The following is a 113,547-nucleotide window of genomic DNA, read 5'->3' as shown; positions in this document are numbered from 1 at the left end:
CCGCATGGGCGCTCACTACTTCGGGGGCGAGCTGCGGAAGACGAAGCGCTTCCTGCTCGGCGAGATGCTCGGCCAAATCACCCGCCATCTGCTCCTGATGACCGCAACGCCGCACTCGGGCAAGGAGGAGGACTTCCAGCTCTTCCTCACCCTGCTCGACCGCGACCGGTTCGAGGGCAAGCAGAAGAAGAGCGCCGACGTCAGCGGCATCATGCGCCGCATGGTCAAGGAAGACCTCCTGACCTTTGAGGGCAAGAAGCTCTTCCCCGAGCGCATCGCCGAAACCGTCCCGTACGAACTCACAGCGCTGGAGTACGACCTCTACGAGGACGTCACCCACTACGTCCGCGAGGGCATGAACCGCGCCGAACGCATCGGCGGCAAGCGCAAGAACACCGTCGGCTTCGCCCTTACCGTCCTGCAGCGCCGCCTCGCCTCAAGCCCTGAGGCGATCTACAAGAGCCTCGTTCGACGTACCGAGCGGCTGGAGCGCAAGAAGCAGGAGATCCTCAACGGCACCTACCGCGAGGTCGAGCCCGACATCGACCTGCGTGAGATCGACGACGACGAGTTCAACGCCGAAGAGATCGAGGCGGCCGAAGAAGAACTGCTCGACGCCGCCACGGCGGCCCAAACCGTCGAGGAGCTCAACGCCGAACTCATCGAACTCGGCGAGCTCGTCAAGACGGCACGGCTCGTGCGCGAGGCCGGCACCGACCGCAAGTGGACCGAGCTGTCCACCATCCTCCAGGACAACGCGCTGGTCACCGACGCCAACGGCTGGCCGCGGAAGTTCATCATCTTCACCGAGCACCGAGACACCCTCGACTACCTCCAGGGCAAGATCGGCTCCCTTCTCGGCAAGCCGGACGCGGTCCGCGCCATCCACGGTGGTGTCCGCCGTGCCGAGCGGCGGCAGATCACTGAGGAGTTCACCAAGAACCGCGACTGCCAGATCCTGCTGGCTACCGATGCGGCAGGTGAGGGTCTCAACCTCCAGGCCGCGCACCTGATGGTCAACTACGACCTCCCGTGGAACCCCAACCGCATCGAGCAGCGCTTCGGTCGCGTCCACCGCATCGGCCAGGAAGAGGTCTGCCGCCTCTGGAACCTGGTCGCCTCCAACACGCGCGAGGGCGAGGTGTTCACCCGTCTGCTGGAGAAGCTCGACCAGATGCGTGAGACCTACGGCGGCAAGGTCTTCGACGTCCTCGGCGAAGCGTTCACCGAGACACCGCTGCGCAACCTGCTCCTGGACGCCATCCAGTACGGCGAGCGGGCCGATGTGAAGGCGAAGATGCACGAGGTCATCGACGCATCCGTGGGCGACGGGCTCAAGGACTTGCTCGACGAGCGTGCCCTCGCATCCGACCACCTTGCCGATGCCGACCTGCACGCGCTCCGAGCCGCGATGGACGAGGCCCGCGCACGCCGACTGCAGCCGCACTACATCGAGCTCGCCTTCAAGGCAGCCTTCACCAAGCTCGGCGGACGCATCGTCAAGCGCGAACAGGGGCGCTACGAGATCGCCAACGTGCCCCAGCACATCCGCTCGGCCGGCACCGGCCCAATCGCCACCAAGTACGACCGGGTCACCTTCGACCTCAGCCACGTCCAGCCCGACGACCTCACCCGCGCGGACCTGCTCGCGCCCGGGCACCCGCTCCATGACGCGGTCATGAGCGAAGCCATCCGCAACTTCGGTGGAGCTCTCAACCAGGGCACCGTCCTCGTTTCGTCCACTCTGGAGGAGCCGCAGCTCCTCGTCGGCGTCATCGAAGAGGTCGCCGATGCGACCGGCGAATCGGTGGCCAGACGATTCGGTTACGCCTACGTCGACAGCTTCGGCACCGTCAGCCCCGCCGGGCCGGCACCGTACCTGGATTGCGTCGCAGCACCGCCCGGCCCGGCAACGGACGCCGCCAGGCGTCTGAGCTGGCTCGGCGACGCCGAAGACAAGGCGACGAGCTGGATCATCGCCAATCAGCTGCCCGAGTACCTCGCCGAAGTCCAGCCGCGGCGCCTCAACGAACTGACCAAGGCGCGCGACCTGGTCACCAAGCGCTTGAGCGCCGAAAGCGAACGACTCCTGCTCGACGCCGCCGTCGCATCGGAGAAGGAACAGAAGGGCGAGAAGCCGAAGGAGTCCTCCGACAGCCTCAACCGAAAGGCCGTCGAACTCGACTCACGGCTCCGCAAGCGCCTCGCGCTGCTCGACCAGCAGCAGCTCATGTCGACCAAGCCGCCGCACATCGTCACCGCGGCACTGGTGCTGCCCATCGGGATGCTTGAAGGCGAGATCCCGGCGACCGCACCGATCCACGCGAAGGAGACCAAGGCAGTCGAGCGCCGCGGCGTCGACCTCGTCCTCGCCCGTGAGCGTGAACTCGGCCGCAAGCCCGTTGAGCAGGCGTTCAACAACAAGGGCTTCGACATCCTGTCCACCGATACCAACGGCGACACGTACCGGATCGAGGTCAAGGCGCGGATCGAGGGCTCGAAGGACTTCTTCGTCACTCATAACGAGGTCATGACTGGCAAGAACGCCGTGCCGCGCTACCGGCTCGCGCTGGTCCGGGTCGACCAGCGCGGCGCGCAGCACGACGAGGTCCGCTACCTCGGAGACCCATTCGCGACGACCGACCTCGGAGACTTCGAGGCCACCGGCATCCGCGGCGACTGGGACAAGACCTGGGCCAAGGGAACAGCACCTTTCTGACGCCCGCGGGCCCCACCATTCACTCCCGTTCCACCCAAAGCGTCGGGCCCCAACGGTAAGTTCATGCACACATCACGCGCCGCATCGTCGGTGAGGTTCGCCCGTCATCTCGGGCATGAAGGGTCGAGGAACTAGTGCACAAGCGCAAGCTGATCGAGGTGGCTCTGCCGCTGGAAGCCATCAACCGGGAGTCCGCCCGGGAGAAGTCGATCCGGCACGGCCATCCGTCGACGTTGCACCTGTGGTGGGCGCGCCGGCCGCTTGCGGCTGCCCGGGCCGTCCTGTTCGCGCAGCTCATTGATGACCCGTCGTCGCGTCCTGACGAGTTTCCGACAGAGGATCTACAGCGCCAGGAGCGCGAGCGCCTCCACTCGATCATCGAGCGGCTTGTTGTCTGGGAGAATGTCAGTGATGCCGGATTGCTGGCCGAGGCGCGCGCCGAGATTGTGCGCGCCACAGGTGGTAACCCGCCGCCGGTACTCGACCCCTTCGCTGGCGGCGGAACAATCCCGCTCGAAGCGCAGCGACTCGGACTCCAGGCGCACGCGTCGGACCTGAATCCGGTGGCGGTGTTGATCAACAAGGCTCTGGTTGAGATGCCGCCGCTCGTTGGCGGACGAGCCCCCGTTTTCCCGGGTGTCGCCGACTCGCGAATGGGCTGGTCTGGAACGGACGGGCTCGCGGCGGACGTCCGTGCGTATGGCGACTGGATGCTTGAGCAGGCACGTTCGCGCCTCTCGGACCTGTACCCGACGGCGGTCACGAGCGACGGTCGATCGGCGCGAGTCATCGCCTGGATCTGGACGCGGACCGTGTCGTGCCCGAACCCGGCCTGCGCGATCGACCTACCGCTTGTTCGGTCATGGTGGCTTGGTAAGAAGAAGGGGAAGGAGGCGTACGCGGTCCCGTCGGTTGTATCCGACCCGACTCATCCGAGCGGGAAGCGCGTGGCCTTTTCGATCGGCCACGGCCTCGCAGGCGGTCCGAAGGCGGCCACCGACGGGACGGTTGGCCGCACGGGGGCCACGTGCGTCGCCTGTCAATCCTCGGTTCCCTTGAGCTATATCCGTGATCAGGGACGGGCTCGGCAGATCGGCCAGCAGTTGATGGCAATCTGCGTCGAGGGCAATCGGCGTCGCGAATATCTCCCGCCGACTGAGGATCAGGAGCGATTGGCGCTGGGTGTTGTCGTTCCCGACGACACGATCAGTGGCTCGCTGGGCTTCTACCCGCGCGACCTCAAGGCGCCTACGTATGGCCTGACGGAGTTCGCTGACCTATTCACCAAGAGGCAGTTGGTCACGCTCACGACGTTCAGCGACCTGGTGGTGGAGGCGCGTCAGCGCGTCGTCGCCGATGGTGGAACGGAAGAGTATGCCGACGCCGTCAGCACCTACTTGGGCATGACGGTCAGCCGCCTCGCCGACCTTGGCAATGCCTTGTGTCGGTGGGAGCCGAATGCCGAGTGCCCGAGGCAGTTGTTCGCGCGGCAGGCGATTCCGATGGTTTGGGACTTTGGCGAAGGGAATCCCCTCGGCGAATCATCGGGGTCCTGGAAGGTGCTCCTGGATGGCGCTGCTCGCGCATTCAAGAGCCAAGCGTTCAGCCGCGGAGACGTCCCGGCCGGGCCTATCGCACAAGCTAGCGCACTCGACAGGCCGCTCGATGGACTGGTGATCAGTACGGATCCGCCGTACTACGACAACATCGGCTACTCCGACCTGTCTGACTTCTTCTACGTCTGGCTTCGCCGATCCCTGCGGACCATTCACCCAGAATTACTTTCGACGCTCTTGGTGCCGAAGGCTGAGGAGCTGGTCGCAAATCCATACCGTCACGACGGCAACGGAAACGCCAAGGACTTCTTTGAGCAGGGTTTTCGACGAGTGTTTGAGCGCGCCCGTGAGGTCGCCTCTACAGAGTTCCCAATCACGGTCTACTACGCGTTCAAGCAGAGCGAGTCGGACGAGACAGGCGAAGCGTCTACCGGTTGGGAAACGCTGCTCGAGGGCATGATCCGATCGGGCTGGGAGATTACCTCTACCTGGCCTCTCAGGACTGAGACGAGCTCCCGGATGACCGCGCAGGGACAGAACGCGCTCGCATCGTCCATCGTCCTTTCGCTGCGCCCGAGGTCTAGAGACGCTGGGTCAATGGACAGGCGGGGATTCGTTGCAGCGCTGGCTGCCGAACTGCCAGATGCGCTGAGGAAGCTTCAGCAGGGTCAGATCGCTCCGGTCGACCTTCCACAAGCCGCGATTGGGCCCGGCATGGCCGTCTTCAGTAGGTACAGCGCCGTTCTGGAGCCCGACGGATCCAAGATGACCGTGCGCACGGCGCTCGCGCGTATCAACGAGATTCTCGACCAGGTGCTCAACGAGCAGGAGGGCGATTTCGACTCCACTTCGCGATTCGCTATTGCCTGGTATCGCCAGCACGGCTACGGCGTCGGCAAGTTCGGGGACGCAGACAATCTCGCGCGCGCGCGGAACACGAGCGTTGAGGTAATGGATCGCGATGAGATCCTGACCAGCCGAGCAGGGAACGTCCAGTTGATCAAGCCTGCCGATCTATCGTGGGACTACGACGTTTTTAAGGACGACCACACCAGCAACTGGGAGGCGCTCCACCACCTTGTCAAGACTCTGGAGCGGGACGGCATCGCGCCAGCTGGTGACTTCCTGCAAGCTGCGCTGAGCCGGACAGATGGCGCCGTCGATGCTGACCTGGTCAAGGAGCTTGCGCACCTGCTGTTCCGCATCGCAGAAGGCAACGGGTGGACGAAGGACGCGTTGAGCTTCAACACGCTGGTCACGACGTGGCCGGAGATCCTTGAGGTCGCTCGATCGGTCAAGAAGCCCACCGCGCAGCAGGGCGCGTTCGACTTCGATGAGGGAGACGAGTGACATGGGCTTCTTGACGCCGATGTACGAGCTTGGCGAATACCTGGCCTGGACGCGATCTGGTGAAATCCAGCTCCCAGACTTCCAGCGCGGCTACAAGTGGGAAGACGAGCGCATCCGGCAGTTGCTCGTCACGGTGCTGCGCGGGCACCCGCTCGGTGCGGTCATGCTCCTGAAGACCGGCAACACCCAGGTCCGCTTCAAGCCCCGCGCGATCGAGGGCGTGGGATTGGCAGCGGGAACCGAGGCCAAGTTCCTTCTGCTCGACGGACAACAGCGTCTGACCTCACTGACTCAAGCACTCAGTGGCGACGGCGCTGTTGCGACGAAGGACAGTCGCGGCAAGCTGCTCGACCGCCGCTACCTCGTGCACATGGACACCGCGCTGAGCGACTCGAACCGTGTGGATGAGGCGCTCATCAGCATTCCTGCGGACGGTGTGGTTCGTACCAACTTCGGCAAGGACGTGGTCCTGGACCTGAGCGACCACGACAAGCAGCGCGAGCACGGCTACTTCCCGCTCAATCTGCTGTATGGCGACTACATGAGCTGGATTCTGGAGCTTGAGGACCGCGAGCTCGGCAAGCGATTCCACGAACAGTTCATCAAGCCGGCGGCGACGTACGACATCCCGGCGATCGTGCTCGACGAGAGCACCGACAAGGCCGCGGTGGCCACGGTCTTTGAGAAGGTCAACATCGGCGGCCTCCCGCTGAACGTGTTCGAGCTGCTGACGGCCGTCTTCGCGGGCGACGCCGGGTACTACGAGAAGTCGGGTGAGGACTTCCGCCTGAACGACGACTGGAAGGAGACCCAGCTCAAGTGGTCGTCCTACCCGGTCCTCGCTGCCGTCGAGAACACCGACTTCCTGCAGGCCATCACGATGCTCACCACCCGTAAGCGGAACCTGGCGGACACCTCTGACCGGCCGCCCGCGATCTCCGCCAAGCGCGAGGACGTCCTCAAACTCACCTTGGCGGACTACCTGGAGTGGCGCGACCAGCTCCGCGAGGCGTTCGTGTGGGCTGCCACGTTCCTTGCCGACCGGCACATCTTCGCTCCGCGTGACGTGCCGTACCCGAAGCAGCTGGTGCCTCTGGCCGCGATCAAGGTCGTCCTCGGCAAGGACGCCGACCTCATCAGCGTGAGCGAGCGCCTGATCCGCTGGTACTGGTGCGGTGTCCTGGGCGAGCTCTATGGATCGGCGATCGAGACCAGGTTCGCGCGCGACATCGAGATGGTTCCGTTCTGGGCTCAAGACGAGTCCAAGCCGGTGCCGCGAACGGTTCAGGACGCGAACTTCACCGAGTCGCGTCTCCACTCACTCCGAACCCGGAACGCCGCCGCGTACAAGGGCATCGCCGCGCTCATCCTGGCCGGCGGTGCGCGCGACTGGATGGAAGACAAGGCGCTCGACAAGGTCCAGTACGTCGACCTTGCCGTCGACATCCACCACATCTTCCCGCAGAAGTGGTGCAACGACACCGGCATCGACGACGAGCACCGCGAGAGCATCGTCAACAAGACGACGATCAGCGCCCGCACGAACCGGACGATCGGCGGGGCTGCGCCGTCGTCGTACCTGACCGTGATCGAGTCGCGTGCTCAGCTCGAATCGCCGCGCCTCAACGAGCTGTTGGGAACGCACCTCGTTCCTGCTGAACTTCTGCGTGCAGACGACTTCGAGGCCTTCTTCAAGGCCCGTCGCGAGAGCCTGTGCAAGCTCGTCGAGGCCGCCATCGGCAAGAACGTCCAGCGCGACATCGACCAAGGCTTCGCCGAGGAAGACTCGGCTCATTTCGAACCTGACGAGCTCGAAGACGACACCGTCACGGAGAACGATTGACATGGCACTGAGTAACCGCGACCGCATCGACCGCATGTTCCAGGTGCTCGCGCCGGCACTCGACGACTTCATCTCGACCGTCGTCGGTCAAGGCGATCCGTCGCTCGGCGCCGTGTGGACCAAGCTTGTGCAGGCGAAGGACAGCAAGAACGGCGCACCTTCGACGAAGACATACGACGCGCTGGACCCCCAGGTGCAGTTCCGGATCCTTACCGAGGGGAACATCACCGCCGGGTTCAAGCCGGGTTGGTACCCGTTCAACCAGGCCATCGGCCGTACCGGCGAGACCTTCGCGAGCGAGCTTCGCGAGGTCCGCAATGAGTGGGCGCACAACAAGACCTTCACCGATGACGACGCCTACCGGGCACTCGACACGGGCGAGCGACTCCTCAAGCTGATCGGCGCCGCCAAGGAAGCAGACGAGGTCCGCGGCATCCGGCTCAATCTGCGCCGTGTCACCGCCGACAAGGACGACAAGAAGGTCCTGAAGGCGGCCGTCGACAACCCCGAAGCCGCAGGCCTGCGCCCTTGGCGCGAGGTCCTCCAGCCCCACGACGACGTCGCAACCGGCAACTTCCACGCCTCAGAGTTCGCTGCCGACCTCTACAAGGTGGCCACCGGCGGCGAGGTCGACTCCGACTACGCAGACCCAGTGGAGTTCTTCCGACGCACCTATCTGACGGAAGGTCTGCGTGATCTCATCGGGCGCGCCGTCCGCCGGCTCGCCGGGGACGACAACGCCTCGCCGGTCATCAATCTGCAGACCAACTTCGGTGGCGGTAAGACCCACTCGATGCTCTCGCTGTGGCATGTGGCCGCCGGCCTGCCCGTTGGCAACTTCCCGCAAGAGACCCAGGAACTCCTGACCGCCAACGGCTACGCGGCCACCAAGGTCAACCGCGTCGCCATCGTCGGCAACCACTTCAGCCCGTCCGGCGTGACCAAGGACGACGGCACCCACGTCAACACGATCTGGGGCGAGCTTGCCTGGCAGCTCGGTGGAGCCGAGGCCTACGCGGTGGTGGCCAAGGCGGACCGAGACCGCACGCATCCCGGCGACGCGCTGCACGAGCTGCTCGCCAAGTACGCACCCGCTGTCATCCTTATCGACGAGTGGGTCGCTTACGCGCGCTCGCTCGTGGGTCGTGACGACCTCGCGGGCGGTACGTTCGACGACCAGTTCACGTTTGCTCAGTCGCTCACCGAGGCCGCCAAGGGCACCAAGGGCGTCCTGCTCGCCATCTCCATCCCGGCTTCGGAGACTGGCGACGCCAACGACAGGATCGTCGCTGGCAACGCTGAAGAGGTCGGCGGTCAGAACGGACTTGAAGCGCTCAAGCGTCTCCAGAACGTCGTGCGCCGGGTGGCGGACCAGTGGCGCCCAGCGTCGTCCGACGAGGCGTACCACATCGTCAAGCAGCGGCTCTTCAAGCAGCCCGACGCTGCTGCGCTCGCAGCGATCGGCGCGACGGCTCGGGCGTACGTCGAGATGTACCGCAAGTTCTCCGACGATTTCCCACGTGAAGCCCGCGACGCGGCCTACGAGGACCGGATCAAGCGGACGTACCCGATCCACCCCGAGCTGTTCGACACCCTCTACGAGGAGTGGTCGTCGCTGGAGCGCTTCCAGCGGACCCGAGGCGTCTTGCGTCTGATGAGCACGGTCATCCACGCGCTGTGGACCGGTGAAGACCAGTCGCCGATGATCATGCCCGCCTCGATCCCGCTCGCTACGTCGAACGTGAACTCCGAGCTCACGCAGTACCTCCAGGACTCCTGGAAGGCGATCATCGATGCCGACGTCGATGGCTCGAACTCCGAGCCTGCGCGGATCGATAAGGAGAAGCCGCTCTTCGGTCAGCGCGCGTTGACCAAGCGTCTGGCCCGGACTGTGTTCTTCGGTGCCGCTCCGACCATCGCGCCCGGATCGGTGCACAAGGGCATCGGCACGCAGCGGGTGTTCCTCGGCACCGCGATCCCGGGCGATGTCCCGGGCAACTTCCACTCCGCACTGACCCAGCTCGGTGATCGCGCGACGTACTTCTACTCTGGCTCGGGCAAGTACTGGTACGACGTCCAGCCCAACATCACGCGCACTGCCAAGGACCAGGCCGAGCGACTTCACAAGGAAGACGTCTGGGCCGAGATCGTCCGACGGCTCCAGGACCAGGGGCGCAAGCGGGGCGACTTCGTCGGCGTACACGTGTGCCCGGAGTCCAACGCCGACATCCCCGACACCGACGAGGCACGCCTGGTCATCCTGCACCCGAAAGTCGCGCACAAGCGTGGTGCGGAGTCGGCCGCCAAGGAGTTCGCCCACAAGGCGACCGAGCATCGCGGCAGCGCGAACCGCACGCACCGCAATGCGTTGGTGTATCTCGCGGCTGACGAAGCTCGGCTCGAAGAGCTCGACAACGCCACGCGCGACTACCTCGGCTGGAAGCACGTTCTGTCGAACGAGGCCGATCTCGATCTGACGCAGAACCAGAAGAACCAGGCGTCGCAGCGGGCGACCCAGGCCGACCAGACGGTCACGTCACGCCTGCTCCAGACGTTCACCTGGGCGCTCGTCCCGGCCCAGCCTGACCCCGGTGCCCCGTTCCTCATCCGGGAGACCAAGGTCGAAGGGCAGTCCGACTCGCTCGCAGACCGGGTGTCTCGTCGACTCGGGAACGACGGCGACCTGTCGACGCGCCAGGCCGCGGCGACCATCCGGCTCGCGATCAGCAAGGTGCCACAGATCTGGAAGGACGGTCACGTCTCGCTCGGCTCGCTGTGGGGGCTGTACTCGCAGTACCCGTACATGCCGCGGCTGCGCGACCGGTCTGTCCTCGACGCTGGCATCCTCGACCTTCCGATGATCTGGCAGACCGACGCGTTCGCACTGGCGGCTGGCTACGACGAGGCGGCCGGACGCTACATCGGACTTTGGACGCCGGAGGACAAGGAGAGCGCGCCGGTCGCGACCGACTCGCTCCTGCTGGTCCGCCCGGACGTTGCGCAGAAGCAGCGCTCTGACGAGCCCGGGCCGGTTCCGGCTCCCGGCCCTGATGTTGAGCCGGGTCCGGGCCCTTCGCCCGCAGCTCAGCCCGGCCCCGGCCCGTCTCCGAAGGTCGACATCGTCTGGCCGACGCGGTTCTACGGGGTCAAGACGCTCAACTCCGACAAGATCGCGCTGGAGTTCAAGAACGTCGCCGACGAGGTACTTGCGCACCTGCGCTCGGGCGAGAACACCAGCGTGACCGTCCGGATCGAGATTGAGGCCACCGACTCCGGCGGTTTCAACGAGAGCCGCGTCCGCACAGTGTCCGAGAACGCGAAGACGCTGAAGTTCGACCAGTCGGGCTTTGAGGAAAGTTGACCGGCATGGCTCACGTTGTCATCCCAGACCGCGTGGCGGTCTGTGAGTGAGAATCCGGCGGTTGAAACCGGCGCCAGCCCCCAACTCAACTCGTTCCGCCCGCATTACAAGGGACGGGACTGCTGCACGATTACCTGTTCGGTGACAACCCACGCGCAGAGGGGCTGATCGAGGCAATCGGACGTTTGTACTGGACGCGGGTCCAGGAGCTGGAGCGCGGGCAGGCAGAGCAGGATTCGACGGAGCCGTGACTTCGCTGCCGACGGTCCACAGCAAACTGCAGACATCGACACCGACGTCCCTCCGCTCCGCAACCGAGCAGCCTCCGACAAGTGCGACCGTCGGTCCGTGAGCGACGAAGACGAGCGTGAGTGATCGGATAACGAATCCGATCACTGCCGGTCGCTGCCGCTGGGGGGATTGGCCGTGGGCCGGTGGGTGCTGCTGCACCTCAATCCGGCTGAGACTGTTCGGTCACGACCATGCTGAGTCCGGTGTCGGGGTGGTACGACCAGGTGTAGGTGAACGAACCCTCTTGGGCCTCTTGCGATCCCATCAGCGCATTCGTCGTGCTCACCCGACTGACCAGGCCCGCGGAGGTTCCCAACTCCTGGAACAGGCAGCGGACGGGCAGCGTCGCGCCGTGCTCGGAACGCGTGTCGATGAGGACGCTGCGACCTTCGTCCGCCAGGTCCATCACCTCCGTGACGTCATCGGAGTCGCACGCCTCGAAGGCCGGCTGCAGCACACGCGCCACGGTCGGCTCACTCGTCGCTACGGGTGCCGCCGTCTCCCGCGCGGAAGGTTGGGGATCGTCGTCGGTTGCGACCCAGACGATGGCGACGGCCGCGCCGAGGGCGAGAACAACGCCGGCGCACAGGCCTGCGACCGCCGGTGCATGCCACCACGCCCGGGCACGGTTACGCCGTGCCTGCTGGCGAGCGGGGGACGGCTGCGACGGGGGCCCCGACGGGGGGCCTGACGGCGGCTCTGCCGCGTTCGTCATCGGCAGCGCCCCGAGCTTGTCTGCGTCACGATCCGTAGCGCTCCACGACCGGTGGCAGGACCTGAGGGCAGAATCCACCGGCCGCGGCGCGGATGAACATCGGGTACTCGGACTCGTACACGCCGGCGGCGTCAAGACCGACTTCGGCCAGCTCGAACTGGTCATCCCCGACGGTCTGTCCGTCGAGGCTCATCAAGCTGAAACAGGTCAGGTCGAGCACCTGACGGACGAGCTCGTCGGAGGCGCCCGCGTACGACTGCGACTCGGTCTGGATCACGTAGACGGCAGCGGCTTCGATGTCACCGTCGCTGGGGGTCAGGTCGAGGGAGTCGGAAGCAGCAGGACTCGGCTCGGGCTCCGCGGTCACCGTCACCGTCGAGGTGACCTCCTCGGTCGCCGTCACGGTCTGGGTCACCGTCTCCGTCGCACTGGATTCGCTGTCTTCACCGCCGCATCCCGCGAGCAGGGCGAGAGCGACAAGGGAGATGGAAGTGGCACGACGCATGAGCCGGACGCTACGTCCTGGTCACCGATCCCGCCGCGGTTTCGCTGAAGGTGTGACAGGCGAAATAGGTGAGCGCCGCCAGACGCTGTGCGACCGACCAACCAGCTTGTTCAGGCGGCGGAGACGGCGGCGTCGTTGCATCGACCCCGAACGGTCAAACGGGTGCCCCACCAACGCGATCGCGCCCCGGCTCGCGCACCCGCCGCGATACGGTTCGACCACCAGCGAGGGGGACCATTGAGTACATCAGCTCGAACCGCGGCCGTTCCGGTGTGGACCATCACGACCGAAGCGACCACCCTGCCCGCAGCCCTAGGGGATGCACCACTGACCCCAGCGCGCCTCGACGAGATGCGCACGGCGCTGGCCGCCCTCGCCGGAACACCCCTGGTCACGCTCGAGGCCCATTCGACGCCGCCTGATAGCGACCGGAGCGGGGGCCTCGTCCTTCACGCCACCAGCCCGCTCGCGCGAGAGCTGAGCCGCCTCGTCGCCGATCACGCCACGAAGGTGCCGGCTGTCGGCGACATCGCAGAGTCCAGCGAGGTGCTCTACCGACTCGTGGTGCCCGCGAAGGTGGCCGAACAGGTCGGCAAGGGCCTCGTGAGGCCGATGAGGTCCAGAGCGGTCAGCGGCGGTATCTACGGCGACCTCGTCGGCAAGAGCGGAATCGCTGCCAAGGCCTCCTTCGTCCCCGTGGAGCCGGCGTCCGCGGGAGCCGCCGGCACGGCGGCTGGCACGGCCGTCGGGACCGCCGCCACCACGGCAGCGACCGGCACCGCCTTGACGGTCGCAGCACCACTGGTGCTCATGGCGGTCGCCGTCGGCGCCAGCGCCTACGCCGATCAGCAACGCCACCAGGCGATCGAGAAGATCACTGGCCTGCTGGAGAAGATGAACGACGACCGCCTCGACAAGGAACGCAACGACCTCGCCGGCTGCCGCCAAGCCATCGAGAAGGCCACCGCCCTCCTCCTGGACCGCGGCAAGGTCGGCGCCTCCCTCGGCCTCGATTCGGCCGTCCATGTGATCGACACGGCGCACGAGACCGCGCTGCGAAGGGTGAGGAAGTGGGAGGACGCCCTCGAGGCGTTCTCCGACGACCACGTCGAAAGCACCGAGCTCGAGGCATCCTTCCCGGGCATCAGCAGCGACGGTGGAGAGTTCCGAACCCACCTCGAGATCGCGGCTCTGGCCATCGCGCTCAAACGACGAGTGATCGTGCTCCAAGGCGTCGAGGCCGGGCAGAACGACCCGGACAACCCCTTCGACAACTTCGTACGCAGCCTTCGCGGCGACCAGACAGGCATCGACGACCTCGAGTCCCGCATCGCACGAGTCCTCCAGCGACTCTCATGCCTGGAACTCCGTCCGCCGCGGCGCCTCGTCGACAAGGTCATGACCCGCAAGCAGGTCGACCACCTGCTCGACAGCAACCGCCGCCTGCGCGCTCTCAACGCAGGCCTGAGCGCAGGCAATGGCGCAGGCCTCAGCGTCGCCGATCCTGCCGCAGACGTCTCCATCGACATCGAGAGGCGCAGCGACGGGACCCTCGTCGTCCGCCCCCCGACCCACGCCTGAGACCCCCGGCGAAGCCCCACTCGGCGACCGGCAAACCCCGGCAGGAGGCAGCCATGCAGGAGCCCAGCGCCCCTCAGCGCGAACGGGTTCAGCCCCAGCCTCCCCACAAGACGACATGGCTCACTCAGGAACAAGCCGCCGTCGTCGCAGGATGCTCGGTGTCCACCATCGACTGGCACAGCCGACAACCCGGAACGCTTCTACTTAGCCGACCGCGCAGGGGAGCGCGACCCACCCTCCAGGAGGACTCAGTCCAGCAGTTCGCCCAGTGGTGGAGGCAGCACACGGACGCCCGCCGCCAGCGACGCCAGCTCCAACAGCAACGTGCAGCCACCCTCGCCGAACGACGGGCCGCCGCACGCACCCGAGGAGCGATCTCGACCAGCGTTCCAGCTGACACTCCGCCGGGCCTCACCACGGCAGAGGCAGCCGCCGCCCTCAGCGTCGAGCCTGGCCGCATCGCGCAGATGATTCGCAGCGGCCACCTCCGAGCAAGCAAGGTCAACCAACGCTGGTGGATTGATCCGGAGTCACTGAACGACCACGCACACGCACGAGACCAATGGCTGACTCTCACCGGCGCCGCACAACATCTGAACTGCACCACCAGCCGGATCCGCCAGGCGGCAGATCAAGGGCTTATCCGCCGACGCCCGTCGCATCAGGCCCTTCCCAGCTACCACCGCAGCGACGTAGAGGCTCTACGCCCCGTCGTCGAGGCGGAAGCAACCGCACGCGAGAGGGAGCGCGCTGCCCGCGACAGGGGCCGCAAGCGGCACGCCGCCTACCACAGTCCACCCGACGACCGCCGAACATGGATCACCCCCACGCAAGCCGCCGGCTACCTCCGGCTCTCACCATCTCGAGTCCACCAGCTCATCGACGAGCAGCGCCTGCCCAGCACCCGATTGCCCAACGGCCGTGTCTGGCTGCAGGAACCTCACGTCCTGCAGCGACTGAGTGCGCGCTCCTTCGCCGAGATCGCAGCAGCCGCCGACCGCCGCACGGCGATGTGCTCGCCCCGCCGACGGGACTGACGCGCGTACGAAAAATACGACGATCGTCCAGAAACGCGTTCTGAATGCTGTAAGGAATTCGCGGAACGCGAATTCTGGTAAACAGATAGATAATGTGCGATAATTAATTCATCGCTCGGGAGACGTGCGCCCCTAGTTGGCCCTGACCGAGCGACCAGCAATTCCGACCCAGCCCGTCTGCGTTATCGCAGACGGGCTTTTTTGCGTCCATAGGAGGCAGCGATGACACCCGCAAATTCACAACCACCGCGCGCCCGCGAAGTGCGTTACCCATCAGCCAGAACGCGCACCCTCGACGTCGGTACGTACCTACGACGGTGGATCGACGGAAAGCAGGCACTGCGTCCGTCAACCCGAGCTTCCTACGAAGCACACGTCACCCGGTACCTCGTGCCCCACCTCGGTCACATCGAACTCGCCGAGCTCCGAGCCGATCACATCGAGCTCATGTACGCCGAGCTGGGCAGACGCGATCGGAGCCGCCTCACGCCAGCGACCCTGCGACGCATCAACGCAACGCTGTCGAGCGCCTTGACCACTGCCGTCCGAAGAGGCCTGATCGAGCGCAACCCCACGGCCACCGTTGAGCTGCCCCGCCCACATCGAGCGCGCCCGACCGCCTGGACCGCCGAGGAGTTCTCCACATTCCTGCGTGCAACCCAGCACGACCGCCTGTGGCTCCTCTTCCTGATGCTGGGCCTCCTCGGCCTCAGGCGAGGGGAGGCCCTGGCGCTGAGATGGTCCGAAGTGGACCTGGTCGAGCAACGCCTCAGAGTCGAACGATCCACCGTCAAAGTCGCACGCCAACTCGTGACCGGCCCACCCAAGTCCGAGCGAGGAGGTCGCACCCTCGCGCTCGATACGCGCTTATGTGGCTGGCTCGCCGAGCACATGACGACCCAAGAACAGGAGGCTCGACAGAACTCAGCCAGCCCACCCGCCTCTGAGCGAGCAAGGCCCACGCTGGTGTTCACCACTCCGACCGGGACTCAACTCGACCCCGCGTACGTCTCGCGCCGCTTCGACTCCCTGCAGCGAAGCATGGACGTCCCACGTATACGCCTGCACGATCTGCGCCACACCTCAGCGTCCATCGGACTGTCGTCGGGCGAAACGCTGCTCGAGGTCAGCCGCCGCCTAGGTCATTCATCCATCACCATCACAGCCGACGTCTACAGCCATATCTCGCCGACCACCGCCCAGCACTCCGCGACCCGGCTGGCGCGATGCGTGTTGACTGACGGGCTCGGGGGCCAGGCATGAGCGCACCGAGGGTCCACAACCGCTTCCGAACTATTCGAACGCAAGTCAGAGAAGTCCTGCGACGGCTCAGGCGCGCTATCGACGAACTGCGCACACGACTGCAGGACGAACCGGACCTCATCGACACGGCCGCAGACACCGCGATCCGCCTCATCGACCTGCTGGTGCAAAGCCCACCGGCACGAGCAGGCGCGCGTGCACTCGTGATCCTCCTGCACCGCCTGCTGGCCCAACCACCGTCACCCGAGGCCACGCAGGTCACGAACTACTAGACCACCCGCCCCCACCACCCAACCCAACATCCCCAACCCATCCACGGCCCCGGCTTCACGCCGGGGCTTTCGCTATTTCGGAGGAGAAGCATGTCCAGAGAGTCACTCAGCGACCTCAATACCCGCACGCTGATCGGCAACACCGACGCACGAGGCACGGCGTGGCACTACCGTGCCGACCTGCAGGCCGAAGAGCCGAACCACTATCCCGGGCCGATCCCGGTCGAGGACGTACGACGCCGCCTCTTCGACTGGCACGCCATCTCGGTGCCCGTCGCGACCGAGCTGCCCGCGGACCTGCAGACCATGACGCACCTCGACCAGAACGGACACCCAGCTCGTTGGTCCTACCTGAACGAGCGGCAGGCCATCTGCCGCGACGACACCTTCGAGGTGATGGGCATCTTCGCCCAGGGATACGCCATGCACCAGTACGACGAATGGCTGGTCGCGACGGTCGCAGACATCCTCGACTCCGACCTCGCAATCAGTTCCGCGGGCTTGCTGCGCAGCGGCGCTATCGCATGGGTGGAGGTCTCGATGCCCGAATCGATCATCACCCCCGAAGGCGTCGAGTTCCGTCCCAACCTGTTGGCCACGACCAGTTTCGACGGCTCCATCGCAACCACCTTCAAACGCACCATCACCGATGTCGTGTGCGACAACACCCGCGAGACGGCTCTGGCCGAACGCGGACCCACCTTCAAGGTCAAGCACTCGCGCCACTCGACGACACGTCTCAGCGACGCACGAGAGGCCCTGCAGGTAGTCCACAGCGTCGCTGAATCCTTCGCCGCCGAGATCCACCGGCTGTGCCAGACGACCGTGTCGCAACGCGAATGGTCGAAGTTCCTCGACCGGCACGTACCCATCGTCGACAAGCACGGCGCGAGACTCACCGGGCGCGCCCGATCTATCGCCGACAAGAAGCGCGCCAGGCTCGACGAGCTGTACCGCCACGACATCCGCGTCGCTCCATGGGCAGGAACAGCCCACGGGGTACTCCAAGCGGTCAACACCTTCGAGCACCACGACGCAACTGTGCGAGGCGCAACCAGGCCCGAGCGAAACATGCTCCGGGCAGTGACAGGCGAGTGGGCACGCATCGACTCCGAGGCCCTGCAAAGCCTGCACGCAGTACTCGCATAGTTCGCAGCTGACAGGAGGGAAGGTGGCGCCAGCCACCTTCCCTCCTCCGGCCCTTTTTTGCGTTCCAGGCACATACACGACCACGTCACAACCCGCCAGCGGAGCACGGACCGTCGACGCGCAGCAACACAACTGCCCAGCACCGGACTCGGCGAACTGCCGGCCTAACGAATCCACTGCGCCGACGCTCGGAGTGGGGTTAGATCGGTCCGGTCTGGGGGCGATCGGGTCCCCGTGAAACAGAACAAGAGGCACCAGTGCGCAAGCCAGCAGTCATCGCCGTCACGGCATCCGGATCAGTCGTCGCACTGCTCATCGGGCTCATCATCGGACTCCTCGTCGCCCCGTCGGACGAACGGGCCAACCTCTCCAGCGGTGACGCCCAAGCGACCGTCACAGAGACCATCACGGAGACGGTCGAACCGACCCAAGCCCCCGAGCCGGCCGACGCAGCACCGCAGGCAAGCGATGCTCCCGCGCAGGACAGCACCGCAGATTCAGCCGACGGGGGTCAAGCGAATCCCACTGCCCCGATGGGCGACTACGAACCCACCTCCGCCCCCGGCGTGAGCCTCGTCGACCTCGGATGGACGACCCAGGAGGCCCTCGGCGGGTACCACGCCCACGTCGGAGCCGTCTTCTACAACAACGGCCCGGCGATCGACATGATCGACATCACCGTTCAGGGCTTCGACGGGTCTGACGTCATCGACTCCTCGACGGAGTCGTACGGCCGCGTTCCAGCCGACTCGTTCTTTGCGCTCGGTACGACGCTCGTCGACATCACCTCCGCCGACGATCGCCTCGATGTCGTCATCGGGGAGCCCACGATCGGCGAGCAGGAGACGCTGCCGCTTACGGCCACTGCAACCGCGCCGACACCGTCCGGCCAGTACGAGAACGTGTCGCTCGCGGTCAGCAACTCGGGTTCTCGAAACCTCCCCGAAGACGCGGCCACTCACGTGGTGCTGCTCGGCAGCGACGGCACGATCATCGGAGGCGGCACAGGATTCTTCGACGGTCCCATCCCGCCCGGCGAGACTCGCGGCGTTCTTCACGATGTCTACACGCCTACCAATACTGCTGCGGCCCTTGCCTACATCGACCAGTCCGGGCTGTGGTTCTCGTGAAGGCGCGTTCGTCAACACCGCTCGCCCTCCTCGCCCTCGCAGCCACCGCGACGCTGCTCCTCGCCGCTTGCTCAAACCCCCAGGACCCGGACCAGGGGAGCACCGAGACGAGCGCCACCCGAACAGACGCCGAACCGACCGACGTCGCACCATCAAGTCCAGAGACATCAGCCGCTTTCGACTACGAGCTCGACGACCGCGCCACCTTCCTCGCCCAGGGCCCAGACTGTGAGCAACTGCAGGAGTGGTTCGCCGAGTATCCCCGCGACGACGACCCCGCGACGACGGCTCGACACGTCGAACAATGCGGTCAGGCCACCGCGGCCCTGCTCAATCACAGCCTGTACCCGGGTGACGACCCCGCCCTCATGAGTGCGCTACTGGCGAACGGCGCGGATGACCAGACGCGAGCAGTAGCCCACTGGGCCCTCGCGATGGACACCTGCGAAGCCTTCGAGGCCGGAGCCCGATCGCACTGGAACCTCGCCTCCACCATCGAGGACTTCGGGGGGACCAGCGCTGACTATCAGCCGACCATCGCAGCAGCGACGCAAGAGTGCCCTGGCCAAGAGGCCGAACTCACCCTCTTCGAAACCGACGACGTTCTAGGCGCGGCGTCGAACTTCGCACAAGCCCTCGCCAGTTCCGGCGACGTCGCGGCCAGCGCCAGCGATAACGAGGCCGCCGCACTGGCGGCTGTCACCTGCGCATCGCTGCGAGACGGCGAGGACCTAGCAAGCGCATCGATGTTGTTGAGCTTCGACGAGGGATCCGCAGCCGAGTTGGGGGGCACCGCTGTCGCGCTCTTCTGCCCGAGTCGGATCTAGCTGCCGCGCAGACCTAGTGCACCCAACGCGAGGTCGACGACAAGTCAGGGGACAGGTAGTTCCTCAGTCGGTCGCGAAGGCGGACGCTTAACGGTGCAGGACGTCCGCAGTGCTCATGCCGCCAAAGCGCGCTTCGCCGGGGGTCGCCGCAAGACGCACGCCGATCTGGCAACGTGGGCATGGGTTTTCGATGCATCGTGCGCAGGTCGATGCGCGCAGTTGTGGTGCGTTCGACCAGCTGGGTCTGCAGCAGGGGGCGGGAGCCGCGGCTGAAGGCGACGGTCCGCTACCCGACGCACGTGGGTACGGCGACGCCGGTCGAGGGTTGGACCTGGAGGTAGGTAGCCCCAGCGTGCTACCCCGGGCTCGGGACTCTAGAAGTTCTTGCCGAGATCGACGACCCAGCCGAAACCCTCCATCTCCTCGTACGAGTAGGTGAGCTCCTGCGGAAGCGGCGCGACGGACGCCCATTGACCTTGCGGCAGCTCGATCGTGACCGTGTACGCCGACGCCCGCGGAACGGAGTCGAACTCAACGTCCCATGCACATCCACCGCCGAGCATGCGGCCGGTCCCCGAGGTTTGATCTGTGCCGACGATGGCCCCACCGGAATCTCGCACCGTCACACGTGCTCCGGCTATGTAAGAAGCCGTGTAGTCATCACACTCACCTGCGGTGTCGCGAACCCGCACGGTCAATTCCTGGCCCTCCTCCTCATCGTCGCCTGCCATGGCCCAGAGCGCCACCCCGCCTGCGCCGAGGACCAGGCATCCGGCTAGAAGGCCGCCCAGAAGAAGACCACGCCGCCTTCGCGGGCGGTTGCCGGAATCAGCCGCGGTCCGCGTGACCAGCGGCGGAGGCAGGAACGGTGGCGGGGGCAGGAAAGTCGGCGGACGCAGGTGGGTCGGGAGTCCGCACTCACCGCAGAACCGTTGCGCGGACGGAACAACGTGCCCGTTCAAGCAGGTCGCCGACTCGGATGCGGCTGCAGTCCCGAGCTCGCTCGAACGCTCCGGCTCGGCGTCGAGGTCTTCGGAAGATGCCTCGGGTGAAGCCGAGTCGGGAGTCTCCGGGCCAGGGGCCGAGTCAGCGCCCATCACTTCACCCCTCGTCCGATGCGGTAACCGGCGTCGAACAGAACTGCGCCACGGCCCACAGCCCGGGAACGACGCACCCCGGGAACCTTCTCTCGTCGAGGCGTCAGCTGCCACCAGCGAACCTGGTCGACGCTGGCTTCGAATACGACGAGGCCGTCCGCCTCGAACCTCAAGCGACCATCCGCTTCGGTCACCTCGCTGCACGCCACCCTGCGCATGATCTGAGCGGTCACGGCCACCTCGTACACCAAGTACGGCTTCGCCACCGTCGCTACCCCTTGCTACTTATGAGTCTGTCGACTCAAAGGTATGCGCCGACCAGCATCTCCGTCGTCATGTTGGGAGAACTCCAGCGCACTGTGGGGCGCAATCTGCGCGCCTACCGCGAAGCGCGGGGACTGTCCCAAGAGGCGTTCGCCGAGCGCCTGGGCGTGCACCGCACCTACATGGGCTCGGTGGAGCGAGGCGAACGGAATCTGACCCTCCAGACCGTCGAGAGGTTGGCTTTCCAGTTGTCGGTGCAACCGCATGACCTGCTAAGTAGCGACCTCCCGCCTGCACGAGCGGTACCGGCTGACCGGTGAAGAGTGCTCTAGGCTTGCGTTGAACCACGGCTCCTTCCGTTGAGCCGTTGGACCTGCACATCGAGGTGGAGACCGTGATGCGACTTAGAGCGTGAGTCCCACGCTTTGCGCCCCGAAGGGGTGCTCGCACTATCACGGGAGTTTCAATGAACCCCAACTCTTTGTTGGCACTTCGTGTCGTGGAGTTTTACCCCGTTGCACATCCGAACACGGACCGGGCCTCAGTCGCTCGACTCGGAACGCGCTTTCCTCGCCTCTTCGGCTTGTCGGCAGCGGTGATCTGACGTGGGCGAGCAGACGATTAAGGAATACGCCTTCCTCACTCCGCAGGACCTCGGGGAGGTTGAGTACGCCAGGCTTGTCGCGCGTTACGGCCTCGACACGACCAACGTCACCGGGTACGCGATGTTGTTTGTTGTCGACGGGAACGGCCGCCGTTGGACTCGACTGACTTTGGACGTTGAGTACGCACGCACCCTCGTCGCGGCCCTCGAAGCGGGCATGACGTCCGGCATGGCGAATGCCGGCGAGATCTTCGTCTTGGAACGCTCGGGCTGGCCGGACGAGTGGTGATGCTGCTGACGACGCGAACGAGCAGGTCGGGAACGTCGCCGCTCGCACCCGAGTGACTGTTCCTCGTAGAGAAAGGGCTGGGAGGGTTGGCTTACGCCACCCTCCCAGCCCACTTTGGTGGCCGCCGCGCGCTAGGCCGAACTCAACTGAACCGCCGACGAGCTCCGCTCTGCGGTTATACGGCTCGCGGAGTCACGCTGCAGGCCGTGCTCGCTTGCGTGGAGCGCGGGCGATGTTGACAGCGAACCTGGGACCTGTTGCTCGAGAGCGCAGCCGCCAAGCCCGGTTCGAACGATGACTGGCCGTCCGCCCTCGACGAAAGCACGGTGACTGCGCGAGCCGGATTAGTGAGTGGACGGGCTCGGCGACCGAACAGCTGTGGTCCTGGGATCCGCCGGAACGATGAATGCGGCAAGCGAGTGTGCGGCGTGGTCGTCCAAGTTCGTGCGGTTGCGGTCGTACCGCATGGTCGTTCGAGGCTCAGCATGCCGCGCTAGGTCCTGAACCTTGCGAAGCGATGCGCCCGACTCCAAAGCGTTCGTGATGGCGCTATGGCGCAACAGGTGGGGCGTCAACGGCACCTCAATCCCCGCGCGCTTGCCAATTGTTCTCGTGAGGGTTCGCAACCCTTGCCGGCTCAATGCATTGCCATCCCTCCGGCGAATGAGCAGGCCCTCGGTCCGGCCCCCGCACGCCTCGTCGAGCGCCCGCGCTACGGAGACGGGAACGGGCATTCGAGCGTGTACGCCACCCTTGCCCACCAGATACAGGACTCGGTGCCCACGCAGCACTTCCCGGAAGTCCTCGATCCGCACCGAGCACGCCTCCGCGGCCCTTAAGGCCAAGCACGCCAGCAGATATGCCACCGCTGTGTGACGGCCCCCCATGTCTGCTCCTGCAGAGAGGAACCGACGCATCTCAAGTTGATCCAAACCGACCGTATCGCGGTATGGCTTCGGATTCGGGGGCCGCCGAGCCCGCACCGCCGGATCTCGCGCGATATGACCTTCCTCGTACGCGAAGCGATAGAACCCTCGAACGGGTGTCAGAGCAGTGTGGACACTGGACGGCTTGTGGCCGAGGCCGACGTGGAGATGATGGACGAAGCGCTCAACGTCTGTGCGAGTTGCCTCCAAAGGGTCGCGCCCAGCGCTCTCGCACCACTCCAGCCATCGAGTGAGTTGGTAGGTGTACAACGCCCGCGTGGGGCCGCGATAGGGGAAGAGATTGGCCTCAGCTATCGACGCATGATCAGCCAGTCGTGTCATGGCACCTGACGTAGCGCCCATGGATGTCGCGGAAGGTTGAGCATTGATGAACATTGAGTTCACGAGATAGTTGACTCGGCTGAACTGCGAAGGCGTGCGCGACCTCGCGGGTTCCTGAGACAACGCGCAAGCCGACGTGTGAGGCTGCCAGGGAGGGGTCGTCTGCTCGAAGTCCAAGCCAAGCGGTCTGCCGTACGTACTCGCGTAGCGTGAGAGTTGGGGTTTGACCCCTTCAGGACGCCGCAGCTCGCACGCTGTCGCGCATCGCCCTCGACACTCGGAAGCCGAAGCGACCACCGTCGCGCACCTTGACCTCCACGCCGTGGCCTCCGTGGCGCCCTCGCTGGGCCGGGTGAATGGTCACGGTGACCAGCGCGTCGATGATCTTGCGCTTGCGGTCGAGGGGCAGTGCCTCGAACTGCTCGCGTGAGAGCCCTGCCGTGCCCTCCAGAGCCGTCCCACGGGTCACCTGAGACAACTCCTCGGTGATCTCCTCCAGGCGCTGCGTGAGCCGCGTGGAGATCGCGGCGAGTTGGGCTGCGGTGATGGCGTGCGGGTACAGCGCAGCGGCGTCGTCCAGCTCGGTCTGGACCCTCGTGCGCTCGGCCTCCAGCGCGGGGGAGCGGTCGTCACCGTTGATGGTGATGACGTCGAGTACGTCCATGACGCGCTCCATGACGGCGTCCTCCACCTTCGAGCGGGTGCGGCCCACGTGCCCACCGCCGGTCTCGGGACACTTATAGATCTCGTAGCGCTTGCCCTTCGGGCTCACGGCTCCGACCTTCACCTTCGCTCCGCAGTGGCACCGGGCGATCCCGGAGAGGAGGTGCTTGCGTGCCGGGGAGGTGGTGGTGCGTCGCTTCGGGTCGCTGAGCACAGCGACGACGGCATCGTGGTCGGTCTCGCTCACGATCGGCTCCCAGGCCGCCTTGCCGACGACCTGACCACGGTGGACCATGCGTCCGCAGTTGCGCTCACGCAGGAGCAGCGCGCGCACAGAGGTGTATCCCCAGGCGCCCCCGCGGGTGGTCAGCACCTCGCGCTCGTTGAGGTCGCGGATGATCGACTTCAGGGAGTCGCCAGCGAGCACTCGGGTGATGATCTGGCGCAGTTCCTTGGCTTCGCTCTCGCGGATGGTGAGCCCATCGCTCTCGTAGCCGAACGGACGACCTCCGCCGAGGGGCAGTCCCTTCGCGGCCAGCTCGTCGGCCTTGCGGCGCTGACGCTCGCTCTTGTGCTCCGACTCGTACTGAGCCACTGCGCCGAGCTGGCGAGCCACGAGACGACCGGAGGGTGTAGCGAGATCCAGGAGACCGGCCTTCACCGTGTAGGTGGGGATGTGACCGGCAGCCTCGACGTAGGCCTCCAGGTCGCGTGTTGAGCGGTGGAGACGATCGGTGTGCCACACGAGAACGGCGTCGATCTTGCCCCTCTTCACGTCCTCCAGCATGGCGAGGTACTGCGGCCGTGCCCTGCCGTTGTAGGCGCTCGTGTCGTTGTCTACGTAGACCTGCAGGACCGTCATGCCGAGCTTGTCGGCCAGTGCCCGGCAGTCGGCCTCCTGCCGCTGAACGCCGAGGCCCGCACCCTCACGGTCCTGAGAAATACGCACGTAGACCGCGGCCCTGCTCTGCGTCGTCATGTCGCTCACGTTAGACCTTGAATGAAGTTGGCACACCCCGACTGGGTCGCGATGCAGACCCGGCAGGCGGGGCTGGAGGGCACGGGCGAGGTCCCGCTGCGCTCGCTGGTCAAGGAGGCGCTGCGGATGCGGCCGAGCCGGGTGATCGTCGGCGAGGTGCGCGCCGAGGAGTGCCTCGACCTGCTGCTGGCCCTCAACTCGGGGTTGCCGGGGATGTGCACCCTGCACGCGAACAGTGCCCGCGAGGCCCTCGTGAAGATGTGCACCCTGCCGCTGCTCGCGGGCGAGAACGTCAGCGCCCGCTTCGTCGTGCCGACGGTGGCGTCGTCGGTCGACATCGTGGTCCACCTCGGCGTCGACGGCGGTGGTGTGCGCCGGGTCAACGAGATCGTCGGCGTGCCGGGCCGGGTCGAGAACGACACGATCGAGGTCGAGCCGCTGTTCGTCCGCTCGTCCGGCGAACTGCGGCGCACCGCGGGCATGCCGCCGAGGCTCGAGGCCTTCGAACGCTGCGGCATCGACGTCCACCGCGTGCTGGCGGGAGGATGACGTGGGCGCGCTCGTCGGGCTCGGCGTGGGGATCGGGCTGCTGCTGGTCTGGTCGGCGTTCACGGTTCCGCGCGCCTCGCAGCGCGGACAGCGGCGCAGCGGCCGGCTGGGCGACACCCTCGCCCGCGCCGGGCTCGGGCACGTGTCGCCCACGAGCCTGGTCGCGCTCTGCGCGGTGCTCGCCCTGGCGACCGCGGTGCTGCTCCAGGCGCTGACGCGCACCCCTCCGGTGGCGCTCGTGCTCGCGACGCTGGCGGCGTACCTGCCGGTCGCGGTCGTCCGCTCGCGCGCCCGTCAGCGCCAGGCGGAGTTCGCCGACGTGTGGCCCGACGCCGTCGACAACCTCGCCTCCGCCGTGCGCGCGGGGCTCTCCCTGCCCGACGCGCTGGCCGGCCTGGGGGAGCGCGGCCCCGAGCCCCTGCGGCCCGCCTTCTCGGCGTTCGCGGCGGACTACCAGGTCACCGGCCGCTTCTCCGACTGCCTGGACCGGCTCAAGGACCGGCTGGCCGACCCGGTCGGCGACCGCGTCGTCGAGGGGCTGCGGATCGCCCGGGAGGTCGGCGGCGGCGAGCTGGGCCGCCTGCTGCGCAACCTGTCGGGATACCTGCGCGACGACGCGCGGCTGCGCTCGGAGATGCAGTCGCGGCAGGCCTGGACCGTCAACGGCGCGCGGCTGGCCGTCGCCGCACCGTGGCTGGTGCTGCTGATGATGTCGTTCCAGGGGGACGCGATCCAGCGGTACGCCTCGACCACCGGCACCGTGATCCTCGTCGTCGGCGCGCTGGTGTGCGTCGCCGCCTACCGGTTGATGATGTTCATCGGTCGGCTGCCGACCGAGCAGAGGATCCTGCGGTGACGCCCGAGCTGTGGGGTGCCCTGCTGGGAGCGACGGCCGGGATGGGTCTCCTGCTGGTCGTCGCCCGCGTCCGGGCCGTGCGTCGCCCCTCGCTCGAGCTGCGCGTGCTGCCGTTCGTGCGGGACGTCCAGCGCGGAACGGGCGCGGCGCCCCGCCGCGTCGTCGTCGACGCGCCGCGGGCGCCCGGGATCGCCGGTGTGCCGCTCGCGGTGTTCGGGCCGGTGGTACGCCGGGTCGCGAACGGCCTCGAGACGGTGCTCGGCGGCGCGACGTCCGTGCGGCGGCGGCTCGAGCGTGCCGGGCTGGAGCGCTCCGTGCACGACTTCCGGGTCGAGCAGGTCGTCTGGGGCGTCGTCGGATTCGGTGTGGCCGCCGCCTGGGGGACGCTGCGGACGCTGGGGGACCCGGGCGCGGCGCTCGGTTCGTTCGTCGGTTGCCTCCTCGCCTTCGCCGTCGGAGTCCTGCTGCGCGACCAGCACCTGACCAGCCAGGTGCGGCGCCGCGAGCGGCGGATCCTGTCTGAGTTCCCCACCGTGGCCGAGCTGCTGGCCCTCGCGGTCGCGGCCGGCGAGGGCCCCGTCCCCGCCATGGAGCGGGTCGTCGCCCGCTCCCGCGGCGAGCTGTCGCGCGACCTGCGTGGCGTCCTGGGAGCCGTACGCACCGGCGTACCCGTCGCGGAGGCCTTCGACCGCCTCGCCGCCACCACCGGCCTGCCCCTCGTGGCCCGCTTCGCCTCCGGGATCGCGGTCGCGGTCGAGCGGGGCACCCCGCTCGCCGACGTGCTGCACGCGCAGGCCGCGGACGTCCGCGACGCCGGTCGTCGCGAGCTGATCGAGGGTGCGGCCCGTCGCGAGGTCTTCATGATGGTGCCGGTCGTCTTCCTCGTTCTCCCCGTCACCGTCCTCTTCGCCTTCTACCCCGGCGTGATCGGCCTGCGGCTGGTCGCGCCATGAGTCCTGTCCGTTGCACCACCGACCCGTCCACCCACCACACCAGGAGCGACATGTCTGTCTCGGGATTCCTCGCCCTCCTCGCCCGCCTCACCACCCTCGTGCTGCCGGAGCCCATCGGCGCGCGGCGCCGCACGCAACGCGGCGACGTGCCCGGCTGGGTGATGGTGACCGTGATGACCGCCGGGCTCGTCTACGCGATCTGGACCTTCGCGGGCCCGGAGCTCAACGCCATGCTCACCCGGGCGCTCGGCTCGGTCAGTGGACTCGGCTGAGCGAGCCTCGCCGGCACGCGGGCGTCCCCGCCCGGCGCGTGACCAACGCGGTTCGGCGGTCGTCGACTTCGTGCTGGTGCTCGCGGTCCTGCTCCCGCTCTTCGTCGGGATCGTGCAGGTCGCGCTCGTGCTGCACGTGCGCAACACGCTGACGTCGGCGGCCTCGGAGGGGGCGCGGCATGCGGCGGCGTACGACCGCGACCTCGCCGACGGCGCCGCCCGCACCCGCGAGGAGATCTCCCGCGCGGTCGCCGCCTCCTACGCCGAGGACGTGCGCGCGGAGGCGCACTCCGTCAACGGGCAGCCGGGCGTGCGGGTGACCGTCGTCGCGACCGTGCCGGCGCTGGGCCTGGGCGGTCCGGGGATCGAGCTGCGCGTCCACGGGCACGCCGTGGAGGAGACGCCGTGAGCGCCGGTGTGGTCGCGCTGGCCGTGGGCCGGGCGCGGGCGTGGCTGTTCCCGCGTCCGACCGACCAGCGGGGCAGCGCGATCGTCGAGCTGACCTGGCTGGGCATCCTGCTGCTGGTGCCGGTGGTCTACGTCGTGCTGGCGGTCTTCGACGCCCAGCGGGGTGCGTTCGCGGCGACGGCGGCCTCGCGGACCGCGGCGCGGGCGTACGCGTTGGCGGACACGCACGCGGAGGGGGTACGCGCGGCGACGACCGCCGCGGAGCTCGCCTTCGCCGACCAGGGCCTGGAGGAGCCGGTCGACGTGCGGGTGCTGTGCCGCGCCGACCTCGGTGGTGCGGAGCGCACGGGGCCGGACGCCTGCCGTATGCCGGGCGCGGTGATCCACGTGCGGGTCGACTCGGCCGTCGCGCTGCCGCTGATGCCGGAGGTCCTGGGCGGCGGGCAGCCGACGGTGGCGCTCGAGGCGGTGCACTCGGTGCCGTACGGGCAGTTCCGGGAGGCCCGGTGAGGCGGGGGAGGCGCCCGCGGTGGCGTGACCAGCGCGGCCAGACGACGGTGCTGATCGTCGGGTTCGCCGGTGTGCTGTTCCTGCTGGTCGCGGTGGTGGTCGACGCGTCGGCGGCCTACCTGCAGAGGCAGGGCCTGGCCACCATCGCGGACGGGGCGGCGCTGGCCGGTGCGGACGCCGGCGCGACCGGCGGCGAGGTCTACACGGGCGGGCTCGACGCGGGCGGCCGGGTCGAGCAGTCCGAGCGGGCCGCGGCGGCCGCGGTGGACGCGTACCTGGGCTCGATCGACGCCTACGGCCGCTACCCGGGCCTGGCCTACGAGACCCGCGTGGTCGACGGGTCGGTCGAGGTGCGGATCGCCGCGCCGCTGGACCTGCCGCTGACCCTGCCCGGCGGACCCGGCGAGGCAGAGGTCGCCGCGACCGGCACCGCGGCGCTGCAGCTCGGCTGACCACCCCCGCCGGACCGGCGACGGGCGGGGCGCACGGTGACGATCGCGCCACATGCTCGCCGCGACCTCCGCGCCACGACGCGACGCACCGGAACGGTCCGGTCACGGACCCCCGCGTTCGAGATGTGTCGGCAACGTCGACGTGATATCAACGGCCGCGGCGTCCGGGAGTCCGATCGGTGGGGAGCAAGTTCGTGGTGCGTGCGGTGAACCGGTGGCGGGGTGCGCTGCTGGGAGGGGTCGTCGGCGCGGTCGTGACCGTGGCGCTGACCCTCACGTCGCTGACCGCCACCGAGGCCTCCGGCGACGACGGCGGACGCGCCTCCGGGCAGGTCGACGCCGTCCAGGGACCCGACGCCACCACCCGCACGCCCGACGCGCCGCAGACGCCCGCCGCGCCCGAGCCCACCCGCATCGCGCTGCTCGGCGACTCCGTCACCCAGGGCAGCGCCGGCGACGTCACCTGGCGCTACCGCCTCGCGCGCCACCTGCGCGACTCCGGCACCGCGTTCGACTTCGTCGGCGTGCGCGACGACCTCTACGACGTCGTCACCGAGGAGCACGGCTCGCACGCCTACGCGAACGCCGACTTCGACCTCGACCACACCGCCCGCTGGGGCATGCGGCTCGACCGGCTCGACGTCCCGGTGCGCCAGCTCGTCGCGCAGACCACCCCCGACGTGCTCGTCGAGATGCTCGGCATCAACGACCTGCGCGCCGGCGTGAAGCCCGCCGTCTCCGTCGAGACCGTCCGCACCCTCGTCGCCGACGCCCGCGCCGCCTCGCCCCGGGTCGACGTCGTGCTCGTCGAGCTCCCGCAGGTCTGGGTGCCCGGCGTCAGCCGCTTCAACGCGGGCCTCGCCACCCTCGCGACCGAGCTCAGCACGCCGGCCGCGCGGGTCGTCGTCGCCGACGCCACCCTCGGGTTCACCCCGGAGCACACGTGGGACGGGCTGCACCCCGACGTCAACGGCGAGCAGATCATCGCCCGCGGCGTCGCCACCGCCCTCCACGAGCTCGGCGTCGGGCCCGCCCCCGCCGCCAAGATCACGCCGCGCCCCGTCGGGCCGCGCACCCCGGTGACCGTCACCGACGTCACCCGCACGCCCGGCGGCGTGCGCCTCACCTGGACGCGACCGGCCGGCGCCACCGCCTTCGAGGTCACCGTCCGCGACGACCTCACCGGCGCCACCCGCACCAGCACGGTCACCTCCACCACCACGTCGGTGTCGGGGCAGCGCTCCGGCCGCACGTACACCTACGACATCCGCCCCGTGCGCGGTGCCGACGCCGGTGCCGACTCCACCGTCGCCACCGTCAGCGCGGCGCCCGGCCTCGCCACGCCCGCCCAGCCTGCCACCCGCACCAGCGGCCAGCGGGCGCAGGGCAACGCGTACGCCGGTCTCGACCTCGCGGCCGTGCCGGGGGCGAGCGCGTACGTCGTCCGCACCGCGCCGAGCGCGAGCTGCACCACGCCGCCGGCCCCGGAGGCGTACCAGCGCTACGGCACCTTCGCCACGCCCAGCGCGAACATCATCGGCACCTCCGCGGCCGTGTGGGTCACCGTCGCCGCGCAGGACGCCACGGGCACCTCGGAGCCGTCGGCCCCGGTCTGCGTCGCGATCCCCTGAGCCCGCACGCCGTCGGGCATGCGCGCCCGACGCCCGGACTGCCGTAGTCTTCCTCCTCGTGGCTGGACCCGACTTCGACCAAGAGATCAAGCAGCTCGGCGCGACCCTGCGCACCATCGAGCAGGTGCTCGACGTCGACGCCATGAAGGCGGAGATCGCCGACCTCGAGCAGCAGGTCGCCGCGCCCGACCTGTGGGACGACCAGGCGAACGCGCAGCGCGTCACCGGTCGTCTCTCGGCCCTGCAGGGCGAGCTCGAGCGCTTCTCCAGGCTCGCCGACCGCGTCGACGACCTCGAGGTGCTCGTCGAGCTCGCGACCGAGGAGGGCGACGAGGACTCGATCGCCGAGGCCACGGCCGAGCTGGGCCGGCTGCACAAGGCGGTCGAGGCGCTCGAGGTGCGCACGCTGCTGAACGGGGAGTACGACGCCCGCGAGGCCATCGTCTCGATCCGTGCCGGCGCCGGCGGCGTCGACGCCGCGGACTTCGCCGAGACGCTGATGCGGATGTACACCCGCTGGGCCGAGCGCAACAAGTACCCCGTCGAGGTCTTCGACGTCTCCTACGCCGAGGAGGCCGGCATCAAGTCGGCCGAGTTCGCGATCCACGCGCCCTACGCCTACGGCACCCTCTCCGTCGAGGTCGGCACCCACCGCCTCGTGCGGATCAGCCCCTTCGACAACCAGGGCCGCCGCCAGACGTCCTTCGCCGCCGTCGAGGTCGTGCCCGTGCTCGAGCAGACCGACGAGATCGAGATCGACGAGAACGACGTGCGCACCGACGTCTTCCGCTCCGGCGGGCCGGGCGGCCAGTCGGTCAACACCACCGACTCCGCCGTGCGCCTCACGCACATCCCGACCGGCATCGTCGTGTCCTGCCAGAACGAGAAGTCGCAGCTGCAGAACAAGGCCTCCGCGATGGTCGTGCTCAAGGCGAAGCTCCTCGCGCTGAAGAAGGCGGAGGAGGCCGCGCTGAAGAAGGACCTCAAGGGCGACGTCGCCGCCTCGTGGGGCGACCAGATGCGCAACTACGTGCTGAACCCCTACCAGATCGTCAAGGACCTGCGCACCGGCTTCGAGACCGGCAACCCGACGCCGGTCTTCGACGGCGAGATCGACGGCTTCCTCGAGGCGGGCATCCGCTGGCGCCGCGGCGCCGAGAAGGCCGACGTGAGCTGACGTCCCCGACGCACCCGCAGGCCCCGCAGCACCACGACGGCCCCTCCTCGACCGAGGAGGGGCCGTCGTCGTGTCGACCAGCAGCGGTGGGGAAGGCGTACGCCCTCAGAGCGCGGTCGCGGGGACCGGCCGGTCCGCCTTCACCACCAGCACGGGGACGCTGACCTCGAGCAGCAGGCGCTGCAGCGTGCGGCCCAGCAGCACCTTGCCGAGGGTGGTGCGCTGCCGCGAGCCCACGACCAGCACGCGCGGCTCCAGGGCCTCGACGGCCCCCACGAGCATCTCGGCGGCGTCGGCGCCGGGGCGCACCAGCTGCAGCCGCCACGCCACGTCCGCGCCGAGGACCGCCTGCACCTGGGCGGTGGCGACCTCGCGCTCGACCTCCTCGGAGCGGTCGTCGTCGACGCCCGAGGTGGTCGCGACGACCACGAGCTCGGCGTCCTTGTCGTGCGCGATCCGCGCGGCGCTCAGCAGGGCCGCGGAGCCCGCGTCGGAGGGTGCGTGCAGCACCGCCACCGGCGCGTTCACGACGCCACCACGTAGATCACGCCGGCCAGCAGCGCGGCCACGGTGCCGACGAGCGTCTTCACGACCGTCCAGGTCTGGAAGGTCTGCGTGACGTTCATGCCGAGCAGCTTGCCGATCAGCCAGAAGCTGGCGTCGTTGACGTGGGAGAGCACCGACGACCCGCCGGCCAGCACGATCACCATCGCCGCCGCCTGCACCGGGTTGAGGTCGGCCGCGACGACCGAGCTCGACAGCAGCCCGGCCGCGGTGGTGATGGCGACCGTGGCGGTGCCGAGCGCCACCCGGATGACCGCGGAGATCACGAAGACCGCGACGATCAGCGGCAGCCCCGTGTCCTGCAGGGTGTCGGAGAGCGCGTCGCCGATGCCCGAGGCGATCAGCACGCCGCCGAACATGCCGCCGGCGCCGGTGATGAGCAGCACCGGGGCGATCGGCTTGAGCGCGTTGTCGAGCAGGTCCTCCACGACCGTGCGGCTCTCGCCGCGCCGCGTGCCCAGCGCCCAGGAGGCGGCCAGCACCGTGATCAGCAGCGCGATCGGCGTCGAGCCGAGCAGCTGCAGCAGGTGCACCCAGGTGGCGTCCTCGGACACCGCGCCGGTGCGGGCGGCGGTCGTGACGGCGGTGTTGAGGAAGATCAGCACTAGGGGGAGCAGCAGGAGCAGCAGCAGGGTGCGTACCTTCGGCGGGGCGCCGCGGTCCTCCTTCTCGGTCTGCGGGCCGCCCATCAGCACGTCCGGCACGGGCAGCACGATCCGGCGACCGATCCACGTGCCGTAGAGATAACCGGCGACGAACCAGGTCGGGATCGCCACCACCAGGCCGATGAGGATCACTAGGCCGACGTCGGCGCCCAGCAGGATCGTGGCGGCCACGGCGCCCGGGTGCGGCGGGAGCAGCACGTGCATCGTCGTGAGCGCGGCGCCCGCGGGCAGCGCGTACAGCAGCACGCCGCCACCCACGCGGCGCGCGACCGTGAAGATGATCGGCAGCATCACCATGAAGGCGGCGTCGAAGAAGATCGGGAAGCCGAAGATCAGCGACGCGATGCCCAGCGCGAGCGGGGCGCGCTTCTCGCCCAGCCGGGAGACCAGGCCCTCGGAGAGCGCCTCCGCGGCGCCGCTGGTCTCGACGAGCCGGGCGAGCATGGCGCCGAAGCCGATCAGCAGCGCGACCTCGCCCAGCGTGCTGGAGAAGCCGTCGAGCAGGACGTCGAGCACGTCCGCGGCCTCGACGCCGGTGGCGAAGGCCGTCGCGATGGAGACGATCACCAGCGCGAGCAGGGGGTGCATCTTCGCGCCGATGATCAGCGCGAGGAGCGCGGCCACCGCTGCCGCCGCGATCAGCAGCAGCGCGCCGGCGCCGAGCTCGTAGGAGAGCTGGAGTCCGTCCGCGGCGAGCGGCGTCATCGACGACCACCTCGCTGCGCCTGACAGGGTCGGGGGACACGGGCGCGGGGGACGCGGTGGTGCATGAGCCTCTTTCTCGCCGGGGATCGAGCCTCGGCGAGGATCCCGGTCGAGCCCGGGCGGCGTCACGGTTGGGAAACTAAAGTTCGAACTTCAACTTGGGGTCGCACGCCCCGGGACCCCCGCGGGTACGCCCTCCCGCGGCGCCGTCAGTCGGCCGCGGCGACCGCGACCGCGGCGCACCAGGCGTCGGCCCGCTCCTCGAGCGCGGACAGGGCGTCCGGGTCGTCGGCCTGCTGCCCCGCCGAGGGGGCGGCCAGCGTGCAGGTCAGCCAGGCGTCGCCGAAGAGGCCGCGGTGGGAGACCTCCACCTGCGTGGTCTCCGTGCCGTCGTCGGCGGCGATCGTGCGGGTGCAGCGCAGGGCGGCGGTGGGGTCGCCGAACCCGGCCGGACCGGCCTCCGCGTCGGTCCCGTCGGCGTCGGTGGCGGGGAGCGGCTCGCAGCCCTCGGTGTCGGCGGCAGCGGAGGCGTACGCCTGCGCCGTCTCGGGCGTCACCGGCGGCACCAGCACCCACGCCGCGGCGCGGGGAGCGGTGGGGTCGTCCGCGCCGTCGGCGCCGTACCAGCGGCAGCCGAACTCGTGCAGCCGGTCCTCGCCGCCACCCTCGAGGGCGACGACGTCCCCGTTGTCGTAGTGGGCGGTCCCGGCGGCCTCACCGTCCAGCGCGGCCTCGACCGCCGCGTCGTCCACCTCGTCGCAGAACGCGGCGCGCGGCACCGTCATCGTCGTCGTGTCGAGGTCCGCCAGGGTCGGGGGCGGGGGCGGCGGCTCCTCCTCGGCCACGGGCTCCCCGGTGCAGGCGGCGAGCGCCGCGACGAGGCCCACCAGGGCCGCTGAGAGCGCCGTCACACGCGGGCGAGGGGCGGGGAACACGCGCCCAACCTAGCCAGAGGGCCTCAGGAAGAGCGACTACCCTCCCTCCAGTGATCCGCTTCGAGAAGGTCTCCGTGACCTACCCCGGACAGGGGCGCCCGGCGCTCGACGACATCTCCGTCGACATCGAGAAGGGCGAGTTCGTCTTCCTGGTCGGCTCCTCCGGCTCCGGCAAGTCGACGTTCCTCTACCTGGTGCTGCGCGAGCTGCGTGCGACGCAGGGCCGGGTCTACGTCGCCGGTCGCGAGGTCAACCGCCTCGCCTCGTGGAAGGTGCCGCGGCACCGCCGCCAGATCGGCACGGTCTTCCAGGACTTCCGCCTGCTGCAGAACAAGACGGTCGCCGAGAACGTCGCCTTCGCGCTGCAGGTGATCGGCAAGCCGCGCGCCCAGATCAACGAGCTCGTGCCGCAGACGCTCGACCTCGTCGGTCTCGACGGCAAGGCCGACCGGATGCCCGACGAGCTCTCCGGCGGCGAGCAGCAGCGCGTCGCGATCGCCCGGGCGTTCGTGAACCGGCCCAAGATCCTCATCGCCGACGAGCCGACCGGCAACCTCGACCCGTCGACCTCGGTCGGGATCATGAAGCTGCTCGACCGGATCAACCGCACCGGCACCACGGTGCTGATGTCGACGCACGACAACAGCATCGTCGACCAGATGCGCAAGCGGGTGATCGAGCTGGAGAACGGCCACCTCGTGCGCGACCAGGCCCAGGGCGTCTACGGCTTCCAGAGCTGACCCGCCGAACCGCGTCCCCGGAAACCAGGAGCACCTTCCCCCATGCAGCTGCGTTACGTCTTCACCGAGCTCGGCCAGGGTCTGCGCCGCAACGTGTCGATGCACCTCGCCGTCGTCCTGACCCTCTTCGTCTCCCTCACGCTCGTCGGCGTGGGCGTGCTGCTCAAGCAGCAGGCCGACATCGCCGACGAGCAGTTCGGCAGCCAGGTCGAGATCACCGTCTACCTGTGCAACGAGACCGACAACGTCGCGCCGTGCAACGGCGGCGTCACCGAGGAGCAGCGCGCCGCGATCACCCAGGCGATCGAGGACAGCCCCGAGACCTCGGGCCTGCGCACCGAGAGCAAGCAGGACGCGTTCGACAAGACGTACGCCCTGGCGGAGTCCAACGGCGACACCCGTCTGCTCGAGGGCGACGACGCCGCGGTCACGGTCGAGGACTTCAACGAGTCGATCTGGATCTCGCTCAACGACCCCGAGCAGTCCGACGGCGTGGTCAGCGCGATCCAGAACCTCCCGGGCGTGCTGCGGATCAGCGACCAGCGCGAGCTGCTCGAGCCGGTCTTCGACGTGCTCGACGCGGCCCAGTGGGCCGCGGTCGGCACCGCGGTGATCCTGGTGGTCGCGGCGCTGCTGCTGGTCGGCAACACCATCCGTCTCGCGGCCTTCGCCCGCCGCAAGGAGATCGGGATCATGCGCCTGGTCGGCGCCTCGACCCTCTACATCGCGCTGCCGTTCCTCCTCGAGGCGCTCGTCACCGCCCTGCTCGGCGTGCTCCTGGCGGGCGGCGCACTGGCCGCGCTGCTGCGCTTCGTGGTGCACGACCGGGCGGCCGACACCCTGCGCTTCATGCCCTGGGTGGACGCCGGCGACTTCGGCGTCGCGCTGCTGGTGATCGGGGTGCTCGGGCCGTTGCTGACCGTGCTGCCGACACTCCTGCTCACGCGCAAATACCTGAAAGTCTGACCGGGTTCGTCTACGGTCACCTCGGTTCACTTCCCCGAACGCGCGAAGGCTTCCCCCATGCGCTCCTTCACCGCCCCCCTCCGACGACGGTTCGTCGCCGGGGCAGCCGTGCTCGTCATGGCGCTCGGCGCCGCGGCCTCGCCGCTGGCGTACGCCGACGACGATGACGACGACCTGCGGGACCAGCAGAACGCGCTCGAGGGGCAGATCGACTCCGCGACCGCGGACCTCACCGAGTCCTCCGACGCGCTCGCCCAGGCGACCGCGACCCTGCGCGCGTCGACCGCGCAGCTCGCCGGCGCCCAGGCCGCGCTGACCTCGGCGCGCGCCGAGCTCGGCCAGGCGCAGGCGTACGACACCGAGATGCAGGGCCGGCTCGACGTTGCCGAGGCCGAGCTGACCGCCGCGGAGGCGGAGCTCGTCACCGGCCAGGAGGGCGTGCGCGACCAGCGCCAGGTCGTCGCCGACCAGATCGTCGCGCAGTCGCAGGGGCCCAGCCGCGACCTCGAGGCGCTCGGGGCCGTGCTCGGCGCCGACGACCTCTCCGACCTCACCCGCGCCGAGACCGCCCGCACGACGGTCGTGGGCACCGAGGCGCAGGCGTACGACTCCCTGCGCGCCTCCGAGGTGATGCTGGCGGTGCAGGAGCAGCGGGTCGAGGCGGCCCGCGACCTCGTCGCCGCCGAGCGCCAGGAGGCGGCCGAGAACCTCGTGGTGATGCAGACCCTCGAGTCGGAGGCCGCGGCCGCCGAGGCCGAGGTCGCCAGCCTGGTCGCCAGCCACCAGGAGGCCGAGCAGGCCGCCAGCTCGGCGCGCAGCGCCGACCAGGCCGAGCTCTCCGCCCTGCAGGCCGAGGAGCGTCAGGTCGCGAACGAGCTCGCCCGCCGCGCCGAGGCCGCCCGCCAGCGTGCGGCCGCCGAGGAGGCGGCGCGCCAGCGCGAGGCCGAGCGCGGCAACGGCGGCGGCTCCGGCTCCGGTGGTGGGGGCGGCGGAGGGGGCGGCGGTGGCGCCGGCTCCAGCAGCGGTCTCAGCTACCCCGTCAACGGCCGGGTCACCTCGCCGTACGGCTACCGCGTGCACCCCATCTACGGCTACTACTCGCTGCACGACGGCGTGGACTTCGGCGCCTCGTGCGGCACGCCGATGTACGCCGCCGCCGACGGCGAGGTCGTCTCGCGCTACTACACCTCGGTGTGGGGCAACCGCCTGATCATCGACAACGGCGCCATCCGCGGCGACGGCGTCTCGACGATCTACAACCACGCGTCGCGCTACGTCGTCAGCGCCGGCCAGCGGGTCAGCCGCGGCCAGCTGGTCGGGTACGTGGGCACCACGGGCTGGTCGACCGGCTGCCACCTGCACTTCACGGTCTACAAGAACGGGTCGCCGACGAACCCGATGAACTACTTCTGATCCGCTGCAAACCCGTTGCGCACCCCTGCGAGAATGGTCGGATGGCCAGGGAGCAGGGGCGCAAGCTGATCGCGCAGAACCGCAAGGCGCGGCACGACTACCACATCGAGGACACCTTCGAGGCCGGCATGGTCCTCCAGGGCACCGAGGTGAAGGCGTTGCGCGCCGGCCGCGCGAACCTCGTCGACGGCTTCGTCGACATCGAGCGCGACGAGGTGTGGCTGCACGCGGTGCACATCCCGGAGTACGCGCAGGGCACCTGGACGAACCACGCTGCCCGCCGCAAGCGCAAGCTGCTGCTGCACCGCGCCGAGATCGAGAAGATCGCGCAGAAGACGGCCCAGAAGGGCTACACGATCATCCCGCTGTCGCTCTACTTCTCCGACGGTCGGGCGAAGGTCGAGATCGCTCTGGCGAAGGGCAAGAAGTCCTACGACAAGCGGCACTCGATCGCCGAGCGCCAGGCCGACCGCGAGAAGCAGCAGGCCCTCGGCCGCCAGCTGAAGGGCATGGACCGGGTGTGAGCCCGGCGCCGTCGGTGCACGACCCCGACGAGCGCGTCGACCACCTGCACGCGGTCGCCGCGCGGCTCGGGGTCCCGGGGATCTTCGACGTCCACACGCACTTCCTGCCGCCGCGCGTCACCGAGAAGGTGCGCGCGGTGTTCGCGTCCGCCGGGCCGCTGATCGGGCGCGAGTGGCCGATCCGCTACGACGACGCCGACGAGCCCAACGTCGCGCGGCTGCGGGCGTACGGCGTCCGCCGGTTCACCGCCCTGCCCTACCCCCACAAGCCCGGCATGGCGACGTTCCTCAACACCTGGGCCGACGACTTCGCCGCCCGCACCCCCGAGGCCCTGCGGTGCGCGACCTTCTTCCCGGAGCCCGAGGCGGGGGCGTACGTGGCCGAGCGCGTCGCCGCCGGCGTGCAGGTGTTCAAGGTGCACGTGCAGGTGGGTGCGTTCGACGTGCGCGACCCGCTCCTGGGGCCGGTGTGGTCGGTCCTGGAGGAGGCGGGCACGCCGGTCGTCCTGCACGCCGGGTCGGGACCCGTGCCGACCGAGTTCACCGGACCGGGGCCGGTCGCCGAGCTGCTGGCGCGGCACCCGCGCCTGACGCTGGTGATGGCCCACCTGGGGGCGCCGGAGTACGCGGAGTTCCTGGCCATGGCGGAGACCTACGAGCGGGTGCACCTCGACACCACCATGGCCTTCACCGACTTCTTCGACGCCACGACCGACCGGATCGGCGAGGTGGCCGGGGTCTGCGAGCACCGCGGCTCGATGCCCGGCGCCCTGCTGCCGCGGTTCGCCGCGGTGGGGGAGAAGGTGCTGTTCGGCTCGGACTTCCCGCACATCCCCTACCCGTACGTCCACCAGCTCGAGGTGCTCGAGGCGCTGCGCGAGCGGGAAGCGGCCTTCGACGACGCCTGGCTGGCCGGCGTGGTCTGGCACAACGCGGCGCGGCTGTTCGGGCTCCACGCGGCGGAATGATCCGACGGACTCGCGTGTAGTCCTACGAGACCCTGACGTCGACGCACGAGGAGTTCCGCCTGATGGCACGCGTGGTGCAGTACACCGAGACCGGTCCCGCCGAGGTCCTGCAGGTCGTGGAGGTCGAGACCCCCGAGCCCGGCCCCGGCGAGGTGCTGGTCGAGGTCCGGGCCGCCGGGATCAACCCGCTCGAGTGGAAGCAGCGCTCCGGACTGCGACCGACCCCCGCGATCGTCGAGCCCCGCCGGATCGGCTCCGACGGCGCCGGCGTGGTCGCCGCCGTGGGCGAGGGCGTCCAGGGCTGGGCCGTCGGCGACGAGGTGATCGTCAGCGGCGCCGTCGGCACTTACGCCACCCACGTCGTGGTCGGGCCGGAGAACCTCGCCGGCAAGCCCGCCGCGATCGACTTCGAGCAGGCCGCCGCCCTCGGCATCCCGGTCGCGACCGCCCACCAGGTGCTCGCGTCCCTCGGCGTGGAGCGCGGCGAGACGCTGCTGCTGCACGGCGGCAGCGGCGGCGTGGGCCAGGCCGTCATCCAGCTCGCTCGCCACAAGGGCGTCGAGGTGATCGCCACCGCCAGCGAGGCCAACCACGAGCGTCTGCGCGAGCTCGGCGCCATCCCCGTGGCGTACGGCGACGGGCTCCAGGAGCGCGTGGCCTCCGTCGCCCCGCAGGGCGTCGACCGCGCCCTCGACGCCGTCGGCACCGACGAGGCCATCGAGGTCTCGTTCGCCCTGGTCGAGGACCGCCAGCGGATCGGCACCATCGTGGTCGGCCCCAAGGCGCCCGACCTCGGCATCCAGGCGTGGAGTGGCGGCGCGCCGTGGCCGCTGACGCCGGAGCAGCTGCAGCTGCGCGCCGACGCCATCCCGGTCGTGGCCGACTTGATCGCCCGCGGCCGGTTCGAGGTCGAGGTCTCACGCCGCTTCGCGCTCGACGACGTCGTCGCCGCCGCGAAGGAGAGCGAGGCCGGGCACACGCGCGGCAAGATCGTCCTCCTGCCCTGAGCCCGCCCTGAGCCCGGGCCCTCGGGGTCGCGGTATCTCCGGTAGTCGATGACTATCGGAGGTACCGCGACCTGGGGGACGGCGCGTGGCAGCATGGCGGCCGTGGTCGAGCTGAGCGCGGTCGAGAAGGTCGAGCGGGTCGTCGTGCGCGGGCTGGCCACGGTGCCGCCCCGCGTGCTCGAGGCCCTGGTGCGGCGGCGCCCCGTCAACGCCGACGGCGAGCGCTTGGCCCCGGAGATCGCGCTCGCCCTGGCCGCGCTGAACCGCCTGCCGGGCTCCGACTTCTCCGACCGCCCGCTGCCCGAGGCCCGCCACCAGATCGACGCGGAGGCGCTCGTCTTCGCCGACCCCGACGGCCCGGTCGCGGTCGAGGAGGAGATCGAGATCCCCGGCCCCGCCGGCCCGATCCCCGCCACCCGCTACCGCGCCCGCGTCGGCACCCCCAAGGGCCTGGTCGTCTACTTCCACGGCGGCGGCTGGGTGCTCGGCAGCCGCCTCAGCACCGCGTCGCCGGTGCGCTTCCTCGCCCGGCACGCCGAGGTCGACGTGCTGTCCGTCGACTACCGGCTCGCGCCCGAGCACCCGTTCCCGGCGGCGCTGGAGGACGCGCGGGCCGCCTGGGAGTACGCCGTGGCCCACGCGCCGTCCTGGGGCGTCGCGCCCGACCGGATCGCGCTCGCGGGCGACTCGGCCGGCGGCAACCTCAGCGCCGTGCTGGCCCTGGACCTGCGCGGCGAGCCCGTGGTGCCGGCGTACCAGCTGCTGCTGTTCCCCGTCACCGACCTGTCGCGGCGCAGCGCCTCCTACGCGGAGTTCGCCGAGGGGTTCTTCCTCACGGCGAAGCAGATGGACTGGTACGCCGAGCGCTACCTCACCGACCCGGCGCAGGCGAGCGACCCGCGCGTCTCGCCGCTGCTGGCCGAGGACCTGACCGGCGCGCCGCCGGCCTACGTCGCCGTCGCCGGGTTCGACCCGCTGCGCGACGAGGGGATCGCGTACGCCGAGCGCCTGCGCGCCGCAGGCGTGCCCGTCCGGCTGGCCCGCGAGGGCGACCTCATCCACGCCTTCGTCAACATCACCGGCGTCAGCCGCCGCGCGCACGCCGCGACCCTGGCGGCGGCCCACGCCGTGCGCGACGCGCTCGCCGGAACGACGGCGGGCCCGACGGAATAGCGTTGGCGGGGCGTCGGTTGGGCGATGTAGGCTCGTCCGACGCGGCGCGCCGCACCTGTCACTCAGGTTGACAACTCAAGAGGGGCTGATCGGTTTCGACTGAGGACGTACGTCCCAGGGGAAGCGGGTCGAGAAGCCAGCGTCATCTCGTAAACGATCGCTGGAAACCAATAACTGCCGACAACAAGCGCAGTGACTTCGCTCTCGCCGCCTGAGCGGTGATCGAAGCGTCAGACCGGGTGCCCGTCTCCGACCCGGATCCTGGCGTCATCTAGGAGACTTGCTGCTCACCTTCTGTCAGGAGAGGTGAGCGGGACTCTTTCCTGACTGGGCCTGTCGACGACGTGTTCGTGCGAGCGTCGGGGCCGAGAAAACGACACCACGAACTGCACCCGGAGAAGACCTGGCACTGCGCCGCAGGACGCGGGTTCGATTCCCGCCAGCTCCACAGCCCTCGTGCGAACGGCCGTCCCCGACAGGGGGCGGCCGTTCGTGCGTCCGGGGGAGTGCGCCCTCGACGGCCGCTGACGCCGCCGACTCCTCAGGCCGTCTCGAGCGCAGCGATGGCGCGGCGCCCGAGGCTGTGCGCGACGTGGTCGCGCATCACCTGCTCGGCGCGGGCGGTGTCGCCGGCGACGACGGCGTCGGCGAGGGCCTGGTGCTCCGCGCGTACCCGGGCCACGTCTTCCTCCGAGTCGGCCTGGGCGCGCAGCCCCACCTGGCGGTAGCGGTCGGCCTTGTCCCACAGCCCCTCGAGCACCTCGACGAGCGGCTCGTTGTGCGAGGCGCGGTAGACCGCGCGGTGGAACGCCCGGTGCGCGGCGAGGGCGTCGAGGTCGCCGGCGGCGGTGATCGGGTCCAGCGCGGCGAGAGTGCGACCGATCTCGGCCAGGTCGTCGTCCGTGCGGCGCTCCGCGGCCAGCGCGGCGGCGAGCGGGTCGACGGCCTGACGCACCTCGTACAGGCTGCGCGCCTCCTCGGGCGAGAGCGCCGTGACGCGCGCGTCGCGGTGGGTGTCGAGACGCACCAGCCCCTCGGAGGCGAGCCGTTTCAGGGCCTCGCGCACGGGGGTGGTCGAGATGCCGAGCTCGGCGGCGATCCGCTCCTGGCTGACGACCGACCCGGCGGCGAGGTCGTCGGTGAGGATGCGGCGCTTGATCTCGTCGTAGGCGTACTGGTTCTTGCTGAACACCGGTGGCACGGGCGCAAGCGTACGGCGTGCAGCGGACAGACGGCATTATGTAGCCTATAGGCTAGGAGATGATGCTGATGACCCCCGATAGCTTCCACAGCCGCAGCACCCTGGACACCCCGCTGGGGCCGCTGACGATCCACCGCCTCGATGCCGTGCCCGGCAGCGAGGCGCTGCCCTTCGCCCACAAGGTGGTGCTGGAGAACCTCCTGCGCCACGAGGACGGGGAGACGGTCACCGCCGACGACGTCCGTCGGCTCGTCGAGGGCGGGGCGCCCGACCTGGCCTTCCACGCCTCCCGCGTCTTCCTCCACGACACCAACGGCGTGCCGGTGCTCACGGACCTCGCCGCGCTGCGCGAGGCCGTCGTCGGCCACGGCCTCGACGCCGCCGCGATCGACGCCGTCGTGCCCGCCCAGCTCACCGTCGACCACTCGGTCGCCGCCGACCACGTCGCGCGCCCCGACGCCCCGCTGCTCAACGTGCGGCGGGAGTACGAGCGCAACGCCGAGCGCTACCGCTTCCTCAAGTGGGGCGAGCAGGCCTTCGACCGGCTCGCGGTCGTGCCGCCGGGCGCCGGGATCATGCACCAGATCAACATCGAGCGGCTGGCCGACGTGGTCACCGTGCGCGACGGCGCCGCCTTCCCCGACACCGTGGCCGGCACCGACTCGCACACCACCATGGTCAACGGCCTCGGCGTGCTCGGCTGGGGCGTCGGCGGCATCGAGGCCGAGGCCGCCATGCTCGGCCAGCCCGTCTCCCTGCTCCTGCCGCCCGTCGTCGGCGTCGAGCTCGTCGGCGACCTGCGCCCCGGGGTCACCGCCACCGACCTCGTGCTGACCCTCACCGAGCGGCTGCGCGCGCTGGGCGTCGTCGGCAGCTTCGTCGAGTTCTTCGGCGCCGGCGTCGCCGCGACCAGCGTCGCGACCCGCTGCACGATCGCCAACATGAGCCCCGAGTTCGGCTCCACCTCCGCGGTGTTCCCGATCGACGCCGCGACGATCGCGTACCTGCGCCTCACCGGCCGCGACCCCGACCACGTGGCCGTGGTGGAGGCGTACGCCCGCGCCCAGGGCCTCTGGCACGACCCGGCGGCCCGCCCGCGCTACGACCGCACGGTCGTCGTCGACCTCGACGAGGTGCGCCCCAGCCTCGCCGGGCCGCGGCGCCCGCAGGACCGCCACGACCTCGCCGGTACGCCCGTCGCCGCGGCCGCCGCGATCGCCGAGCTGGCACCGCCCGACCTCGCGCCCCACGCGGAGGGCGCCGCGGGCCCGCAGCACGGCGCCGTCGCGATCGCCGCGATCACGTCCTGCACCAACACCTCCAACCCGGCCGTGATGGTCGCCGCCGGGCTGCTGGCCCGCAACGCGGTCGAGCGGGGCCTGGTCGCCGCGCCCTGGGTCAAGACCAGCCTCGCGCCCGGCTCGAAGGTCGTCACCGACTACCTCGAGCGCTCCGGGCTGCTGCCGGCGCTGGAGAAGCTCGGGTTCGGGCTCGTCGGCTACGGCTGCATGACCTGCATCGGCAACTCGGGCGCCCTGCTGCCCGACGTCGAGCGCGCCGTGCGCGCCGATGGCCTCGTCGCGGCGTCGGTGACCTCCGGCAACCGCAACTTCGACGGCCGGATCAACAACGACGTCGCGCTCAACTTCCTGGCCTCCCCGCCGCTGGTGGTCGCGTACGCCCTCGCCGGCAGCGTCGCGGTCGACCTCACGGCCGAGCCGCTCGGCCACGACGAGCAGGGCCGCCCGGTCCACCTGGCCGACGTCTGGCCCAGCGAGGCCGAGATCGCCGAGGTCGTCGCCGGCGCGCTCGAGCCGGCCATGTTCACCGACGCCTACGCGACCCTCTTCGACGGCGACGACAACTGGCGGGGACTCGACGCGCCCACCGGCCCGGTGTTCCCGTGGGACGAGGACTCGACCTACCTGCAGCGCCCGCCGTTCCTCGACGTACCGGCGGGCACGGACCGGATCGCCGACCTGCACGGCGCGCGCGTGTTGGCCGTGCTCGGCGACTCGGTGACCACCGACCACATCTGCCCGGCCGGCCGCGTGCCGACCGAGAGCGCCGCGGGCCGGTTCCTGACCGCGCGCGGGGTCGCGCCGCGCGACCTCAACACCTACGCCTCGCGCCGCGGCAACTGGCAGGTGATGCTGCGCGGCGGCTTCGCGAACCCGCGACTGCGCGAGCGTGGCGAGGCGCTGGGGGAGCGGCCCGCCGACGAGCAGCTGGCCGCGGTCGCCGAGCGGCACCGCGCGGCCGGCACACCGCTCGTGGTGCTCGCGGGCAAGGAGTACGGCACCGGCTCCTCGCGGGACTGGGCGGCCAAGGTGACCGCCCTGCTCGGGGTACGCGTCGTGCTCGCCGAGTCCTTCGAGCGCATCCACCGCGGCAACCTCGTGGGCATGGGCGTCCTGCCCCTGCAGCTCCTCGAGGGCGACACGGTCGCCTCCCTCGGGCTCAGCGGGGACGAGGAGATCTCGGTGACGGGACTCGAGGTGCCGGCCGCGCCCGGCGCCCCCGACGCCCGCCGGCTCGCGGAGCGGGTGCAGGTGGAGGCCGTCGACGCCGCGAGCGGTCGGCGTACCCGCTTCGAGGCCCTCGTGCGCGTCGACACCGCGCGCGAGGAGGCGTACCTGCGGGCCGGCGGCCTGCTGCCCTACGTGCTCGCCCAGGTGCTGCGCGACGCGCGCTGAGGGGCCCACGCGACGGACCCCGGGCCCGGCACGGAGCGATCCGTGCCGGACCCGGGGTCCTGTCGTCTCCCGTGACCTCCGGGCTCAGCGGTCGGCGGTCTCCTCCTCGCGCGCCTCGGCCACGGTGGCCGGGGTGCCGGGACGCACGCGGCGGTAGACGGTCCACGCGATGCCGAGCGCGAGCAGGCTGTAGAGCCCGATCGTGATCGGGCTGCTGACCAGCGTGAGCGGGTCGTTGCCGGAGTTGCCCATGGCGTCGCGCAGGGAGTACTCGGCCAGGGGGCCGAGGATCACCGCGATCAGCACGGGCGCCAGCGGCACGTCGTTGCGGCGCATCACGAACGCGAGCAGGCCGAGCGCGCACATCAGCACGAGGTCGGTCTGGCTGGCCCCGGTGGCGTAGACGCCCAGGCTGGCGAAGACCGTGATCCCCGCGTACAGGTACGACTGCGGCAGCATCAGGAGCTTGGCCCACAGGGGCGCGAACGGCAGGTTGAGGATCAGCAGCACGATCGCGGCGAGGAACAGCGCCGCGAGCAGCGCCCAGACGATCTCGCCGTTGCGCTCGAACAGCAGCGGGCCCGGCTGCATGCCGTACTGCTGGAACGTCGCGAGCAGCAGCGCCGCGGTCGCCGACGTCGGCAGACCGAGCGCGAGCAGCGCGCCCATCGCGGAGCCGGCGGTCGCGTTGCCCGCGGCCTCCGGTCCGGCGACGCCCTCGATGGCGCCGGTGCCGAACTCCGGGGTCTCCTTGCGCTTGTCGAGCTGCTTCTCCGTCGTGTACGAGAGGAACGTCGGCACCTCGGCGCCACCCGCGGGGATGATGCCGAACGGGACGCCGATGCTGGCCCCGCGCAGCCACGCGGGCGCAGCGCGGCGGAACTCGCGGCCCGAGAGCCACGGACGCCCCTTCGAGGGGATCAGCTCCGTGCCGCCCGCACGCCCGTGGCGACCGGCGACGTGCAGGACCTCGCCGACGGCCAGGACGGCCACGGTGATGACCACGATGCTGATGCCGTCGAACAGGGCGGGCACGTCAAAGGTGAACCGGGCGGTGCCCGTGGATTGGTCGGTGCCGACGAGGGCCAGGGCCAGGCCGAAGGCCAGCGCGGCCAGGCCGCGCAGCGGCGACTCCGAGACGACCGTGGAGATGGCGACGAACGCGAAGAGGGCCAGCGCGAAGTACTCGCCCGGCCCGAAGCTGGTGGCGAGGTCGGCCATGGTCGGCGCGAAGAACACCACGAGGGTGGTGGCCAGGATCGAGCCGAGGAAGGCGCCGATCGCCGAGGTGGCCAGCGCCTGCGGAGCGCGTCCGGCTCGGGCCATCTTGTGGCCCTCGAACGTGGTCGCGATCGCGGTCGAGTTGCCCGGCGTGTTCATGAGGATGCCGGCGGTGGAGTCGCCGAACAGGCCGCCGAAGTAGATGCCGGAGAACATGATCAGCGCAGCGAGCGGGTCGAGCGTGAACGTCATCGGCAGCAGCAGGGCGACCGCCATCGCGGAGCCCAGGCCGGGCATGACGCCGACCGCCGTGCCGAGCAGGGCGCCGACGGCGACCCACAGCAGGTTCATCGGGGTCAGGACGTCGCCGAAGCCGCCGGCGAGGTTGGAGAGCTGGTCCATCGTCAGCCCCTTCCGAGGATGCCGGACGGCAGCGCGAGGCCGAGCATGCCGCTGAAGGTGATCTGCACGATCGAGGCGAGGATGAAGCCGACCGTCACGTTGCGCAGGATGTTGCGGTTGCCCAGGCCCGTCGCGACGGTGGCGAACAGCGCGGTCGCCATGATCAGCCAGCCGACGACGTCGAGCAGCGCGGTGAACGCGATCATCCCGCCGAAGGTGGTGGCCACGGCGCGCCAGTTGGTGTCGGCGCTGGTGGCGTGGTCGCGGGTGCGGGCCGGCTCGGGCTTCGCGAACGCGCTGCGCGCCAGCAGGGCCGCGAGCACGGCGCAGAGGCCGGCGACGAGCCAGGCGAAGCCCTGCGGGCCGAGCAGGCCGCCGTCGCCGACGACGTCCATCGTGAGGTTGCCGTAGACCAGCACCCCCGCGACGCCGAGGAGCAGCAGCGCGACGACGAGCTCGCCGCGACCGCTGAGGACGGTACGCCGGGCCGGCGCGGCCGGCTGCGTGCCCGGCTGCGTGCCCGCCTGAGACGTGGTGGTGGAGGCGCCCCCCTCCGGGGCGGCGGCGCTCACAGGATCCCCAGCTCGGTCAGGAGGGCGCGCGTGCGCTCCTCCTCCTCGGCGATGAACTCGGCGAACTCCTCGGGCCCGGTGAAGCTGTCGTCCCACCGGTTGCGCTCGATGGCCTCGCCCCACGAGTCCGTGCCGACCGTCTCCTCGGTGATCGCCAGGAGCTCGTCGCGCTCCTCCTCGGTGATCCCGGGCGGCGCGAGCACGCCGCGCCAGTTGACCAGGTCGACGCCCTCGTAGCCCTCGTCCTGCACGGTCGGGGCGTCGACGCCCTCGAGCGGCTCGGGAGCCACCACGGCGAGGGCCCGGAGGCGGCCGCCGTCGATGAGGTCGCGGAAGTCGTTGTAGCCGCTGATCCCGACGGGAACGGTGCCGCTGGCCTCGGAGAGCAGGGAGAGCGTGAGCTCGCCGCCGCCGGAGTGCGGGGTGTAGTGCAGGTCGGCCGGGTCGAGACCGGCGGACGCCGCCAGCTGCCCGGCGACCAGGTGGTCGACGGAGCCGGCGGAGCCGCCCCCGACGGGCAGGGTCGGGTCGGCGCGCCACGCCTCGACGAAGTCGTCGAGCGTCTCCCACTCGGACTCGGTGGGCACGGCGATGACCTCGTAGTCGTCGGTGAGCCGTGCGATCGGCGTGACGTCCGAGATCCGGCTGGCGCCGCCACCCATCTCGACGCCGCCCACCATCGCGGCGCCGGTGACCATGAGGGTCGTGGCGTCGCCGTCGAAGCGGACCAGCTGGCCGAGGCCGATGGTGCCGCCGGCGCCGGGCACGTTGACGACCTGGACGTTGTTGACGATCCCGTCGGTGCGCGCGGCCTGCTGGTACTCGCGTGCGGCGAGGTCCCAGCCGCCGCCCGCGGCGGCCGGGGCGATCACCGTCAGTGCGGAGCGGGCCTGCGCGCCGCCCTCGTCGCCGCGGGCGTCCTGCACCGCGAAGTAACCGGTGGTCGCGGCGAGCACGAGGCCGATGCCCGCGCCGAGCAGGCCGCGGTCGCCGATCATCGCTTCACCTTCACGGCGAGGACGTCGCACTCGGCGGCCAGCAGGATCCGCTGCGCGGTGCTGCCCATGAGCAGCTTGCCGACCGAGGAGCGGTGGCGGACGCCGACCACGACGAGGCGGGCGTCGAGCCGGCGGGCGGTCTCGAGCACCGCCTCGGCGGCGTCGGAGGCGACGACGCGCTCGATGCGCGTGGCCACGCCGGCCTGCTCGCCCTCGGCGAGGTAGCCGGCGAGGACGTCGTCGGAGGCGTGCTTGGGGTCGGCCAACGCGTCGTTGGACGACACGTTGAGCAGGACCAGGTCGGTGCCGCTCATGCGGGCCTGCTCCAGCGCGGACGCGAACGCCGCGTGGGCGGAGGGCGCCGGCGAGTGGGCGAGGACGACGGTCATGGTTCTCCTTCGTCAGGGGTGATCGTCGTCACAGACTGTACTGTATAGGCTGCACGATTGGCCATCCGAGGTGGCGGGAGGAGCGCGGGGCGGTGGCGTCACGCTCGGCGCGCGGATCCTCGACCGTGGCAGGCGACGTGGCGCGCGTCACGCTTGCGGAACTGACGGACGTACTGGTCTTTCTGGTCACGCCGTGGCGATTCCTCGACGCGGGGTCCGTGACCTCCTTTGCGCGGCCTCGTTCCCGGTGTACAACTGATCACTGACCGAGTGATCCACCGCACAGCCGTCCCCCGTCCGACCGCATCCGACCCCTCCGGGAGCGCCCGTGGCCGTCCGCACCGCCGTCCAGCAGCTCGCCCCCACGCGTCGTCGCCGCGACTGGCACGCCGTCCGCTCGCTGGCCGAGGGCCTCACCACCCCGCTGCACCCCGACGACTACCTGCGCTTCGTCAACCCGCTGTGGACCTCGCGCGAGCTGCGGGGACGGGTCGAGTCGATCGTGCGCGAGACGGAGGACGCCGCCACCCTCGTGATCCGCCCGGGCTGGGGGTGGCGCTTCGACCACGGCGCGGGGCAGTACATCGGCATCGGGGTGCCCGTGGACGGTCGCTACCAGTGGCGCTCGTACTCGCTGACCAGCACGCCGCGCCGCCGTGGGCGTCGCATCACGATCACGGTGCGCGCGATGCCGGAGGGACTGCTGTCCGGCCACCTCATCGAGGGCCTCGCGCCGGGCACCGTCGTGCGGCTCGCGGCCCCGGCCGGCGACTTCGTGCTCCCCGACCCGCCGCCGGAGCGCCTGCTCTTCCTGGTCGGCGGCTCGGGCATCACGCCGATCATGGCGATGCTGAAGACGCTGGTGCGCCGCGCCGAGGCCGGCCGCTACACCCTGCCGGACGTCCACCTCGTCTACTCCTCGCCCACGCCCGGCCGGATGATCTTCCGCGAGCGGCTCGAGCGGGTGGCGGCCGAGCACGACTCGATCACCTTCACGCCGGTCTTCACCGACACCGACGGCATCCTCACCATGGACCGGCTCGCCGACGTCGTCCCCGACTGGGAGCAGCGCCAGACCTGGGCGTGCGGTCCGGCGCCCATGCTCGACGCCGCCACCGAGCACTGGCGCGAGGCGGGGCTCGAGGACGCCCTGCACCTCGAGCGGTTCACGCTCGAGATCGGCGAGGACGCCGGCGAGGGCGGCACCGTCAGCTTCCAGAACTCCGGGCGCAGCGCCGACGCCGAGCCGGGCACCACGGTGCTCGAGGCGGGGGAGTCCGCCGGCGTCGGGATGCCCTACGGCTGCCGGATGGGCATCTGCCACACCTGCACCCTCACCCTCGTCAAGGGCGCCGTCACCGACGTGCGCAACGGCGACCGCTACGACCAGCCCAACGAGCAGATCCAGACGTGCGTCACCGTGCCCAGCGGCGACTGCACGATCGCGATCTGACCCCCGCACGACCCACCCAGCAGAGGAGGACCCGTGGCCATCGCGGACGTCAAGGAGTACACGCACCTCAGCGCCGAGCAGGTCGAGGAGCTCGGAGCCCGGCTCGACGAGCTGCGCGCCCGCGTCGAGGCGTCGCGCGACGCCGACGACGCGGCGTACATCCACCGGCTGATCAAGACCCAGCGCGGCCTCGCGCTCGCGGGCCGCGTGGCCATGCTGGCCGGCGCGTACGCCCCGAAGCGTCACCGCCGCCTGCGCACCGGGGCGACCGCCACCGGGGCCGCTCTGCTCGGCCTGGCCAAGATCCTCGAGAACATGGAGATCGGCCACAACGTGATGCACGGGCAGTGGGACTGGATGAACGACCCGGAGATCCACTCCTCGACGTGGGAGTGGGACACCGCGCAGCCGGCCGAGCAGTGGAAGCACAGCCACAACTACGTGCACCACCAGTTCACCAACGTGCTCGGCTACGACAACGACATCGGCTACGGCATCCTGCGGATGGCCCGCGAGCAGAAGTGGCACCCGGCGAACCTCGGCCAGCCGGTCTACAACTCGCTGCTCGCGCTGCTGTTCGAATGGGGCGTGGCGCTGCACGACCTCGACGTCGAGCGGATCCGCAAGCTGGAGAAGGACCCGCAGGAGATGAAGCGGCAGCTCAAGCAGATCTTCCGCAAGGGCCGCAACCAGATCCTCAAGGACTACATCGTCTACCCGGCGCTGTCGGGGCCGGCGTGGAGGACCACGCTGAAGGCCAACGCCGCGGCCAACCTCACCCGCAACCTGTGGTCGTACGTGATCATCTTCTGCGGGCACTTCCCCGACGGGGCGCTGCACTTCACCGAGGAGCAGATCGAGGACGAGACCCGCGCGGAGTGGTACCTGCGCCAGATGCTCGGGGCCGCGAACTTCGACGGCAGCCGCACGCTGCACATCCTCTCGGGCAGCCTCGGCTACCAGATCGAGCACCACCTCTTCCCGGACCTGCCGAGCAACCGCTACCCGGAGATCGCGGTCGAGGTGCGCGCGCTGTGCGAGGAGTACGGCATCCCCTACACGATCGGCCCGCTGTGGAAGCAGTACGGCCAGGCCCTGCGCACCATCACGCTGCTGAGCCTGCCGAACAGCGTGACCGGCCACGGCTCGGAGAAGTACGGCGAGATCACCCCGCCGACGGCCGAGGTCGCCGACCGGGGCCGCAAGAGCGACTCCGAGCGTCCCTCGCGCCGCAGCGAGCTCGGCGGCTGGTCGCGGGCCGGCGCCTCGGCGCGGGCATGAGGTCGCTGCTGGCGGCGCGGCGCGGGCACGGGTCGCCGCACGCGTCCGGACCGGAGGACCGGCCCGACCACCTGATCGGGCTGCCCTTCGTGTGCACCGGGCCCGACGGGCGCGGGGACCTCGCCGAGCTGCACCGGGCGCGGGTGGTGCAGTGCGCGCTGAGCCGGGTCTGCGCCGTCTGCGCCCAGACGCTCGACCGACCGCTGCACCTCGTCGGCACCGCCGCCGAGGCCGACGACAACGCGTTCCGGCTCCCGCCGGCCCACGCCGTGTGCGTCGACGCGCTCCTGGAGCCGCTGCGTACCGGCGACGGCGTGGTGCTCGGGCACGGGGTCGGGCCGACGAGCCGGTGGTCCGTCGTGGTCACCGGCGGGTTCGACCTCGTGCGTCCCGAGACCCGAGACGGGCTGCACCTGTTCCGGCCCAACGCGGTGCTGGAGCGGCGCGACCTGGCGTAGGGGAGCGGGACGGAGCGATCAGCCGCCGGTCGGCGGGCGCCACATCCCGATCGCCGGGGTGGTGCCGTACGCCGGCACCTCGCCGCGCACGACGAAGCCGTGCCGCTCGTAGAACGGGACGTTGGCCTGCGTCGAGGACTCCAGGTAGCAGCCGACCCGGGCGGCGTCCGCGGCCGCGAAGCGGTCCGCCAGCAGGGCACCGGCCACCCCGCGGCCGCGCGCGGCCGGGGTCGTGCCGAGGAGCCGCAGGTACCAGTGCGGCACCTGCGGACGGTGCAGGTGGGCCGCGTGCTCGCTGCGCGCGGCGTCGACGATGCGACGGCCGAAGACCCGCACGTGCGCCGGGACGCTGCGCAGCGACGCCAGGGTCGGCACGCTGGCGCCCGGCGCGTCCCACACCCCGACGCCCAGCAGGTCGCCGGACGCGGCGTCGGCGGCCACGTGCACGTCGCCGCCCGCCGCCATCGCCTCGTCGAACATCGCGGTGAACATCCGCCGCAGCCGCCCGTCCTGGTCACCGGGCGGCAGCATGGCCACGGTGTGCGGGTCGGTCGCGAAGGCCGCCGCGAGCACGGCGGCCGTGCGGTCGCGGTCGGCGCGGGCGGCGGGGAAGATCGTCACGTCGGGGCGGTGGGTCGGCACGGGCCCCACCCTAGAGATCCCCAGGGCGGGGCCCGCACCGTGCCGCGCCGGTCGCGTCGACCGACCGACCGACCGACCGAGGCCTACGGCTTGACGGCCAGCACCGGCACGCCGGCGCCGAGCAGCACGCGCTGGGCGACCGAGCCCAGCACCAGCTTGCCGACGGGGGAGCGCTTGCGCAGCCCGACGACGATCACGGTCGCGCCGTCGGCCTCGGCGGCGTCGAGCACCGCTTCGGCGACGTCGGGGGCCACCGGGCGCCGGATCTCGTGCTCGAGCCCGCTGGCGGCGAGCTCGGCGTCGAGGTGGGCGACCTCGGCGTCGTCGGCGTGGCGCTCGTCGATCAGGGCGTCGCCCCGGGTGGCGTTGACCGCCACGATCCGCGCCGAGCGGCGGCGCGCCTCGACGATGCCGTGGGCCAGCGCGGCCTGCCCGAACTCGTCGGGGGTGAAGGCGATCAGGACGGTCTCGTCCGGCGTCGTGGTCATCGGACCTGCTCCTTGTCGGAATCGGCGGCCTCAGCGGCGGCCGCAGGGGTGGGGGCGGAAGTGCTCAGGGGGGTCCGGCGCAGGCGGCCCAGGACGAACGGGACGACCAGCAGCAGCACGATCACGGCGTACACCACCACGGCCACGGGCTCGTTGTAGAGCCCGGAGACCTCGCCGCCCGAGATCGACAGGGCCTCCCGCATCTTGGTCTCCATCAGGGGGCCGAGGATGACACCCAGGATGAGCGGCAGCACCGGCAGCCCGAAGCGACGCATCGCCAGGCCGAGCAGACCGAAGACGAGCAGCAGGAACAGGTCGAACGGTTGCTGGTTGGCGGTGTAGGCGCCCAGCGAGGCGAAGAACAGGATGCCGGCGTAGAGGTAGGGCCGGGGGATCCGCAGCAGCTTCGCCCACAGCGGGGCCAGCGGCAGGTTCAGCACCAGCAGCAGGGTGTTGCCGATGAGCAGGCTGGCGAGCAGCGTCCAGACCAGGTCGGCGTGCTCGGTCATCAGCTGCGGACCCGGCTGGATGCCGTAGCCCTGCAGTGCCGCGAGCATGATCGTCGCGGTCGCCGTGACCGGCAGGCCGAGGGCCAGCAGCGGCACGAAGGTTCCCGCGGCGGAGGCGTTGTTGGCCGCCTCCGGCCCCGCGACGCCCTCGATCGCGCCCTTGCCGAACTCGTGGCCCTCCTTGGCCAGCCGCTTCTCGAGCACGTACGACAGGAAGGTCGGCGTCTCCGCGCCGCCGGCCGGGACGGCTCCGAACGGGAAGCCCAGCGCCGTGCCGCGCAGCCACGGCTTCCAGGAGCGCGACCAGTCGCCGCGACCCATCCACGGCCGACCGACCGGGATCACCGAGAGCGGGCGACGGCGCAGGTGCGCCGCGACCCACAGCGCCTCGCCGAGGGCGAAGATGCCGACGGCGACCACGACGATGTCGAGGCGGTCCGCGAGCAGCGGCTGGTCGAACGACAGGCGCGGCTGACCGGTGTTGAGGTCGAGCCCGACGAGGCCGATCGTGAGGCCGAGGAAGAGCGCGATGAACCCGCGCAGGCGCGAGGAGCCGAGCACGCTGGTGACCAGCACCATCGCCATCAGCATGATCGCGAGGTAGCTGGGGGCGCCGATCTCGACGGCGATCCCGGCCAGCGCCGGGGCGAAGAAGACGACCAGCAGCGTGCCGATGGTGCCGGCGACGAAGGAGCCGATGGCCGCGGTGGCCAGCGCTTGGGCGGCGCGACCCTTCTTGGCCATCTTGTTGCCCTCGAGCGCCGTCATCACCGAGGCCGACTCACCGGGTGTGTTGAGCAGGATCGAGGTGGTGGAGCCGCCGTACATGCCGCCGTAGTAGATGCCGGCGAACATGATGAACGCCTGGGTCGGCTCGAGGCCGAAGGTGACGGGCAGCAGCAGCGCCACCGCCATCGCGGGCCCGATGCCGGGCAGCACGCCGACGAAGGTGCCGAGCAGCACGCCGATCGCGGCCCACATCAGGTTCTCGGGCGTCAGGGCCGTGCCCAGGCCGTCCGCGAGGAGGGAGAGTGATTCCATCGCGTGCTCCTCAGAGGATCCCGTCGAGGACGCCCGGCGTGAGCGGGATCCCCAGACCGACGTAGAAGGCGTACCAGCTGCCCACCGACAGCACCGCGCCGATGGCCAGGTCGCGCACCGGGGTGCGCGAGCCGAGCGCCCAGGTGGCGCCCGCGAACAGCAGCGCGCCCGTGACGGCCCAGCCGAGCCAGCCGACGGTCGCGATGGTCAGCACGAGCACCGCGACCAGCTTCGCGACGGTCAGCCAGTCCGAGCGCTGGGTGAGGTCGACGTCCTCGCCGTCCTCGGGGCTCGGCACGTCGCCGCGCAGCGCGGCCACGGCGAGCAGGACGCCGAGGCCCACCAGCACGGACCCGATCACGTAGGGGAACGCCTTCGGTCCGACCGGGTCCGCGAAGCCGACCACGAGGGTCGAGGCGTCGTAGACCGTGTAGGCGCCGATCACCACGAGCGCCGCGGCGAGCCCGAGCTGGCCGAGGTCGCGCGTACGCTCCGGGGCCGCGGTCGTGGCGGAGTCCGGGGCCTCCGGGGTGCCCGGGGTCCTCACCGGGGCGCTCACGAGCGCACCAGCCCGAGCGAGTCGAGGGTCTCGCGGACGCGGGCGTCCTCCTCCTCGAGGAACGACGTGAACTCGTCGCCGGTCTGCAGCGCGTCGATCCAGCCGTTCTCGGCCATCGCCGTCTGCCACTCCTCCGTGCCGTGCATCTCCACCACCAGGTCGATGAGTCGTTGCCGGTCCTCGTCCGAGATACCGGGGGGCGCGAGCACGCCGCGCCAGTTGTTGAAGACGAGGTCGACCCCGCCCTCCGTGACGGTCGGGATGTCGCCGAGGGCCTCGCTGGCGATGCGCTCCTCGCCGGAGACGGCCAGGCCGCGCAGGTCGCCGCCGGCGATCTGGCCCTCGAACTCGCCCAGGCCGGAGAATCCGACCTGGATCTTGTTGCCGAGCAGGGCCGAGGTCAGGGGGCCGCCGCCGTCGTAGACCACGTAGCGGACCTCGGTCGGGTCGATGCCGGCCGCCTCGGCGAGCAGCATCGGGAAGAGGTGGTCGGGCCCGCCGACCGAGGAGCCGCCGCCGACCACGATGGAGCCGGGGTCGGCGCGCCAGGCCTCGATGAACTCCTCGAAGGTCTGGAACGGGGAGTCGGCGGGCACCAGCACGCCCTCCTGGTCCTCGATCAGCTTGGCGATCGGGGTGGCGTCCTGGGGGCGGACGTCGTTGCCGTTGGAGTACAGCGAGCCGACCACGCCCAGGCCCATGTACATGAGCAGGTGGTCGTCGCCCTCGGCGTTCATGAGACGCGACATGGCGACCGAGCCGCCGGCGCCGATGATGTTGTTGATCTCGAAGTCGCCGCCCGTGAGGTCGTTGCGCTCCATGGCCGCCACGGCGGCACGACCGGTCTGGTCGTACCCTCCGCCGGGGCTGTTCGGGATGTAGACCGTGAAGTCGTCGGCGGCGTCGCCGCGCGTGACGCCGCAGCCGCTGAGGGCTGCGACGACGAGCGCGACGGTCGCGACGACCCCGACGCACCGGTGCGCCGTCGGTCTGCGGGAGAATGGGTGCTTCATGTGGCGATGGTCACCTTGGGTGTGGTAGCCGTCACTCTTTGGGTCGCAAAGGAGATTCGGAAACTTGCGGTCACGACCGAGGTTCACGCTCGCTGGGCAGTTCCTGCTGCTCCAGCTGAGCGTGCTGGTCGTCGTCCTGGTGGCTGCCGGCTTCGTGACCCTGCAGCAGGCCGACTCCGCGTTCCGCGACGAGCGGGGCTCGCGGATGCGCTCGGCGGCGGAGAGCCTGGCCGGCACCGACGGGGTGCGGCTCGGGCTCCAGGACCGCTACCCGCCCCTGCTGGTGCTGGCCACCTACGCCGAGGACGTGCGCGCCCGGCTCGGTGTCGACGCCGTCTACCTCACCGACGCCGACGGTGTCGTGGTGGTCGGGCCGGACCCGACGGTCGAGGAGCGCCCCGTCGACCTCGGTGACGACTCCGTGCTGCGCGGACGCTCGTGGGTGGGTGACATCGACGACCGCGGCGAGGACTCGCTGGCCGCCGCCGTGCCGGTGCTGGCCGACGACGGCGCGGTGGTCGGCACGGTGCTGGTGGCGGAGGCGTACCCCTCGCTGGCCGCCCGCGTCGAGCGCAGCGTGCCCGACCTGCTCGTCTTCCTGGGTCTCGGCCTGGCGCTGGGCGGCGCCGGCTCGCTGGCGCTGTCGCGGCTGATCCGTCGCCGCACCCGCGGGCTCGAGCCCGCGGAGATCGGCGCGCTGGCCGACCAGCGCGAGGCGCTGCTGCACTCGCTGCGCGAGGGCCTGGTCGCGGTGGCCGACGACGGCCGCCTCACCGTCGTCAACGACACCGCGCGCGAGCTGCTGGCCCTGGCCGGCGACGTGGGCCCCGGCACGCCGCTGGCGGCGGCCGGTCTCCAGCCCGAGGTGGTCGAGCTGCTCGACCCCGGGCTCGACCGGGACGGCGACGGCGCGGGCGCCGAGGTGCGCGACGCGCTGCTGGTGCTCGGGGGCCGCGTGATCGTCGCCAACCGCACGCCCGTGCGCGGGGGCGGCGGCACCGGCGGCGTCGTGGTGACGCTGCGCGACCACACCGAGCTGCTCGCGCTGCGCAGCGAGCTGCGCGAGCGCGAGTCGGTCACCGAGACGCTGCGCGCGCAGACGCACGAGTTCGCCAACCAGCTGCACACGATCTCGGGACTGCTGCAGCTGGAGGAGTACGACGAGGCGGCCACCGCTCTCGGCACCATCGTGCGGCGCCGCGCGGAGATCAGCGACGGCGTGCGGGCCCGCGTCGAGGACCCCCAGGTGGCGGCGCTCCTGGTCGCCAAGACGAGCGTCGCCGCGGAGCGCGGGCTGGCCGTCGACGTCGTGAACGCCGAGCCGTTCCCGCGGCTCGACCCCGACCTCGCCGTCGACGTCGTCACGGTGCTCGGCAACCTCGTCGACAACGCCGTGGAGGCCTCGGTCGGCGCGGCGCGGTCGGTCGCGGGACCCTCGGCCGCGGGGAGCGGCGTGCGCGTGCGACTCTGGTGGGCGGACGGCGCGGCCTGCATCGAGGTCGCGGACAGCGGCTCCGGGGTCGAGGACGGCGACCGCGACCGGATCTTCGAGCGGGGCTGGAGCACCAAGACCCCGGTCGTCGGCGGGCGCGGCGTGGGCCTGGCGCTCGTGCGCCAGGTCTGCCAACGTCGCGGCGGCGACGTCACGCTGGCGACGTCCCAGGAGCGCGGGGGCGCCGTCTTCACCGCACGACTGCCAGGAGGCACCGCATGACGAGCCCGGCCGCGAAGCCCGACCTCGGGGTCCTCGTCGTCGACGACGACTTCATGGTGGCCTCCATCCACACGCGGTTCGTCGAGCGCGTGCCGGGTTTCGTGCCGGTCGGCGTCGCGGCCACCGGGCGGGCGGCCCTGGAGGAGATCGCGCGCCTGCGCCCCGACCTCGTGCTGCTCGACGTGCACCTGCCGGACTTCTCGGGCCTCGAGGTGCTGCGGCGCCTGCGCGGCGCCGGGGACGCCACCGGCGTGATCATGGTGACCGCGGCCCGCGAGGCCGACACCGTCCGGGCCGCCGCGGCGGCCGGCGCGGCCCACTACCTGGTCAAGCCCTTCGAGCGGGAGGACCTCGAGGCCCGGCTCGACGCCTTCCGGCGCTCCCACGAGGCGCTGGCGGCGATCGGCCGCGACGACGCGAACCGCTCGGTGCAGGACACCATCGACCAGGTCTTCGTGCAGGGGGGAGCCGCCCGCGCGCAGCTGCCGAAGGGGCTCTCCCAGGAGACCGCGACCGCCGTCCTCGGCGCGCTGAGCACCGAGGAGGAGCTGTCCGCCAGCGAGGTCGCCGACCGGATCGGCGTCTCGCGGGTCAGCGCCCGGCGCTACCTCGAGCACTTCGTCGAGGCGGGCCGCGCCGTGGGGCGCCTGCAGTACGGCGGCGCCGGCCGCCCCCAGCGGCTCTACCGCGCCGCCGGCTCCTGAGCCGCCGCGGGGCCCTCGTCCGCGGGTGAGGAGCGCACCTGCACGAGGATGGCGGCCAGGATCAGCGCGCCACCGACCGTGCCGAGCAGGCCGATCCGCTCGCCGACCACGACCGCGGCCAGCAGGGCCGCCGTGACGGGCTCGAGCAGGGTCGCGACCGTCGCGGTGGAGCTGGAGGTCGTGCGCAGCCCCGCGTACAGCAGTCCGTAGGCGAGCGCCATCGTGGCGACCCCCAGCCAGAGCAGCCACAGCAGGGTGACCGGGTCGTCGGTGACCACCGGCGAGCCCCGCAGCGCCTCGACGGCGCCCCACGGCACGAGGACGAGCGCCCCGACCGCGGTGGCGACGGTGGTCAGCGCCAGGGGCTCGACCTCCCGGCTCACGCGGGCGCCGACGAGGGTGGTGGCGGCGTAGCCCACCGCCGCGACGACCGCCAGCCCCACACCGAGCAGCGGCGCGGGACCGCTGCCGCCGTGGGCGCCGCCGAAGGAGACGAGCAGCAGGCCCGCCACCGCGGCCACCAGCGCGACCACCTCGCCCGGTCGGGGCGTGCGCCGGGACCGCACGCAGACCACCACCGTCACCATCACGGGAGCGAGCCCCAGCGAGACGACGGTCGCGACGCCCACGCCGGCGGCGAGGACGGCGGAGAAGTAGAGACCCTGGTAGGCCGCCGTGGCCACGCCCACGGCGATCGCGCGGCCGCGGTGGTGGCGCAGCACGTGGGCCACGTCGCCCCGCTGGCGCAGCGCCAGCACGGCGACGACCAGCACGAGGGTGGCCAGCAGCATCCGGTACGCGCTGACCGTGCCCGCCGACATCCCGACCCGGTCGTTGACGACGTGCACCGCCAGACCGCCGGTGCCCCACAGGACGCCCGCGGCGACGACCTGCGCCAGCCCGAGCGGGCTCGGGGCGCCGCGGCCCGCAGGGGTGGCGGGGGCCAGCGGCGGGGGAGGGGCGGCGGTCATCGGCTCAGCCTGTCGCGGGTCGGGGGAGACGGGAGGGGGTGTCGCGCGAGTAGTGTGCCCGCATGCCCGTCTCGGTGAAGTCGTCGGTCTCGAAGTCCCGCTCCCTCCGGCGCCACCGCGTGGTGCCCGTCGTCGGCCTCGTGCTGGCCGGGCTGCTCGTCGCCCCGGGCTCCGCCTTCGCGGCGTCGGGCCTGCCGACGGTGCAGCAGCCCGCCGACGACCCGACGGAGCCGACCTCGGAGCCGACCACCGACCCGACCACCGACCCGACGGCCGAGCCCACGTCGCCGACGTCGGAGCCCACGGAGAGCACGGAGCCGAGCGAGCAGCCGTCGGACGCGCCCACCGAGACGCCGTCCCAGACGCCCACCCAGCGCCCCGCAGCGCCGTCGCGGACCCCCGACGCGACCACCACGCCGACCCCGTCGCCGACGCAGTCCCCGGAGCAGCGGCCCACGAGCATCGTGGTCAAGGTGAAGGCGTGGAACGCGTCGAACCAGCTCGTGCCCGTCTCCGCGGTCAACGACGGCACCCCGGTCCGGGTCGTGTTCCGCGTGACCGACGGTCAGACGAACCCGCGGCCCGGCTGGGTGACGGTGCAGTACAACGACGGCGCGGGCTGGTTCACGGCCAAGACCGTGCGGCTCGTCGGCGGCAACGGCCACGTGGCTCTGATGCCGCTGAAGAACACGCAGTACAAGGTGCACTACTCGGCGCAGCTGCCCTACCCGGCGGCGTACAGCGGCGCGGCGCGCCTCTACGTGCGCCCGTTCGTCTCGCCGGTCTCGCTGCCCTCCGGCGCCCCGCGCCCCTCGGTCACGCCGCCTGCGGCCACGCGCGCGACCAACACGGCCGCGTCGGGGGCGTACGCCCAGGTCCTCAGCATCTCGGACAAGTACTGGGCGACGATGGTCGGGCGCAGCTGGCGCTCGGGCTGCCCGGTGGGGCGCAACAGCCTGCGGGTGGTCCTGGTGACCTACATCGGCTTCGACGGCCTGCGCTACCGCGGCGAGCTGGTCGTCAACCAGGACGTCGCCAACCGCGCGGCCCAGGCGTTCACGGCGCTCTACAACGCACGGATCCCGATCCGGTCGATGACGCGCGTCGACGTCTTCGGCTACAGCTCGCGCCTCGGCGGCGCCGACGACTACAAGTCGATGGCGGCCGACAACACCTCGGCGTTCAACTGCCGCGGCGTGGTCGGGCGCCCGTCCGCCCGCTCGCCGCACTCCTACGGCCGCTCGATCGACATCAACCCGTGGGAGAACCCGTACCACTCCGCGCAGGGCGTCGTGCCCAACACGTGGTGGGTCAGCCGCTCGCACCCGCAGGTCGCGTGGCGCAGCCGGTCGCACCAGGTCGTGCAGATCATGGCGCGCTACGGGTTCCGCTGGACGTACGGCACCTCCGACGCCCACCACTTCGACGGCTGAGCCGGTGGCTGCGGCGGGCGCCGGCTGCGTGTTCTGCGCGATCGTGGCGGGGGAGACGGAGGCCGACATCGTGCACGCCGACGACGACCTGGTCGCCTTCCTCGACCAGCGCCCGGTCTTCAAGGGCCACGTCCTGCTCGTGCCCCGCGAGCACGTGGTGACGCTCGACGAGCTGCCCGACCGGCTGCGTGACCCGTTCCTCGCCACCGCGCAGCGCCTGTGCCGCGCGGTGGTCGACGGCCTGGGGGCCCAGGGGTCCTTCGTGGCGGTCAACAACCGGGTCAGCCAGTCGGTGCCGCACCTGCACCTGCACGTCGTGCCCCGCACCAAGGGCGACGGGCTGCGGGGCTTCTTCTGGCCGCGCACGAAGTACGCCGACCGCGAGCGCGCCGCGTACGCCGAGCGGCTGCGGGAGGCGCTGGCCGCGCTCTAGGTCGTGCCCCTAGGGTGACGCACATGACACGGTTCGAGGGACGCGTCGCGGTCGTCACGGGCGCCGCGCGAGGCATCGGGTTCGGCACGGCGCAGCGGTTCGCGAGCGAGGGGGCCTCCGTGGCGATCCTCGACCTCGACGAGTCGGCCGCCGCGGAGGCGGCGGGGCGGCTCGAGCTCGCCGACGGCGCCCGCGCGGTCGGGATCGGGGCGGACGTCTCCGACGCCACCTCCGTGGACACGGCGGTCGAGCGGGTGGTCTCCGAGCTCGGCGGCCTGCACGTGCTGGTCAACAACGCCGGCGTGACCCGCGACAACCTGCTGTTCAAGATGACCGAGGTCGACTGGGACCTCGTGATGGGCGTGCACCTCAAGGGCGCGTTCCTCATGACCAAGGCGGCGCAGCGACACTTCACCGAGCAGCGCTACGGCAAGGTCGTGTGCCTCTCCAGCACCTCCGCGCTGGGCAACCGGGGCCAGGCGAACTACTCGGCCGCGAAGATGGGGATCCAGGGGTTCGTCCGCACGCTGGGCCTCGAGCTGGGGCCGTACGGCATCAACGTCAACGCCGTCGCCCCCGGCTTCATCGCGACCGAGATGACCGACGCCACGGCCGCGCGGCTGAAGATGAGCGTGGAGGACTTCCGCGCCGGGGTCGCCGACCGCAACCCGGTGAAGCGGATCGGCCACCCCGAGGACATCGCGGCCGCGGTCACCTTCCTGGCCAGCGACGAGGCCTCCTACATCACCGGTCAGACGCTCTACGTCGACGGCGGCGCGACCCTGCTCTGAGGCCTCCGCCCGTCAGTGCCACGCGCGGGTGCTGCGGGTGGTCGTCACCAGGAGCGGGCGCGCCCCGAGCAGCGCGGACCACCGCACGGCGCTCTGCAGCGCGTGCCACAGCAGCCCGGCCGTCGGGCCCGGCAGCGGTCGACCGTCCGCGCCGGCGGTGGTGAGGGCGTACGCCTGCGCCCGCGGCCCCGGCCACAGCCGCACGACGCGCCCCGAGGCGACGACGGCGCGCTTCTCCAGCACGCTGAGGTCGGTGTAGCCCATCGGCACGTGCGCGAGCAGCGCCCTGTCGTCGAAGTCGGCCTCGGTGCCGCAGCGCGAGTAGCCGCGGTTCGTCGTCACGACGAGGCGCAGGTCGTCGTGGTCGGTCGCGAACGCCGACGGGCGGTCTGCCAGCCAGTCCTCGCGCCCGAGGCGCGGCAGCTGGAGGGGCTCGACGGCGACGTCGGGGTCGGCCCACGTCGTCTCGTCGGTGACCATCGGCAGGTGGAGGTCCGTCACGCCCCGCATCGTGCCAGGTGCGGCCCGCGCGCCTGCGTGCACGACGGCCCGCGTCCGCGCAGACTCTTCCGCGCGCCCGGCGGTGACGCCGGGCCGGACACGACGGGTCGAGAGCACGGGGAGCGGGATGCGGGCACGCACGAGGAACGGAGCGGTGGTCGCGGCGGCCCTGCTGGCGGTCACGACGATGGCGGCGTGCTCGAGTGACGAGCTGCCGTCGGCGGCGGCCGACGAGGACTCCCGCACCTCGCCCACGGCCTCCGGGCCCTCGACCTCGGCCCTCACGGGGCTCCCGGCCGACGCCGGCGTGACCACGGGTCCGCTGCTGGTCGCCAAGATCGACAACACCGCGTCCGCCACGCCCCAGCTCGGGCTGGACGAGGCCGACCTCGTGGTCGAGGAGCTCGTCGAGGGCGGCGCCACCCGCCTGGCCGCGTTCTTCCAGAGCGCGTATCCCGAGGAGGTCGGCCCGGTCCGGTCGATGCGGGCCACGGACATCGGCATCGTCCCGGCCGGGGACGACACCCGCATCGTGACCAGCGGCGCCGCCGGGCGGACGATCGAGCGCATCACCGCTGCGGGGATCGAGTACGTCGAGGAGGGCGCCTCCGGCTTCTTCCGGGCCGAGGGCCGCCGGTTGCCCTACGACCTGTTCGCCGACCTCGAGGTCGTCGCGGACGAGGTCGACGGCGACGGCGAGCGTCCGGCCGACTACCTGCCCTGGGGCGAGCACGAGGCGTACGCCTCCGGCGCCGGCGCCGCCTCGATCGACGTGACGTTCTCGCCGCGGCACACCACCAGCTGGGAGCTGGACGGTGGCGGCTACGTGATCGACGGCGGGTACGCCGAGGACGGCTTCGCCGCCGACACCGTCATCACGGTCGAGGTCGAGGTGGTCGACGCCGGCTACCTCGACCCGGCGGGCAACCCCGTGCCCGAGTCCCTCTTCGAGGGCACCGGCGCGGCCACCGTCTTCCACGGCGGGCGCGCGGTCGCGGCCACCTGGTCCAAGGACGCCGAGGACGCGTCGGTCGGGTTCACCACGGCGGACGGTGCGGCGCTGACGGTGCCGCCCGGGCGCACCTGGATCGAGCTGGTCCCCGCCGACACCGGCGACGTCTCGTACCGCTGACGCCCACCGGTCCTCAGGCGTCCGGCGCGTCGCCGTCCGGCCCCGCCCCGGCGGCGAGCTCCTGCTCGCCGGGCAGCGCGACGCCCGCGTCGCGCATCAGCTGCAGGCCCCCGAGGATGTAGCCGATCGCCACCTCCACGCGCCGGCTCGCGGCGCCCGGGTCGTGGCTGTCGGCGACGAACTCGCCCGCCGAGGACAGGGCGCCGAAGAAGATGGTGCTGAAGCCCTCGAGGAGCATTGGGTCGATGGGCTGGCGCCGGTCGCCCAGCACGTTCGCGACGAGGTCGTGCACGACGGTGAAGCTGGTGCGCACCTGCTCGCGGACCCGCTCGTGGCCCAGCACGGCGGGACCCTCCAGGACGACCACGCGGCGGTAGGCCGGCTGCTGGACGACGTCGACGAACCCGCGCAGGCCGGCCACGGCCTGGTCCCACGGGTCCTCCTGCTCCTGCATGGCGCGCTTGATGCGGCCCACGGCCTGGGCCTCGACACGCTCGAAGACCGCCTCGAACAGCGCCCGCTTGCCGTCGAAGTGGTGGTAGAGCGCGCCCTTGGTGACCTCGGCGCCCGCGACGATCGCGTCGAGGGAGGTGCCGGCGTACCCGTCCTCGGTGAACAGGCGCTCCGCGACCTCGACGAGCGCGCGCTTGGTGCGGTCGGAGAACTGGGCGCGGCGGCCCGTGCCGGGCACGGAGGGCAGGCCCTGGCGCAGGCGCCGGGCGGCGGACGACTTGCTCATCGCGGCCCAGCATAGGCACCCGGGCTGCGCCGGCACGTGCTGGACATCACGGGGCGACGGCCTCGGGAACGGGCAACCGGTTCGGCATACTCGCAGTACGTACCGCGAGTACGTACCCCCGGTACGCACCGCGGCACGGCCCAGAACCGAAGGAGAGCACCATGAGCTGGACGACCTTCCACCGCCGCGGCGAGGTCCTCGCCGCCGTCGTCGAGGCCGCGAACACCCGCCGCGACGGCCTGCTCCCCGACGACGTCCCCGGCGTGCCCGAGACCTTCCGCGACGAGCTCGACCTGCTGGGCGCGCTGCAGCTGCGCTGGCACACCCGCCTCTCCGGTCGCGTCGAGCGCGAGCTGTCCGGCCAGCCGCTCGACCTGGACGACGCGGTCGTGCGGGCCTGGGTGGCCACCGCGGGCGCCCTGCCGGGCGTCCGGGAGGTCCTCGACCGCGCCCTCGCCGTCGGCGTCGACCCCGAGGCCGACCGCCTGCTGGCCACCGCGGTGGCCAAGGAGCGGATGATGCTGGCCGCGATGGCCGGCCGCTCGAGCTACGACGACGACCGCGCGGTCGCCGTGGGCGCCGACGTCGAGGAGCGGGCACGCGCCGCGTGGGCCCGCGTCGCCGGGTCCGCCGCCGCGCGCGACGCGGGGGCGGACGCGCGCCCCGGCCTGCTCGACCGGCTGCGGGCCGCGCTCGCAGCCTGACAGGTGGGCGTGCCCGGGACCGTCCGCGCCCGACGCCGCCCGCGCGGGCGCGAGGCATCATGGACGGCATGACGAGCGAGCCCCGCGCCGGGATGCTGCTGGTCGCCACGCGCGGCCTCGAGGACCCGAACTTCGCCGAGTCCGTCGTCCTGCTGCTCGACAGCGACGAGGACGGCGCGCTCGGCGTCGTGGTCAACCGGCCCTCGCCGGTGCACGTCGCCGACGTGCTGGAGGGCTGGCGCGACGTCGTGGGCGAGCCCGACGTCCTGTTCCGCGGCGGGCCGGTCAGCCCCGACGGTGCGCTGGCGCTCGGACGGCCGCAGGACCCCGGGGCGCCCCCGGTCGGCTACCGCGAGATCGTGCCGGGCCTGGGCGTGCTCGACCTCGACACCCCGGTGGAGCTGGTCGAGGGCGGGCTGGGCGACCTGCGGATCTTCGTGGGGTACGCCGGCTGGGGTCCCGGGCAGCTGGAGGACGAGATCGCCGAGGGCAGCTGGCACGTCGTCGCGGGCCGGGTCGCGGACGCGTTCAGCGTCGCGCCGCACGACCTGTGGCGCGACGTCCTGCGGCGCCAGCCGGGATCGCTGGCGTGGACCTCGACGCAGCCGGCGGACCCCTCGCTCAACTGACGGATCGTCGGCGCCCGGACGTAGACTCACCCGGGTGAGCACAGGCATCGGATTCTCCCTGGAAACGAGCGGTGGCACGAGTGTCGTCGAGGACCGGCGCACGGTCCCGACCGACGATGGCGACCACGAGCGGTTCAGCCACTACGTGCCGAAGGACAAGCTCACCGAGGCGATGGTGATGGGCACGCCCGTCATCGCGCTGTGCGGCAAGGTGTGGGTGCCGAGCCGGTCGCCGGAGAAGTACCCGGTGTGCCCGGACTGCAAGGAGATCTGGGACTCGATGAACGACGACTCCGGCTCGGGCGGCGGCTCGGGTCCCGAGGCGTGAGCCGCCCCGAGCCCGGCGCCGAGGACCTCACCACCGTCGACCTCTCGCCCGCGTGGCCCGACCGCGCGGCCTGGGGCACGGCGCCGTCGCTGCGCGCCTGGCAGGCGGCCGCGATGCGGCAGTACCTCGAGACGTCGCCCAAGGACTTCCTCGTCGTCGCCACGCCGGGCGCCGGCAAGACCACGTTCGCGCTGTCGGTGGCCAAGGAGCTGCTGGAGCGCCGGGTGGTGGACCGGCTGGTGATCGTCGCGCCCACCGAGCACCTCAAGGTGCAGTGGGCCGCGGCGGCCGCGAAGGTCAACATCCCGATCGACCCGGCCTACGCGGCGGGCCAGGGACGCACGTCGAAGGAGTACGTCGGGATCGCCGTGACGTACGCCGGCGTGGCCGTGAACCCGTTGGCGATGCGGATCCGCACCGAGCGGTTCCGCACGCTGGTGATCCTCGACGAGCTCCACCACGCCGGCGACGCGATGTCGTGGGGCGAGGGCGTCCTCGAGGCCTTCGGGCCGGCGTCGCGGCGACTGGCCCTGACGGGCACGCCCTTCCGCTCCGACGTGAACCCCATCCCGTTCGTGACGTACGCCCCGGGCGGGGACGGCGTGCCGCGATCGGTGGCCGACTTCACCTACGGCTACCAGCACGCCCTGGCCGACCACGTCGTGCGGCCCGTGATGTTCCTGGCCTACTCCGGCGAGATGCAGTGGCGCACCCGCGCCGGCGACGAGGTCGCGGCGCGCCTCGGCGAGCCGCTGACCAAGGACATGACGGCCCACGCGCTGCGCACGGCGCTCGATCCCCAGGGTTCGTGGATGCCGTCCGTGCTCGAGGCCGCCGACAAGCGGCTCTCGGAGGTCCGCCGTCACGTGCCCGACGCCGGCGGTCTCGTGATCGCCACCGACCAGGACTCGGCTCGGGCCTACGCCAAGCTCCTCAAGCAGATCAGCGGCGAGTCGGTGACCGTCGTGCTGAGCGACGAGAAGGCCGCCTCGAAGCGGATCTCGGAGTTCGCCGAGGGCGACAGCCGCTGGATGGTCGCGGTGCGGATGGTCTCCGAGGGCGTCGACGTGCCGCGCCTGGCGGTCGGGGTCTGGGCGACCACCACCTCGACGCCGCTGTTCTTCGCGCAGGCGGTCGGCCGCTTCGTGCGCGCCCGCAAGCGCGGCGAGACGGCGTCGGTGTTCCTGCCGTCGGTGCCGCGGCTGCTGGAGTTCGCCTCCGAGCTGGAGGTGCAGCGCGACCACGTCCTGGGCCGGAAGATCACCGACGAGGACGACATCTTCGCCGCGGAGGAGGACATGCTGGCGCGCGCCAACGCCTCCGAGACCGCCTCGGCCGAGGAGCTGGGGACGTTCGAGTCGCTGGGCTCGGCGGCGGTCTTCGACCGTGTCCTCTACGACGGCGGCGAGTTCGGCCACGAGGGCGAGGTCAGCGTCGGCTCCGAGGAGGAGATGGACTTCCTCGGCATCCCCGGCCTTCTCGACGCCGACCAGGTGCGCGACCTGCTGCAGACCCGGCAGAGCGAGCGCGCCCAGAAGAAGCGCGCTGCTGCGGCGTCGCGCCCGGCGGGCGAGACGGCTCCGAGGGTCGAGGCGACCGCGCACGAGCAGCTGGCCGTGCTGCGCCGCGAGCTGAACGGCCTCGTGGCCGCGTGGAACCACCGCACCGGACAGCCCCACGGCGTCACCCACGCCGCCCTGCGCCGCGACTGCGGCGGTCCGCCGGCCGCCGTCGCGACCGCCGAGCAGCTGCGCTCGCGGATCGACCGGATCCGCGACTGGGCCGACGAGCGCCGCTCAGGCTGACGGGCGGGCGCCCGGGCCGGCGACGACCCGGGTCTCCCGGGCGTCGTCGAGCACGTGGCCCGCGGCGCAGACGGTCGCGGTGCGTACCTCCTCGCCGCACTCGCGGTGCCGGAACTCGACCGGAGGGCCCGCCGCGTCCGCGAGGTGGCGGTCGCCCCAGCGCGTCAGTGCGATCATCGCTGGCTGCAGGTCGAGGCCCTTGGGGGTCAGCCGGTACTCGTGGCGCTCCCGGGCGCCCGGCTCGCGGTAGGGCTCGCGGACCAGCAGGCCCTCGTCGACGAGGCGACCGAGCCGGTTGGTCAGCACCTGGCGCGGCACGCCCGTGTGCCGGCGGATGTCCTCGAAGCGCCGGATGCCGACGAAGACCTCGCGGAGCACGACGATCGTCCAGCGGTCGCCGACGACGTCCAGCGTGCGCATCAACGAGCAGTTCTCGGTGGACACCTCGATCGGACGGAACGCGCTCACCCGGCCAGCGTACGACCTCTGGGTCTCGCCGACAGACCCACGCGACGGGCCCACGCGACGGCACCGTTCGACGCCCGGGGGAGGGGGAACCGGTCGGCGCCGCGGGCCGTCCTAGGGTGGTACGCGTCCCCGACCACAGGAGCTGATCTCGGATGTTCCGCGCCCCCCGCCCGGTCGCCCTCGCGGCCCTCGCCACCTCCGCGATCCTCGCCCTCACCGCCTGCGCGAGCGGTGAGGACCCCGAGGCGGAGACCGGTTCGTCGCCCTCCTCCAGCGAGCCCACCCCGTCGAGCCCCGGGTCGAGCGGCCCGGCGACCGTCGACCCCACCGGCCCGGCGCTCACCGAGTCCCCGGCCGAGGACGGAGCAGCCCCCGTGGACCCCGAGGACTACGACGAGGTGGTCGCGGCCGCCGTCGCCGACCTGGCGACGACCCGCGACGTCGCCGAGGACGAGGTCACCGTGCTCGCCGACGCCGCGGTGCAGTGGCGCAACGGCGCCCTCGGCTGCCCCGAGGCCGGCCAGTTCTACACCGAGGCGATCACGCCCGGGCGCCGCGTCATCCTCGAGGTGGACGGCGAGCAGTACGCCTACCACGGGGCCGAGACGGGTCCCGTGACCTACTGCGCCTCCCCGGAGGAGCCGGCGACCGAGTGACGTCCGGGGCGAGGGTCGCTCAGTCGGCGTCGCCGACGGCGATCGCCGCCGCCTCGCGCTCGCTGTGCGGCGCCGGCGCACCCTCGGAGGCGCGCAGCGCACGGCGCACGACCCCGCCCCCGGCCACCGCGACGACCACGCCGAGGGCCACGGCGCCCGCCCCGAACCAGAAGGGGGCGGCCACGTCGACGTGCTCGGCCAGCTTGAGGGCGACGAACGGCCCGACGGCGCCCCCGGTGAAGCGGACGAAGGAGTACGCGGCCGAGGCGACCGGCCGCTCCACGGGGGCCGCGCCCATCACCGCCTCGGTGACCAGGGTGTTGACGACGCCGAGGAACGCGCCGGCGACCACGATGCCGACGACCACGACCGGCTCGTGGGTCGCGAAGAGGGCCATCAGCGCCAGGTCCAGCGCGAAGAGGGCGAGGCAGGCGGTCATGGCCGTGACGGTCCCGAGGCGGCGCTGCAGCAGCGGGGCGACCACGACGGACGCGACGGCCAGCAGCAGGCCCCAGCCGAAGAACGTCCAGCCGATCGCCATGATGTCGAGGCTCGGCAGCGCGAACGGGCCGGCGGCCATCAGCGTGAAGAAGCCGAGGTTGTAGAAGACCGCGACGACCGCGAGCAGCAGCAGCGCCGGGTGGCGCAGCGCGCGGAACGGGTCGGCCAGCCCGGTGCGTCGTCCGCTCGGCGGGGTGGCCGGCAGCAGCCAGGCGGTGGCCAGCAGGGCCACCGTCATCAGCACCGACACGCCGAAGAACGGACCGCGCCAGGAGATCTCGCCGAGGAGCCCGCCCAGCAGCGGCCCCGACGCGATGCCGAGCCCGAGCGCCGCCTCGAACAGGATGATGGCGCTCGCCAGCGAGCCCGTCGACGCGGTCACGATCGTCGACAGCGCGGTGGCGATGAACAGCGCGTTGCCCAGGCCCCAGCCCGCGCGGAAGCCGATCACGGCGCCGACCGAGCCGGACGTGCCGGCCAGTGCGGCGAACACGATGATGAGGGCCAGCCCCGCGAGCAGGGTGCGCTTGGCGCCGATCCGGCTGGACACCACGCCGGTGACGAGCATCGCCACGCCCATCACGGCCATGTAGCTGGTGAACAGCAGCGAGACCTGGCTCGGCGTCGCCTCGAGCTGCGCCGCGATCTCCTTGAGGATGGGGTCGACGAGCCCGATGCCCATGAAGGCGATCACGCAGGCGAACGCCACGGCCCACACGGCCCGGGGCTGTCGCCAGGGCGACGGGGGCGCCGCCTCCGGGCTCGTGGTGGTGGGCTGCTGGTCGGGCAGTGTCGTGGTCATCCGGTGCGTCGTCCGTCCTCTCGGGGGCGTCGCCACGCTACGCCGATATGTGCATGATGCAAATAAAAGCCGTGTAGCGGCGCCTCCCGATCGCGGGGCGCCGGGCCGCCCGATGGGAGAGGATGCCGGGGTGGCGACCTACGTGGCGTTCCTGCGGGCCATCAACCTCGGCGCGCGCAACAAGTTCCCGATGCCCGAGCTGCGAGCGCTGCTGGAGGCCGACGGGTTCGCCGACGTGCGGACCCACATCAACACGGGCAACGTCCACCTCGTCTCCCGGATGCGCAGCACCGTTCGGGTGGCGGCGCGGCTCGAGGAGCTCTTCGCCGCGGACCGCGGCTTCGCCGTGCCGACCGTGGTGATGACGCCGGCCGAGGTCGCCGCGATCGCGGCCCGAACGGAGACCTGGGGCGCGGAGCTGGCGGCGGAGCAGGCGGCGGACCCGGCGGTGCCGGCGGTCGCGGGCCAGTACGTGAGCCTGCTGCGCGACCTGCCGCCACCCGACGGGGTCGCCGCGCTGGAGGCGTACGTCGACGGCCTCGCCGGCGCCGCGCGCGTGCACGTGGACGGCCGGGCGGTGCACCTGGCGCTGACGGAGGGCTACCAGTCGGCGCGCGTCGACCACAACCGCATCGAACGCCTGCTGGGCACCACCGGCACCAACCGCAACGTCACCGTCGTGCGACGGGTCGCGCGCGACTGGTGCTGACGCGGGCTCGGGGCCTGAGGGCGGCCCTCAGGCCCGGGACCGCAGCACGGAGCGAGGCAGGACGACGGGAGCGCCCGTGTCGGGGTCGGGCACGACCCGGGCCTCGAGGTCGAAGACCCGTGCGAGGACCTCCTCGGTGACCACCTCCGCGGGGGTGCCCTCGGCGACCACGCGGCCGTCGCGCATCGCGACGAGGTGCGTGGCGTAGCGTGCGGCCATCCCGAGCTCGTGCAGCACGGCGACCACGGTCCGACCGCGACGACGCAGGGTGTCCGCGAGCTCGAGGACCTCGACCTGGTGCGCGATGTCCAGGAACGTCGTGGGCTCGTCCAGCAGCAGCACGTCCGACTCCTGGGCGAGGGTCAGTGCTATCCACGCGCGCTGCCGCTGCCCGCCCGAGAGCTCGTCGACGCGTCGGTCCCGCAGCTCGGTGACGCCCGCCGCGGACATCGCGGCCTCGACCGCCTCCTGGTCGGCCCGCGACCACTGACGCAGGATCGACTGGTGGGCGTAGCGGCCCCGGCACACCAGGTCCATCACGGTGATGGCGTCGGGCGTGACGGGTGACTGCGGCAGGAGGCCGACGCGTCGCGCGAGCTGGCGCGCCGAGAGGTCGCGCACGTCCTCCGTCCCGAGGAGCACCCGGCCCTCGCGGGGCGCGAGCAGCCGGGCGAGCGCACGCAGCAGGGTCGACTTGCCGCACGCGTTCGGACCGATCACCGCGGTGAACGAACCGGCGGGCACGACCAGGTCCAGGGCCGCGACCACGGGGTCGGCGCCGTACCCCACGCTCAGGCGGTCGGCCGTGACCGGCGTGCCGGCGTCCTGCGGCCCGTCGCTCACGAGCGACCACTCTCCCGGAACAGCAACCACACGAGGTACATCCCTCCGATGACGACGGTGACGGCGCCGACGGGCAGCCGTGCGGGCAGGGCGTGCTGGGCGATCACGTCGCCCAGCCCGAGCAGGACGGCGCCGACGAGCGCCGACCCGAGCACGCCGGGGGCGCCGGAGCCGCCGCCGACGATGCGTCGCGCGATCTGGGGTGCCGCGAGGGCGACGAACGCGATCGGCCCGGCGAAGGCCGTGACCAGGGCCGTCGAGGCGACCCCGAGGACGACCAGTGCTGCGCGCGCCGGCTCCAGCCGCAGGCCCATCGCGGAGGCCGCGTCGTCGCCGAGGGCCAGCTGCGGCAGGACCCGGGCGATCCACGGCCAGGACAGGGCGAGCGGGACGGCGGCCAGCGCCGCCACGCCCACGTCGTGCCAGGTGGTGCCGCTGAGGGTGCCGGCGCCCCAGATGGCGGCGCGCAGGGCGACGTCGAGGTCCGCCCTGACGCTGAACCACGACGTCAGCGACTGCAGCACGGCGCCGACGGCGATGCCGACGATGATGAGCCGGAACCCCTGCACGCCCTGCTTGAAGGCGAGCAGGTACACGGCGCAGGCGGCCGCGAGACCACCGGCCAGCGACCCGGCCGCGGTCGCGGTCAGACCGGTGCCACCGAGCGCGATCACCGCGACGACCCCGGCGTACGACCCGGCGTTCAGGCCGATCACGTCCGGGCTGCCGAGGGGGTTGCGGGTGACCGCCTGGAAGACCGCACCGCTCACGCCGAGGCAGGCCCCGAACAGCACCGCGGCCAGGGCCCGCGCCCCGCGCCACTCGAAGACCAGCCGGTCCGCGCCGGAGGCGTCGGGCGTCAGGGCGTACAGCAGCGACGTGGGGGCCAGTCCGCCCCGCCCCACGGTCAGCGCCAGCACGACCGTGCCCACCGCCACCAGCGCGAGGACGGCCAGGGCCAGCACCGAGCGGGGCGCGACCCGTCGGCTCCACGGTCCCCAGCGCAGGCTGCGGGCCGTCGCGACCGCGCTCACCAGGAGCTCCGCGAGGAGCGGCGGACCATCGCGACCAGCACCGGCGCGCCGAGGAGCGGGGTCACGACCCCGACCTGGACCTCCGCGGGCCAGACCATCAGTCGTCCGACCACGTCGGCCAGGAGCACGAGTGCCGGCGCGAGGACGAGGGCGTACGGGACCACCCAGCGCTGGTCGGGGCCGGTCAACCACCGCACGGCGTGCGGCACCATCAGCCCCACGAACGCGATCGGGCCCGCCGCCGCGGTCGCGGACCCGCACAGCAGGACGACGGCGAGCACCCCGACCGCACGCGTCGTGCGCAGCGGTACCCCGACGGAGCGGGCGACCTCGTCGCCCAGCGCGAGCGCGTTGAGGGCCCGGGTCGAGACGAGCGCGAGCAGCAGCCCGGCCACCACGAACGGCAGCACGGCGCCGATGGTCCCGGCGGGCCGGTCGGTCACGGAGCCGACGTTCCAGAACCGCATGCGGTCGAACACGGTGGGGTCCACGAGGGTCAGGGACTGGGACAGCCCGATGAAGACCGCGCTGAGCGCCGTGCCGACGAGGGTCAGGCGCACCGGTGTGGCGCCTCCCCGGCCGCGCGAGGCGATGGCGTACACGAGCACCGTGCCGAGGAGCGCGCCGCCGAACGCCCACGCGAGGTGGTCGCGCACCTCCACGAGGCCGAAGATCGCCACCGCGAGCGACACCGCCAGTGCTGCGCCGGCGTTGACGCCGAGGATGCCGGGGTCGGCGAGCGGGTTGCGGGTCAACGCCTGCATCAGTGCGCCCGCCGCGCCCAGCGCGGCGCCCACGAGCAGACCGAGGAGGGTGCGCGGCACGCGCACCTCGGTGATCGTGATCTGCGAGATCGAGCCGTCGGGCGCGGTGAAGGCCCTCAGCACCTCGCCGGGCGGGATCAGGGCGGAGCCGACCGCGACGCTCAGCACGCAGGCCGCGGCCAGCAGCCCGAGCGAGACGAGCAGGCCCGCGGCGCGTGCGGGGCTCCCCACCCGGTCCCGCACGGGTGCGGCCGCGTCGCGCCCGCCGCTCACCACCCGGAGCCGTGCGGGCCGCGCCGCAGCACCAGCGCCTCGACACCCCATCCGAGGTCGTGGGTGGAGGCGACCTGCCACCCGGCGTGCCGCGCGGCGCGGGCGAGCTCGAGGTCGCTGCGGCGAGGACGGCCGGTGCGGGCCACCTGCAGCAGCGCCTCCGCGTGGTGCCCGCGGCCGAGCGCGTCGTCGCGGACCTGCTCGACGAGGACGAGCACGGGGGCGGCGTCGGCGCGGGCCGTGAGCAGCGCCTCGGCCTCCGCGTCCGTCAGGACCGCCAGGGTCGCCGCCTCGACGACGACGTCGACGACCTCGACGACGTCGGCGCGGTCGGCGCTCTCGATGTCGACGCACCCCACCCCCGCCGCCTCGAGGGCCGGGCGCACCACCGCGGCGCCCGGCCCCGAGACGACCGTCCGCGCGCCGTCCCACAGGGGGAGCGCGAGGAGGCCGGGGGTGAGGTACGCGAGCTGCTCCGCGTCGTGGGACAGCTCGTCGGCGAGCACGGGGTCGGCGGCCGCGGAGGCCGCGAGGGTCGCGCCGTGCCTCTGCTCCCAGGCGCTGCGCCCCGCGCGCGCCGCCGCTGCGAGCTCGCCGAGGGCGAGCACCGCGTCCGCCGACGGTCCGACCAGCTCGTCGCGCTCGTGGTCGTCGGCGAGCAGCCGGCGGGTCGTGTCCGTCAGGCGGTAGAGCGGCGCGTCCGTTCCCGCAGGTCCCGTCGCGGTGACGAGGCCGGCCTCGGCGAGCACGTACAGGACCGCGGCGACGACACCCCGGTCGACGTCCACGGCGGCCGCGACGGAGGCGGCGTCCAGACCGGCTCGACCGGGTTCGTCGAGCGCGTCCAGGACGCCGAGCTGCAGCGCGGACCTCAGGGCGAGCCAGGCGACGGGCGCCTCGGGCGCCGCCGCCTCGGCCGGCGCGGTGCCGGCCCCGGCGGCCACGGAGGTCCCGGCGGCCACGGAGGTCCCGGCGGCGGCGGGGTCCGGCGCGGCGGGGGAGCGCCGGTGCCAGTAGCCGGTGATGTCCAGCCGGTCGCGGGCGAGCCCGCGCTCGCGGGTGAGGTGGCGGCGCACGGGCAGCAGTGCCCGCGACTCGGCGCCGCCCCAGACGAACGGACGCCCGGCCCACACCGCGTCGTCGACCCGCTGCAGCGCGGTCGCCAGCGCGTCAGGATCACCGGGCTCGGCCTCGACCCACAGCACCCGGTCGACCTCCCGCAGCGCGAGGTCCTGGCGGGCCGTGCGGTCGGCGACGGTGACGACGGCGGTCACCGGGGCGGGGAGCGGGTGCTCGTCGAGGAAGCGGCCGACGGCGGGCAGCCCCGTCTCGTCGGCCACGAGCACGACGTGGTCGGCGTCGTCGGGCAGCACCGTCGAGGACTTGGGCCCGACGACGGCGAGCTCGCTCCCGGGCCGCGCGGCCAGGGCCCACCGCTCGGCCGGGCCGGCCCCGGTCGCGGACGGGCCGTCCGAGTGCAGCACCAGGTCCAGGTCGAGCTCGGTCGCGGTGACACGCCGCGGCGTGTAGTCCCGGTCGATCCGGGCCGGGTGCGGGGTCCACTCGATGCCGTGCGGGAGCTGGCGCGGCAGCACCGCATCCAGGGGCGCCGCCCCGTCGGTCAGCACGATCTTCACGTGGTCGTCGAACCCCGTGCTGACGAACGCCGGCAGGTCGGCGCCGTCGCGGGTGAACGCACCGAGCTCGGGACCGCCGAGGGTCACCCGACGCATCCGTGGGGTGACGTCGCGGACGGCCAGGACCGTCAGGCGGCGCACCACGAGGGGGTGCGCCACGAAGCGCCGCCGGGTCACGGCGTCGCGAAGGTGTCCTCGACGAAGTCGAGGAGCGCCAGGGTCTCGTCGAAGTCGCCGCGGTACACGTAGTAGGGCAGCTGGTACGCCTGGTCGTCCGCGAACGCGGGCAGCGCGGCGTACACGGGGTTCTCCGCCAGGGTCTCGACGTCGACGGGTGCTCCGTTGAAGCCGACCACGAAGACCGACTCCTGGTCGACGTACTGGCCCACCTGCTCGGTGGACAGCTCGAACGAGTCGCCGCCGGCCGTGTACGGCTCGAAGTCCCCCGTCGCGAAGAGGGGTGCGGGCGTGAAGCCGAGGGCGCTGAAGACGGTCGGCAGTCCCTGGTCCTCGATGAGCACGTAGGGCGCCCCGTCGGAGGTGATGCTGAGGAAGGCGGACTCGCCGTCGGGCACGTCGATGGCCCCCGCGACCTCGGCGACGCGCTCGTCGTAGGTCGCCAGCGCCTCCTCGTAGACGTCCGGCTGGTCGAAGACGTCGACGGCGAGGAACTCGAGCTGCTCCTGCCACGTGGTGCGCTCGCCGGACACGACCACGGTCGGCGCGATGTCGCTGAGCTGGTCGTACGCCTCCACGGCCTGGAACAGGGGGAACCCGATGCCGCCCGCGACGATCAGGTCGGGGTCGGCGTCGAGGATCGCCTGGAGGTCGAACCCGTCGCTGGTCCAGGTCATGAACTCGGTGCCCTGCGCCTCGGCGTCGTCGGCCCAGAACTCCGAGAACGTCCCGTCGGTGTCGGCCGCCTCCGGCGTCACCGTGGTGACGGGCACGTCGAGGTCGTAGAGGTATCCGGCGAGGGCGAAGTTGAGCAGCACCACGCGCAGCGGCTCGACGGGCACCTCGACGTCGCCCTGGTCGGTGGTCACCGTGCGGGTCTCCGCGCCGGCGGCGGCGTCGTCGTCGGCGGGGGCGGCGCACGCCGTGGCGGCGAGCAGGGTGGCGAGGGCGAGCGGGGCGGCGAGGAGCCGGGACGTGCGTCGGCGCATGACAGACCTTCGGGGATGGGCCGCGGCCGGGGTGCCGCAGTTAGGTAAGGCGACGCTAAGGTGCCGCTCGAGGCCAGCCGATCCGAACCTGACACGAGATCGGTCCGGCCGTGACACGACGGGAGCTCGCCCGCAGCTCCCGGCCAGGAGGCGCGATGACGACGGCAGCGGCCCAGCTGAGCCACCTCGACCCCGAGAACGCCGTACGGGTCCTCGGCCACGCGACCCACGCCCACGACGAGCCGCACCTCGTCCACGTGGCGATCGGCGTCGCGCACCTCGAGGTGGACGGCGAGCGGATGACGCTGCACGCCCAGGAGTCGCTCTGGCTGGCGCCCCGGGTGCCACACGCGGCCCGCTACGACACCGGCAGCCTCGTGCTCGGGCCCTTCCTGCGCCCCGGCGACGTGCCGCCGACGCGGGCCCAGCGCCTCGGCGTGGTGCCGGCGCTCGTCGAGGTGATGACCGCGGCGCTCGCGATCGCGCCCACCACGCCCGCGCAGGTCGCCGAGGTCAGGCGCGCCATCGGCGAGGTGCTGCAGGGGCTGCGGACCCCCCACTTCGCGGTGGTCGTCCCGACCCACCCGGTCGCCGCGGCGGTCGCACGGGACGCGCGGTTCTCCGACGAGCCGCTCGCCGACATCGCGGCGCGTCACAGGGCCAGCGAGCGGCACGTGCAACGCCTCTTCCGCGACGAGACCGCCCTTCCACCGGTGGCGCGTGCGTCTGCGGCTCAACACCGCCATCGCCCGGCTGCGGTCGGGCGACGGGACGGACCGGGCGGCCCGGGCTGCGGGGTACGCGACCCGCTCGGGGCTCGTGAAGGCCCTGCGCCGCGAGCTCCCCGCCGAGCAGGTCGACCTGCTCCTCGCCTCGGACGAGGCCGGGCAGCGCCGAGCGACGTCGTAGGGTCGGCCCATGCTGCTGCTCGCGACGCCGCTCGCCCGTGCCCGCCGTCTCGTCCGCACCCTGACCGGGGACGACAGCAGCCCGCTGGCCGGCCGTACCGTCCTGGTCACCGGCGCCTCCTCCGGCATCGGCGAGGCGACGGCCCTCGCCGTCGCGACCCGCGGCGCGACCGTCCTGCTGGTGGCCCGACGGGCGGAGGAGCTCGAGCGCGTGCGGGGAGCGATCGAGGCCGCGGGCGGCACGGCGTACGCCTTCGCGGTCGACCTCACCGACGGTGACGCGGTCGACGCGCTGGTGCGGCAGGTGGTCGCGGAGTTCGGCCCCGTCGACCACCTCGTCAACAACGCCGGGCGCTCGATCCGCCGGTCGCTGAGCCTGACCCACGACCGCTTCCACGACTTCGAGCGCACGATGGCGGTCAACTACTTCGGGCCGGTACGCCTCACCATGGGGCTGCTGCCCGCCATGCGCGCGCAGCGCTTCGGGCACGTGGTCAACGTCGTGACGTGGGGCGTGCAGGTCAAGAGCCCGAAGTTCGCGGCCTACACCGCCTCGAAGAGCGCGCTCGACGTGTTCGCACGTATCGCCGGGCGCGAGACCTACCGCGACAACGTGACCTTCACGAACGTCCGGCTCGGGCTCGTGCGCACCGACATGGTCGCGCCGACGGAGGCGTACGCCCGCACCCCCGCGCAGACGGCCGAGCAGGCCGCCGAGGTGGTCGTCCGCGCGCTCGAGGACCGGCCGGTCACCGTCGACCTGGTCTCCGCCCGCGTCGTCGCGGTCGCGAACGTCGTCGCGCCCCGGCTCACCGACCTCGCCTTCTCGCTGGCCGACCGCGCCTTCGGCGACTCCGCGGCCGCGACGGGCCGGACGACGCCGGAGCGCGTGCAGGCCTGAGGGATCAGCTGGCCTTCTTCGCCGCCGTCTTGCGGGTCGAGGTCTTCTTGGCCGGGGCCTTCTTCGCGGCGGCCTTCTTCGTGCCCGCGGCCTTCTTGGCCGGCGCCTTCTTGGTCGTCGACCCCGTTGTGTCGGCAGCGCTCTTCTTCGCGGGCGCCTTCTTCGTCGTGCGCTTGCGCGTGGAGCCGGAGTCGCTGTCGGAGTCGCTGTCGGAGTCGCTGTTGGACGAGTCGTCCTCGCCACGCGCCTTCTTCGCGGCCTGCACCGAGCGCTGGAGCGCGGCGAGCAGGTCGACGACCTCGCCGGACGACTTGGTCGACGTCTCGGTGCGCTGCACCTCCCCGCCCTCGATCTTCGCCTTCACGACGGCCTCGACCGCCTCGGCGTAGTCGTCGGTGAAGTCGTCGGCGTCGAAGTCGCCGGCAAGGGTGTCGACGAGCATCCGGGCCATCTCGACCTCGGAGTCCTTCACGTCGCCGATCTCGACGGAGAAGTCGGGGGTGCGCACCTCGTCGGGCCACATCATCGTCTGCAGCACGATGACGTCGTCGCGCACGCGCAGCACCGCGATGGTCGTGCGGTTGCGGATCGCGACCGTGACGACGGCCATCCGGTCGGCCTCGAGGAGCGCCTGGCGCAGCAGGGCGTACGGCTTCGCGCCCGTCTTGTCCGGCTCCAGGTAGTAGGACTTCTCGAACAGCAGCGGGTCGATCTGGTCGCTCGGCACGAACTTCTCGACGGCGATCTCCCGCGAGGACGACGACGGCAGCGCGCCCAGGTCGTCGTCGTCGAGGATCACCATCTCGCCGTCCTCGGTCTCGTAGCCCTTGGCGATGTCGGCGTACGCCACCTCCTCGCCGTCGAGGGAGCACACACGCTGGTAGCGGATCCGGCCGCCGTCCTTGGCGTGCACCTGCCGGAACGAGACGTCGTGCGACTCGGTCGCCGCGTACAGCTTCACGGGCACGCTGACCAGTCCGAACGAGACCGCGCCCTTCCAGATCGCCCGCATCGCTCCTCCTCGTGTGCCGTGTCCCGACATCCTGCCAGCCGGTACCCCCGCGCGGGAACGGGTCGCCAGGCAGGATGGGCCCGTGCCCGACCTGCGCCCGATGCTCGCGACCCGCGGCGACCACGTCCCGACGGGGGTCGAGTGGCTGCACGAGGTGAAGTGGGACGGCATGCGGGTGCTGGCCCACCTCGACGGCGCGGGCGGCCTGCGGCTCGAGAGCCGGGCGGGCAACGTCGTCACGGCGGCCTACCCCGAGCTCGCCGGCCTGGTCGACGCCACCGCGGGCCGCGCGGCCGTGCTCGACGGCGAGGTCGTCGCGATGGTCGACGGTCGCCCGAGCTTCAGCGTCCTGGCCGAGCGCATCCACGAGCGCAAGCCCGCGCGGGCGGCAGCGCTCGCCGCGGCCCGACCGGTCACCTTCGTCGCCTTCGACCTGCTCGCGCTCGACGGGCGCGAGGTGGTCGAGCGACCGCTCGAGCGTCGCCGCCGGCGTCTCGAGGGCGTGCTCGAGGTCGGCGGGGAGGGGGACCACTGGCTGGTGCCGCCGACGTACGCCGACGGGCCCGGCCTCCTCGACGCCACCCGTGAGCAGGGCCTGGAGGGCATCGTCAGCAAGCGCAGGGGGACGGCGTACCGCCCCGGGCTGCGCAGCCGCGACTGGTTGAAGTTCCCGCACCGGCGGCGCGACTCGTACGTGATCGGCGGCTGGCGCCCGGAGACCGGAGGGCGCGAGCGCATCGGCGCCGTCCTCGTCGGCGTGCCGACGCCCGCCGGGCTGCTGTACCGGGGACGCGTGGGCTCCGGGATCGGCGGACGTGTCGGCCCGGGGTTGCAGGCCGCGCTGGAGCCGCTGGCCCGCTCGACGAGCCCGTTCGCGGACGAGGTGCCGCGGATCGACGCGGCGGGCACGCACTGGGTCGAGCCGACGCTGGTCGTCGACGTCGAGGCCCTCGGGATCAACGGGGACCCCGCGGCCTCCGGGGCGCGGCTGCGGCAGCCGGCGTACCGCGGCCTGCGCAGCGACGTGACGCCCGACGACCTGCTGCCCGACGACGCCCTGCCCGGGGCGGGGGCCTGAGGTGGCCGGCGAGGAGGTACGGGTCGAGGTCGAGGGCCGCGTGCTGCGGCTGACCAACCTGTCGAAGGTGCTCTACCCGGCCACCGGGACCACCAAGGGCGAGGTGCTCGACTACTACGCGCGCATCGCGCCGGTGCTGCTGCCGCAGCTGCGCGACCGGGCCGTCACGCGGGTGCGCTGGCCGCACGGCGTCGAGCGGGCCAGCTTCTTCGAGAAGAACGCGCCCGCGGGCACGCCGCCGTGGGTACGCACGGCCGGGGTGTCCACGACCGGCTCGCGGCGGGCACGCAGCGACGGCGGCGACCCGGAGGAGGGGACGCTCGTGTTCCCGGTCGTCGACGACCTCGCGACGCTCACGTGGGTGGTCAACCTCGCCGCGCTGGAGCTGCACGTGCACCAGTGGCGGGTGACGGCGTCCGGGCGTACCCGCCGCCCCGACCGGATCGTCATCGACCTCGACCCCGGCGAGCCCGCCGGGCTGCACGAGTGCTGCCAGGTCGCCCTGCTGGTGCGCGAGCGGCTCGAGGCCCGCGGCCTCGCCGCGACCCCGGTGCTGAGCGGCAGCAAGGGGCTGCACCTGTACGCCTCGCTCGCCGACCTGCCGCGTGGGGAGGCACCGCTCGACCCGGGGGAGTCCACCGACCTCGCCCACGAGGTCGCCGACGAGCTGCAGGCCGCGCACCCGAAGCTGGTCACCGCGTCGATGACGAAGCAGCGCCGCGGCGGCAAGGTGTTCCTCGACTGGTCGCAGAACGCGGGCAGCAAGACGACGCTCGCGCCCTACTCCCTGCGCGGCAAGGAGCGTCCGTACGCCGCTGCCCCGGTGACGTGGGACGAGGTCGCCGAGGGCGCCGACGACCCGCTCGGGCTGGAGCAGCTCACCTTCACCGAGGTGCTCGACCGCGTCGACCGGCTCGGCGACGTCTTCGGATGAGGGTCCTGGACCGGGCGCCGGCGAAGGTCTTGTCGAGCGACGGACCGTGTGCCGGTTCGCTCGACATAGACCCTGTTCAGACAGGGCCTATGTCGAGCGTTACCCGGTTCACCGGGTAGTCCGGAGGGGCTCAGCCGATGAGGTCGCGCAGCCGCGCGACGGTGGCGACGGGGTCGTCGGAGGCGGGGATGACGTTGATGTCGGTGACGCCGGCGGCCTCGAAGGCGGCGAGGCGCTCCTTGACGTACGACTCGGGGCCGACGAGGTTCGCGGCCTCCAGCCACTCCGTCGGCACGAGCGCGGCGGCCTCGTCCTTCTTGCCCTCGAGGTAGAGGTCCTGGATCTTCTCCGCCTCCTCCTCGTAGCCGTACGCCTTGGCGACGTCGTTGTAGAAGTTGCGGCCCTTCGCGCCCATGCCGCCCACGTAGAGGGCGAACAGGGGGCGGGCGAGGTCGAGCAGCGCCTTGGTCTCGGGGCCCTCGCCGAACGCGAGCATGCCGCCGGCCATCACCTGCAGCGGGCCGAGGTCGGCCGGTCGCTTCGCGGCTCCGGCGGCGAGCGACTCGCCCCACACGTCGGCCGCCTTCTCCGGGTGGAACAGGTGGGGGATCCAGCCGTCGGCGTACTCCGCCGTGTGCTCCACGTTCTTCGGGCCGAGCGCGGCGATCCAGATCGGGATCGAGCTGCGCTCGGGCCGCGTCAGGAGCTTCAGCGGCTTGCCGAGGCCGGTCACGGCCCCGTGCTCCTTGTCGAGCGGCAGCTGGAAGATGCCGTCGGACTGCAGCGGCTCGCGGCGCAGGCCGGCGCGGATGATCTCGACGACCTCGCGGGTGCGCCCCAACGGCTTCGCGTACGGCACGCCGTGGAAGCCCTCGATCACCTGCGGCCCCGACGCGCCGAGGCCCAGGATGGCGCGGCCGCCGCTGACGTTGTCGAGGCCGGCCGCGGTCTGCAGCAGGGCGCCGGGGGTGCGCGAGAAGATGTTGAGGATGGCCGAGCCGATCTTCACCGTCTCGGTCTTCGCGGCCAGGTAGCCCATCAGGGTGGGGGAGTCGAAGCCGTACGCCTCGGCGACCCAGACCGAGTCGAGGCCCGCCCGCTCGAGCGCACCGACCTGGTCGGCCGCGTCGCGGGGGTTGCCGGCGTACTGGAGCTGGGTGGCGATGCGCAGCGTCATGCGCTCACCCTGACAGCAGGACTGTCACGGTGACAAGGACGGGGCTCAGAAGCCGCCGAAGTCCCCGCCGCCGAAGTCGCCACCGCCGAAGTCGCCACCGCCGAAGTCCCCGCCTCCGTCGCCGCCGAAGTCGCCGCCGTCCCCACCGCCGGCGCCGCCGTCGCCGCCGCCGGAGGGATCGCCTCCGCTGGTGTCGCCGAAGGCCATTCCGCCGGACATCATCGCGCCGAGGAAGAAGGCGGGGAACAGGCCGTTCATGACGGCCAGGCCGTAGTAGCCGTCGGCGTAGGGACGGTAGGCGGGCCCGCCGTCGTACCAGGGCACCATCCGGTTGCCGTCCTTGACCATGCGGGTGTCGGGCTCGGCGCCCTGGGCGACGCGGTCGGCGTCGGCCGCGCAGACGGGCACCTCGCGGGACACGCCGCCGGGCGGCGCCCACTCGACGTCCTGCACCGACGGACCGTGGGCCGCGTTGAAGAAGCAGGGGGCGCGTCGCTGCGGGAGCGGTACGCCCTCCTGCCGGGCGAGCACGCAGGCCATCGCGTAGCGGCCGTCCTCCAGCGCCCGCGTGACCTCCTTGACGTCGTCGGGCTGCCGGGCCTCGGCCAGGAGCTCCTTGGCGCTCTCGTAGGAGTCCAGGGCGCGCTGGTAGTCCTGGCGCATGCCCGGGTCGATCTCGGTCGTGAGGGTCTCGATGTGGAGGTCCTGGAGCTCCTCGCCGAACCGGGTGACGTCCTCGTCCGCGACGCGGGTGACCTTGCGCAGCGCCTCCTGCTCCTCGCTCTGCTGCAGCGCCTGCCGGCGCCGCGTGGCGAGCACCGCTGCGACGCCGAGCGCCGCGAGGAGGACCAGGACGATCACGAGGGCCGTCATTCTCCGATCCTAGGCAACGGACGGTGACGGCCCTCGTGACGCAGGACGGCTCAGCCGTCGATCGTGGACATGTCGCCGTAGCGCGCGCCGGCCACCGCCTCGCGCGGCACGGCCGCCTCCAGCGCGGCCAGATCGTCCTCGCTCAGCGAGACGTCGAGCGCGCCCACGTTCTCCTCGAGGTAGCGCACCCGCTTGGTGCCGGGGATCGGTGCGACCCCGACGCCGTCGCGCCCGGAGCGGGCCAGGACCCAGGCCAGGGCGAGCTGTCCGGGCGTACGCCCGAGGCGCGCGGCGAGCTCCTGGACCCGGGAGACGAGCACCAGGTTCGCGTCGAGCGCCTCGCCCTCGAAGCGGGGGAAGCGGCCGCTGCGGCGCGAGTCGTCGGCGCTCAGGTCGCCGGCGCCGGCGATGGCGCCGGTGAGCAGGCCGCGGCCGAGCGGGGAGTAAGGCACCAGGCCGATCCCGAGCTCGGCGAGCACGGGCCAGACGGTGTCCTCGAGGTCGCGGGTGAACAGGGAGTACTCGGTCTGCACGGCCGTCACCGGGTGCACCGCGTGGGCCCGCCGGATCGTGTCCGCGGACGCCTCCGAGAGGCCGAGGTGGCGCACCTTGCCCGCCTCGACGAGCTCCTTCATCGCGCCGACGGTCTCCTCGATCGGGACGGTGAAGTCGACGCGGTGCTGGTAGTAGAGGTCGATCACGTCGACGCCCAGGCGCTGCAGGGACGCGTCGCAGGCGGACCGGACGTACTCCGGGCGACCGTTGACGCCGACGAAGCCGCCGTCGGGGGTGCGCTCGTTGCCGAACTTGGTGGCCAGCTGGACCGCGTCGCGCCCGCCGGGGGCGGAGGCGAGGGCGGCGCCGACGAGGCGCTCGTTGGTGAAGGGGCCGTACATGTCGGCCGTGTCCAGGAAGGTCACGCCGAGGTCGAGTGCCCGGTGGATGGTGCGGGTCGCCTCCGCCTCGTCGCGGGTGCCGTAGAAGTCGCTCATCCCCATGCAGCCCAGGCCCAGGGCCGAGACGGTCAGCGGGGACGCGGTGCCGAGTGTCGTCGTGGTGGTCATGCGGGAGAGTCAACGCCTTCGAGCGCGCTCGAAGTCAACCCCCGCGCCTCGACCCGGTCGACGTAGATGCCGATCTTGCGGTCGATCGCCCCGAGGTGCTCGGTGATCTCGGCCAGCTGCGCCAGCACCACCCGTCGGTGCGCGCGCAGCATCTCGAGGCGGTCCTGCTCGTTGCCGTCGTCGGCGCGCACCATCTCGGCGTACCGCCTCATCTCGCGGATCGGCATGCCGGTCGCGCGCAGGCAGGTGAGCAGGTGGATCCACTGCAGGTCCGCGTCGGAGTAGCGCCGGTGCCCGGACCCGGCCCGCTCGACCTCGCGCAGCATCAGCCCGTCGCGCTCGTAGTAGCGCAGCGTGTGCGGGGTGAGCCCGCTCGCGTCGGCGGCCTCGGCGATGGAGTAGGTCGACATCCGCGCAGTGTGCATCTTCGAGCGTGCTCGAAGTCAAGAGCCTCCGGCCGCGGTGGCACGGCGGCGGTGGTGACGCGCGCGACGTCGCTGTCCGCTTGGAACGGCGACCCCGTCAGCGCCTAGGCTGCGGGGCGTGAGCGCGGACAAGTGGTGCGAGTTCTGCGAGATGTCCCTGGTGAGCTGCCCCCACGGGGCGCCCAAGCCGCCCCCGCCGGCCGAGACGCCGCCGCTGGAGCGCGTGCGGACCCGTGCGACGACCGGCACGAGCGGCACGACCGGTGCGGCGCCGCGCACGACGCGTACCCCCGTGTCCGCACGACGGGTGCCCGGCACCCCCGCGCCGGCGCCGGTGCGTCGGGCCCCGGTGGTACGCCCCGGCCGGACGCCGCAGGGCGCGTTCCGGCCCTACCTGCTCGCGACGCTGGCCGACCACGACGGCCGCCTCGAGCGCGACCTCGCGCTCGAGGAGGTCGGTCGTCGGATGGCCGACGTCCTGCAGCGCGACGACCTCGGTATCGGCCCCAGCGGTGAGGTGCGCTGGCGCACCGTCGCGCTCAAGGAGCGTCGGGCGCTGGTCGACGCCGGTCTCGTCGGCTCCGCAGGCCCCGGCCTGTGGGAGCTGACGAGCGCGGGCTACGAGACGCTCGCGGTCTTCCGGGCCGCGCAGGAGCAGGCCGAGCAGGAGCAGGCCGAGGCGTCGGACGACCCGGAGACCGGCACCGCCGACTGACCGGCGGCGTCGGGTCACTCGACGCGCACCCGTCACCTCGTCGTCACCTGGACGTGGCGCGGTGTCCGCGTGCGGCTGGTGCCGTCGAGGTCGTGGCCGCTCCACTCCTCGCCGACCCCGTCGCCGATCCCGGGCAGCGCACCTCCGCGCTGCCGTCACGCACCCGCCGGCGCACCTCCAGCCTCGTCGTCACCCCCGGGGTGACGGCCCACCGCGGCGCCTCGGGCGTGCGCCCCGAGCACACCCTCGACGCCTACCGCACCGCGATCCGCGCCGGCGTCGACGACATCGAGCTCGACCTCGTCTGCACCGCCGACGGCGTGCTCGTCGCCCGGCACGAGAACGAGCTGAGCCTGACGACCGACGTGGCCACGCGCCCCGAGCTCGCCGCGCTGCGCACCCGCCGCGACGTCGACGGCGTCGTGCACGAGGGCTGGTTCGCCGAGGACCTCACCCTCCCGGAGATCAAGCTGCTCACCGCCCGCGAGCGCTTCCCCGAGCTGCGACCCGGCTCCGCCGCGCACGACGGTCGTGAGGGCGTGCCGACGCTGACCGAGGTGCTCGCCATGGTCGAGGCCGAGTCGGTGCGCCGCGGGCGTGCCGTCGGCGTCATGCTCGAGCTCAAGCACGTCGAGCACGCGCGCCGCCGCGGCCTGGACTACGAGTCGGCGCTGCTGGCCGACCTGCGCCGCCACGACCTCGACCACCCGCGGGCGCGCGTCACCCTGATGTCGTTCGAGACCGCCGTGCTGCGCCGGCTCGCCACCCGAGCGCGGGTGCAGGTCGTCCAGCTGCTCGACCGCCTCGACCGCCAGCCGCCCGACGCCCTGGTGGCGGGGGCCGCGACGACCTACGGCGACCTCGCCTCGCCAGCCGGCCTGGACCACGTCGAGCGGTACGCCGACGGCATCGGCGTCGCGAGGTCCCTCGTGCTGCCGCCGGGGCCCGACGGCGAGCTGGGGGAGCCGACCTCGCTGGTGCGCGAGGCGCACCGCCGGTGGCTGACCGTCCAGGTCTGGACCCTGCGGGCGGAGAACCGGTTCCTGCCCGCGGACCTGCGCAGCGCCGACCCCGACCCGGCCGCCCACGGCGACCTCGCCGCGGAGGTCCACGCCTTCCTCGACGCCGGCGTGGACGGCGTCACCACCGACCACCCGGAGGTCGCGATCGCCGCGGTCGCCGCTCGCGGCTGAGGTCGGTCGCGGCCGACGCCGGCCGCTCAGTCCTCGTCCGCGTCGGCCTCGAGCGCCTTGTCGAGCCGCTCGCGGGCGCCGTCGAGCCACGTCTGGCACGTGCGGGCCAGCTCCTCGGCGCGCTCCCACAGCGCCAGGGACTCCTCCAGCGTCGTGCCTCCGCCCTCGAGGCGCCGCACGACGTCGACGAGCTCGTCGCGCGCCTTCTCGTACGACATCGACGCGGTCGTCGCCTCAGTCATCGGTCTCCTCCTGGGTGCTGCTCGGGGCGGTCGGGGCGCTCGGGGCGCTCGGGGCGCCACGGACGGGATCGCGCTCGACCTCGTCGGTCGTCACGTGCACGCGGCCGTCCGCGACCCGAACGGTCAGCGCGACCCCGGCCGCCGTCTGGTCCACGCTCGTCAGGACGGAGCCGTCGGCGGCCTGGACCACCGCGTACCCCCGCCGCAGGGTCGCCAGCGGCGACAGCGCCTCGGCGCGGGCGCGACGGTGCTCGACGTCGTCGACGGCCCGGTCGAGCCGGTGGCGCAGCGTCACCCGCGCCCGGTCGCGCAGGGCGCCGACCTCGTCGCGGCGGGCGGCCAGCAGGTTGCGGGGGTCGGCCAGGGCCGGGCGTGAGCGCAGGGCGTCCAGGCCGGCCTGCTCGCGGGCGACGGTGTGCGCGACGACCCGACGGGCGCGGTCCAGGGCGTGGCCCACGTTGCGCAGCTCCTCGACGACGTCCGGCACGACGCGCTTCGCCGCGTCGGTCGGGGTCGCCGCGCGCCAGTCGGCCACCAGGTCGAGCAGCGGAGCGTCGGGCTCGTGCCCGATCGCGGAGACGACGGGCGTGCGGACCGCGTGCACGGCCCGGACGAGGCCCTCGTCGGAGAACGGCAGCAGGTCCTCCACGGACCCGCCGCCGCGGGCCACCACGATGACGTCGACCCGGGCGTCGCGGTCGAGCCGCTCGACGGCCTCGATCACCTCGAGCGCGCTGCGCGGGCCCTGCATGGCGGCGTGCGCGACCTCGAAGCGCACCGCCGGCCAGCGCCGGCGGGCGACCTCCAGGACGTCGCGCTCGGCGGCGGAGCCGGGCGCGGTCACGAGGCCGACCACCCCGGGCAGGAACGGCAGCGGACGCTTGAGCTCCCGGGCGAAGAGGCCCTCGGCGGCGAGGAGCTGGCGACGACGCTCCAGGCGCGCCAGCAGCTCGCCCAGCCCGACCATGCGGATGTCGCGGGCGTAGAGCGAGAACGAGCCGCGGTTGGCGTAGTAGGACGGCTTGGCGTGCACCAGCACGCTGGCGCCCTCCACCAGCGGCGGGTTGAGGCCGTCGAAGAGCGTGCGGGAGCAGGTCAGCGTCACCGACAGGTCGGCCACGGTGTCGCGCAGCGTCATGAACACGGTCTGCACGCCCGGGCGGCGGTTGACCTGCGCGATCTGCCCCTCGACCCAGACCGCGCCGAGACGGTCGATCCAGCCCGCGACCGCGTTCGCGATCTGCCGGACCGGTGCCGGCTGCTCGGGGGAGGTCTCCAGGGCCACGGCGCGAGCCTAGGACAGCGCACCGACGGTTCGGGCGGCCCAGGGTTCCTCGCCTAGGATCGACCCATGAGCACCGACCTGGGAACGCCGCGTGTCCTGCCCCGCGACGACGCCGAGCGGGCGGTCCTGCTCGCGGCGCCCCGCGGCTACTGCGCGGGCGTGGACCGTGCCGTCATCACCGTCGAGAAGGCGCTCGACCTCTACGGCGCGCCCGTCTACGTGCGCAAGCAGATCGTGCACAACAAGCACGTCGTGAGCACGCTGGAGGAGCGCGGCGCGATCTTCGTCGAGGAGATCGAGGAGATCCCCGAGGGCTCCACCGTCGTCTTCTCCGCCCACGGCGTCTCGCCGATGGTGCACGCGGAGGCGGCCGAGCGCTCGCTCAAGACCATCGACGCCACCTGCCCGCTGGTCACCAAGGTCCACCACGAGGCGCGCCGCTTCGCGAGCGACGGCTACCGGATCCTCCTCATCGGCCACGAGGGCCACGAGGAGGTCGAGGGCACCGCCGGCGAGGCGCCCGACCACATCACCCTGGTCGAGACCCCCGACGACGTGGACGACCTCGAGTTCCCCGAGGGCACGAAGCTGTCCTGGCTCTCGCAGACCACGCTCAGCGTCGACGAGACCATGGAGACGGTGCGCCGCCTGCGTGAGAAGTTCCCCCAGCTCGAGGACCCGCCGAGCGACGACATCTGCTACGCCACGCAGAACCGCCAGGTGGCGGTCAAGGAGATCGGCCGCGACGCCGACCTCGTCATCGTCGTGGGCTCCGGCAACTCGTCGAACTCCGTGCGGCTCGTCGAGGTGGCGCTCGAGGCGGGCGCCAAGGCGTCCTACCGCGTCGACGACGCCTCGGAGATCCAGGAGGAGTGGCTGGAGGGCGTGGAGACCGTCAGCGTCACCTCCGGCGCCTCCGTCCCGGAGGACCTGGTGGAGGGCGTCCTCGGCTTCCTCGCCGACCGCGGCTACCCCGACGCGCGCGCCGTGCAGACCGCCGAGGAGTCGCTGATCTTCGCGCTCCCGCCGGAGCTGCGTCGCGACCTCAAGGCCGCGGGCAGGTCCTGAGCCGTGGCCCGCTTCCTCGACATCCACCCCGTCGACCCGCAGCCGCGCCTCGTGGCACAGGTCGTCGAGGCGCTGCGCGACGACGCGCTCATCGCGTACCCGACCGACTCGGGGTACGCGCTGGGCTGCCGCCTCGGCAACCGTGACGGCAAGGACCGGATCCTGCGGATCCGCGACCTCGACGACAAGCACCACTTCACGCTGATGTGCGCCGACTTCTCCCAGCTCGGCCAGTTCGTGCACGTCTCGAACCACGCGTTCCGCGCCGTGCGCTCGGCGACGCCCGGTCCGTACACGTTCATCCTGCCCGCCACCCGCGAGGTGCCGAAGCAGCTGATGCACCCGAAGAAGAAGACGGTCGGCGTGCGGATCCCCGAGCACGTGGTCGTCGGCGCCCTGCTCGCCGAGCTCGGCGAGCCGATGCTGACCAGCAGCCTGATCCTCCCCGGCGAGACCGAGCCGCGCACGATCGGCTGGGAGGTCAAGGAGGACCTCGACGCGGTGGTCGACATCGTGATCGAGGCGGGCGAGACGCCCGCCGTCCCGACGACCGTCGTCGACTGGTCGGAGGACGTGCCCGAGGTGGTACGCCACGGCGCGGGCGACCCGGGACGCTTCGAGGCCTGAGCGCCCCGACGCACGACGATGCCGTCGCGCGGCCGGTGACGTCACCGGCAGGAGGCACCGAGGAAGCGCTGTGACCCGTGTCACTTGTTGACGTGGTGGGTGACCAAGCGAAGCCGTGACGATGTGGCGACCATCCGCATCGAACGCCCGGGGGGCCACGGTGGAGCACGAGGACACGACGAGCGCGCCGCCGCCGTCGAGCAGGAACGACGCCGTCAAGGCGCGCTACGACATCGACGAGATGCCGCCGCTCGGACAGGCGACGCTGCTCGGGGTGCAGCACGTCCTGGTGATGATGGCCAGCAACGTCACCATCCCGATCGTGCTGGCCACCGCCATCGGCGCGACGACCGGCGAGACCGCCTTCCTCGTGCAGGTGGCGCTGCTCGTCGCCGGCCTCACCACGCTCCTGCAGACCGTCGGTGTCGGGCCGGTCGGCGCCCGGCTCCCGGTGGTGCAGGGCACCAGCTTCGGCTTCCTCGTCGTCTCGATCCCGCTGGCGCAGGAGTACGGCCTCGGCGCCGTCTTCGGCGGCGCGCTCTTCGCCGCCCTCGTGCAGACCACGCTCGGCTTCTCGCTCAAGTGGCTCAAGCACCTCTTCCCGCCGCTGGTCAGCGGCATCGTCGTGCTGGTCATCGGGATCGGCTTGCTGCCCACGGGGATGGCGTTGTACGCCGGCGGCAACGGCGCTCCGGACTTCGGCTCGTGGACCAACCTCGGGCTGGCCACGCTGGTGCTCGTCGTGATGCTCGTGCTCTACCGGTTCGGCCGTGGCGTGCTGAGCGCCTCCGCCGTGCTGATCAGCCTGGTCCTGGGCTACCTCGTGGCGATCCCGCTCGACAAGGTGCGCCTGCAGGAGGTCGCCGACGCCGACTGGTTCTCGGTCCCCACCCCGTTGGAGTTCGGCCTCGACTTCCCGGCGGCCGCGTTCGTGGCGATGGGCGCCATGGCGATCGCCACCTCGGTGGAGACGATCGGCGACCTCTCGGCCCTCACCAAGAGCGGCGCGGGCCGCGAGGTGACCGACAAGGAGCTGCAGGGCGGCGTGGTCGCCGACGGCGTCGCGACCGGCATCGCCGCGCTGTTCAGCGCGCTGCCGAACACCTCGTTCGGCCAGAACGTCGGGCTGGTCGCCTTCACCGGCGTGATGAGCCGGCACGTCGTCTCGATCGGCGCCGGTTTCCTCATCGTGCTCGGCCTGTTCCCCAAGCTGGCCACGATCATCGCGGTGATGCCGTCGGCCGTGATCGGCGGCGCCGCGGTCGCCATGTTCGGCATGCTGCTGGGCGCCGGCATCAAGCTGCTCGCCGAGACGGCCCTGGACCGCCACGACATGCTCGTCATCGCCGTCTCGATCGGCGTGGGGCAGGGCATCGCGGCGGTGCCCGACTCGGTGCGGAAGATGCCCGAGTCGCTGGAGGTGCTGCTGACCTCGGGGATCGTGCCGGCGGCGCTGATCGCCGTGCTGCTCAACCTCGCCCGGCCGGCCGACCCGGAGGTGGAGGGCGAGCTGGACGTCGACGTCCCGCGCACGGGCTGACGGGCGCCGAGCCGGTCGTCAGTCGTCGAGCATCCGCAGGCCCAGGGTGGCCAGGCACAGCACGTACCCCGCCGCCAGGCCGACCGCGTGGGTGGTGACGCCGGTGACGAGGGCCTGGACCAGCTGGTCCTCCGGGCGGGCGAGCGCACCGGGCACGGTCGCCGCGACGAGTCCGAAGCTGACGACGAGCAGCACGGGCGGCAGCATCGCGACCGTGAAGAACGCGCCGCGGTCGGCCCGCACGGCCAGCAGCAGGCACAGCACCACGAAGCAGAGGTCGAAGAACAGGCCGATGTCGCCACCGAGCAGCAGGTCCAGCCCGACGATGCCGAGCACCCCGAGGGAGCCCAGGAGCACCAGGCGGTGTCCGGGCTCGGTGCGGGGCGCCGCCACCGCTGCCTCGAGCAGGCTCACGCCCGCAGGATAGGAGCGATCCTCACGCCCCCCGCGCCGACGCGCCGGGGGCGTGCGGGCCCTCGCCACGTTCGACGCCACGTTCGACGCCACGTTCGACGGCCCGGGGGAGGTCGGTGACCGTGCGCGGCCCGGGCAGCTCGGCGTCGGTGACGCCCAGCTCGGCCAACCGACGGGCGGAGACGAGGACGCGTGACTCGAGCGAGCCGACCGCGCTGTTGTAGTGCCGCGTGGCAGCGCCCAGCGAGCGGCCCAGCTGGTCGAGGTGCTCGCTCCAGGTGCCGAGGCGCAGGTGCAGCTCGCGCCCGGTCTGCTCGATCTCCCGGGCCCGGTCGGCCAGCGCCTCGTGGCGCCAGCCGTGGGCGACCGTGCGCAGCAGCGCGATCAGCGTGGTCGGCGTGGCCAGCACGACCTTGCGGGTCGACGCGTGCTCGAGCAGCCCCGGGTCCGCCTCCAGTGCGGCCGACAGGAAGGCCTCGCCCGGCAGGAACAGCACGACGAACTCGGGAGAGCTCGCCAGGGCCGCCCAGTAGCGCTTCGCCCCGAGGACGTCGACGTGCGCGCGGACCTGGCGGGCGTGGCGCGCGAGGTGCTCGCGGTGCTCGGCCTCGCCGCGCTCGGCGGCGTCGAGGAACCCGTCGAGCGGGACCTTGGCGTCGACGACGACCGAGCGACCGCCCGCCAGCTGCACGACCAGGTCGGGCCGCAGGTCGCCGTCGGCGAGCGGCGTCTGCTCGGTGAAGTCGCAGTGCTGGACCATGCCGGCCAGCTCGCAGGCCCGGCGCAGGTGCAGCTCGCCCCAGCGGCCGCGGACGGTCGGTCGCCGCAGCGCCGTCGAGAGGGCGTGCGTCTCGCGCTGCAGGTCGCCGGTCTGGCGGCTCATCGCCTCGACCTGCGCGGCCAGCTCGCCCTGCCACACCGCCCGGTCGTGGTGCAGGTCGGCGAGCTGGTCGCCGAGGCGGTCGATGCCGTCGGTGAGGCGCTGCGAGTCCAGCGCCGCGGCGCCCTGGGCGGGGCGGCCACGGGCCCACAGCACGCCGACCCACCAGCCGACGGCGGCCCCGACGGCGAGCAGCAGCACCACGGTCGCGGTCTGGGTGACGTCCATGGCGACCAGCATGGAGACCGGCACCGACAGTTCGGCCGAGGATCGCCGGACGTCCTCGTGCGGACCCCTTGAGCGGAACGTGCCAGCCGCCCGGAAATCCGGAAACAGTTGTTACGGGCCCGAAACCGTGGGGCGAGGAGCCGAAACGCGACGACCGTAACTTCGCGTCTCGACCCGAGTCCCCGCGGAAAGGCCCCCCATGTCGCTCTCCACCCGATTCCGGCGGCTCAGCGCCCGCCGACGTCCGGTCCTGGCCGCTGCGGCCGCCGTCGCGCTCGCCGGCAGCCTCGCCGCCTGCGGGGGCGACGAGCCCGCCTCCGCCGCCGACGGCTTCGGCACCATCGACGTGCAGTACTCCTGGATCAAGAACGAGGAGTTCACGGGCGAGTTCTACGCCTACGAGAACGGCTACTACGAGGACGCCGGGTTCGACCAGGTCAACGGCATCTCCGGCCCCGACACCGGGGTGGCGAAGCTGCTGAGCGGGGAGGTCGAGGTCGCGCTCAGCGACGCCGCCTCCATCGGCGCCGCCATCGCCGAGCAGGACGCGCCGCTGAAGATCATCGGCGCCACCTTCCAGAAGAACCCGTTCACCATCCTGTCGCTGGCCGACGGCGGGAACATCGCCACGCCCGACGACCTGGTCGGCAAGCGCATCGGCGTGCAGGACTCCAACGCCAGCGTCTTCCGTGCGCTCCTGTCGGCGAACGGGCTCTCCGAGGACGACGTCGAGATCGTCCCGGTCGACTTCGACCCGACGCCCCTGATGGACGGCCAGGTCGACGGCTTCATGGCGTACCTGACCAACGAGGCGCTGACCGTCGAGCTCGCCGGCTACGAGATCACGAACCTGCCGTACGCCGAGAATGGCGTGCCGTTCGTGGCGGAGACGTTCTCGGTCACCGACCAGTACCTCTCGGAGAACCGCGAGCTGCTCAAGGCGTTCCTGACCGCGGAGATCCAGGGCTGGACCGACGTGTTCAACGAGCCGACCGACGCCTCCGTCGAGCTGGTCGTGGACTACTACAACCAGGCCGCCTCCGACAACAGCGACGGCCTGGAGTCGGTGTTCGGCGCGCTCGACCCGGAGAAGACCGGGCTCGCCCTCGAGGCCACCAAGGAGCTCATCTCCACCGAGGAGACCGAGGAGGCCGGCCTGTTCACCATCTCCGACGACCTCAAGGAGCAGACCGTCGCCTCGCTCGCCGGCGCCGGCTGGGACGTCGAGGTCGACCGCCTCTTCGACACGTCGATCATCGACGAGATCTACGAGGAGAACCCCGAGCTGAAGGCGTACCTCCCGTAACCATGACGCTCCACGACAACCTGGGTGCCGGTGCCCCGCCCACGCCGGGCACCGGCATCCAGATCACCGGACTGAGCAAGACCTTCAAGGGCGCTCGCGGGCGCTCCACCGTCGCGCTGTCGGAGACCGAGCTGCACACCGAGCAGGGGTCGTTCCTCGCGCTGCTGGGGCCGTCGGGCTGCGGCAAGTCGACGATCCTGCGCATCCTCGCCGGCCTGGAGACCCCGACCGCGGGCGAGGCGCTCGTCGACGGGCGCACCCCTCGCGAGCTGCGGCGCGGCTCGGAGCTCGGGATCGCCTTCCAGGACCACGCGCTGCTGCCGTGGCGCAGCGTCGAGAAGAACATCCGGCTGCCGTTCGAGGTGGCGGGGCGCAAGGTCGACGACGACTACGTCGCGGAGCTCGTCGACCTCGTCGGCCTGCGGGGCTTCGAGAAGGCCAAGCCGGCGCAGCTCTCCGGCGGCATGCGGCAGCGGGTCTCGATCGCCCGCGCGCTCGTGCTCAAGCCGTCGGTGCTGCTGCTCGACGAGCCGTTCGGCGCGCTCGACGACATGACGCGGCAGAACCTCAACCTCGAGCTGCTGCGGATCTGGACCGAGAAGCCCGCCACGACCCTGCTCGTCACGCACGGCATCTCCGAGGCGATCTTCCTGTCCGACCAGGTGGCCGTGATGTCCGCCCGCCCAGGTCGGGTCCGCGAGGTCATCGACGTCGACCTAACGCGGCCCCGCACGCCCGAGATGATGCGCACGCCCGAGTTCCACGCGCTGGTCGACCGGGCCTCCGAGATCCTCTTCGGCACCGGCCCGGCGGTCGGGTCCGCCGCCGGGGGGCGCTGAGCCGTGGCCGCGACGCGCACCGTTCCGGGCTGGGTCGCCGGCGTCGTGGGCACCGTCGTGCTCGTCGGCGGCTGGTGGCTGCTCTCGGTCACGGCGTTCACCCCCGACGCGGGCACGACGTTCACCCCCGTCCCCTCGCCGTTCGCGGTCCTGGGCACGCTCGTCGACGACGGCCTCGGGGCGTACTGGTCGTTCTTCTCCGTCACCATCACCGAGGCCGCCTGGGGCTTCCTGTGGGGCAACCTGCTGGCGCTGGCGCTGGCCTCCACGGTGCTGGTCGCGCCGCGCATCGAGACCGTGGTGACGCAGGTGGCGGTCGTCAGCTACTGCCTGCCGCTGGTCGCGGTCGGCGGCATCTCGATCGTCGTGCTCGGCGGGGCGGAGCAGCCCGGCGACCCGTCGACGACGGCCATCTTCCTCGCCGCGCTGAGCGTCTTCTTCACGACGGTCGTCGGCGCCCTGCTGGGCTTCAAGGCCGCGGACGCGGCGTCGCTGGACGTGGTCGCCGTCTACGGCGGCGGGCGCGTCGCACAGCTGCGGAAGGTACGCCTCGTGGCCGCGCTCCCCGCGATCCTCAACGCCCTGCAGATCGCGGTGCCCACCGCCTTCCTCGGCGCCGTGCTGGGGGAGTACATGGGCGCCACCGACCGCAGCGTCGGGATCATGCTGATCCGGTTGCAGGGCAACCTCGACTCCGAACGGGTGTGGGCCGTGTTCCTCCTGTGCGCGCTGGTCGCGATGGCCGGCTACGCCGCCCTCGGCCTCGTGTCCCGGCTCGTGACGCCGTGGGTCTCCGGACGGAGCGCCGGATGAGCGCGGGCGTGGCCGGAGTCGCGGAGATCCGGCGGGAGGTGCGCGCGGAAGGACTGCGCACCGCTGGCCGCTCCGTCGCCCGAGCGCTGCTGAACGCGGTCGTGACCCTGGCGATCGTGCTGGCGCTGTGGCAGGGCGTCGTCAGCCTCGGCGGCATCTCGCCGTTCGTGGCCAAGGGGCCGCTCGACGTGTGGAACCACCTGTTCGTCACCGAGCCGGACGCGTTCGCGACGGCGGCGGAGCGGCGCGCGGTGCTGCTGCCGCTCGTGACGGTGACGCTGAAGGACGCCGCGCTCGGGTTCGTCGTCGGGATGGCGATCGCCGTCGCGCTCGCCATGGCGTTCACCCTGTCGAAGACCGTCGAGGCGGGCGTCATGCCGCTCGCGCTGCTGCTGCGCAGCGTCCCGCTCGTGTCCATCGCACCGGTGATCATGTTGCTGACCGGACGGGGCACGCCCGAGTCCGTCGCCGTCATCGGCACCATCGTGGTGCTGTTCCCCGCGCTGGCCTCGGTGCTGTTCGGGCTGAGCCAGGCCAACCCGCAGAGCGTGGACCTGGTCCGCGTCTACGGCGGCGGCAACCTGGCGGCGCTGCTGAAGGTCGCCGTGCCCGGCGCCCTGCCCTCGCTCTTCGCCGCCGCCCGGGTGTCGGTGCCGGGCGCCGTGACCGGTGCGCTGCTCGCCGAGTGGCTCTCGACCGGCAAGGGCATCGGCGGCAACATCGTGAAGTTCAACGCCGCCGCGCAGTTCGACAACCTGTGGGCGTGCGTCGCGATCATCACCCTCGTGACGCTCGTGCTCTACAACCTCGTGCTGCTGGTCGAGAACCTGGTGCTCGCCGAGATGGGGATGAGCCAGCGCGGGTCGTGACCGTTCCGTGATCGTTCCGTGACCATGCTGCGAGCCGCACCCGGGCCGCACCCCCGCGGGGGTCAGTAGGCGGCGCGATCGACTTTGGCGAGCCAGGCGTCGAAGGGCGCGGCGGCGTCCGCGGGGCGCAGGGCGTCCACGCGGGTCGTCCACGACTCCCGCGGCGTCGCCAGCACCTCGTAGAACGCGCGGTCGTCGAAGCCGCCGCGGGCGGCGTCGTCGCGGTCGGCGGCGTAGACGACGCGGTCCAGCCGGGCCCACAGCGACGCGGAGACGCACAGCGGGCACGGCTCGCACGAGGTGTAGAGCACGTGCCCGGCCAGGGAGAAGTCGTCGAGCTCGCGGCACGCCGCGCGGATCGCCTGGACCTCGGCGTGGGCGGTCGGGTCGTTGTCGCGGGTGACGCGGTTCTGCCCGGTCGCCACCAGCAGCCCGTCGCGCACGACGACGGCGCCGAACGGGCCGCCGCCCTCCGCGACGTTGCGGGTGGCCAGCTCGATCGCGGTCGCCAGCCAGCGGGCGTCCTCGTCGGTCATCGGTGCTCCTCGGGGATCGGGGTGGTCGGGCTGGTCCGACTGGTCGGACTTGTCGTGCTGCTGGTGGTGGCCGGGTCGGCGGGGGACCCGGCCGAGCGGGCGAGGCGCCACACGCGGTCCCGGCTCATCGGCAGCTCGTGCGGGCGCACGCCGAGCGCGTCGCGCACCGCGTTCGCGACGGCCGGGGCGACGGGGTTGTAGGGCGCCTCGCTCATCGACTTCGCGCCGGCGGGCCCGAGACGGTCGACGGTGTCGGCGAACAGGACCGTGGTGGCAGGTACGTCCGCCATCTGCGGCACCCGGTAGTCCCGGAAGGAGGCAGTGGTCACGGCGCCGTCGGGGCCGGTCGCGACCTCCTCGAGCAGGGCGCCGCCGAAGGCCTGCGCGACGCCGCCCTCGACCTGTCCGCGCAGCTGCTCGGGGTTGAGCACGACGGCGGCGTCCACGCCCTGCACGGAGGCCAGCACCCGCACCTCGCCGGTGGCGGGTGCGACCGCGACGCGCACGCCGTGCACGTTGAACGCCACCGAGCGCGGGGACCCGTCGCTCGACCCGTGGCAGGTCACCGGCCCGTCCAGCCGGGTCCAGTCGCCGTCGACGGCGGCCAGGCGCGTCCGCACCGCGCGGGCCGCGCGGTCGACCGCGGCGCCCGCCACGACCGATCCCGTCGAGCCGTAGGCGCCGGTGTCGTAGCCCGAGGTCGCGGTGTCGGAGGCGAGCAGGCGTACCCGCTCGGGGGCCACTCCCAGCAGCGACGCGACGAGCTGGGTGTGGACCGTGGCGGTGCCGTTGCCGAACTCGGCGGTGCCGACGGCGACGGTGACGTCACCGTCCGGGGTGAGGGTCACGGCGGCCTCGCTGTGGTGCCCGCGCGGCGGGATGGTCGCGATCATCGCGGCCGCGACGCCCTCGCCGACCCGCCAGCCCCCGGGCACGTCGGGCAGGCCGGGCACGTCGGGCAGGCCGGGGGCCTCCGCGCGGGTCGACGCGAGGTGGGACTCGACGAGGTCGAGGCACTGGTCGAGGCCGTAGCTGCCGAAGACGAGGTCGGCGTCGGCGGGGCCGTTGACGACGAAGTCGTCGCCCGGCACGACCACGTTGCGGCGCCGGATCTCGACCGCGCTGATCCCGACCTCCCGGGCCAGCTCGTCGAGCGCCGACTCGATGCCGAAGACGACCTGTCCGAGGCCGTAGCCACGGAACGCCCCCGACGGCACGTGGTTGGTGTAGACGGCCTCGGCGTCGACGCGCTTGTTGGCGCAGCGGTAGAGCGCGACCGACTCGTGGCAGCCGTGGAACATCACCCCGGGCCCGTGGTTGCCGTAGGCGCCGGTGTCGGAGAGCACGTCGAGCGCCAGAGCGGTGAGCACGCCGTCGGCGTCCGCGCCCAGCGTCACCTCCACGCGCATCGGGTGGCGGCACGGCACCATCGTGAACTGCTGCTCGCGGGTCAGCTCGAGCTGGACCGGGCGGCGTACGCCCTGATCCGCCAGCCGCACCGCGACCAGCGCGACGAGGTCCTCGACCAGCATCTCCTGCTTGCCGCCGAAACCGCCGCCCACGCGGGCGGCGACCACACGGACGCTGGCGGGCTCGCGCTCGAGCAGGCGGGCGAGCTCGTCGCGCACGAGGAACGGCACCTGCGTGCTGGTGCGCACGACCAGAGTGCCGTCGTCCTCGACCCAGGCTCGGGCCCCGTGGGTCTCGAGGGCGGCGTGGTTCACGCGCGCGGTGCGCCAGGTGCCGCGCACGACGTGCGCGGCGGCGGCGAGCCCGGCGGCGACGTCGCCGACCTCGCCGTGGGTCTGGGCGACGACGTTGCGGGCCGGGTCGCTGATCCGGGAGGCGGCCGGGTCCTTCTCACCGTGCAGCAGCGGCGCGCCCGGCGCGCGGGCCAGCTCGGGGTCGAGCACGGCGGGCAGCGGGGCGTACGCGACGTCCACCAGCCGCGCGGCGGCCGCGGCCGCCTGCGGGGTCTCGGCCACGACGGCGGCGACCCGCTGCCCGACGAAGCGGACGACGTCGTCGAGCATCCGGGTGTCGTCGGGGTCGTCGAGCCGGCTCTGGTGACGACCGGTGGAGAACAGGGTCGCGGGCACGTCGCGGTGCGTGAGGACGAGCAGGACGCCGGGCACCGCGAGCGCCCGGGCGGTGTCGACCTCCAGCACCCGCGCGTGCGCCTGGGTGCTCTGCACCAGCGCGACGTGGAGGACGTCGGCGCCCGGCAGGTCGAGGGTGTACGCCTCGCGCCCGGTGACGACCCGGGCCGCGGCGGGCGCCGGGAGGGAGGTGCCGAGGCGCCCGCACCCCGCGTCCTCGACGTTCGTGCGCCCGGCCAGCGCGTCGCGGATGGAGCGGTAGCCGGTGCAGCGGCACAGGTTGCCCTTGAAGGCACGGGCGACCTCGTCGGCGCGGGCCGGGTCGTCGGCGCCCGGCACGGTGCCGTCCGCGTCGGCCATTGCGGCGGCGGTGACCACGTAGCCCGCCGTGCAGAAGCCGCACTGGAAGCCGGCGGCCCGCGCGAAGGCGCGCTGCACCGGGTGGGGCTCGTCGGGCGTGCCGAGTCCGGCGGCGGTGCGCACGCTCCGGCCCTCCGCGCGGTGGAGCGGGTAGAGGCAGGAGTGGGTGGCGACCCCGTCGACGAGCACGCTGCAGGCCCCGCAGTCGCCCGCGTCGCAGCCCTTCTTGACGTCGAGGTGCCCCGTGTCGCGCAGGAACGTGCGCAGGCACTGGCCGGGATGGGCGTCGCCGGCGTCGACCGGGGTGCCGTTGACCTCGATCACGCGGCCTCCCCGGGAGCGACGGCGGCGAGCGCCGCGACGGCGAGCTCCTCGCTCACGGCGGCCCGCCAGTCCGCGGGGCCGTGGGGGTCGGCGTACCAGTCCGTCAGGTCGCGCACCGCGGCCCGCGCCGCGGCGGCGTCGGGCCGGCCGGGCAGGCGCAGCACGACCGGGCGCGGGACGGCGGCGGTGAGCGAGAGGTGGCACCCGTCGCGCTCGTCGCGACGCGCGACGACCACGGCGGAGGACCGGCCGGCGGGCGCCAGCGACATCCGGCGCAGGGCGTAGCGCGCGGTCAGGGCCGCGGGCTCGACGTCGACGGCGCGCAGCACCTCGTCCGGCGCGCGCCGCGTGGCGCCGGGCCCGGTGACGAGGTCGACGGCGGGCAGCTGGCGGGTGCCTGCAGGCCCGACGAGCTCGACGGTCGCCTCCAGCGCCACGGCCAGCGAGATCATGGCGCCCGCGGGCAGGGCGAGGCAGAGGTTGCCGCCGACGGTCGCGACCCGCCAGACCTTCGCCGACATCAGGAACGCCTCCGCGCAGTCCCGCACGAGGGCGGCGGCGTCGGCGCGGACGGGCGCCCAGCCGGCCGCGGCGGCCACCAGCTCGGCGACGGTGCAGGTGCCGGCGATGCGGACGCCGCCGTCCGCCCTCTCCTCGACGGGGGCCCAGCCGAGGCCGGCGAGGTCGACGAGGCGGGTCACGTGGGGCTGCGGGGTGGAGTAGAGCCAGGACCCGCCGCCGAGGTACGCCTCGCCCGGCGCCAGCGCCAGGTCGGCCTCGGTGCGGGCCACGCGCACGCCGGTGAGCTCGGCCAGGTCCATCACTCCACCTCCCGCAGCGCGACGTAGGCCGTGCTGATCCCGGTCACCCGGGCGCGTCCGCGCGGACCGCGCGCGGTCAGGACGCCGTCGGCCAGCACCGCGACGAGGCTCATCGCCGCGGCGTAGGAGTCGAAGGCGATCTCGGTGGCGACGGGGCACTCGAGCCAGATCCCGGCGGGTCCGGCGCGGCGCGCGTGCTCGGCGGCGGTCGGGTCGCCGACGAGCACGACCCGGGCCCCGGTGCGGGCGGCCTCGGTGACGAAGGCGGCGAACCCGGCCGGGCGGCGGCGGAACCCCAGCACGACGACGGTGTCGCCGTCGGCGAGGTCGGCCAGCTCCTCGCCCAGGACCTGGCCGGGCGCGGGCGCGAGCCGGACGTCCTCGCGGGCCTGGGCCAGCTGCTGGCGCAGGTGCAGGGCGACGGCGTGGCTGTTGCGCCAGCCGACGACCAGGACGCGCCGGGCGGAGGCGATCGCGGCCACCGCGTCGCCGATCGCGGGGGAGGACAGCGCGACGGACACCGCGGCGGCCTCGGCGCGGGCGTACGCGGGCAGGCTGGCCGGCGCGTCCGTCTGGCGGGGCTCGCCGGTGGCGCGCAGGGCGCGGAGGTCCTCGCGCACCTCGTCGAAGTCGGCGTAGCCGAGGCTGCGGAACAGCCGGCTCATCGTCGCCTTGGAGACGCCCGCGAGGTCGGCGAGCTCGGCGGCGCGGTAGGTCGCGAGGTCGTCGAGGTGCTCGATGAGGGTCTCGGCCGCGCGCCGCTCCTGCGGCGACAGCGCGGTGCGGCGGCTGGCGATCCGCTCGTCGATGCGCAGGCCCATCGCTCAGCGCCCCAGACCGGCGGCCGGTGCGGGCGCGTCGGTGGCCCCGGCCTCGTAGGCCCGCGCCGCCGCCAGCACGGCCTGCTCGAAGGCGTCGACGCCGGCGGCGACGTCGACCTCGCGCACGTCCTCGCCGGGGTGGTGGCTGATCCCGTCGAAGCAGCGCACGAACAGCATGCCGACGTCGGTGACGGTCGCTAGCGCCATCGCGTCGTGGCCCGCGCGGCTCCACAGGGCGGTCGGGTCGGCGTCGCCGGTGCTGCGGATCCCGTCGACCACGGCCTGCTGCAGCCACCCGGCGCACGGCGCGGCCGCCGCCCGGTGGGTCTCCTGCACCTCGAGGCGCAGCCCGCGCTCGGTGCACGCCGCGTCGAGCACGGCGAGGATCTCGTCCCACGCGCCGTCGCGGGTCGCGTCCAGCGGCGCGCGCAGGTCGAGGCTGAGGTCCACGCGGCCGGCGATCACGTTGACCGCGCCGGGGTGGGCCTCGATCCGGCCGACGGTGGCGATGACGTCGCGCTCGCGGGCCATCCGCTCGATCGTGGTGACGACGACGCCGGCCCCGACGACGGCGTCGCGGCGCCGCTCGTAGGGGGTGCCGCCCGCGTGCCGCGCCTCGCCGTGCACGCTCAGCCGGAAGCGCCGCGCACCGGCCACGGTGGTGACGTAGCCGAGCGAGACGTCGGCCTCCTCGAGGTAGGGCCCCTGCTCGATGTGCGCCTCGAGGTAGCCGACCAGCTCCTCGGGCTGCCGCGCGGCCTCGCCGTTGCGGCGCGGGTCCAGCCCGAAGTCCAGGTACGCCCGGTGCAGCGTCACCCCGTCGCGGTCGCGCAGGTCCCACCAGTCGGGGTCCCACTGGCCCGAGTACGCCTTCGAGCCCAGCAGGGCGGTGCCGAACCGGGTGCCCTCCTCGTCGGAGAACGCGACCAGCTCCAGCGCGAACGGCAGGGTGGCGCAGCGCTCGGCCAGGCGCTCGACGACGGCGACGGCCATCACCACGCCGAGCATCCCGTCGAAGCTGCCCGCGTCCGGCACGGTGTCGAGGTGGGATCCCAGCACGAGCGCGGGCAGTCCCGGCTCGCGTCCCTCGACCCTGCCGCACAGGTTGCCCGCGGCGTCCTGCCAGGTGCGCAGGCCGGCCTCCTGCATCCAGGTGGCCACCAGCGCGTTGGCCGCGGCGTGCTCGGGCGTCAGGTGGGTGCGCTCCAGCCGACCCGGGGTCGCGGTGAACGCGTCGAGCTCGGCGCAGCGCGCCAGCACGGCGGCGGCCGTGGTCGTGCCGCCGGCCGGCGCGGTGGTGCTCACGCGGTCACCTGCTGGGCGTACGCCTCCCGCGCGGCGCCGACGCCGCCCCCCGCGGTGACGTCCGCGCCGCAGCCGCGCAGCACCTGCTCGAGGGCGGCCAGCGTCGTGAGCACGGCGTCGCGCCGCGCGTTGTGGCCCATGGTGCCGATCCGCCACACGCGGCCGTGCAGCGGACCGAACGAGGTGCCGATCTCGATGCCGAAGTCGGTGAGCATCGCGGCGCGCACCGCGTCGCCGGGCACTCCGTCCGGGATCCGCACGGCGACCACGTTGTGCATCTTGTGCGCGACGTCGCCGAACACCTCGAGCCCGAGGCCGCGCACCCCGGCGAGCATCGCCTCGCCGTGCACCCGGTGCCGCTCGACGGCGGTGTCGACGCCCTCCTCGAGCAGGATCCGGGCGCACTCGCGCGCGCCGTAGAGCATGGTCGTGGCCTCGGTGTGGTGGTTGAGGCGGCGCGGGCCCCAGTAGTCCATGATCTGCGCGAGGTCGAGGTAGTTCGACGCGATCCGCACGCCGCTCTCGCGGTCGACGTCGACCTCCTCGCGGATGCCGGCCTCGACGTGGCGGCGGCCGTCGACGACCGCGACCGCGCGGGGCCCGATCGTCACCGGGGCGCTGCCCGACGGCCCGCCCAGGCACTTCTGCAGCCCGGCGGTCGCCACGTCGACGCCCCACGCGTCGGTCTCGAACGCGTTGCCGCCCAGGGTGGCGGTGGCGTCGCAGTAGAGCAGCACGTCGTGGCGCCGGCAGATCTCGCCGAGGTCGGCCAGGGGCTGGCGCATCGTGGTCGAGGTGTCGCCGTGCACCACCGCGAGCACCTTCGGGCGCCAGCCGACGACGGCGGCCTCGACCTCCTCGGGCTCGAACACCTCGCCCCACGGCCGCAAGAGGGTGCGGACCTCGGCGCCGCAGCGCTCGGCGATCTCGACCAGGAGGTGGCCGAAGCGCCCGAAGACCGGCACGAGCACCCGGTCGCCGGGCTCGAGGAGGCTGACCAGCGCCGCCTCGATCCCGGCCCGCGAGGTCCCGTCCACGAGCAGCGTGTGCTCGTTGGCGGTGCGGAACACGCCGCGGTAGAGCGCCATGGTCTCGTTCATGCAGCCGGTCATCGCGGGGTCGTACTGACCGACCAGCTGCGCGCTCATCGCCCGCAGCACCCGAGGGTCGGCGTTGATCGGGCCCGGCCCCATCAGCAGGCGCGGCGGTGGGTGGACCTGGCCGGGCGCGGCGGCCGGGTCGGGCGACGACGTCATGGCCGCGACGCTATGAAACACCGGTTTCGCCGGTGTTTCGTTCCCGAGCCGATGTGTTTCGTGGCCGGCTGGGCCATGATGCGGCCCATGCGGACGTACGACGTGGTGGTCGTCGGGGCGGGGATCGTCGGGCTGGCCGTCGCCCGGGAGGCACTGCTGCGCCGACCCGGCGCGGACGTGCTCGTGGTCGAGAAGGAGCCGCAGGTCGGGGCCCACCAGACCAGCCACAACTCCGGCGTCGTGCACGGCGGGCTCTACTACGAGCCCGGTTCGCTCAAGGCGCGCCTGTGCGTCGAGGGCGCGCGCGAGATGTACGCCTACTGCGAGGAGCACGCGCTGGCCCACGAGCGCTGCGGCAAGCTCGTCGTCGCGCTCGACGCCGCCGAGACCGCCCGGCTCGACGAGCTGGAGCGTCGCGGCCTCGCGAACGGGGTGCCGGGCCTGCGCCGCGTCGACGCCGCCGGCATCCGCGAGGTCGAGCCGGGCGCCACCGGCGTCGCGGCCCTGCACGCGCCGGACACCGGGATCGTCGACTACGGCGCCGTGGCCCGCACGCTGGCCGCGGAGGTCGCGTCGCTGGGAGGCGAGGTACGCCGCGGCGTCGAGGTCACGGGCATCCGTCCGGCCGGCGAGGCGGCGACGCTCGACCTGCGCGCGGACGGCGACGACACCACCCACGTGCGGGCCGCACGGGTCGTCGTGTGCGCCGGGCTGTGGGCCGACCGGCTCGCCCGTCGCGCGGGTGCGCCGGCCGACCCGCGGATCGTGCCGTTCCGCGGGGCGTACCTGATGCTGCGCCAGCGGGAGACGCCCTACGTGCGGGGCCTCGTCTACCCGGTGCCCGACCCGCGGCTGCCGTTCCTCGGCGTGCACGTCACCCGGCACGTCGACGGCACGACCAGCCTCGGCCCGACGGCGATGCTGGTGCCCGCACGCGACGCGTACCGCCTCGCCACCCTGCGCCCCCGCGACCTGTGGGAGACCGCGACCTGGCCCGGCACCTGGCGTGTCGCGCGGAGGTTCTGGCGCACCGGCGCCACCGAGCTGCGGATGGCGACCGGCCCGTCGGCGTTCGTCGCGGCGGCGCGCCGCTACGTGCCCGGGCTCGAGGTGGGCGACCTGTCCGGGGAGACCCGCGCGGGCGTACGCGCCCAGGCCGTCGGCCGCGACGGGCGGCTCGTGGACGACTTCGTCATCTCCGACGTCGGGCCGGTCAGCCACCTGCGCAACGCGCCGTCGCCCGCCGCGACCTCCGCGTTCGCCCTCGCCCGCGAGCTCGCCGGACGCGTGGGGCTGTAGGCCGCCGAGCCCGTCGAGAAAACGCGGACGGCGGTCCAGAAAACGCGGACCGCGTCCGAGGAAACGCGGACGGACGGGCACTCTCGGACGATCCGGGTCCGCGTTTTCTTGCCCGGCGGCGCCACTCGCCCCCGGAACAACCCGCCCCGGTGCGTCGTTGGCCGGAGCGTGACCGGACTCTGGATCCTCCTCGCCGCGGTGGCGCTCGCCGCCGTCGTCGGACTGGTGCGGGCCCGGACCGACGGGCGGTTCGGCGGACGACCCGCCGCGCAGCCCGAGCCCGCCAGGGCCACCCCGCAGGAGCCGACCCCGCAGGAGCCGAGCGCCTGGGACGCGGTGGTCGCGTCCGGCGTCGCCGAGGCGCCCGGCGAGCGGGCGACGCTGCTGCAGTTCTCCTCCGCGTTCTGCGCCCCGTGCCGGGCCACGCGGCGCGTGCTCGGCGAGGTCGCGGAGGTCGTGCCCGGGGTGGCGCACGTCGAGGTCGACGCGGAGCACCACCTGGACCTGGTGCGCCGGCTGAAGGTGGTGCGTACTCCCACCACGCTCGTCCTCGACGCCGCCGGCCGCGAGGTCGCGCGGGCGGCGGGCGCCCCGACGAAGCAGCAGGTCCTCGCCGGGCTCGAGCGGGCGGTCTAGGCGCCGCGAGCCAGCTGCCGACCCCACCCGTGGTCGGGCCGGTCGACGTCGACGACGTCGCCGCGCACGATCGTGCGCACGACGCGGCCGCCGTAGCGCACGCCGTCGTAGGCCGAGATCGGGTTGCGGTGCGCGAGGCGGGCGGCCTCGACGCGGAAGTCGACGGCGGTGTCGTAGACGGCGAGGTCGGCGTCGGCGCCCACCTCGATCCGGCCCTTCGAGCTCAGCCCGACCAGGTCGGCGGTGCGTCGCGACATCCACCGCGACACCTCGGCGAGGCCGATGCCGCGCCGGCGCGCCTCGGCGGCCATCGCGGCGAACCCGACCTGCAGCCCTGAGACGCCGCCCCAGGCCTGCTGCAGGTCGCCGTCCCCGCGGGCCTTCTCCGCGGCGGTGGCGGGGGAGTGGTCGGAGACGACGCAGTCGATGATCCCCGCGCGCAGGGCGCCCCAGAGCTCCTCGCGGTTGCCGGCGTCGCGGATGGGCGGGCAGCACTTGAACTCGGGCGCCGCGTGCGGGATCCGCTCGGCCGCGAAGACCAGGTAGTGCGGGCAGGTCTCGACGGTGACGCGCAGCCCCTCGGCCTTGGCGTCGGCCAGCATGTCGAGGGCCCGCGCGCTGGACAGGTGCAGCACGTGCACGCGCGCCCCGGTCTCGCGGGCGCCGTCCAGCACCAGCCGGATCGCCGCGGTCTCGGCCTCGTGGGGCCGCGAGCGCACGAAGGCGGGGTACGAGCCGCCCGGCGCCTGCGGGGCCGCCGCCAGCACCGCCGGGTCCTCGGCGTGCACGATCATCAGCGCGTCGAGGCGGGCGACCTCCGCGAGCGCGGTGCGGAACTGCCCGGTGTCGAGCGGCGGGAACTCGTCGACGCCGCTGGGCGACAGGAAGCACTTGAACCCGAAGACGCCGGCCTCCCACAGCGGCGCCAGGTCGCCCACGTTGCCGGGCACAGCGCCGCCCCAGAACCCGACGTCGACCATCAGCCGCTCCTGCGCGGCGGCCTGCTTGGCGCGCAGTCCTGCGAGGGTGGTGGTCGGCGGGACCGCGTTGAGCGGCATGTCGACCAGGGTGGTCGCCCCGCCGAGCGCGGCCGCCCGCGTCGCGGAGGCGAAGCCCTCCCAGGTCGTGCGGCCGGGCTCGTTGACGTGCACGTGGGTGTCGACGACGCCGGGCACGACGTACGCGCTGTCCGCGGCCTCCACGACGAGCCCCCCGACCTCGTGGTCGTACGCCTCCAGCGCGGCCACCCGGCCGCCGCGCACGAGCACCGTGGCGGGGACGAACGCGTCCCCGACCAGCACCCGCCGGCCCCGGACGGCGTCGACCCTCACGCGAACCCGTCCCTCACGCGAACCCGGGCACGCTCGCCCAGGCCTGCGGCACCTCGGGCTGGCCCTCGCGGGTGATGGTGGCCTGGATGAGCCCGTAGGGGCGGTCGGCGGCGAGGAACACCTCGCCGGGGTTGTCGAGCCCGAACGGCTCGAGGTCGACCAGGAAGTGGTGCTTGTTGGGGCACGACAGCTTGAGCTCCGCGACCACGCCGTGGCGCTCCAGCACGCGGCGACCCATCTCGAACAGGGTCTGCTGCAGCGCCAGCGAGTGCAGGTCGGCGAACGCCTCCAGCAGCGTCGCGCGCACGTCGGCGAAGAGGGCGTCGAAGTCGAGGGCCTCCAGCTCGTCCTGTCCGGTCGGGGCGTAGCGCCACCACGCGGTCACCGACGTCGCCATGATCCGGTCGTCGGTCTCGGCGAGGGTGGTCCAGCGGTCGCGCGGGAAGCCGTGGAACTCCGAGCCGGTCGACTTCAGCACCACGCAGTCCCTGAGCCCCGACACGACCCAGGTCGCCGGGCCGTCCTTCTGCACGACGCAGGTGCGCACCTCGGTGCCCGTGCGCACGAACGAGTGGTCGTGCGGGGCGCCGTCGACCTCGATCCGGCCCCAGGCGTACGTCTCCGCCTCCCAGCGCCCGCCCTCGACCCACGGGTAGGTGTCGAGGAAGTGCGCGCCGAGGGTCATCAGGAAGTGCTCGGGCGTGCGCACCCCGTGCTGGCGCGCGAAGGCGTACACCGTGTTCTTCTGCGAGTCGGTGGCCACCACGCGGCTGTTGTCGCCGTCGACGTGGCAGGCGGTGAAGTCGCCGCGCAGCTGCGCGGTGACGTTGAGGTCGGTGATCCGGTGCTCGGGCCTGTCCCGGTCGACGCGCACGAGACGGCACTCGGCCTTGCCGTACTGGTTCGTCCCGAGCACGATGTCGCCGCTCGCCATCTCTCAGCTCCCTCGGTAGGTGGTGTAGGCGTACGGGCTCAGCAGCAGCGCCACGTGGACGTGCTCGCTGTCGAGGGCCACGGTCAGGTCGACCCGGCCGAAGAAGGTGTCGCGGTCCGCGGCCGCGAACCACTCGCCGGTGGCGAACGTCAGCCGGTACGCCCCGGGCGCGAGGTCGCCGGCCCACCGCACGCGCCCGTCCTCGTCGGTGCGGGCGTGCTCGAGGGCCGTGCCGTCCGCGTCGGCGAGGGTGACGTCGATCCCGGCCGCGGGCAGCCCGCGGGCGGCGTCGAGGACGTGGGTCGAGCAGGTGGTCACGTCAGGGCCTCCTCGAGGCGCAGCAGCGCGATCTGCAGCAGCTGGTCGGCGACCTCGGCGGTCTCGGTCTCCGGGTCGTTGTCGAGGCGGCGCACGAGCTCGTCGAGGATCTCCTTGCGCGAGCGGCCCGCCGCCCGGATCAGGAAGACCCGCTCGAAGCGCGCCTCGTAGGCCCTGTTGCCGTGCGCGATGGCCTCCTCGAGGCCGGGGTCGCGGGGACCGCGGTCGACGATCGCGGCCTGCTCACGGCGGCTGAGCTCGGCCTCGACGCCCCCGCCCGCGGGCTTCTCGCCGATGCGGGGGTGGTGGGCCAGGGCGGCGGCCACGTCGGTCGACGTCCACAGCACGGCCTCGGCCGCCGCGGCGTCGAGCACCGCCTCACGGCTGCCGTAGGGCCGCCCGGCGACCACCGCGTCGACCCACCAGCCCACGCGGGCCGCGGGGGCGACGACCGCCCGTGCCTCGGCCGCGCCGAGGGCGTTGAACTCCTCGATCCGCACGTCGCTCCTCCTGCCCTGGACCGGGCCCGGCCCCGGTGCGGACGTCAATCTAAGGAGCGCGTGTTTCGCGTGGCGGCCGATGCGTTTCGCCGTTGTAACGGACGTTTCGCCCGGTGGGTCCGGGCCACGGGTCAGGCCACGGGCAGGGTGCGGGCCAGCGCGAGGAGGTCGCGGTCGCGCCCCTGGGCGGCCACCAGGCAGACCCCGCAGGGCAGGCCGTCGGCGGTGCGCAGCGGGACGTTGAGGGCCGGCAGCCCGCCGATCCCGGCGATCGTGGTCAGCTCGAGCATCGTGTCGCGCAGGCGCTGGTCGGCGGTGCCCGGGAACGGCGCGGTCGTCGGGGTGGTCGGCAGGAGCACGATCCGGTCGGCCACCCGGTGCCGGATCTCGAGCCGGATGCCGGTGAGCTCGGCGCTCGCGGCGTTGACGTCGCCGGGGTCGAGGCGGGCGGCGGCCTCGAAGCGGGCGCGCACGTCCGGCGTCAGGGTGTGCAGTCGCGAGGCGACCCACGTCGCGTGCTGCTGCCAGGCCTCGGCCGACTGCAGCAGGGTGAAGGTGCGCCGCCAGGTCGGCAGCTCGCGGCTGCCGAACGGCTCGCGCATCACCGTCCCGAGGCGCCGCGCGAAGGCCTCCACCGCATCGCGCACGTCCGGCGCCGCGAGCGCGAGCAGGTCCGTGGCGAGCACGATCTCGCTGCTCGCCTCCTGCACCGACGGCGGCAGCAGGACGTCGCCGACGACCTCGAGGAGCGCCGGGTCGCGGGTCAGCCAGCCGACGGTGTCGAACGTGGGGGCGAGCGGCAGGACGCCGTCGCGGGCCACGGCGTTGCGCGACGTGCGTACGCCCCACAGGCCCTGCCACGAGGCCGGCACCCGCACCGAGCCCCCGGTGTCCGTGCCGAGCCCGATGTCGACCTGGCCGAGGCTGGTGGCGGTCGCGGAGCCCGAGGTGGAGCCGCCGGGCAGCCGGTGCGGCGCGTGCGGGTTCGGCGGGGTGCCGTAGTGGTCGTTGGCGCCGAACAGGCTCCAGGCGAACTCGTCGGTGCGGGTGATGCCGGTGACGTCGGCGCCGGCGTCGAGGAGCTTCTGCACGGCGCGCGCGGTGCGGGTGGTCGGGGGAGCGGCGGAGAGGTACGCCGGGCTGCCCGCGCCGATCTTCTGCCCGGCGATCGCGAAGAGGTCCTTGACCGCGACCGTGCTGCCCGACAGCGGACCCTCCGGTGCGCCGGTCACCAGGGGGTCGCCGACCACGCGCCACACGCGGGTGTCGATCGCGGGCGGGCTGACGGCGACGTGGGCGGCGGTGACCACCCAGCGCACCTCGAGCGTCCCGTCGGGCCCCTCGACCGCGCGGCACTGCCACAGCTGGGTCTGCTGGCTGCGGCCGCCGCGCTCCAGCTCGGTGGTGGCCGAGACCAGCGCGGCGTCGGTGCCGACGGCCTGCACGTGCAGGTCGACGACGCGGCGGCGGGGCGCGCCGCCGCGGGCCCCGCGGAAGGCGCTGATCCGGTCGTGGCCGACGAGGGTGCCGGCGGCGTCGGTGCGCAGGGTGTCCGGACCCGGCGCGAAGAGCCGGTCGAGCTCCGCGACGTCGTCGGCCATCAGGGCACGCTCGTACGCCCAGAACGCGTCGAGGAGACCGTCGGGCAGGCCGTCGGGGAGGCCGTCGAGGGCGGGGCCGGTGGGAGCGCTCACCGGGGCATCATGGCGTGTCCGGGGCGCCGGGCCGGGGCAGATGCGCGAAGTCGGCGGTCCGGATCCGCGCGTGGACGCCCTTGACCACGTCGACGACCTGCGAGATGTCGAAGTCGGTGGCCGCGGACAGGTAGGCGTACGCCATCGACGGCTCCATGCCGTAGCGCGCCTGCAGCACGCCGATCGCGGCGCGCACGCAGTTCTGCACGGCGACGTCGAGGTCGGGGTCCAGGCCCGTGGGCACGAGGTGCTCCGCGGTCTCCGCGAGCGGGCCGGCGAGCTCACCGAACCGGGCGACGGCCTCCTCCCGGGCGACGACGTCGAGGCGCACGGTGGCGCGCAGGCTCGCCTCCATCGCGGTCAGTGCCACCTCGCCGTCGCCCTGCGCGAAGTGCGGGTCGCCGAGGTACGCCAGTGCGCCGGCCACCTGGACCGGCAGGTACAGCGTCGCGCCGACCGTGAGCAGGTTGATGTCGATGTTGCCGCCGTGCGGGCCCGGCGGCACCGAGTGCGGACGCTCGCGACCCGGGACCGCGACGCCGAGGATGCCGAGGAACGGGGCGAGCGGGAAGCGGGCGCGCGGGGCGGCGGGGTCGGCGTACCCGGCGCTGGTGAGCGGCAGCTCGCCGTACGCCGTGGGCACGCCGTCGGCGTCCGGGTGCTCGGCGGTCGAGGCGAAGGCGGAGAACACGGGTGCGCCGCTGCGGGGGTACTCGTCCGGCAGCGCACCGCGGGCGTGCCGGTTCGACACGACGCCGTACGGCACGCGCGGCAGCGTCTCGAGCACCGTGATCGCGAGGAGGTCGCCGGGCCGGGCGCCGCGGACCTCGATCGGCCCCGTCACCACGTGGGGCCCGTCGACGCCGAAGGTGCGCGGGTGCGAGGTCGTGGTGCGCGCCAGCGCCACCGCGTCGGCCAGCACGCCGTCGGGCTCGACGCCGAAGCGCGCGAAGAACGCCTGCGGGTCGCGCCCCTGGTCCTCGAGGATCCCCTCGTGGCTGAGGGTGTCGACGGTGACCTCCGTGCCGGGGTCGACGCGCAGCACCGGCGCGTCCGCCGCGCACGGCAGCCGACCCCACAGGACGTTCTCGGGGGTGGAGGGCAGGTACGTCGCCGCCCGCACCGGCCCCACCCCCGCGTCCAGCGGGCGCTCGGGCAGCACGTCGACGACAGTCATGCGCGGAGCGTAGGGAGCCCGTGTTTCGCCCGTGTTCCGAGTTGGCACGAACGGCACGGGTGCTGCGCCGAGTTGGCACGAACGGCACGGGTGCTGCGCCGAGTTGCGGGTTGTGCCGCGAACGGGGGTGTCGAGTTGCGGGAACCGCTCAACGTCCGGGCGAGCGGAAGGCGGGGTCGCGGCCGATGATCGCCCGGGGGATCAGCACGATCGCCAGGAGCGCGACGACGAGCGCGAGGAACAGGGACCACTGGGGTCCGGGCCACCGGAACCCGAGGGAGAAGGCGATCGCGTGGACGGTCACGACGGCGAGTCCCCCGTAGCGGAACGCCTGCATCCGTCCGTGCGTGCGGGGGTCCGCCCAGTGATCGGGGTCGTTGCTCAGCCGCCGCACCGCGCCAACCTAGCGGCGCTCGGATCGCCAGGACGAGTGAACGGTGGGGCCGCCGCTCAGTCGAGCGGGCGCATGAGCTCCGGTCGGCCCTGCGACGAGTCCGTGTAGATGACGATCAGGCGGACGACGCACAGCAGCAGGACCCCGAACGGGACACCGATCCCGAGCACGACGGCCGGGAAGGGCAGTCGGCCGAACACGAACAACGCCACGGGGAGGACGAGCACCGCCAGCGCGACGCAGGCGGCGACGATGAGGTACCCGGTCCGATCGTCGTTGAACTGCCGACGGATGTTCCGCTCCAGGTAGCGGCGACCACGAGCCGTGAAGAGGCAGAAGGCGCAGTAGGCGCTCAAGCCGAGGGAGAAGATCGAGAAGACCGCCGCTTCGAGCGCCGAGACGGGTAGCGCCAGCGGTGCCCACGCGGCCCAGAAGAGACCGAGGAACAAGTGGATGTAGA

The 113,547-nt window shown here is 72.4% G+C and carries 112 protein-coding genes, 1 other RNA gene and 1 pseudogene (2 of these 114 running past the window's edge); 61 read left to right on the top strand and 53 right to left on the bottom strand.

Translation table 11 applies throughout. The features are described 5' to 3' along the window. The 4 genes from RDV89_RS00860 to RDV89_RS00845 all read left to right on the top strand — a co-directional run. Positions 1–2,719, top strand: the 3' portion of a protein-coding gene (locus RDV89_RS00860) for a helicase-related protein (RefSeq protein ID WP_315730558.1). Its footprint begins 692 nt before the window's first position; 2,719 of the gene's 3,411 nt are visible here — the last part of the coding sequence; its start codon lies off the left edge, out of view; its stop codon occupies positions 2,717–2,719. Positions 2,720–2,853: 134 nt separating this feature from the next. Beyond that, positions 2,854–5,625, top strand: coding sequence for a DUF1156 domain-containing protein (locus tag RDV89_RS00855; protein WP_315730557.1), 2,772 nt, complete (start codon positions 2,854–2,856; stop codon positions 5,623–5,625). A gap of 1 nt (position 5,626) precedes the next feature. Next, positions 5,627–7,468, top strand: coding sequence for a GmrSD restriction endonuclease domain-containing protein (locus RDV89_RS00850; protein WP_315730556.1), 1,842 nt, complete (start codon positions 5,627–5,629; stop codon positions 7,466–7,468). Position 7,469: 1 nt separating this feature from the next. Further along, positions 7,470–10,829 carry a Swt1 family HEPN domain-containing protein gene (locus RDV89_RS00845; RefSeq protein ID WP_315730555.1) on the top strand — a complete coding sequence of 1,120 codons (3,360 nt, stop codon included), beginning with the start codon at positions 7,470–7,472 and terminating at the stop codon, positions 10,827–10,829. Positions 10,830–11,280: 451 nt separating this feature from the next. Here RDV89_RS00845 and RDV89_RS00840 read toward each other — a convergent pair whose 3' ends face one another. Together RDV89_RS00840 and RDV89_RS00835 are read right to left on the bottom strand one after the other, a co-directional pair. Beyond that, entirely contained in the window at positions 11,281–11,577 is a 297-nt protein-coding gene (locus RDV89_RS00840) for a hypothetical protein (RefSeq protein ID WP_315730554.1), read from the bottom strand. A gap of 283 nt (positions 11,578–11,860) precedes the next feature. Continuing rightward, a complete protein-coding gene (locus RDV89_RS00835) occupies positions 11,861–12,340 on the bottom strand; it encodes a hypothetical protein (RefSeq protein ID WP_315730553.1) in 480 nt (159 codons plus the stop codon). A 270-nt stretch (positions 12,341–12,610) separates the two neighbouring features. Between RDV89_RS00835 and RDV89_RS00830 the strand changes: the two genes are divergently transcribed. The 6 genes from RDV89_RS00830 to RDV89_RS00805 all read left to right on the top strand — a co-directional run bounded on the left by RDV89_RS00830 (position 12,611) and on the right by RDV89_RS00805 (position 19,599). Then, the gene (locus RDV89_RS00830; RefSeq protein WP_315730552.1) at positions 12,611–13,921 is read left to right on the top strand and encodes a hypothetical protein; all 1,311 of its coding nucleotides are present in this window, start codon (positions 12,611–12,613) and stop codon (positions 13,919–13,921) included. Between the two features lie 158 nt (positions 13,922–14,079). Then, positions 14,080–14,958, top strand: coding sequence for a helix-turn-helix domain-containing protein (locus RDV89_RS00825; protein WP_315730551.1), 879 nt, complete (start codon positions 14,080–14,082; stop codon positions 14,956–14,958). Positions 14,959–15,405: 447 nt separating this feature from the next. Continuing rightward, on the top strand, positions 15,406–16,221 hold the full coding sequence (locus RDV89_RS00820) for a site-specific integrase (RefSeq protein ID WP_315730550.1): 816 nt from the start codon (positions 15,406–15,408) through the stop codon (positions 16,219–16,221). Between the two features lie 362 nt (positions 16,222–16,583). Next, on the top strand, positions 16,584–17,642 hold the full coding sequence (locus RDV89_RS00815) for a DUF932 domain-containing protein (protein ID WP_315730549.1): 1,059 nt from the start codon (positions 16,584–16,586) through the stop codon (positions 17,640–17,642). Between the two features lie 257 nt (positions 17,643–17,899). Continuing rightward, positions 17,900–18,772: a hypothetical protein gene (locus RDV89_RS00810; RefSeq protein WP_315730548.1), complete on the top strand. Its 873-nt coding sequence runs from the start codon at positions 17,900–17,902 to the stop codon at positions 18,770–18,772. Further along, on the top strand, positions 18,760–19,599 hold the full coding sequence (locus tag RDV89_RS00805; RefSeq protein ID WP_315730547.1) for a hypothetical protein: 840 nt from the start codon (positions 18,760–18,762) through the stop codon (positions 19,597–19,599). The genes RDV89_RS00810 and RDV89_RS00805 overlap by 13 nt, the downstream gene beginning before the upstream one ends. A 374-nt stretch (positions 19,600–19,973) precedes the next feature. On the opposite strand, the gene RDV89_RS00800 is transcribed toward RDV89_RS00805, so the two are convergent. Next, on the bottom strand, positions 19,974–20,345 hold the full coding sequence (locus RDV89_RS00800; RefSeq protein ID WP_315730546.1) for a hypothetical protein: 372 nt from the start codon (positions 20,343–20,345) through the stop codon (positions 19,974–19,976). Positions 20,346–20,695: 350 nt separating this feature from the next. Continuing rightward, positions 20,696–20,962 (bottom strand): hypothetical protein, encoded by a 267-nt coding sequence (locus RDV89_RS00795; protein WP_315730545.1) that lies wholly within the window; start codon positions 20,960–20,962, stop codon positions 20,696–20,698. 21 nt (positions 20,963–20,983) lie between these two features. On the opposite strand from RDV89_RS00795, the gene RDV89_RS00790 reads away from it, so the two are divergent. Beyond that, a complete protein-coding gene (locus RDV89_RS00790) occupies positions 20,984–21,280 on the top strand; it encodes a helix-turn-helix domain-containing protein (protein WP_315730544.1) in 297 nt (98 codons plus the stop codon). Between the two features lie 285 nt (positions 21,281–21,565). Further along, positions 21,566–21,853 carry a hypothetical protein gene (locus RDV89_RS00785; protein WP_315730543.1) on the top strand — a complete coding sequence of 96 codons (288 nt, stop codon included), beginning with the start codon at positions 21,566–21,568 and terminating at the stop codon, positions 21,851–21,853. 344 nt (positions 21,854–22,197) lie between these two features. Here RDV89_RS00785 and RDV89_RS20205 read toward each other — a convergent pair whose 3' ends face one another. Together RDV89_RS20205 and RDV89_RS00780 are read right to left on the bottom strand one after the other, a co-directional pair. Beyond that, positions 22,198–23,121: a tyrosine-type recombinase/integrase gene (locus tag RDV89_RS20205; RefSeq protein ID WP_369012401.1), complete on the bottom strand. Its 924-nt coding sequence runs from the start codon at positions 23,119–23,121 to the stop codon at positions 22,198–22,200. A gap of 232 nt (positions 23,122–23,353) precedes the next feature. After that, positions 23,354–24,763: a recombinase family protein gene (locus RDV89_RS00780; protein WP_315730542.1), complete on the bottom strand. Its 1,410-nt coding sequence runs from the start codon at positions 24,761–24,763 to the stop codon at positions 23,354–23,356. Positions 24,764–24,784: 21 nt separating this feature from the next. Between RDV89_RS00780 and RDV89_RS00775 the strand changes: the two genes are divergently transcribed. From RDV89_RS00775 to prfB, 9 genes are all read left to right on the top strand, one after another. Further along, positions 24,785–25,312 (top strand): ATPase, T2SS/T4P/T4SS family, encoded by a 528-nt coding sequence (locus RDV89_RS00775; RefSeq protein ID WP_315730541.1) that lies wholly within the window; start codon positions 24,785–24,787, stop codon positions 25,310–25,312. Between the two features lies 1 nt (position 25,313). Beyond that, positions 25,314–26,168 carry a type II secretion system F family protein gene (locus RDV89_RS00770; protein ID WP_315730540.1) on the top strand — a complete coding sequence of 285 codons (855 nt, stop codon included), beginning with the start codon at positions 25,314–25,316 and terminating at the stop codon, positions 26,166–26,168. Next, positions 26,165–27,121, top strand: coding sequence for a type II secretion system F family protein (locus tag RDV89_RS00765; RefSeq protein WP_315730539.1), 957 nt, complete (start codon positions 26,165–26,167; stop codon positions 27,119–27,121). The genes RDV89_RS00770 and RDV89_RS00765 overlap by 4 nt, the downstream gene beginning before the upstream one ends. Positions 27,122–27,171: 50 nt before the next feature. Continuing rightward, positions 27,172–27,393 (top strand): hypothetical protein, encoded by a 222-nt coding sequence (locus RDV89_RS00760; RefSeq protein WP_315730538.1) that lies wholly within the window; start codon positions 27,172–27,174, stop codon positions 27,391–27,393. After that, positions 27,380–27,802: a TadE family protein gene (locus RDV89_RS00755; RefSeq protein ID WP_315730537.1), complete on the top strand. Its 423-nt coding sequence runs from the start codon at positions 27,380–27,382 to the stop codon at positions 27,800–27,802. The genes RDV89_RS00760 and RDV89_RS00755 overlap by 14 nt, the downstream gene beginning before the upstream one ends. Then, positions 27,799–28,311, top strand: coding sequence for a hypothetical protein (locus tag RDV89_RS00750; RefSeq protein ID WP_315730536.1), 513 nt, complete (start codon positions 27,799–27,801; stop codon positions 28,309–28,311). The genes RDV89_RS00755 and RDV89_RS00750 overlap by 4 nt, the downstream gene beginning before the upstream one ends. Then, positions 28,308–28,763: a pilus assembly protein TadG-related protein gene (locus tag RDV89_RS00745; RefSeq protein WP_315730535.1), complete on the top strand. Its 456-nt coding sequence runs from the start codon at positions 28,308–28,310 to the stop codon at positions 28,761–28,763. The genes RDV89_RS00750 and RDV89_RS00745 overlap by 4 nt, the downstream gene beginning before the upstream one ends. A gap of 179 nt (positions 28,764–28,942) precedes the next feature. After that, entirely contained in the window at positions 28,943–30,394 is a 1,452-nt protein-coding gene (locus RDV89_RS00740; protein WP_315730534.1) for a GDSL-type esterase/lipase family protein, read from the top strand. Between the two features lie 58 nt (positions 30,395–30,452). After that, on the top strand, positions 30,453–31,571 hold the full coding sequence (prfB, locus tag RDV89_RS00735) for a peptide chain release factor 2 (RefSeq protein ID WP_315730533.1): 1,119 nt from the start codon (positions 30,453–30,455) through the stop codon (positions 31,569–31,571). Positions 31,572–31,676: 105 nt separating this feature from the next. Here prfB and RDV89_RS00730 read toward each other — a convergent pair whose 3' ends face one another. From RDV89_RS00730 to RDV89_RS00720, 3 genes are all read right to left on the bottom strand, one after another. After that, positions 31,677–32,099 carry a universal stress protein gene (locus tag RDV89_RS00730; protein WP_315730532.1) on the bottom strand — a complete coding sequence of 141 codons (423 nt, stop codon included), beginning with the start codon at positions 32,097–32,099 and terminating at the stop codon, positions 31,677–31,679. After that, a complete protein-coding gene (locus RDV89_RS00725; RefSeq protein WP_315730531.1) occupies positions 32,096–33,505 on the bottom strand; it encodes a GntP family permease in 1,410 nt (469 codons plus the stop codon). The genes RDV89_RS00730 and RDV89_RS00725 overlap by 4 nt, the downstream gene beginning before the upstream one ends. A 209-nt stretch (positions 33,506–33,714) precedes the next feature. Beyond that, positions 33,715–34,440, bottom strand: coding sequence for a hypothetical protein (locus RDV89_RS00720; protein ID WP_315730530.1), 726 nt, complete (start codon positions 34,438–34,440; stop codon positions 33,715–33,717). A 50-nt stretch (positions 34,441–34,490) separates the two neighbouring features. On the opposite strand from RDV89_RS00720, the gene ftsE reads away from it, so the two are divergent. From ftsE to ssrA, 8 genes are all read left to right on the top strand, one after another. Continuing rightward, complete coding sequence (gene ftsE, locus RDV89_RS00715) at positions 34,491–35,180, top strand: cell division ATP-binding protein FtsE (RefSeq protein ID WP_315730529.1); 690 nt, start codon at positions 34,491–34,493, stop codon at positions 35,178–35,180. Positions 35,181–35,222: 42 nt separating this feature from the next. Next, on the top strand, positions 35,223–36,146 hold the full coding sequence (gene ftsX, locus RDV89_RS00710; protein ID WP_315730528.1) for a permease-like cell division protein FtsX: 924 nt from the start codon (positions 35,223–35,225) through the stop codon (positions 36,144–36,146). 57 nt (positions 36,147–36,203) lie between these two features. Next, positions 36,204–37,559, top strand: a complete 1,356-nt coding sequence (locus RDV89_RS00705; protein ID WP_315730527.1) for a peptidoglycan DD-metalloendopeptidase family protein — start codon at positions 36,204–36,206, stop codon at positions 37,557–37,559. A gap of 41 nt (positions 37,560–37,600) precedes the next feature. Then, a complete protein-coding gene (smpB, locus tag RDV89_RS00700) occupies positions 37,601–38,083 on the top strand; it encodes an SsrA-binding protein SmpB (RefSeq protein WP_315730526.1) in 483 nt (160 codons plus the stop codon). After that, positions 38,080–39,051, top strand: a complete 972-nt coding sequence (locus tag RDV89_RS00695; RefSeq protein WP_315730525.1) for an amidohydrolase family protein — start codon at positions 38,080–38,082, stop codon at positions 39,049–39,051. The genes smpB and RDV89_RS00695 overlap by 4 nt, the downstream gene beginning before the upstream one ends. A 62-nt stretch (positions 39,052–39,113) precedes the next feature. Next, on the top strand, positions 39,114–40,058 hold the full coding sequence (locus RDV89_RS00690; RefSeq protein ID WP_315730524.1) for a quinone oxidoreductase family protein: 945 nt from the start codon (positions 39,114–39,116) through the stop codon (positions 40,056–40,058). A gap of 102 nt (positions 40,059–40,160) precedes the next feature. Beyond that, entirely contained in the window at positions 40,161–41,231 is a 1,071-nt protein-coding gene (locus RDV89_RS00685; RefSeq protein WP_315730523.1) for an alpha/beta hydrolase, read from the top strand. Positions 41,232–41,312: 81 nt separating this feature from the next. Continuing rightward, positions 41,313–41,682, top strand: a transfer-messenger RNA (tmRNA) gene (gene ssrA / locus RDV89_RS00680). Positions 41,683–41,772: 90 nt separating this feature from the next. Here ssrA and RDV89_RS00675 read toward each other — a convergent pair. Beyond that, positions 41,773–42,432, bottom strand: coding sequence for a GntR family transcriptional regulator (locus RDV89_RS00675; protein WP_315730522.1), 660 nt, complete (start codon positions 42,430–42,432; stop codon positions 41,773–41,775). Positions 42,433–42,500: 68 nt separating this feature from the next. Here RDV89_RS00675 and acnA point away from each other — a divergent pair, with 68 nt between their 5' ends. Further along, the gene (gene acnA / locus RDV89_RS00670; protein WP_315730521.1) at positions 42,501–45,128 is read left to right on the top strand and encodes an aconitate hydratase AcnA; all 2,628 of its coding nucleotides are present in this window, start codon (positions 42,501–42,503) and stop codon (positions 45,126–45,128) included. A gap of 84 nt (positions 45,129–45,212) precedes the next feature. Here the strand turns inward: acnA and RDV89_RS00665 are convergent, their stop codons facing one another. The 4 genes from RDV89_RS00665 to RDV89_RS00650 are packed head-to-tail and all read right to left on the bottom strand — an operon-like array spanning position 45,213 to position 48,710. Next, a complete protein-coding gene (locus RDV89_RS00665) occupies positions 45,213–46,751 on the bottom strand; it encodes a tripartite tricarboxylate transporter permease (protein ID WP_315730520.1) in 1,539 nt (512 codons plus the stop codon). Positions 46,752–46,753: 2 nt separating this feature from the next. Then, the gene (locus RDV89_RS00660; protein WP_315730519.1) at positions 46,754–47,323 is read right to left on the bottom strand and encodes a tripartite tricarboxylate transporter TctB family protein; all 570 of its coding nucleotides are present in this window, start codon (positions 47,321–47,323) and stop codon (positions 46,754–46,756) included. Next, positions 47,320–48,321: a Bug family tripartite tricarboxylate transporter substrate binding protein gene (locus tag RDV89_RS00655; RefSeq protein WP_315730518.1), complete on the bottom strand. Its 1,002-nt coding sequence runs from the start codon at positions 48,319–48,321 to the stop codon at positions 47,320–47,322. The genes RDV89_RS00660 and RDV89_RS00655 overlap by 4 nt, the downstream gene beginning before the upstream one ends. Next, entirely contained in the window at positions 48,318–48,710 is a 393-nt protein-coding gene (locus RDV89_RS00650) for a universal stress protein (RefSeq protein ID WP_315730517.1), read from the bottom strand. The genes RDV89_RS00655 and RDV89_RS00650 overlap by 4 nt, the downstream gene beginning before the upstream one ends. 328 nt (positions 48,711–49,038) lie before the next feature. Here RDV89_RS00650 and RDV89_RS00645 point away from each other — a divergent pair, with 328 nt between their 5' ends. The 3 genes from RDV89_RS00645 to RDV89_RS00635 are packed head-to-tail and all read left to right on the top strand — an operon-like array spanning position 49,039 to position 51,902. Next, on the top strand, positions 49,039–50,163 hold the full coding sequence (locus RDV89_RS00645; protein WP_315730516.1) for a ferredoxin reductase: 1,125 nt from the start codon (positions 49,039–49,041) through the stop codon (positions 50,161–50,163). 33 nt (positions 50,164–50,196) lie between these two features. Further along, positions 50,197–51,444, top strand: coding sequence for a fatty acid desaturase family protein (locus RDV89_RS00640; protein ID WP_315730515.1), 1,248 nt, complete (start codon positions 50,197–50,199; stop codon positions 51,442–51,444). Beyond that, positions 51,441–51,902 carry a hypothetical protein gene (locus tag RDV89_RS00635; RefSeq protein WP_315730514.1) on the top strand — a complete coding sequence of 154 codons (462 nt, stop codon included), beginning with the start codon at positions 51,441–51,443 and terminating at the stop codon, positions 51,900–51,902. Before RDV89_RS00640 ends, RDV89_RS00635 begins: the two co-directional genes overlap by 4 nt. Before the next feature lie 18 nt (positions 51,903–51,920). Here RDV89_RS00635 and RDV89_RS00630 read toward each other — a convergent pair whose 3' ends face one another. The 5 genes from RDV89_RS00630 to RDV89_RS00610 form a co-directional block, all read right to left on the bottom strand. Beyond that, positions 51,921–52,544 carry a GNAT family N-acetyltransferase gene (locus RDV89_RS00630; protein WP_315730513.1) on the bottom strand — a complete coding sequence of 208 codons (624 nt, stop codon included), beginning with the start codon at positions 52,542–52,544 and terminating at the stop codon, positions 51,921–51,923. 83 nt (positions 52,545–52,627) lie between these two features. Then, a complete protein-coding gene (locus RDV89_RS00625; RefSeq protein ID WP_315730512.1) occupies positions 52,628–53,032 on the bottom strand; it encodes a universal stress protein in 405 nt (134 codons plus the stop codon). Continuing rightward, on the bottom strand, positions 53,029–54,582 hold the full coding sequence (locus tag RDV89_RS00620; RefSeq protein WP_315730511.1) for a tripartite tricarboxylate transporter permease: 1,554 nt from the start codon (positions 54,580–54,582) through the stop codon (positions 53,029–53,031). The genes RDV89_RS00625 and RDV89_RS00620 overlap by 4 nt, the downstream gene beginning before the upstream one ends. Positions 54,583–54,592: 10 nt before the next feature. Next, complete coding sequence (locus tag RDV89_RS00615) at positions 54,593–55,141, bottom strand: tripartite tricarboxylate transporter TctB family protein (RefSeq protein ID WP_315730510.1); 549 nt, start codon at positions 55,139–55,141, stop codon at positions 54,593–54,595. Further along, entirely contained in the window at positions 55,138–56,154 is a 1,017-nt protein-coding gene (locus tag RDV89_RS00610) for a Bug family tripartite tricarboxylate transporter substrate binding protein (RefSeq protein WP_315730509.1), read from the bottom strand. Before RDV89_RS00610 ends, RDV89_RS00615 begins: the two co-directional genes overlap by 4 nt. A 64-nt stretch (positions 56,155–56,218) precedes the next feature. On the opposite strand from RDV89_RS00610, the gene RDV89_RS00605 reads away from it, so the two are divergent. Next, positions 56,219–57,868, top strand: coding sequence for a sensor histidine kinase (locus RDV89_RS00605; protein ID WP_315730508.1), 1,650 nt, complete (start codon positions 56,219–56,221; stop codon positions 57,866–57,868). Then, complete coding sequence (locus RDV89_RS00600) at positions 57,865–58,572, top strand: response regulator (protein WP_315730507.1); 708 nt, start codon at positions 57,865–57,867, stop codon at positions 58,570–58,572. Before RDV89_RS00605 ends, RDV89_RS00600 begins: the two co-directional genes overlap by 4 nt. Here the strand turns inward: RDV89_RS00600 and RDV89_RS00595 are convergent. Continuing rightward, complete coding sequence (locus tag RDV89_RS00595) at positions 58,551–59,543, bottom strand: DMT family transporter (protein WP_315730506.1); 993 nt, start codon at positions 59,541–59,543, stop codon at positions 58,551–58,553. The genes RDV89_RS00600 and RDV89_RS00595 overlap by 22 nt on opposite strands. Before the next feature lie 62 nt (positions 59,544–59,605). On the opposite strand from RDV89_RS00595, the gene RDV89_RS00590 reads away from it, so the two are divergent. From RDV89_RS00590 to RDV89_RS00580, 3 genes are read left to right on the top strand one after another with little or no spacing between them, the layout of a single operon-like run. Further along, complete coding sequence (locus RDV89_RS00590) at positions 59,606–60,976, top strand: M15 family metallopeptidase (protein WP_315730505.1); 1,371 nt, start codon at positions 59,606–59,608, stop codon at positions 60,974–60,976. Between the two features lie 4 nt (positions 60,977–60,980). Beyond that, positions 60,981–61,409, top strand: coding sequence for an HIT family protein (locus tag RDV89_RS00585; RefSeq protein WP_315730504.1), 429 nt, complete (start codon positions 60,981–60,983; stop codon positions 61,407–61,409). Between the two features lie 23 nt (positions 61,410–61,432). Further along, positions 61,433–62,200, top strand: a complete 768-nt coding sequence (locus RDV89_RS00580) for an SDR family NAD(P)-dependent oxidoreductase (RefSeq protein WP_315730503.1) — start codon at positions 61,433–61,435, stop codon at positions 62,198–62,200. A 12-nt stretch (positions 62,201–62,212) separates the two neighbouring features. Here the strand turns inward: RDV89_RS00580 and RDV89_RS00575 are convergent, their stop codons facing one another. Then, positions 62,213–62,701 (bottom strand): hypothetical protein, encoded by a 489-nt coding sequence (locus tag RDV89_RS00575; RefSeq protein ID WP_315730502.1) that lies wholly within the window; start codon positions 62,699–62,701, stop codon positions 62,213–62,215. A 154-nt stretch (positions 62,702–62,855) separates the two neighbouring features. On the opposite strand from RDV89_RS00575, the gene RDV89_RS00570 reads away from it, so the two are divergent. Further along, entirely contained in the window at positions 62,856–63,833 is a 978-nt protein-coding gene (locus tag RDV89_RS00570; protein ID WP_315730501.1) for a DUF3048 domain-containing protein, read from the top strand. 13 nt (positions 63,834–63,846) lie between these two features. Here the strand turns inward: RDV89_RS00570 and RDV89_RS00565 are convergent, their stop codons facing one another. Beyond that, entirely contained in the window at positions 63,847–64,572 is a 726-nt protein-coding gene (locus RDV89_RS00565; RefSeq protein WP_315730500.1) for a TetR/AcrR family transcriptional regulator, read from the bottom strand. Between the two features lie 161 nt (positions 64,573–64,733). On the opposite strand from RDV89_RS00565, the gene RDV89_RS00560 reads away from it, so the two are divergent. From RDV89_RS00560 to RDV89_RS00545, 4 genes are all read left to right on the top strand, one after another. Beyond that, positions 64,734–65,276 (top strand): hypothetical protein, encoded by a 543-nt coding sequence (locus tag RDV89_RS00560; protein WP_315730499.1) that lies wholly within the window; start codon positions 64,734–64,736, stop codon positions 65,274–65,276. Positions 65,277–65,344: 68 nt separating this feature from the next. Further along, positions 65,345–65,905 (top strand): YqgE/AlgH family protein, encoded by a 561-nt coding sequence (locus RDV89_RS00555; RefSeq protein ID WP_315730498.1) that lies wholly within the window; start codon positions 65,345–65,347, stop codon positions 65,903–65,905. Between the two features lie 58 nt (positions 65,906–65,963). Beyond that, positions 65,964–66,233 (top strand): DUF3039 domain-containing protein, encoded by a 270-nt coding sequence (locus tag RDV89_RS00550; RefSeq protein ID WP_315731500.1) that lies wholly within the window; start codon positions 65,964–65,966, stop codon positions 66,231–66,233. A 113-nt stretch (positions 66,234–66,346) separates the two neighbouring features. Then, the gene (locus RDV89_RS00545) at positions 66,347–68,038 is read left to right on the top strand and encodes a DEAD/DEAH box helicase (protein WP_438823253.1); all 1,692 of its coding nucleotides are present in this window, start codon (positions 66,347–66,349) and stop codon (positions 68,036–68,038) included. Here the strand turns inward: RDV89_RS00545 and RDV89_RS00540 are convergent. After that, the gene (locus RDV89_RS00540) at positions 68,030–68,506 is read right to left on the bottom strand and encodes a winged helix-turn-helix transcriptional regulator (RefSeq protein ID WP_315730497.1); all 477 of its coding nucleotides are present in this window, start codon (positions 68,504–68,506) and stop codon (positions 68,030–68,032) included. The genes RDV89_RS00545 and RDV89_RS00540 overlap by 9 nt on opposite strands. 152 nt (positions 68,507–68,658) lie before the next feature. On the opposite strand from RDV89_RS00540, the gene RDV89_RS00535 reads away from it, so the two are divergent. After that, on the top strand, positions 68,659–69,162 hold the full coding sequence (locus tag RDV89_RS00535) for a DUF8738 domain-containing protein (RefSeq protein ID WP_315730496.1): 504 nt from the start codon (positions 68,659–68,661) through the stop codon (positions 69,160–69,162). Between the two features lie 19 nt (positions 69,163–69,181). On the opposite strand, the gene RDV89_RS00530 is transcribed toward RDV89_RS00535, so the two are convergent. After that, positions 69,182–70,465, bottom strand: coding sequence for an MFS transporter (locus RDV89_RS00530; RefSeq protein ID WP_315730495.1), 1,284 nt, complete (start codon positions 70,463–70,465; stop codon positions 69,182–69,184). A 130-nt stretch (positions 70,466–70,595) separates the two neighbouring features. Here RDV89_RS00530 and RDV89_RS00525 point away from each other — a divergent pair, with 130 nt between their 5' ends. Continuing rightward, positions 70,596–71,174, top strand: coding sequence for a DUF1697 domain-containing protein (locus tag RDV89_RS00525; RefSeq protein WP_315730494.1), 579 nt, complete (start codon positions 70,596–70,598; stop codon positions 71,172–71,174). 27 nt (positions 71,175–71,201) lie between these two features. Here the strand turns inward: RDV89_RS00525 and RDV89_RS00520 are convergent, their stop codons facing one another. The 5 genes from RDV89_RS00520 to RDV89_RS00500 are packed head-to-tail and all read right to left on the bottom strand — an operon-like array spanning position 71,202 to position 76,891. Continuing rightward, positions 71,202–72,017 carry an ABC transporter ATP-binding protein gene (locus tag RDV89_RS00520; RefSeq protein ID WP_315730493.1) on the bottom strand — a complete coding sequence of 272 codons (816 nt, stop codon included), beginning with the start codon at positions 72,015–72,017 and terminating at the stop codon, positions 71,202–71,204. Further along, on the bottom strand, positions 72,014–73,051 hold the full coding sequence (locus RDV89_RS00515; protein ID WP_315730492.1) for a FecCD family ABC transporter permease: 1,038 nt from the start codon (positions 73,049–73,051) through the stop codon (positions 72,014–72,016). The genes RDV89_RS00520 and RDV89_RS00515 overlap by 4 nt, the downstream gene beginning before the upstream one ends. Then, positions 73,048–74,088, bottom strand: coding sequence for an iron chelate uptake ABC transporter family permease subunit (locus RDV89_RS00510; RefSeq protein ID WP_315730491.1), 1,041 nt, complete (start codon positions 74,086–74,088; stop codon positions 73,048–73,050). Before RDV89_RS00510 ends, RDV89_RS00515 begins: the two co-directional genes overlap by 4 nt. Further along, complete coding sequence (locus tag RDV89_RS00505) at positions 74,085–75,902, bottom strand: siderophore-interacting protein (protein ID WP_315730490.1); 1,818 nt, start codon at positions 75,900–75,902, stop codon at positions 74,085–74,087. Before RDV89_RS00505 ends, RDV89_RS00510 begins: the two co-directional genes overlap by 4 nt. Further along, on the bottom strand, positions 75,899–76,891 hold the full coding sequence (locus RDV89_RS00500; protein WP_315730489.1) for an ABC transporter substrate-binding protein: 993 nt from the start codon (positions 76,889–76,891) through the stop codon (positions 75,899–75,901). The genes RDV89_RS00505 and RDV89_RS00500 overlap by 4 nt, the downstream gene beginning before the upstream one ends. A 155-nt stretch (positions 76,892–77,046) precedes the next feature. On the opposite strand from RDV89_RS00500, the pseudogene RDV89_RS20200 reads away from it, so the two are divergent. After that, a pseudogene (locus RDV89_RS20200) lies at positions 77,047–77,202 on the top strand (hypothetical protein); the annotation flags it as partial. Between the two features lie 47 nt (positions 77,203–77,249). Here the strand turns inward: RDV89_RS20200 and RDV89_RS00495 are convergent. Beyond that, positions 77,250–77,417 (bottom strand): hypothetical protein, encoded by a 168-nt coding sequence (locus RDV89_RS00495; protein WP_315730488.1) that lies wholly within the window; start codon positions 77,415–77,417, stop codon positions 77,250–77,252. Between the two features lie 194 nt (positions 77,418–77,611). Here RDV89_RS00495 and RDV89_RS00490 point away from each other — a divergent pair, with 194 nt between their 5' ends. Together RDV89_RS00490 and RDV89_RS00485 are read left to right on the top strand one after the other, a co-directional pair. Then, positions 77,612–77,800, top strand: a complete 189-nt coding sequence (locus tag RDV89_RS00490; RefSeq protein ID WP_315730487.1) for a hypothetical protein — start codon at positions 77,612–77,614, stop codon at positions 77,798–77,800. A gap of 9 nt (positions 77,801–77,809) precedes the next feature. After that, a complete protein-coding gene (locus RDV89_RS00485) occupies positions 77,810–78,700 on the top strand; it encodes an SDR family NAD(P)-dependent oxidoreductase (protein ID WP_315730486.1) in 891 nt (296 codons plus the stop codon). Positions 78,701–78,704: 4 nt separating this feature from the next. On the opposite strand, the gene ku is transcribed toward RDV89_RS00485, so the two are convergent. Next, positions 78,705–79,712: a non-homologous end joining protein Ku gene (gene ku, locus RDV89_RS00480; protein ID WP_315730485.1), complete on the bottom strand. Its 1,008-nt coding sequence runs from the start codon at positions 79,710–79,712 to the stop codon at positions 78,705–78,707. A gap of 82 nt (positions 79,713–79,794) precedes the next feature. On the opposite strand from ku, the gene ligD (RDV89_RS00475) reads away from it, so the two are divergent. Next, positions 79,795–80,790, top strand: coding sequence for a non-homologous end-joining DNA ligase (ligD, locus tag RDV89_RS00475; protein ID WP_315730484.1), 996 nt, complete (start codon positions 79,795–79,797; stop codon positions 80,788–80,790). Position 80,791: 1 nt separating this feature from the next. Continuing rightward, positions 80,792–81,724, top strand: a complete 933-nt coding sequence (gene ligD / locus RDV89_RS00470) for a non-homologous end-joining DNA ligase (protein WP_315730483.1) — start codon at positions 80,792–80,794, stop codon at positions 81,722–81,724. 130 nt (positions 81,725–81,854) lie between these two features. Here ligD (RDV89_RS00470) and RDV89_RS00465 read toward each other — a convergent pair whose 3' ends face one another. From RDV89_RS00465 to RDV89_RS00450, 4 genes are read right to left on the bottom strand one after another with little or no spacing between them, the layout of a single operon-like run. Next, positions 81,855–82,901 (bottom strand): LLM class F420-dependent oxidoreductase, encoded by a 1,047-nt coding sequence (locus RDV89_RS00465; RefSeq protein ID WP_315730482.1) that lies wholly within the window; start codon positions 82,899–82,901, stop codon positions 81,855–81,857. 45 nt (positions 82,902–82,946) lie between these two features. Continuing rightward, positions 82,947–83,774, bottom strand: coding sequence for a hypothetical protein (locus RDV89_RS00460; protein ID WP_315730481.1), 828 nt, complete (start codon positions 83,772–83,774; stop codon positions 82,947–82,949). 50 nt (positions 83,775–83,824) lie between these two features. Then, positions 83,825–84,838, bottom strand: coding sequence for an aldo/keto reductase (locus RDV89_RS00455; RefSeq protein WP_315730480.1), 1,014 nt, complete (start codon positions 84,836–84,838; stop codon positions 83,825–83,827). Beyond that, on the bottom strand, positions 84,835–85,248 hold the full coding sequence (locus tag RDV89_RS00450) for a MerR family transcriptional regulator (protein ID WP_315730479.1): 414 nt from the start codon (positions 85,246–85,248) through the stop codon (positions 84,835–84,837). Before RDV89_RS00450 ends, RDV89_RS00455 begins: the two co-directional genes overlap by 4 nt. A 133-nt stretch (positions 85,249–85,381) precedes the next feature. Between RDV89_RS00450 and RDV89_RS00445 the strand changes: the two genes are divergently transcribed. Both RDV89_RS00445 and RDV89_RS00440 read left to right on the top strand, forming a co-directional pair. After that, the gene (locus RDV89_RS00445) at positions 85,382–85,978 is read left to right on the top strand and encodes a hypothetical protein (protein WP_315730478.1); all 597 of its coding nucleotides are present in this window, start codon (positions 85,382–85,384) and stop codon (positions 85,976–85,978) included. A 92-nt stretch (positions 85,979–86,070) separates the two neighbouring features. Next, positions 86,071–87,171, top strand: coding sequence for a glycerophosphodiester phosphodiesterase family protein (locus RDV89_RS00440; protein WP_315730477.1), 1,101 nt, complete (start codon positions 86,071–86,073; stop codon positions 87,169–87,171). A 26-nt stretch (positions 87,172–87,197) separates the two neighbouring features. On the opposite strand, the gene RDV89_RS00435 is transcribed toward RDV89_RS00440, so the two are convergent. Both RDV89_RS00435 and xseA read right to left on the bottom strand, forming a co-directional pair. Next, the gene (locus RDV89_RS00435) at positions 87,198–87,413 is read right to left on the bottom strand and encodes an exodeoxyribonuclease VII small subunit (RefSeq protein ID WP_315730476.1); all 216 of its coding nucleotides are present in this window, start codon (positions 87,411–87,413) and stop codon (positions 87,198–87,200) included. After that, positions 87,406–88,698 (bottom strand): exodeoxyribonuclease VII large subunit, encoded by a 1,293-nt coding sequence (gene xseA, locus RDV89_RS00430; protein WP_315730475.1) that lies wholly within the window; start codon positions 88,696–88,698, stop codon positions 87,406–87,408. The genes RDV89_RS00435 and xseA overlap by 8 nt, the downstream gene beginning before the upstream one ends. Before the next feature lie 66 nt (positions 88,699–88,764). Between xseA and RDV89_RS00425 the strand changes: the two genes are divergently transcribed. The 3 genes from RDV89_RS00425 to RDV89_RS00415 all read left to right on the top strand — a co-directional run bounded on the left by RDV89_RS00425 (position 88,765) and on the right by RDV89_RS00415 (position 91,933). Next, the gene (locus RDV89_RS00425) at positions 88,765–89,766 is read left to right on the top strand and encodes a 4-hydroxy-3-methylbut-2-enyl diphosphate reductase (RefSeq protein ID WP_315730474.1); all 1,002 of its coding nucleotides are present in this window, start codon (positions 88,765–88,767) and stop codon (positions 89,764–89,766) included. A gap of 3 nt (positions 89,767–89,769) precedes the next feature. Further along, on the top strand, positions 89,770–90,393 hold the full coding sequence (locus RDV89_RS00420) for an L-threonylcarbamoyladenylate synthase (RefSeq protein ID WP_315730473.1): 624 nt from the start codon (positions 89,770–89,772) through the stop codon (positions 90,391–90,393). A 160-nt stretch (positions 90,394–90,553) separates the two neighbouring features. Continuing rightward, a complete protein-coding gene (locus tag RDV89_RS00415; protein WP_315730472.1) occupies positions 90,554–91,933 on the top strand; it encodes a uracil-xanthine permease family protein in 1,380 nt (459 codons plus the stop codon). An 18-nt stretch (positions 91,934–91,951) separates the two neighbouring features. Here the strand turns inward: RDV89_RS00415 and RDV89_RS00410 are convergent, their stop codons facing one another. Together RDV89_RS00410 and RDV89_RS00405 are read right to left on the bottom strand one after the other, a co-directional pair. Beyond that, the gene (locus tag RDV89_RS00410) at positions 91,952–92,347 is read right to left on the bottom strand and encodes a DUF6542 domain-containing protein (protein WP_315730471.1); all 396 of its coding nucleotides are present in this window, start codon (positions 92,345–92,347) and stop codon (positions 91,952–91,954) included. Positions 92,348–92,369: 22 nt separating this feature from the next. Further along, complete coding sequence (locus RDV89_RS00405; protein ID WP_315730470.1) at positions 92,370–93,455, bottom strand: DNA recombination protein RmuC; 1,086 nt, start codon at positions 93,453–93,455, stop codon at positions 92,370–92,372. Between the two features lie 199 nt (positions 93,456–93,654). Between RDV89_RS00405 and RDV89_RS00400 the strand changes: the two genes are divergently transcribed. From RDV89_RS00400 to RDV89_RS00385, 4 genes are read left to right on the top strand one after another with little or no spacing between them, the layout of a single operon-like run. Beyond that, complete coding sequence (locus tag RDV89_RS00400) at positions 93,655–94,761, top strand: ABC transporter substrate-binding protein (protein ID WP_315730469.1); 1,107 nt, start codon at positions 93,655–93,657, stop codon at positions 94,759–94,761. A gap of 2 nt (positions 94,762–94,763) precedes the next feature. Next, a complete protein-coding gene (locus RDV89_RS00395) occupies positions 94,764–95,600 on the top strand; it encodes an ABC transporter ATP-binding protein (protein WP_315730468.1) in 837 nt (278 codons plus the stop codon). A 3-nt stretch (positions 95,601–95,603) separates the two neighbouring features. Next, positions 95,604–96,413 (top strand): ABC transporter permease, encoded by an 810-nt coding sequence (locus RDV89_RS00390; protein ID WP_315730467.1) that lies wholly within the window; start codon positions 95,604–95,606, stop codon positions 96,411–96,413. Next, a complete protein-coding gene (locus RDV89_RS00385) occupies positions 96,410–97,282 on the top strand; it encodes an ABC transporter permease (RefSeq protein WP_315730466.1) in 873 nt (290 codons plus the stop codon). Before RDV89_RS00390 ends, RDV89_RS00385 begins: the two co-directional genes overlap by 4 nt. Positions 97,283–97,344: 62 nt before the next feature. On the opposite strand, the gene RDV89_RS00380 is transcribed toward RDV89_RS00385, so the two are convergent. The 6 genes from RDV89_RS00380 to RDV89_RS00355 are packed head-to-tail and all read right to left on the bottom strand — an operon-like array spanning position 97,345 to position 104,804. Further along, positions 97,345–97,818, bottom strand: coding sequence for a nucleoside deaminase (locus RDV89_RS00380; protein WP_315730465.1), 474 nt, complete (start codon positions 97,816–97,818; stop codon positions 97,345–97,347). After that, positions 97,815–100,601 carry a molybdopterin-dependent oxidoreductase gene (locus RDV89_RS00375; protein ID WP_315730464.1) on the bottom strand — a complete coding sequence of 929 codons (2,787 nt, stop codon included), beginning with the start codon at positions 100,599–100,601 and terminating at the stop codon, positions 97,815–97,817. The genes RDV89_RS00380 and RDV89_RS00375 overlap by 4 nt, the downstream gene beginning before the upstream one ends. Next, complete coding sequence (locus RDV89_RS00370) at positions 100,598–101,422, bottom strand: FAD binding domain-containing protein (RefSeq protein WP_315730463.1); 825 nt, start codon at positions 101,420–101,422, stop codon at positions 100,598–100,600. Before RDV89_RS00370 ends, RDV89_RS00375 begins: the two co-directional genes overlap by 4 nt. Next, entirely contained in the window at positions 101,422–102,243 is an 822-nt protein-coding gene (locus RDV89_RS00365; RefSeq protein ID WP_315730462.1) for a MurR/RpiR family transcriptional regulator, read from the bottom strand. The genes RDV89_RS00370 and RDV89_RS00365 overlap by 1 nt, the downstream gene beginning before the upstream one ends. A 3-nt stretch (positions 102,244–102,246) precedes the next feature. After that, complete coding sequence (locus RDV89_RS00360) at positions 102,247–103,548, bottom strand: allantoate amidohydrolase (RefSeq protein ID WP_315730461.1); 1,302 nt, start codon at positions 103,546–103,548, stop codon at positions 102,247–102,249. Continuing rightward, on the bottom strand, positions 103,545–104,804 hold the full coding sequence (locus RDV89_RS00355) for a pyridoxal-phosphate-dependent aminotransferase family protein (protein WP_315730460.1): 1,260 nt from the start codon (positions 104,802–104,804) through the stop codon (positions 103,545–103,547). Before RDV89_RS00355 ends, RDV89_RS00360 begins: the two co-directional genes overlap by 4 nt. A gap of 87 nt (positions 104,805–104,891) precedes the next feature. Here RDV89_RS00355 and lhgD point away from each other — a divergent pair, with 87 nt between their 5' ends. Together lhgD and RDV89_RS00345 are read left to right on the top strand one after the other, a co-directional pair. After that, complete coding sequence (gene lhgD, locus RDV89_RS00350) at positions 104,892–106,103, top strand: L-2-hydroxyglutarate dehydrogenase (RefSeq protein ID WP_315730459.1); 1,212 nt, start codon at positions 104,892–104,894, stop codon at positions 106,101–106,103. A gap of 168 nt (positions 106,104–106,271) precedes the next feature. Continuing rightward, positions 106,272–106,739: a thioredoxin family protein gene (locus RDV89_RS00345; protein ID WP_315730458.1), complete on the top strand. Its 468-nt coding sequence runs from the start codon at positions 106,272–106,274 to the stop codon at positions 106,737–106,739. Here RDV89_RS00345 and allB read toward each other — a convergent pair. The 8 genes from allB to RDV89_RS00305 form a co-directional block, all read right to left on the bottom strand. Continuing rightward, positions 106,736–108,070, bottom strand: a complete 1,335-nt coding sequence (allB, locus tag RDV89_RS00340) for an allantoinase AllB (RefSeq protein ID WP_315730457.1) — start codon at positions 108,068–108,070, stop codon at positions 106,736–106,738. The genes RDV89_RS00345 and allB overlap by 4 nt on opposite strands. A 13-nt stretch (positions 108,071–108,083) precedes the next feature. Beyond that, complete coding sequence (gene pucL, locus RDV89_RS00335; protein WP_315730456.1) at positions 108,084–109,004, bottom strand: factor-independent urate hydroxylase; 921 nt, start codon at positions 109,002–109,004, stop codon at positions 108,084–108,086. 3 nt (positions 109,005–109,007) lie between these two features. Further along, positions 109,008–109,322, bottom strand: a complete 315-nt coding sequence (gene uraH / locus RDV89_RS00330) for a hydroxyisourate hydrolase (protein ID WP_315730455.1) — start codon at positions 109,320–109,322, stop codon at positions 109,008–109,010. Beyond that, complete coding sequence (uraD, locus tag RDV89_RS00325) at positions 109,319–109,822, bottom strand: 2-oxo-4-hydroxy-4-carboxy-5-ureidoimidazoline decarboxylase (RefSeq protein WP_315730454.1); 504 nt, start codon at positions 109,820–109,822, stop codon at positions 109,319–109,321. The genes uraH and uraD overlap by 4 nt, the downstream gene beginning before the upstream one ends. Before the next feature lie 131 nt (positions 109,823–109,953). Then, on the bottom strand, positions 109,954–111,516 hold the full coding sequence (locus RDV89_RS00320; RefSeq protein ID WP_315730453.1) for an AtzH-like domain-containing protein: 1,563 nt from the start codon (positions 111,514–111,516) through the stop codon (positions 109,954–109,956). 7 nt (positions 111,517–111,523) lie between these two features. After that, on the bottom strand, positions 111,524–112,693 hold the full coding sequence (locus RDV89_RS00315) for an acetamidase/formamidase family protein (RefSeq protein WP_315730452.1): 1,170 nt from the start codon (positions 112,691–112,693) through the stop codon (positions 111,524–111,526). 148 nt (positions 112,694–112,841) lie between these two features. Further along, positions 112,842–113,087 carry a hypothetical protein gene (locus RDV89_RS00310; protein WP_315730451.1) on the bottom strand — a complete coding sequence of 82 codons (246 nt, stop codon included), beginning with the start codon at positions 113,085–113,087 and terminating at the stop codon, positions 112,842–112,844. 56 nt (positions 113,088–113,143) lie between these two features. Continuing rightward, a protein-coding gene (locus RDV89_RS00305) for a hypothetical protein (protein WP_315730450.1) crosses the window boundary here: on the bottom strand, positions 113,144–113,547 show its 3' portion. The gene runs 37 nt beyond the window's last position; the window shows 404 of its 441 coding nt (coding positions 38–441); its start codon lies beyond the right edge, outside the window — the gene reads right to left on this strand; it ends in the stop codon at positions 113,144–113,146.

The sequence above is a fragment of the Nocardioides imazamoxiresistens genome, from assembly GCF_032378595.1.
Classification (GTDB): domain Bacteria; phylum Actinomycetota; class Actinomycetes; order Propionibacteriales; family Nocardioidaceae; genus Nocardioides; species Nocardioides imazamoxiresistens.
The sequence above is the reverse complement of the archived record's forward strand: the minus strand, read 5'-3'. Positions and strand labels throughout refer to the sequence as shown.

Excerpts from the sequence above, each read along its gene's own strand:
- RDV89_RS00315 (WP_315730452.1), bottom strand. The coding sequence starts at position 112,693 with ATGACTGTCGTCGACGTGCTGCCCGAGCGCCCGCTGGACGCGGGGGTG.
- RDV89_RS00435 (WP_315730476.1), bottom strand. The coding sequence starts at position 87,413 with ATGACTGAGGCGACGACCGCGTCGATGTCGTACGAGAAGGCGCGCGAC.
- RDV89_RS00395 (WP_315730468.1), top strand. The coding sequence starts at position 94,764 with ATGACGCTCCACGACAACCTGGGTGCCGGTGCCCCGCCCACGCCGGGC.
- RDV89_RS00400 (WP_315730469.1), top strand. The coding sequence starts at position 93,655 with ATGTCGCTCTCCACCCGATTCCGGCGGCTCAGCGCCCGCCGACGTCCG.
- RDV89_RS00620 (WP_315730511.1), bottom strand. The coding sequence starts at position 54,582 with ATGGAATCACTCTCCCTCCTCGCGGACGGCCTGGGCACGGCCCTGACG.
- RDV89_RS00790 (WP_315730544.1), top strand. The coding sequence starts at position 20,984 with ATGAGTCTGTCGACTCAAAGGTATGCGCCGACCAGCATCTCCGTCGTC.
- RDV89_RS00535 (WP_315730496.1), top strand. The coding sequence starts at position 68,659 with ATGTTCCGCGCCCCCCGCCCGGTCGCCCTCGCGGCCCTCGCCACCTCC.
- RDV89_RS00820 (WP_315730550.1), top strand. The coding sequence starts at position 15,406 with ATGTACGCCGAGCTGGGCAGACGCGATCGGAGCCGCCTCACGCCAGCG.
- RDV89_RS00565 (WP_315730500.1), bottom strand. The coding sequence starts at position 64,572 with ATGAGCAAGTCGTCCGCCGCCCGGCGCCTGCGCCAGGGCCTGCCCTCC.
- RDV89_RS00815 (WP_315730549.1), top strand. The coding sequence starts at position 16,584 with ATGTCCAGAGAGTCACTCAGCGACCTCAATACCCGCACGCTGATCGGC.
- RDV89_RS00835 (WP_315730553.1), bottom strand. The coding sequence starts at position 12,340 with ATGCGTCGTGCCACTTCCATCTCCCTTGTCGCTCTCGCCCTGCTCGCG.
- pucL (WP_315730456.1), bottom strand. The coding sequence starts at position 109,004 with ATGGCGAGCGGCGACATCGTGCTCGGGACGAACCAGTACGGCAAGGCC.
- RDV89_RS00385 (WP_315730466.1), top strand. The coding sequence starts at position 96,410 with ATGAGCGCGGGCGTGGCCGGAGTCGCGGAGATCCGGCGGGAGGTGCGC.
- RDV89_RS00775 (WP_315730541.1), top strand. The coding sequence starts at position 24,785 with ATGAAGTTGGCACACCCCGACTGGGTCGCGATGCAGACCCGGCAGGCG.
- RDV89_RS00370 (WP_315730463.1), bottom strand. The coding sequence starts at position 101,422 with ATGGACCTGGCCGAGCTCACCGGCGTGCGCGTGGCCCGCACCGAGGCC.
- RDV89_RS00425 (WP_315730474.1), top strand. The coding sequence starts at position 88,765 with ATGAGCACCGACCTGGGAACGCCGCGTGTCCTGCCCCGCGACGACGCC.
- RDV89_RS00530 (WP_315730495.1), bottom strand. The coding sequence starts at position 70,465 with ATGACCACGACACTGCCCGACCAGCAGCCCACCACCACGAGCCCGGAG.
- RDV89_RS00460 (WP_315730481.1), bottom strand. The coding sequence starts at position 83,774 with ATGACGGCCCTCGTGATCGTCCTGGTCCTCCTCGCGGCGCTCGGCGTC.
- RDV89_RS20205 (WP_369012401.1), bottom strand. The coding sequence starts at position 23,121 with ATGACACGACTGGCTGATCATGCGTCGATAGCTGAGGCCAATCTCTTC.
- RDV89_RS00495 (WP_315730488.1), bottom strand. The coding sequence starts at position 77,417 with ATGGCGCGCCTGACCTCGGCGACCTGCGCGGGCGTGGTGGGCGCGATC.
- RDV89_RS00655 (WP_315730518.1), bottom strand. The coding sequence starts at position 48,321 with ATGATCGGCGACCGCGGCCTGCTCGGCGCGGGCATCGGCCTCGTGCTC.
- ftsX (WP_315730528.1), top strand. The coding sequence starts at position 35,223 with ATGCAGCTGCGTTACGTCTTCACCGAGCTCGGCCAGGGTCTGCGCCGC.
- RDV89_RS00595 (WP_315730506.1), bottom strand. The coding sequence starts at position 59,543 with ATGACCGCCGCCCCTCCCCCGCCGCTGGCCCCCGCCACCCCTGCGGGC.
- ku (WP_315730485.1), bottom strand. The coding sequence starts at position 79,712 with ATGCGGGCGATCTGGAAGGGCGCGGTCTCGTTCGGACTGGTCAGCGTG.
- RDV89_RS00705 (WP_315730527.1), top strand. The coding sequence starts at position 36,204 with ATGCGCTCCTTCACCGCCCCCCTCCGACGACGGTTCGTCGCCGGGGCA.
- RDV89_RS00590 (WP_315730505.1), top strand. The coding sequence starts at position 59,606 with ATGCCCGTCTCGGTGAAGTCGTCGGTCTCGAAGTCCCGCTCCCTCCGG.
- RDV89_RS00610 (WP_315730509.1), bottom strand. The coding sequence starts at position 56,154 with ATGAAGCACCCATTCTCCCGCAGACCGACGGCGCACCGGTGCGTCGGG.
- RDV89_RS00690 (WP_315730524.1), top strand. The coding sequence starts at position 39,114 with ATGGCACGCGTGGTGCAGTACACCGAGACCGGTCCCGCCGAGGTCCTG.
- RDV89_RS00780 (WP_315730542.1), bottom strand. The coding sequence starts at position 24,763 with ATGACGACGCAGAGCAGGGCCGCGGTCTACGTGCGTATTTCTCAGGAC.
- RDV89_RS00455 (WP_315730480.1), bottom strand. The coding sequence starts at position 84,838 with ATGACCACCACGACGACACTCGGCACCGCGTCCCCGCTGACCGTCTCG.
- RDV89_RS00625 (WP_315730512.1), bottom strand. The coding sequence starts at position 53,032 with ATGACCACGACGCCGGACGAGACCGTCCTGATCGCCTTCACCCCCGAC.
- RDV89_RS00405 (WP_315730470.1), bottom strand. The coding sequence starts at position 93,455 with ATGGACGTCACCCAGACCGCGACCGTGGTGCTGCTGCTCGCCGTCGGG.
- RDV89_RS00545 (WP_438823253.1), top strand. The coding sequence starts at position 66,347 with ATGCGGCAGTACCTCGAGACGTCGCCCAAGGACTTCCTCGTCGTCGCC.
- RDV89_RS00845 (WP_315730555.1), top strand. The coding sequence starts at position 7,470 with ATGGCACTGAGTAACCGCGACCGCATCGACCGCATGTTCCAGGTGCTC.
- smpB (WP_315730526.1), top strand. The coding sequence starts at position 37,601 with ATGGCCAGGGAGCAGGGGCGCAAGCTGATCGCGCAGAACCGCAAGGCG.
- RDV89_RS00380 (WP_315730465.1), bottom strand. The coding sequence starts at position 97,818 with ATGACCGACGAGGACGCCCGCTGGCTGGCGACCGCGATCGAGCTGGCC.
- RDV89_RS00580 (WP_315730503.1), top strand. The coding sequence starts at position 61,433 with ATGACACGGTTCGAGGGACGCGTCGCGGTCGTCACGGGCGCCGCGCGA.
- RDV89_RS00650 (WP_315730517.1), bottom strand. The coding sequence starts at position 48,710 with ATGACCGTCGTCCTCGCCCACTCGCCGGCGCCCTCCGCCCACGCGGCG.
- RDV89_RS00555 (WP_315730498.1), top strand. The coding sequence starts at position 65,345 with ATGACGAGCGAGCCCCGCGCCGGGATGCTGCTGGTCGCCACGCGCGGC.
- RDV89_RS00465 (WP_315730482.1), bottom strand. The coding sequence starts at position 82,901 with ATGACGCTGCGCATCGCCACCCAGCTCCAGTACGCCGGCAACCCCCGC.
- RDV89_RS00635 (WP_315730514.1), top strand. The coding sequence starts at position 51,441 with ATGAGGTCGCTGCTGGCGGCGCGGCGCGGGCACGGGTCGCCGCACGCG.
- lhgD (WP_315730459.1), top strand. The coding sequence starts at position 104,892 with ATGCGGACGTACGACGTGGTGGTCGTCGGGGCGGGGATCGTCGGGCTG.
- RDV89_RS00560 (WP_315730499.1), top strand. The coding sequence starts at position 64,734 with ATGAGCTGGACGACCTTCCACCGCCGCGGCGAGGTCCTCGCCGCCGTC.
- RDV89_RS00500 (WP_315730489.1), bottom strand. The coding sequence starts at position 76,891 with ATGCGCCGACGCACGTCCCGGCTCCTCGCCGCCCCGCTCGCCCTCGCC.
- RDV89_RS00760 (WP_315730538.1), top strand. The coding sequence starts at position 27,172 with ATGTCTGTCTCGGGATTCCTCGCCCTCCTCGCCCGCCTCACCACCCTC.
- RDV89_RS00665 (WP_315730520.1), bottom strand. The coding sequence starts at position 46,751 with ATGGACCAGCTCTCCAACCTCGCCGGCGGCTTCGGCGACGTCCTGACC.
- RDV89_RS00600 (WP_315730507.1), top strand. The coding sequence starts at position 57,865 with ATGACGAGCCCGGCCGCGAAGCCCGACCTCGGGGTCCTCGTCGTCGAC.
- RDV89_RS00450 (WP_315730479.1), bottom strand. The coding sequence starts at position 85,248 with ATGTCGACCTACTCCATCGCCGAGGCCGCCGACGCGAGCGGGCTCACC.
- RDV89_RS00725 (WP_315730531.1), bottom strand. The coding sequence starts at position 33,505 with ATGACGCCGCTCGCCGCGGACGGACTCCAGCTCTCCTACGAGCTCGGC.
- RDV89_RS00365 (WP_315730462.1), bottom strand. The coding sequence starts at position 102,243 with ATGGGCCTGCGCATCGACGAGCGGATCGCCAGCCGCCGCACCGCGCTG.
- acnA (WP_315730521.1), top strand. The coding sequence starts at position 42,501 with ATGACCCCCGATAGCTTCCACAGCCGCAGCACCCTGGACACCCCGCTG.
- RDV89_RS00850 (WP_315730556.1), top strand. The coding sequence starts at position 5,627 with ATGGGCTTCTTGACGCCGATGTACGAGCTTGGCGAATACCTGGCCTGG.
- RDV89_RS00485 (WP_315730486.1), top strand. The coding sequence starts at position 77,810 with ATGCTGCTGCTCGCGACGCCGCTCGCCCGTGCCCGCCGTCTCGTCCGC.
- RDV89_RS00355 (WP_315730460.1), bottom strand. The coding sequence starts at position 104,804 with ATGACGTCGTCGCCCGACCCGGCCGCCGCGCCCGGCCAGGTCCACCCA.